Source organism: Mucilaginibacter agri (assembly GCF_009928685.1).
Classification (GTDB): domain Bacteria; phylum Bacteroidota; class Bacteroidia; order Sphingobacteriales; family Sphingobacteriaceae; genus Mucilaginibacter; species Mucilaginibacter agri.
In genome coordinates, this window is sequence record NZ_WWEO01000042.1 from 1 (window position 1) to 115,343 (window position 115,343).

At 43.0% G+C, this 115,343-nt stretch carries 110 protein-coding genes and 2 tRNA genes (1 of these 112 running past the window's edge); 52 read left to right on the forward strand and 60 right to left on the reverse strand.

Features of this window, described 5'->3' with window-relative positions:
• Positions 1-121: 121 nt before the first annotated feature.
• The 4 genes from GSY63_RS09950 to GSY63_RS09965 form a co-directional block, all read right to left on the reverse strand.
• Entirely contained in the window at positions 122-313 is a 192-nt protein-coding gene (locus tag GSY63_RS09950; RefSeq protein WP_166585663.1) for a hypothetical protein, read from the reverse strand.
• A gap of 64 nt (positions 314-377) precedes the next feature.
• Positions 378-1,376, reverse strand: a complete 999-nt coding sequence (locus tag GSY63_RS09955; protein WP_166585664.1) for a PAS domain-containing protein — start codon at positions 1,374-1,376, stop codon at positions 378-380.
• 203 nt (positions 1,377-1,579) lie between these two features.
• Entirely contained in the window at positions 1,580-3,766 is a 2,187-nt protein-coding gene (locus tag GSY63_RS09960) for a TonB-dependent receptor family protein (RefSeq protein WP_166585665.1), read from the reverse strand.
• Between the two features lie 78 nt (positions 3,767-3,844).
• Positions 3,845-4,393, reverse strand: coding sequence for a hypothetical protein (locus GSY63_RS09965; RefSeq protein ID WP_166585666.1), 549 nt, complete (start codon positions 4,391-4,393; stop codon positions 3,845-3,847).
• Positions 4,394-4,488: 95 nt separating this feature from the next.
• On the opposite strand from GSY63_RS09965, the gene GSY63_RS25000 reads away from it, so the two are divergent.
• A complete protein-coding gene (locus GSY63_RS25000; RefSeq protein ID WP_262887353.1) occupies positions 4,489-4,683 on the forward strand; it encodes a DUF5808 domain-containing protein in 195 nt (64 codons plus the stop codon).
• Here the strand turns inward: GSY63_RS25000 and GSY63_RS09970 are convergent.
• The gene (locus tag GSY63_RS09970; RefSeq protein ID WP_166585667.1) at positions 4,671-4,904 is read right to left on the reverse strand and encodes a hypothetical protein; all 234 of its coding nucleotides are present in this window, start codon (positions 4,902-4,904) and stop codon (positions 4,671-4,673) included. The two genes, GSY63_RS25000 and GSY63_RS09970, sit on opposite strands and share 13 nt — an antisense overlap.
• 125 nt (positions 4,905-5,029) lie before the next feature.
• On the opposite strand from GSY63_RS09970, the gene GSY63_RS09975 reads away from it, so the two are divergent.
• A complete protein-coding gene (locus GSY63_RS09975; RefSeq protein WP_166585668.1) occupies positions 5,030-5,440 on the forward strand; it encodes an EVE domain-containing protein in 411 nt (136 codons plus the stop codon).
• A gap of 65 nt (positions 5,441-5,505) precedes the next feature.
• On the opposite strand, the gene GSY63_RS09980 is transcribed toward GSY63_RS09975, so the two are convergent.
• From GSY63_RS09980 to GSY63_RS10000, 5 genes are all read right to left on the reverse strand, one after another.
• Positions 5,506-6,039: an O-acetyl-ADP-ribose deacetylase gene (locus tag GSY63_RS09980; RefSeq protein ID WP_166585669.1), complete on the reverse strand. Its 534-nt coding sequence runs from the start codon at positions 6,037-6,039 to the stop codon at positions 5,506-5,508.
• A 47-nt stretch (positions 6,040-6,086) separates the two neighbouring features.
• On the reverse strand, positions 6,087-6,611 hold the full coding sequence (locus GSY63_RS09985; protein WP_166585670.1) for an acyl-CoA thioesterase: 525 nt from the start codon (positions 6,609-6,611) through the stop codon (positions 6,087-6,089).
• A 125-nt stretch (positions 6,612-6,736) separates the two neighbouring features.
• A complete protein-coding gene (locus tag GSY63_RS09990; protein ID WP_166585671.1) occupies positions 6,737-8,005 on the reverse strand; it encodes a type IX secretion system plug protein in 1,269 nt (422 codons plus the stop codon).
• A gap of 32 nt (positions 8,006-8,037) precedes the next feature.
• A complete protein-coding gene (locus GSY63_RS09995) occupies positions 8,038-9,960 on the reverse strand; it encodes an ABC-F family ATP-binding cassette domain-containing protein (protein ID WP_166585672.1) in 1,923 nt (640 codons plus the stop codon).
• Between the two features lie 148 nt (positions 9,961-10,108).
• Positions 10,109-10,864: an SGNH/GDSL hydrolase family protein gene (locus tag GSY63_RS10000; RefSeq protein ID WP_166585673.1), complete on the reverse strand. Its 756-nt coding sequence runs from the start codon at positions 10,862-10,864 to the stop codon at positions 10,109-10,111.
• Positions 10,865-11,034: 170 nt separating this feature from the next.
• Between GSY63_RS10000 and GSY63_RS10005 the strand changes: the two genes are divergently transcribed.
• Positions 11,035-12,078: a quinone-dependent dihydroorotate dehydrogenase gene (locus tag GSY63_RS10005; protein WP_166585674.1), complete on the forward strand. Its 1,044-nt coding sequence runs from the start codon at positions 11,035-11,037 to the stop codon at positions 12,076-12,078.
• A 32-nt stretch (positions 12,079-12,110) separates the two neighbouring features.
• Here GSY63_RS10005 and GSY63_RS10010 read toward each other — a convergent pair whose 3' ends face one another.
• The 3 genes from GSY63_RS10010 to GSY63_RS10020 form a co-directional block, all read right to left on the reverse strand.
• The gene (locus GSY63_RS10010; protein WP_166585675.1) at positions 12,111-12,287 is read right to left on the reverse strand and encodes a spore protein; all 177 of its coding nucleotides are present in this window, start codon (positions 12,285-12,287) and stop codon (positions 12,111-12,113) included.
• Between the two features lie 29 nt (positions 12,288-12,316).
• Positions 12,317-12,387: transfer RNA gene (locus GSY63_RS10015), tRNA-Cys, on the reverse strand.
• Between the two features lie 47 nt (positions 12,388-12,434).
• Complete coding sequence (locus tag GSY63_RS10020) at positions 12,435-13,184, reverse strand: TrmH family RNA methyltransferase (RefSeq protein ID WP_166585676.1); 750 nt, start codon at positions 13,182-13,184, stop codon at positions 12,435-12,437.
• On the opposite strand from GSY63_RS10020, the gene tamL reads away from it, so the two are divergent.
• The gene (tamL, locus tag GSY63_RS10025) at positions 13,175-15,565 is read left to right on the forward strand and encodes a translocation and assembly module lipoprotein TamL (protein ID WP_166585677.1); all 2,391 of its coding nucleotides are present in this window, start codon (positions 13,175-13,177) and stop codon (positions 15,563-15,565) included. The genes GSY63_RS10020 and tamL overlap by 10 nt on opposite strands.
• Positions 15,566-15,572: 7 nt before the next feature.
• Here tamL and GSY63_RS10030 read toward each other — a convergent pair whose 3' ends face one another.
• The 7 genes from GSY63_RS10030 to moaD all read right to left on the reverse strand — a co-directional run bounded on the left by GSY63_RS10030 (position 15,573) and on the right by moaD (position 20,664).
• On the reverse strand, positions 15,573-16,106 hold the full coding sequence (locus GSY63_RS10030; protein ID WP_166585678.1) for a hypothetical protein: 534 nt from the start codon (positions 16,104-16,106) through the stop codon (positions 15,573-15,575).
• 111 nt (positions 16,107-16,217) lie between these two features.
• Complete coding sequence (locus GSY63_RS10035; RefSeq protein ID WP_166585679.1) at positions 16,218-16,691, reverse strand: hypothetical protein; 474 nt, start codon at positions 16,689-16,691, stop codon at positions 16,218-16,220.
• Positions 16,692-16,700: 9 nt separating this feature from the next.
• On the reverse strand, positions 16,701-17,888 hold the full coding sequence (locus GSY63_RS10040) for a molybdopterin molybdotransferase MoeA (RefSeq protein WP_166585680.1): 1,188 nt from the start codon (positions 17,886-17,888) through the stop codon (positions 16,701-16,703).
• Positions 17,885-18,997, reverse strand: a complete 1,113-nt coding sequence (locus tag GSY63_RS10045) for a HesA/MoeB/ThiF family protein (protein WP_166585681.1) — start codon at positions 18,995-18,997, stop codon at positions 17,885-17,887. The genes GSY63_RS10040 and GSY63_RS10045 overlap by 4 nt, the downstream gene beginning before the upstream one ends.
• A 10-nt stretch (positions 18,998-19,007) precedes the next feature.
• Complete coding sequence (gene moaA / locus GSY63_RS10050; RefSeq protein ID WP_166585682.1) at positions 19,008-20,000, reverse strand: GTP 3',8-cyclase MoaA; 993 nt, start codon at positions 19,998-20,000, stop codon at positions 19,008-19,010.
• 7 nt (positions 20,001-20,007) lie between these two features.
• On the reverse strand, positions 20,008-20,418 hold the full coding sequence (locus GSY63_RS10055) for a molybdenum cofactor biosynthesis protein MoaE (protein WP_166585683.1): 411 nt from the start codon (positions 20,416-20,418) through the stop codon (positions 20,008-20,010).
• Between the two features lie 6 nt (positions 20,419-20,424).
• Positions 20,425-20,664: a molybdopterin converting factor subunit 1 gene (moaD, locus tag GSY63_RS10060; RefSeq protein WP_166585684.1), complete on the reverse strand. Its 240-nt coding sequence runs from the start codon at positions 20,662-20,664 to the stop codon at positions 20,425-20,427.
• 151 nt (positions 20,665-20,815) lie between these two features.
• Here moaD and GSY63_RS10065 point away from each other — a divergent pair, with 151 nt between their 5' ends.
• Positions 20,816-21,280, forward strand: coding sequence for an ankyrin repeat domain-containing protein (locus tag GSY63_RS10065; protein WP_166585685.1), 465 nt, complete (start codon positions 20,816-20,818; stop codon positions 21,278-21,280).
• A 1-nt stretch (position 21,281) separates the two neighbouring features.
• On the opposite strand, the gene GSY63_RS10070 is transcribed toward GSY63_RS10065, so the two are convergent.
• Positions 21,282-21,575 carry a hypothetical protein gene (locus GSY63_RS10070; RefSeq protein WP_166585686.1) on the reverse strand — a complete coding sequence of 98 codons (294 nt, stop codon included), beginning with the start codon at positions 21,573-21,575 and terminating at the stop codon, positions 21,282-21,284.
• 207 nt (positions 21,576-21,782) lie between these two features.
• On the opposite strand from GSY63_RS10070, the gene GSY63_RS10075 reads away from it, so the two are divergent.
• The 4 genes from GSY63_RS10075 (at position 21,783) to GSY63_RS10090 (ending at position 24,292) form a co-directional block, all read left to right on the forward strand.
• Positions 21,783-21,956, forward strand: a complete 174-nt coding sequence (locus tag GSY63_RS10075; protein ID WP_166585687.1) for a hypothetical protein — start codon at positions 21,783-21,785, stop codon at positions 21,954-21,956.
• A gap of 61 nt (positions 21,957-22,017) precedes the next feature.
• Positions 22,018-22,776, forward strand: coding sequence for a molybdate ABC transporter substrate-binding protein (gene modA, locus GSY63_RS10080; RefSeq protein ID WP_208094514.1), 759 nt, complete (start codon positions 22,018-22,020; stop codon positions 22,774-22,776).
• The gene (gene modB, locus GSY63_RS10085) at positions 22,776-23,456 is read left to right on the forward strand and encodes a molybdate ABC transporter permease subunit (protein ID WP_166585688.1); all 681 of its coding nucleotides are present in this window, start codon (positions 22,776-22,778) and stop codon (positions 23,454-23,456) included. The genes modA and modB overlap by 1 nt, the downstream gene beginning before the upstream one ends.
• Entirely contained in the window at positions 23,453-24,292 is an 840-nt protein-coding gene (locus tag GSY63_RS10090) for an ATP-binding cassette domain-containing protein (protein ID WP_166585689.1), read from the forward strand. The genes modB and GSY63_RS10090 overlap by 4 nt, the downstream gene beginning before the upstream one ends.
• Before the next feature lie 39 nt (positions 24,293-24,331).
• On the opposite strand, the gene GSY63_RS10095 is transcribed toward GSY63_RS10090, so the two are convergent.
• The 4 genes from GSY63_RS10095 to GSY63_RS10110 form a co-directional block, all read right to left on the reverse strand.
• Complete coding sequence (locus tag GSY63_RS10095; protein WP_166585690.1) at positions 24,332-24,697, reverse strand: response regulator transcription factor; 366 nt, start codon at positions 24,695-24,697, stop codon at positions 24,332-24,334.
• Between the two features lie 219 nt (positions 24,698-24,916).
• Positions 24,917-25,558: an START domain-containing protein gene (locus GSY63_RS10100; RefSeq protein ID WP_166585691.1), complete on the reverse strand. Its 642-nt coding sequence runs from the start codon at positions 25,556-25,558 to the stop codon at positions 24,917-24,919.
• 62 nt (positions 25,559-25,620) lie between these two features.
• Positions 25,621-25,836 (reverse strand): hypothetical protein, encoded by a 216-nt coding sequence (locus GSY63_RS10105; protein WP_166585692.1) that lies wholly within the window; start codon positions 25,834-25,836, stop codon positions 25,621-25,623.
• A 99-nt stretch (positions 25,837-25,935) separates the two neighbouring features.
• A complete protein-coding gene (locus GSY63_RS10110) occupies positions 25,936-26,667 on the reverse strand; it encodes an NUDIX hydrolase (protein WP_166585693.1) in 732 nt (243 codons plus the stop codon).
• Between the two features lie 138 nt (positions 26,668-26,805).
• Between GSY63_RS10110 and GSY63_RS10115 the strand changes: the two genes are divergently transcribed.
• A complete protein-coding gene (locus GSY63_RS10115; protein WP_166585694.1) occupies positions 26,806-28,437 on the forward strand; it encodes a carboxylesterase/lipase family protein in 1,632 nt (543 codons plus the stop codon).
• 288 nt (positions 28,438-28,725) lie between these two features.
• Here the strand turns inward: GSY63_RS10115 and GSY63_RS10120 are convergent, their stop codons facing one another.
• On the reverse strand, positions 28,726-30,039 hold the full coding sequence (locus GSY63_RS10120) for an amino acid permease (RefSeq protein WP_166585695.1): 1,314 nt from the start codon (positions 30,037-30,039) through the stop codon (positions 28,726-28,728).
• A 410-nt stretch (positions 30,040-30,449) separates the two neighbouring features.
• On the opposite strand from GSY63_RS10120, the gene GSY63_RS10125 reads away from it, so the two are divergent.
• The 7 genes from GSY63_RS10125 (at position 30,450) to GSY63_RS10155 (ending at position 35,855) form a co-directional block, all read left to right on the forward strand.
• Positions 30,450-31,706 (forward strand): DEAD/DEAH box helicase, encoded by a 1,257-nt coding sequence (locus tag GSY63_RS10125; RefSeq protein WP_317168556.1) that lies wholly within the window; start codon positions 30,450-30,452, stop codon positions 31,704-31,706.
• 74 nt (positions 31,707-31,780) lie between these two features.
• The gene (locus GSY63_RS10130; RefSeq protein WP_166585696.1) at positions 31,781-32,578 is read left to right on the forward strand and encodes a HipA family kinase; all 798 of its coding nucleotides are present in this window, start codon (positions 31,781-31,783) and stop codon (positions 32,576-32,578) included.
• Positions 32,556-32,939: a DUF3037 domain-containing protein gene (locus GSY63_RS10135; RefSeq protein ID WP_166585697.1), complete on the forward strand. Its 384-nt coding sequence runs from the start codon at positions 32,556-32,558 to the stop codon at positions 32,937-32,939. The genes GSY63_RS10130 and GSY63_RS10135 overlap by 23 nt, the downstream gene beginning before the upstream one ends.
• A gap of 67 nt (positions 32,940-33,006) precedes the next feature.
• A complete protein-coding gene (locus GSY63_RS10140) occupies positions 33,007-33,585 on the forward strand; it encodes a carboxymuconolactone decarboxylase family protein (protein WP_166585698.1) in 579 nt (192 codons plus the stop codon).
• A gap of 149 nt (positions 33,586-33,734) precedes the next feature.
• The gene (locus GSY63_RS10145; RefSeq protein WP_166585699.1) at positions 33,735-34,127 is read left to right on the forward strand and encodes a hypothetical protein; all 393 of its coding nucleotides are present in this window, start codon (positions 33,735-33,737) and stop codon (positions 34,125-34,127) included.
• Positions 34,128-34,303: 176 nt separating this feature from the next.
• Positions 34,304-35,068 carry a hypothetical protein gene (locus tag GSY63_RS10150; protein ID WP_166585700.1) on the forward strand — a complete coding sequence of 255 codons (765 nt, stop codon included), beginning with the start codon at positions 34,304-34,306 and terminating at the stop codon, positions 35,066-35,068.
• 178 nt (positions 35,069-35,246) lie between these two features.
• Positions 35,247-35,855: an alpha-ketoglutarate-dependent dioxygenase AlkB family protein gene (locus GSY63_RS10155; RefSeq protein WP_166585701.1), complete on the forward strand. Its 609-nt coding sequence runs from the start codon at positions 35,247-35,249 to the stop codon at positions 35,853-35,855.
• An 84-nt stretch (positions 35,856-35,939) separates the two neighbouring features.
• On the opposite strand, the gene GSY63_RS10160 is transcribed toward GSY63_RS10155, so the two are convergent.
• A complete protein-coding gene (locus GSY63_RS10160) occupies positions 35,940-36,815 on the reverse strand; it encodes an OmpA/MotB family protein (RefSeq protein ID WP_166585702.1) in 876 nt (291 codons plus the stop codon).
• Positions 36,816-37,065: 250 nt separating this feature from the next.
• Positions 37,066-37,485: a winged helix-turn-helix transcriptional regulator gene (locus GSY63_RS10165; RefSeq protein ID WP_166585703.1), complete on the reverse strand. Its 420-nt coding sequence runs from the start codon at positions 37,483-37,485 to the stop codon at positions 37,066-37,068.
• A 142-nt stretch (positions 37,486-37,627) separates the two neighbouring features.
• On the opposite strand from GSY63_RS10165, the gene GSY63_RS10170 reads away from it, so the two are divergent.
• On the forward strand, positions 37,628-38,383 hold the full coding sequence (locus GSY63_RS10170) for an SDR family oxidoreductase (protein ID WP_166585704.1): 756 nt from the start codon (positions 37,628-37,630) through the stop codon (positions 38,381-38,383).
• Between the two features lie 123 nt (positions 38,384-38,506).
• Positions 38,507-38,854 carry a DUF1801 domain-containing protein gene (locus GSY63_RS10175; protein WP_166585705.1) on the forward strand — a complete coding sequence of 116 codons (348 nt, stop codon included), beginning with the start codon at positions 38,507-38,509 and terminating at the stop codon, positions 38,852-38,854.
• A 73-nt stretch (positions 38,855-38,927) separates the two neighbouring features.
• On the opposite strand, the gene GSY63_RS10180 is transcribed toward GSY63_RS10175, so the two are convergent.
• Together GSY63_RS10180 and GSY63_RS10185 are read right to left on the reverse strand one after the other, a co-directional pair.
• Positions 38,928-39,464, reverse strand: coding sequence for an OmpA family protein (locus tag GSY63_RS10180; protein ID WP_166585706.1), 537 nt, complete (start codon positions 39,462-39,464; stop codon positions 38,928-38,930).
• Positions 39,465-39,637: 173 nt separating this feature from the next.
• On the reverse strand, positions 39,638-40,612 hold the full coding sequence (locus tag GSY63_RS10185) for a metallophosphoesterase (RefSeq protein ID WP_166585707.1): 975 nt from the start codon (positions 40,610-40,612) through the stop codon (positions 39,638-39,640).
• Between the two features lie 225 nt (positions 40,613-40,837).
• Here GSY63_RS10185 and GSY63_RS10190 point away from each other — a divergent pair, with 225 nt between their 5' ends.
• From GSY63_RS10190 to GSY63_RS10200, 3 genes are all read left to right on the forward strand, one after another.
• Entirely contained in the window at positions 40,838-41,095 is a 258-nt protein-coding gene (locus GSY63_RS10190) for a hypothetical protein (protein WP_166585708.1), read from the forward strand.
• A gap of 190 nt (positions 41,096-41,285) precedes the next feature.
• On the forward strand, positions 41,286-41,654 hold the full coding sequence (locus GSY63_RS10195) for a hypothetical protein (RefSeq protein WP_166585709.1): 369 nt from the start codon (positions 41,286-41,288) through the stop codon (positions 41,652-41,654).
• Between the two features lie 103 nt (positions 41,655-41,757).
• Positions 41,758-42,288, forward strand: coding sequence for a ferritin (locus tag GSY63_RS10200; protein WP_166585710.1), 531 nt, complete (start codon positions 41,758-41,760; stop codon positions 42,286-42,288).
• Here GSY63_RS10200 and GSY63_RS10205 read toward each other — a convergent pair.
• On the reverse strand, positions 42,285-42,566 hold the full coding sequence (locus GSY63_RS10205; RefSeq protein WP_166585711.1) for a (2Fe-2S) ferredoxin domain-containing protein: 282 nt from the start codon (positions 42,564-42,566) through the stop codon (positions 42,285-42,287). The two genes, GSY63_RS10200 and GSY63_RS10205, sit on opposite strands and share 4 nt — an antisense overlap.
• Before the next feature lie 91 nt (positions 42,567-42,657).
• Positions 42,658-43,167 carry a DinB family protein gene (locus GSY63_RS10210; protein WP_166585712.1) on the reverse strand — a complete coding sequence of 170 codons (510 nt, stop codon included), beginning with the start codon at positions 43,165-43,167 and terminating at the stop codon, positions 42,658-42,660.
• Between the two features lie 103 nt (positions 43,168-43,270).
• Between GSY63_RS10210 and GSY63_RS10215 the strand changes: the two genes are divergently transcribed.
• Both GSY63_RS10215 and GSY63_RS10220 read left to right on the forward strand, forming a co-directional pair.
• On the forward strand, positions 43,271-43,843 hold the full coding sequence (locus tag GSY63_RS10215; RefSeq protein ID WP_166585713.1) for a Crp/Fnr family transcriptional regulator: 573 nt from the start codon (positions 43,271-43,273) through the stop codon (positions 43,841-43,843).
• A gap of 71 nt (positions 43,844-43,914) precedes the next feature.
• Entirely contained in the window at positions 43,915-44,358 is a 444-nt protein-coding gene (locus GSY63_RS10220; protein ID WP_166585714.1) for a carboxymuconolactone decarboxylase family protein, read from the forward strand.
• Positions 44,359-44,429: 71 nt separating this feature from the next.
• Here the strand turns inward: GSY63_RS10220 and GSY63_RS10225 are convergent, their stop codons facing one another.
• Positions 44,430-44,771: a hypothetical protein gene (locus GSY63_RS10225; RefSeq protein ID WP_166585715.1), complete on the reverse strand. Its 342-nt coding sequence runs from the start codon at positions 44,769-44,771 to the stop codon at positions 44,430-44,432.
• A 177-nt stretch (positions 44,772-44,948) separates the two neighbouring features.
• Between GSY63_RS10225 and GSY63_RS10230 the strand changes: the two genes are divergently transcribed.
• Positions 44,949-45,872, forward strand: coding sequence for a DnaJ C-terminal domain-containing protein (locus tag GSY63_RS10230; RefSeq protein WP_166585716.1), 924 nt, complete (start codon positions 44,949-44,951; stop codon positions 45,870-45,872).
• Between the two features lie 2 nt (positions 45,873-45,874).
• Complete coding sequence (locus GSY63_RS10235; protein WP_166585717.1) at positions 45,875-46,174, forward strand: chaperone modulator CbpM; 300 nt, start codon at positions 45,875-45,877, stop codon at positions 46,172-46,174.
• Here the strand turns inward: GSY63_RS10235 and GSY63_RS10240 are convergent.
• From GSY63_RS10240 to GSY63_RS10255, 4 genes are all read right to left on the reverse strand, one after another.
• Positions 46,171-46,590 carry a hypothetical protein gene (locus tag GSY63_RS10240; RefSeq protein ID WP_166585718.1) on the reverse strand — a complete coding sequence of 140 codons (420 nt, stop codon included), beginning with the start codon at positions 46,588-46,590 and terminating at the stop codon, positions 46,171-46,173. The two genes, GSY63_RS10235 and GSY63_RS10240, sit on opposite strands and share 4 nt — an antisense overlap.
• 99 nt (positions 46,591-46,689) lie before the next feature.
• Positions 46,690-47,481: an alpha/beta fold hydrolase gene (locus tag GSY63_RS10245; RefSeq protein WP_166585719.1), complete on the reverse strand. Its 792-nt coding sequence runs from the start codon at positions 47,479-47,481 to the stop codon at positions 46,690-46,692.
• A 109-nt stretch (positions 47,482-47,590) separates the two neighbouring features.
• Positions 47,591-47,662: transfer RNA gene (locus GSY63_RS10250), tRNA-Arg, on the reverse strand.
• Between the two features lie 89 nt (positions 47,663-47,751).
• Positions 47,752-47,970, reverse strand: a complete 219-nt coding sequence (locus GSY63_RS10255) for a sigma factor-like helix-turn-helix DNA-binding protein (RefSeq protein ID WP_166585720.1) — start codon at positions 47,968-47,970, stop codon at positions 47,752-47,754.
• A gap of 995 nt (positions 47,971-48,965) precedes the next feature.
• On the opposite strand from GSY63_RS10255, the gene GSY63_RS10260 reads away from it, so the two are divergent.
• The 16 genes from GSY63_RS10260 to GSY63_RS10335 all read left to right on the forward strand — a co-directional run bounded on the left by GSY63_RS10260 (position 48,966) and on the right by GSY63_RS10335 (position 80,938).
• The gene (locus GSY63_RS10260; RefSeq protein WP_208094515.1) at positions 48,966-53,234 is read left to right on the forward strand and encodes an Ig-like domain-containing protein; all 4,269 of its coding nucleotides are present in this window, start codon (positions 48,966-48,968) and stop codon (positions 53,232-53,234) included.
• Positions 53,235-53,432: 198 nt separating this feature from the next.
• Positions 53,433-55,790: an alpha-L-rhamnosidase-related protein gene (locus GSY63_RS10265; protein ID WP_166585722.1), complete on the forward strand. Its 2,358-nt coding sequence runs from the start codon at positions 53,433-53,435 to the stop codon at positions 55,788-55,790.
• A gap of 237 nt (positions 55,791-56,027) precedes the next feature.
• Positions 56,028-59,159 carry a SusC/RagA family TonB-linked outer membrane protein gene (locus tag GSY63_RS10270; protein ID WP_166585723.1) on the forward strand — a complete coding sequence of 1,044 codons (3,132 nt, stop codon included), beginning with the start codon at positions 56,028-56,030 and terminating at the stop codon, positions 59,157-59,159.
• A 10-nt stretch (positions 59,160-59,169) separates the two neighbouring features.
• On the forward strand, positions 59,170-60,660 hold the full coding sequence (locus GSY63_RS10275) for a RagB/SusD family nutrient uptake outer membrane protein (protein WP_166585724.1): 1,491 nt from the start codon (positions 59,170-59,172) through the stop codon (positions 60,658-60,660).
• Positions 60,661-60,725: 65 nt separating this feature from the next.
• Complete coding sequence (locus GSY63_RS10280) at positions 60,726-62,117, forward strand: SGNH/GDSL hydrolase family protein (protein WP_166585725.1); 1,392 nt, start codon at positions 60,726-60,728, stop codon at positions 62,115-62,117.
• Complete coding sequence (locus tag GSY63_RS10285; protein ID WP_166585726.1) at positions 62,117-64,678, forward strand: glycoside hydrolase family 38 C-terminal domain-containing protein; 2,562 nt, start codon at positions 62,117-62,119, stop codon at positions 64,676-64,678. Before GSY63_RS10280 ends, GSY63_RS10285 begins: the two co-directional genes overlap by 1 nt.
• Before the next feature lie 5 nt (positions 64,679-64,683).
• Positions 64,684-67,011: a GH92 family glycosyl hydrolase gene (locus GSY63_RS10290; RefSeq protein WP_166585727.1), complete on the forward strand. Its 2,328-nt coding sequence runs from the start codon at positions 64,684-64,686 to the stop codon at positions 67,009-67,011.
• A 54-nt stretch (positions 67,012-67,065) separates the two neighbouring features.
• Positions 67,066-68,457 (forward strand): SGNH/GDSL hydrolase family protein, encoded by a 1,392-nt coding sequence (locus tag GSY63_RS10295; protein ID WP_166585728.1) that lies wholly within the window; start codon positions 67,066-67,068, stop codon positions 68,455-68,457.
• 15 nt (positions 68,458-68,472) lie between these two features.
• On the forward strand, positions 68,473-69,312 hold the full coding sequence (locus tag GSY63_RS10300; RefSeq protein WP_166585729.1) for an alpha/beta hydrolase: 840 nt from the start codon (positions 68,473-68,475) through the stop codon (positions 69,310-69,312).
• A gap of 32 nt (positions 69,313-69,344) precedes the next feature.
• Entirely contained in the window at positions 69,345-70,538 is a 1,194-nt protein-coding gene (locus tag GSY63_RS10305; RefSeq protein WP_166585730.1) for a DUF4185 domain-containing protein, read from the forward strand.
• A 71-nt stretch (positions 70,539-70,609) separates the two neighbouring features.
• Complete coding sequence (locus tag GSY63_RS10310) at positions 70,610-71,272, forward strand: SGNH/GDSL hydrolase family protein (protein WP_166585731.1); 663 nt, start codon at positions 70,610-70,612, stop codon at positions 71,270-71,272.
• Between the two features lie 31 nt (positions 71,273-71,303).
• Positions 71,304-73,583 (forward strand): GH92 family glycosyl hydrolase, encoded by a 2,280-nt coding sequence (locus GSY63_RS10315; RefSeq protein ID WP_166585732.1) that lies wholly within the window; start codon positions 71,304-71,306, stop codon positions 73,581-73,583.
• Positions 73,584-73,751: 168 nt separating this feature from the next.
• Positions 73,752-74,987, forward strand: coding sequence for an L-fucose:H+ symporter permease (gene fucP, locus GSY63_RS10320; RefSeq protein WP_166585733.1), 1,236 nt, complete (start codon positions 73,752-73,754; stop codon positions 74,985-74,987).
• Positions 74,988-75,080: 93 nt separating this feature from the next.
• A complete protein-coding gene (locus GSY63_RS10325) occupies positions 75,081-76,097 on the forward strand; it encodes a substrate-binding domain-containing protein (RefSeq protein ID WP_166585734.1) in 1,017 nt (338 codons plus the stop codon).
• A 151-nt stretch (positions 76,098-76,248) separates the two neighbouring features.
• Positions 76,249-79,161: a response regulator gene (locus GSY63_RS10330; protein ID WP_166585735.1), complete on the forward strand. Its 2,913-nt coding sequence runs from the start codon at positions 76,249-76,251 to the stop codon at positions 79,159-79,161.
• Positions 79,162-79,477: 316 nt separating this feature from the next.
• Positions 79,478-80,938 carry a S10 family peptidase gene (locus GSY63_RS10335; RefSeq protein WP_166585736.1) on the forward strand — a complete coding sequence of 487 codons (1,461 nt, stop codon included), beginning with the start codon at positions 79,478-79,480 and terminating at the stop codon, positions 80,936-80,938.
• 215 nt (positions 80,939-81,153) lie between these two features.
• Here the strand turns inward: GSY63_RS10335 and GSY63_RS10340 are convergent, their stop codons facing one another.
• From GSY63_RS10340 to GSY63_RS10365, 6 genes are all read right to left on the reverse strand, one after another.
• On the reverse strand, positions 81,154-83,910 hold the full coding sequence (locus GSY63_RS10340; RefSeq protein ID WP_166585737.1) for a M14 family metallopeptidase: 2,757 nt from the start codon (positions 83,908-83,910) through the stop codon (positions 81,154-81,156).
• Between the two features lie 25 nt (positions 83,911-83,935).
• The gene (locus GSY63_RS10345) at positions 83,936-85,279 is read right to left on the reverse strand and encodes a RagB/SusD family nutrient uptake outer membrane protein (RefSeq protein ID WP_166585738.1); all 1,344 of its coding nucleotides are present in this window, start codon (positions 85,277-85,279) and stop codon (positions 83,936-83,938) included.
• 8 nt (positions 85,280-85,287) lie between these two features.
• The gene (locus tag GSY63_RS10350) at positions 85,288-88,347 is read right to left on the reverse strand and encodes a SusC/RagA family TonB-linked outer membrane protein (RefSeq protein ID WP_166585739.1); all 3,060 of its coding nucleotides are present in this window, start codon (positions 88,345-88,347) and stop codon (positions 85,288-85,290) included.
• A gap of 426 nt (positions 88,348-88,773) precedes the next feature.
• Entirely contained in the window at positions 88,774-89,805 is a 1,032-nt protein-coding gene (locus GSY63_RS10355) for an LLM class flavin-dependent oxidoreductase (protein WP_166585740.1), read from the reverse strand.
• Positions 89,806-89,814: 9 nt separating this feature from the next.
• Entirely contained in the window at positions 89,815-90,795 is a 981-nt protein-coding gene (locus tag GSY63_RS10360; RefSeq protein WP_166585741.1) for an ATP-grasp domain-containing protein, read from the reverse strand.
• A gap of 59 nt (positions 90,796-90,854) precedes the next feature.
• The gene (locus tag GSY63_RS10365) at positions 90,855-91,184 is read right to left on the reverse strand and encodes a hypothetical protein (RefSeq protein ID WP_166585742.1); all 330 of its coding nucleotides are present in this window, start codon (positions 91,182-91,184) and stop codon (positions 90,855-90,857) included.
• A 315-nt stretch (positions 91,185-91,499) separates the two neighbouring features.
• On the opposite strand from GSY63_RS10365, the gene GSY63_RS10370 reads away from it, so the two are divergent.
• Positions 91,500-91,952, forward strand: a complete 453-nt coding sequence (locus GSY63_RS10370) for an RrF2 family transcriptional regulator (RefSeq protein ID WP_166585743.1) — start codon at positions 91,500-91,502, stop codon at positions 91,950-91,952.
• Between the two features lie 76 nt (positions 91,953-92,028).
• On the opposite strand, the gene GSY63_RS10375 is transcribed toward GSY63_RS10370, so the two are convergent.
• Positions 92,029-93,078 (reverse strand): alpha/beta fold hydrolase, encoded by a 1,050-nt coding sequence (locus GSY63_RS10375; RefSeq protein ID WP_166585744.1) that lies wholly within the window; start codon positions 93,076-93,078, stop codon positions 92,029-92,031.
• Between the two features lie 506 nt (positions 93,079-93,584).
• Between GSY63_RS10375 and GSY63_RS10380 the strand changes: the two genes are divergently transcribed.
• The 6 genes from GSY63_RS10380 to GSY63_RS10405 all read left to right on the forward strand — a co-directional run bounded on the left by GSY63_RS10380 (position 93,585) and on the right by GSY63_RS10405 (position 96,553).
• A complete protein-coding gene (locus GSY63_RS10380; protein ID WP_166585745.1) occupies positions 93,585-94,151 on the forward strand; it encodes a DUF417 family protein in 567 nt (188 codons plus the stop codon).
• 14 nt (positions 94,152-94,165) lie between these two features.
• A complete protein-coding gene (locus GSY63_RS10385; RefSeq protein WP_166585746.1) occupies positions 94,166-94,702 on the forward strand; it encodes a carboxymuconolactone decarboxylase family protein in 537 nt (178 codons plus the stop codon).
• 22 nt (positions 94,703-94,724) lie between these two features.
• Positions 94,725-95,006 carry a DUF302 domain-containing protein gene (locus tag GSY63_RS10390; RefSeq protein ID WP_166585747.1) on the forward strand — a complete coding sequence of 94 codons (282 nt, stop codon included), beginning with the start codon at positions 94,725-94,727 and terminating at the stop codon, positions 95,004-95,006.
• 136 nt (positions 95,007-95,142) lie between these two features.
• Positions 95,143-95,568 carry a nuclear transport factor 2 family protein gene (locus GSY63_RS10395; RefSeq protein WP_208094516.1) on the forward strand — a complete coding sequence of 142 codons (426 nt, stop codon included), beginning with the start codon at positions 95,143-95,145 and terminating at the stop codon, positions 95,566-95,568.
• A 39-nt stretch (positions 95,569-95,607) separates the two neighbouring features.
• Positions 95,608-96,162, forward strand: a complete 555-nt coding sequence (locus tag GSY63_RS10400) for an ester cyclase (protein WP_208094517.1) — start codon at positions 95,608-95,610, stop codon at positions 96,160-96,162.
• Positions 96,163-96,184: 22 nt separating this feature from the next.
• Positions 96,185-96,553, forward strand: coding sequence for a winged helix-turn-helix transcriptional regulator (locus tag GSY63_RS10405; protein WP_166585748.1), 369 nt, complete (start codon positions 96,185-96,187; stop codon positions 96,551-96,553).
• Between the two features lie 3 nt (positions 96,554-96,556).
• Here GSY63_RS10405 and GSY63_RS10410 read toward each other — a convergent pair whose 3' ends face one another.
• From GSY63_RS10410 to GSY63_RS10425, 4 genes are all read right to left on the reverse strand, one after another.
• Positions 96,557-96,886 (reverse strand): nuclear transport factor 2 family protein, encoded by a 330-nt coding sequence (locus tag GSY63_RS10410; protein ID WP_166585749.1) that lies wholly within the window; start codon positions 96,884-96,886, stop codon positions 96,557-96,559.
• A gap of 11 nt (positions 96,887-96,897) precedes the next feature.
• Positions 96,898-97,698, reverse strand: a complete 801-nt coding sequence (locus GSY63_RS10415) for an SDR family oxidoreductase (RefSeq protein WP_166585750.1) — start codon at positions 97,696-97,698, stop codon at positions 96,898-96,900.
• Positions 97,699-97,798: 100 nt separating this feature from the next.
• Positions 97,799-98,779 (reverse strand): zinc-dependent alcohol dehydrogenase family protein, encoded by a 981-nt coding sequence (locus tag GSY63_RS10420; protein ID WP_166585751.1) that lies wholly within the window; start codon positions 98,777-98,779, stop codon positions 97,799-97,801.
• A gap of 193 nt (positions 98,780-98,972) precedes the next feature.
• On the reverse strand, positions 98,973-99,830 hold the full coding sequence (locus GSY63_RS10425) for a helix-turn-helix domain-containing protein (protein ID WP_166585752.1): 858 nt from the start codon (positions 99,828-99,830) through the stop codon (positions 98,973-98,975).
• 583 nt (positions 99,831-100,413) lie between these two features.
• On the opposite strand from GSY63_RS10425, the gene GSY63_RS10430 reads away from it, so the two are divergent.
• The gene (locus GSY63_RS10430; protein WP_208094518.1) at positions 100,414-101,097 is read left to right on the forward strand and encodes a phosphonatase-like hydrolase; all 684 of its coding nucleotides are present in this window, start codon (positions 100,414-100,416) and stop codon (positions 101,095-101,097) included.
• A 122-nt stretch (positions 101,098-101,219) separates the two neighbouring features.
• A complete protein-coding gene (locus tag GSY63_RS10435) occupies positions 101,220-102,344 on the forward strand; it encodes a metallophosphoesterase family protein (RefSeq protein WP_166585753.1) in 1,125 nt (374 codons plus the stop codon).
• Between the two features lie 52 nt (positions 102,345-102,396).
• Here GSY63_RS10435 and GSY63_RS10440 read toward each other — a convergent pair whose 3' ends face one another.
• The 10 genes from GSY63_RS10440 to GSY63_RS10490 all read right to left on the reverse strand — a co-directional run bounded on the left by GSY63_RS10440 (position 102,397) and on the right by GSY63_RS10490 (position 112,019).
• Entirely contained in the window at positions 102,397-102,771 is a 375-nt protein-coding gene (locus GSY63_RS10440) for a DMT family transporter (RefSeq protein ID WP_166585754.1), read from the reverse strand.
• A 3-nt stretch (positions 102,772-102,774) separates the two neighbouring features.
• Entirely contained in the window at positions 102,775-103,737 is a 963-nt protein-coding gene (locus GSY63_RS10445) for a sterol desaturase family protein (RefSeq protein WP_166585755.1), read from the reverse strand.
• Between the two features lie 2 nt (positions 103,738-103,739).
• Entirely contained in the window at positions 103,740-105,170 is a 1,431-nt protein-coding gene (locus GSY63_RS24820) for an HAD-IA family hydrolase (protein WP_243749207.1), read from the reverse strand.
• Positions 105,171-105,186: 16 nt separating this feature from the next.
• A complete protein-coding gene (locus GSY63_RS10460; RefSeq protein WP_243749208.1) occupies positions 105,187-106,005 on the reverse strand; it encodes an SDR family oxidoreductase in 819 nt (272 codons plus the stop codon).
• Positions 105,992-107,338, reverse strand: a complete 1,347-nt coding sequence (locus tag GSY63_RS10465; RefSeq protein ID WP_166585756.1) for an aminotransferase class III-fold pyridoxal phosphate-dependent enzyme — start codon at positions 107,336-107,338, stop codon at positions 105,992-105,994. Before GSY63_RS10465 ends, GSY63_RS10460 begins: the two co-directional genes overlap by 14 nt.
• Positions 107,339-107,347: 9 nt before the next feature.
• Positions 107,348-108,286: a transketolase family protein gene (locus GSY63_RS10470; protein ID WP_166585757.1), complete on the reverse strand. Its 939-nt coding sequence runs from the start codon at positions 108,284-108,286 to the stop codon at positions 107,348-107,350.
• A gap of 1 nt (position 108,287) precedes the next feature.
• Positions 108,288-109,151, reverse strand: a complete 864-nt coding sequence (locus tag GSY63_RS10475) for a transketolase (protein ID WP_317168558.1) — start codon at positions 109,149-109,151, stop codon at positions 108,288-108,290.
• 32 nt (positions 109,152-109,183) lie between these two features.
• Positions 109,184-110,002 (reverse strand): cytidylyltransferase domain-containing protein, encoded by an 819-nt coding sequence (locus GSY63_RS10480; protein ID WP_166585758.1) that lies wholly within the window; start codon positions 110,000-110,002, stop codon positions 109,184-109,186.
• Positions 110,003-110,008: 6 nt separating this feature from the next.
• Positions 110,009-111,067, reverse strand: coding sequence for a hypothetical protein (locus GSY63_RS10485; RefSeq protein ID WP_166585759.1), 1,059 nt, complete (start codon positions 111,065-111,067; stop codon positions 110,009-110,011).
• A 118-nt stretch (positions 111,068-111,185) separates the two neighbouring features.
• The gene (locus GSY63_RS10490) at positions 111,186-112,019 is read right to left on the reverse strand and encodes a phosphatidylinositol-specific phospholipase C/glycerophosphodiester phosphodiesterase family protein (protein WP_166585760.1); all 834 of its coding nucleotides are present in this window, start codon (positions 112,017-112,019) and stop codon (positions 111,186-111,188) included.
• A 256-nt stretch (positions 112,020-112,275) separates the two neighbouring features.
• On the opposite strand from GSY63_RS10490, the gene GSY63_RS10495 reads away from it, so the two are divergent.
• Positions 112,276-112,467, forward strand: coding sequence for a hypothetical protein (locus tag GSY63_RS10495; RefSeq protein ID WP_166585761.1), 192 nt, complete (start codon positions 112,276-112,278; stop codon positions 112,465-112,467).
• A gap of 66 nt (positions 112,468-112,533) precedes the next feature.
• Here the strand turns inward: GSY63_RS10495 and GSY63_RS10500 are convergent, their stop codons facing one another.
• Positions 112,534-114,384: an alkaline phosphatase gene (locus GSY63_RS10500; RefSeq protein ID WP_166585762.1), complete on the reverse strand. Its 1,851-nt coding sequence runs from the start codon at positions 114,382-114,384 to the stop codon at positions 112,534-112,536.
• Between the two features lie 274 nt (positions 114,385-114,658).
• Positions 114,659-115,343 carry the 3' portion of a penicillin-binding protein 1C gene (gene pbpC, locus GSY63_RS10505; protein ID WP_166585763.1) on the reverse strand. The gene runs 1,694 nt beyond the window's last position, so only the last 685 of its 2,379 coding nucleotides appear in the window; its start codon lies off the right edge, out of view; its stop codon occupies positions 114,659-114,661.

Consider the following 115,343-nt stretch of genomic DNA (forward strand, 5'->3'; position numbering starts at 1 on the left):
CCTAATCAACCTAATCAACCTAATCAACCTAATCAACCTAATCAACCTAATCAACCTAATCAACCTAATCAACCTAATCAACCTAATCAACCTAATCAACCTAATCAACCTAATCAACCTACTATTCCCCTGTATCCGGTTGATAATCGAGGTCAAATTCAAGATCGTCAGCGTCGTATTGGCTTATATTGCCCGAATCGAGTTTTATCTCAACGGCATCGTCTTCGTTCATTTGTTGTATATTCACTATACCCTTCTCGTTGGTACCGGCAATAATTACTGCATCGCCGTACTCAAATAATCCGTCTTTCATAATAGTTTAGTCTATTAGCAAACCAACAGATCCTGAAGAAAAAAGTTTATTTAATAACCAATAACTATTGAGATAGGTGTTTTTTCCGCGAAGCCGGTAATACGGTATTCACCTGTTCAACACGGTTGTTAATCACCATCAGTGTGCGGTCCAGTTCTTCAGCGCTGGCTTTAAGCATTTTTAAGGCGTTTTCAAAGTACTCGTACCCTATAAGGTCGTCTTCGAGCGAGTTAACGATACCCATAATATTGGCAATGGGTTTACGGATAATGTGCGAGTTGATATAGGCAATTTCGTCCAGGTGCTTGTTTTTAAGCTGTATCTGCTCGGCATCACGTTTTTGGCCCGTAATGTCCTGAAAATATATTGTAAGGCCGTTAGCGCCTGGGTATGCTGTTATACAAAGCCATTTATCGTAGCGGTCCAGGTAAATTTCAAAAGTCGATTTATCGCCGGTATGCATCACCTCTTTAAGGCGCTGAAATAACTCATGGCCTTTACCATGCGGGCATATTTTCCAAAACAGTTTACCAACGGCTGTTTCTTTGGGGATACTAAAAGTACTTTCGGCTTCTTTATTCCAATAAGTAATGCGCCATTTCGGATCTATGGTAATAAAACCATCGGTAATGCTTTCGAGGGTTTGGTAAATGCGCACCCAGGCATCGTTAATTTTCTGGTCTTTAACCCGTTGTTCAGTTATGTCGTTAATCAATACCATGCGGCAGGCTTTCTGATGAAACATAACACGATAGGAGGTAATTTGTACATAGATGCAGGTGCCGTTCTTCTTGATATGGGTAAGGTTTTTAGTAACAGTTTCATTGTGTTTTATCCGTTTAACCATGGCCTTCATGTCCGCATGTTCATCTTTCGGCCTGATATCTTTGAGCGTTATCTGCAAAAACTCCTGGTAAGTATAACCATAATGCTTAATAGCCGCTTCGTTCACCAGCAGAAATCGCAGTGTATCAACATCCACAATCCACATCGGGTGTGGGTTCTGATGAAACAGGATCTCGAAGCTGATATCCGCTTCATTTATGGCTAATTGGTCGTCCATTAGTTTTCAAATTAGGTTAGCTGGCACGGCTTTCGGCACAGTTGCACTGCCGAAAAGGAGATTTGGTTTTAAGGCTTGCTATAAAGTTAATTTCATTTCCTTATATAACAAAGTGAAAAAGATTATGTGTCAAAATTTATTTTTAGTTAAAATAAAAAGCCCCGTACATGTTATGCACGGGGCTTTTTCACGACGGTGTATCGTTATATCTTCACGCCAAAACCTATATTAAATGTGCGCCCGTCGGCTGGCAAAATGCCGGGGCCAGGGTACATATTAATACGGCGGGTAAAGTATTTGGCATCAAATATATTGTTCACATTAGCCGTAAAATGATAATGCTTTAAGAAGGTGTAGTTAAACGATGCATCAAAAATGTGATACGCCGGTACTACACCACTGGCGCCTGTAGGGTTAAAGGCGGTGTTATTGGCATCACTGTAGCTTTTGCCTACATAGCTATATTGCAATGTGGTTACTACATGCTTGCTTAAATAAGTTAGGCCAGCGCGGTCAATCCATTGCGGCGTTCCTTCGGCCCAGTTGCCAACCAACGAAACATTTTTACCCGATTGAGATATAGCACCACTGGTATAACGTGCATGGTCGTAACTTAATGAGTTAAAAATCCTCAAATCGCTTGGCGACGAATGGTTGATAGAACGGAGTAAAGAAAGTTCGGTATAAGCTTCGATCCCTTTGGCTACTGCATTACCAATATTGGTTACATATAGATATGTAGAGTTATTGGCTGCCGTTTCGGTAAGGCTGCCTACGCGGTTACCGTAGTAAACGTAGTATAGGTTAAAATCGTAGTTAAAGATATAGCTTAAGTGGCCACGGTAACCCAAATCGACATTGTATCCTTTGCTATCTTTAAGATTAGGGTCGATAACACTAAGCTGATCGGCAGGGGTAACATTTGCATAAATGTATGGGCGGTAAGCCTGCGAAATATTACCATATAACTGGCTTGTGCCGGTAAGCTGATACTGCAAACCTGTACCGAATAACGGGAAGTTGCGGGTTGAATTATAGTTTACCGGGAAGGTTGCATTGTTAATTACACCATTGAGATCTGTTTTGATAATCTCATACCTGAAACCCGGTGTTACCGAAAATTTAGAAGTGATATTAAATATGTTTTCGGCAAAAGCAGCATAGTTATCAGTGTGCAAATGCAAGTCGATACCATAAGGTTTAATCAGGCTTAGGTCGAAATCTGTAGCTGTTGTGCCGGTACCTTTTTGGCGACGTTTGGTAGTCTCATCAAAGTAACGGATACCCGCTGTGAAGGTGCTTTTAAGATTGCCTAACTGATAGCTATGTAATAAACGGGCTTCTGTAGTGAAGCCAGTATAGTAATCGCGGTCGACCTGGCGTGGGTTGTATGATTTGATGCTGGTATTAACCGTATCGGGCACGTTAGGATTGGCAATAAACTGTACGCTGTTACGCTGCCCCCAAAGCAAATGTGAAGTAACTTCGAGTTTAGTATTTGGGCTGAAGTTATAGTTAAATAGCAGGGCAGGGATATTGATCTCCGGGTTAAAGAAATTACGGAACCTGGTCGATTGCCTGTTGTCGGCATTAAATTGCGCATCGGTTAATCCACCTGCAATTTGCTGACGGTAATCCATTCGCGAAAATTGGAATGCTAAACTGCCCTTATCATTAAACTGGTATTTGATATTGGCGTAGTAAGCCTGATAGTTAAAAGCGGCGTCAGGTCGCCAGCCATCGCCGGTACGGCTCGAATAGTAGGCGTAATAGCTAATCTTTCCGCTTTTGCCACTAATTGCGTTGTAAGAGTTGAAAAATTTATTAGAGCCGGCCGTCTGCTCGCTTTCAAAACCGAATACCTTAGTAGTGTCGGGGTCTTTGATCTTCAGATTCACCATACCACCAAACTGGCTGCCAAATTGCAACGCTGCTGATCCCCTTACAATCTGGATCTCACCTACGGCCTGCATAGGAGGCGTATAGTGGTCTTCGGGATAACCAAACATATCCGAGTTGGTATTGTAGCCATTTTGCCTGATATTGGTTTCTATTGAGCGGTGCGTGTCCGTTCCGCGTGTGCCAATATTAAGTTGAAGGCCGGCGCCATCCATATCCCAAACGTTAACACCGGGTACCTGCGCAAATATCATGCGCGTATTGTTGTTAGCCAGGTTGGCCTTACCTTCGGCAGGTACTACGCTAAATGTTCTTTTACCGGCAAATATATTAGTACCACTTACATTGGGAAGGTATTTAGGACGGGTTTCGCGTATCAGTACGCTATCCAGTGTTACGGTATCTTTTAATTTATGTTTTTGCGCGCTGGCTAATTGTGCAGCACCGAGTAACAGGGCCGATATATATAGTTTTTTGTATAAAAGGGTCATGATTTTTAAATAAAATATACGGGCATTGCACACAAATGTGGCTTAGCCGGTCGAGTAAACGGAAAAGAAGTGGTGGAATCAGGAAACCATTTCCGGGGGCTGCCCCAATACATCGAGGTGCGGACTGACAGCGCTCGGATTCATATAAACTGGAGCCGGTTTAATAACTAGTATAGAAGGAACTGTTGCTATTTCGCTAGTTAACGGTATATATTTAAAAATCGAGATATTTTTTAATGGGAGCGTTTGCTTTTTAGCATTTAATGGCGCTTCGCTTACCTCGCGGGCATAAATAATATTAGCATTAATAAGCTTGGTAGTGCGGTAATTGGGCACGCACATTACGAATAAAGTATCGCGTGTCATCCGCAGCTTCACGTAGTTGTACCAATTTTCTTGCAGTTGGATAGTGCCGCTAATCCGTTCGAAATGGTTCCAGTTGTTTATATTAGGGAGGTTAACAGGGATCTTTACCTCAACCAGGTCGGAAGATTTGTAAAGGTTTTTACTAATTTGCTCTTCTTTAAAATGGTTAGATTGGTAAATGAAATATTGAAACAATACTATATATCCGCCCAGATTGTACAGGTGTATACTGAGTAAAAATATGGCAAAAAGTTTCCTCATAGGGTTGCTAACGCAATATTATTGAAAAAATCTTAAAAGATACACTGAGGGTTAAAATTAATTATATTTAGATTTGATAAAAATAACCTTGTCGTATGAACCAATTTGATAAACAGAACCCCTCGCTTTTCAAGCTTGGAATATTTTATTTCAATAAAAATGACGCTGATTTAATGGTACCCAAAAGAAGCGGACTAGGGTGGACAGTTAACTTTGCCCATACACGAAGTTGGATATTTACTGGGGTGATAGTAGCTGTAATTCTGGCAGCTGTAATTTATTTATCGTGATAGACACCCCAAACGCAGTTTGAATATTCACCTGCTGCAAATGTTGCAGTGGCGCCATTAGCTGCAATCTCGTAAACAGGGAATATGTGGTTCTGGCCATAAACAGAATCTTTCACTTGTATTCTTTTGCCCGTATTAATCCAAGAATAGTCCCATATATTCAAGCCATTAATTTCATAGCGTTCGCCATCATAAATCGTTGTACTTTGATTGAAAATCATATGGCTAATATACCAGTATTGTATCCGCTCAATTAAATTGTTTGATTAAACGTATTTTAATATCTCGCTTCCTTTTGGCATTTTTGCGGCATTCGCTTATAACATAATTTAACGCTTCAAATCACATGCAATACTGGCTCGTAAAATCAGAACCATTTAAATACAGTTGGGAAAAATTTAATAAGGATGGCCGTACCTTTTGGGATGGTGTGCGGAACTACCAGGCGCGTAACAACCTGCGTGAAATGAAGGAGGGCGATTTGGTGCTGTTTTACCATAGCAATGAGGGTAAGGCAGTGGTAGGGATTGCCAAAGTAGTAAAAGAGGCTTACCAAGACCCAACTACTGATGATAAAAACTGGGTTGTAGTAGATCTTTCGCCGGTTGAGAGCCTGAAAGTTCCGGTTACGCTCGAAACCATTAAAGCCGATGAGCAATTGAAAGATGTTGGCTTGGTTCGCCAGGGCCGTTTATCGGTAATGGGTATGAAGCAGGAAGAATTTGACCGTATTGTAGCTTTAGGCTCGGGTGAGTAGGCTATAAGTTTATAGCGCATAGTTCATAGATAGTGGCCGAAATCCAAAATTGCCGGATCTATGAACTATGATCCGTTACCTAATAAGTCTTTATACAACTGCAAATTTTCGTCGTCGAAACAGATAAATATTACCTGTTTAATTTGTTGGTTGGTTTTTAAGAAATCGTCTACAGTTTTCACTGCTATTTCTGCCGCTCTATCTTTTGGGAAATGATAAATGCCGGTACTGATGTTGGGGAAGGCAATACTCTCAACGTTGTATTCTACTGCCAGTTTCAAACTATTTATATAGCAATTGGCCAATAACTGATCTTCGTTTTTATTACCACCATTCCAAACCGGACCAACGGTGTGTATTACATATTTGGCGGGCAGTTTGCCGCCGGTTGTAATTACGGCTTCGCCTGTTTTGCAGCCACCTTGCCGGGCTATGATCTTGCGACAATCATCTAATATCTGGCTTCCGCCTGCGCGATGTATAGCGCCATCTACGCCTCCGCCACCCAACAGGCTGCTGTTGGCTGCGTTTACAATGGCGTCAACCTTTAGTTTAGTAATATCGCCTTGCTGAAGCTGAATTCGTGAGGTAAAGTTCATAGGTGATAGTTCATGGTTCTTAGTATCTGGAATAGGCCAGAAATTACTTATCCCTTTTGGCTTTCTATAAACAGCGCTTTTAGCTCTGTAGCATCGTCGGGTTGCATTTTGCCTCCGAGTATCAGGCGTAACTGGCGGCGGCGCAGGGCACCGTCGTATAGTACCTGTTCATTGGGGGTTTCGGGGGTAAGCTCGGGCACGGCTATCGTGTGACCTTCTTTATCGAGGGCTACAAAGGTGTAATAAGCTTCATTACTTTTTATCTTAGTGCCCGATGGCAGATCTTGTGCCCAAACATCCAGGCGCACTTCTACAGAGGTATTAAAACCACGTGTAACTTTTGCTTCTATCATCACAGCATCGCCAAGTTTTATCGGGTGCTTAAAAGATACGTTGTCAACAGATGCAGTAACCACCACGCGATTGCAGTGCTTTTGTGCAGCCATGGCTGCGGCAATATCCATCCAGTACAATAAACGGCCGCCCATCAGGTTGCCAAAGGTGTTGGTATCATTGGGCAATACCAGTTCATTCATTACGGTATAACTATCTGTGGATGTCTTTTTTAGCATGGCGCAAATATAGCTTATTGGTTGATTAAGTAAATGGTTGATAGGGTTGAATTGTGGTTGAGTAGTTTAAGCGTAGCTGATCAGAACCTAATCAACTTAATCAACCGCTTAACCATTCAACCAATCTATTTCCTCCCCGAGTTGAGCAATCTGTAGCCAATTAATTCTTCCCAGCGTGCACCAGGCGGGCGGAAGTATACAAGGATCTGATAGTCATTTTCAGTTTCAAAATGATTGCCTTCCAGGGTGGTATAATCAGGCTTGCCATCTTTGTTAACTAATACATATTGATAATCATACACGCCCTGTTTAAGCGGGGTGTTAAAGAAGTAGCGGCCCTTACCGGCATCCAGGTTCATCCTGCTGCGCTGATCGAGTACGTAGTCATTAAACTTGCCAACTACATAAACATCCTGGCCGGTTGTGGCACCTGGCATGCCTAAGTTGAAGTAAATTTGGGCATAATCGGCATCTACACGCTGGTCGCTGCCTTCCTGATTGCGGACGTAGAAGCCCCCGTTGTTATCGTAATTAAAGAGGTAGTTATCGTCAATTCGACTACGGTCGGCTAATAATAAAACTGTGTTTACCGTGTCTCGAAATATGCGGGCAATACGTTCCGAATTTAATCTTAATGAACGGGTATCAAAATGTCTATACTCATTACCACCCGGATAATCATTGGCAGAAATATCGCTGTATAACAACGACGTTCCCCTGATAAATGTAGGACGTGTATTTAACTGGGTGGTTTCGCTCCGTGCATTTTGCATGATGGCCACCCGCACGTCCCCGTAAGGGTTTTGTATTACAATGCCGTTAAAATCAATCTGGAAATTAATCTTCTGATTGGTTTGGCGTAACGCTACATTGTTTGATGGCGCAATTTCGGCGGCTATGTTAGCCCTTGGATTTACCACGTAAAATCGGCGTGTAAGAATCGGAGTGCCCGAGTCGCCGTTCTCGTAAACTTTAAGCAAATAATTGCCGGCTATTTTAGGGGCAACGTTACGGTTCGGCAATACCAATTCATAATGAATGTATTTTTGATAGGTGCTTACCGAGTAGCGGTAGTCCATAATACGGTCTTCTGTAAAAGAGGTCAGGTATTCGGTAGGAGATATACGCGACGGGTTCCACTGTGCATCGCAATGCTCTATGGTGTAGTTGTAAGTGCGCGTATTGCTGCCCAGATCGTCAAAAGCTAGTAAAAGCTGCTCGTTAGAGCCCAGCCCAATTACCGGGAAAGAGCCCTCTTTAGCCGTGTTGTAAAACTCAACCGTTTTAATGCTTGGTCGATAGACCCGGTTGTCATAGATGACCTGGCTAAAGGACTTTTGGAGAAAAGAAAAAAGACAAAGGACGATCGCGAAACTAAATTGTACTCTTTTCATCCTTTGTCTTTTCTCCTTAAGCTCTATGGTTATTATGCTTCTAATTCCATTATCTGCTCGGCCAAAGTTTCCCATTGCTGCTGAATTTGTTTCAGCTGGTTTTGTTTTTGCTTGTAGGCAGTATTGGTATCGTTGAGCTTCGTTTTATCGTTATATACGTCCGGATCGGCCAATTTGGTTTCAAATTGTTTAACCTCGTTTTCGAGATCGGTAATTTGAGTTTCCATTTTTTGCAGATCGCCGTTTAGTTTTTTTAGTTGCTTGGCTTTATCATCATTTGCCGATTGTTGTTTAACCGGGGCAGCTTCTTTTTTCTCTTCTTTTTTTGGAGCAGGGGCAGCCGCCTTAGGCTCCAGCTTACGTTTAGAGTTCCACTCTTCGTATTCGGCATACGTACCCGGGTATTCCTTGATCTTCTGATCTTCGATGTACCAAATCTTATTGGCAATGTTATCTAAGAAATAACGGTCGTGCGATACGGCAATAAAGGTACCCTCGTACTGCTGTAAAGCCTGGATCAGGATGTTTACCGAAGCCATGTCTAAGTGGTTGGTAGGCTCATCCAGTATCAGGAAGTTAGCATCGGCAGTAAGGGCTTTAGCAAGTGCCACACGCGATTTTTCGCCACCCGATAATACCTTGATCTTTTTAAATACATCGTCGCCGGTAAACAAAAAGCTACCTAAAATAGAGCGAAGCTCGGTGTCCGTATGTTTTGGGGCGAAGGTTTGTAGCTCGGTTAAAATCTCGTTCTCCAAATGCAACGACTCCAACTGGTGCTGCGCGAAGAAGGTCTTGGTTACATTATAACCGGTTTCTGCCTTACCTGTAAAATCAAAATCGGCACCGGCAACAATACGTAACAAAGTAGATTTACCTTTACCGTTGGCACCAATAAGGGCAATTTTATCGCCTTTCTCGATAACCGCTTCCGTATCATTTAATATAGAAAGGTTAGGGTAGCTTTTGCTTAAGTGTTCGATGTTAAACACCGCACGGCCGGATTGCTTCGAGAATCTGAACTTGAAGTTTACTGATGGGTTGTCATCATCCACATCATCAATGCGCTCCATTTTATCGAGCATCTTGATACGCGATTGCGCCATTTTAGCTTTAGAAGCCTTAGCACGGAAACGTTCGATCAGTTTTTCTTCCTGTTTAATTTTTGATTGCTGGTTTTTAAATTCACCACGCTGAATTTCTTCGCGCAGGGCTTTTTCTTCCAGGTAGAATGTGTAGTTACCCGCGTAAACCGTAAGCTTACCTTTGCGCGATTCAACCGTACGGTTAATTACTTTATCCAAAAACCATCTATCGTGCGATACAATAACAACTGCACCTTCAAAGGCTTTCAGGTAATCTTCCAGCCATTGGATAGAGGGTAAGTCCAGGTGGTTGGTAGGCTCATCCAGCAACAAAATATCCGGAGCTTGCAAAAGTATTTTGGCAAGCATTACACGCATTCGCCATCCCCCCGAAAACTCCGCAAGCTTTCGGTGGGTTTGTTCTTCGGTGAAGCCCAAACCGGCTAAAATTTCGTGTGCTTTATATTCAATGTTGTAACCATCAAGCGTTTCAAACTCGTGTTGTTTGTCGCTCAATTTGTTCAGTAATTCTTCGCTGTAGTCTGTCTCCAGCTTTTTAAGCAGGTTCTCTATCTCAGTGTGCAGTTCGTTTTGGCGGGCAAAAGCCTCCATCGCTACGTGTAGAATAGATTTATCAGAGGCGTAAGAAAGTAAATCCTGGTTTAAATAACCAATGGTAAGTTCTTTAGATTTAGATACGGTGCCCGATGTAGGGGAGTAGTCGCCTACTATTATTTTAAGAAGCGTGGTTTTACCGGTTCCATTGGCACCAATAAGGCCAATCTTTTCTCCGGGTTTAATATGCCAGTTAGCTTCATCATACAGGGCCCTTGCACCAATCTCAAACGTAAGGTTATTTATAGCAATCATTTACGCGCAAAGATACTAAAATAGAAGAAGCCCCCCAACCCCCTAAAGGGGGAGTTTTTCGATTTGCACGTCATAAAAAAGCCCGATTTTATTAATGAATCGGGCTTTAAACTGTTTATCACTCCCCCTTTAGGGGGCTGGGGGGCTACTACTTCACTGTTTCCAACCACGCATGTGCCATCAACTGGCTTCCGGCTACGCTTGGGTGTACACCATCGGTAGTCCAATAGCTGCCTGGGGCGGTTTCTAATGCTTTGTCGAAGATGGACTGATATGGAATCCATACAGCATCATACTGTTCGGCAATGGCTTTTGCAGAGGCGCGATATTCATCAAATGCCGGGTACCACTTATCGTCTACGGCTTTTACGCCTTTTACGGCGAACGGCTCGCCGATAATCAATTTCAAATCTGGTAGCGCTTGTTTGGTGCGATCCAGCAGTTTCTTGTAATCCGTAGTGTAATTTTCTATGGTGCCCTTGTAGCTGCCGTTAAGGGTATGCCAAAAGTCGTTTACGCCGATGAGTATGCTTAGTACATTTGGCTTCAGGTTCAGGCAATCATCATCCCAGCGGTCGGCCAGTTGAAATACCTTGTTGCCACTAATGCCTTTGTTGTAAACCTGTAAGTTTTTGCCGGCATATTTATACAGCAAGCCCGATGCAGCCAGCATTGCATAGCCGCCACCCAGCATGGCCGAAGTATTAGGTGCGGTTTGTTTTCTATCGCGGCCCCAATCGGTAATGGAATCGCCCTGAAATAGAATTACATTTCCGGTATCAATGCTGATTTTCTTTTTGCCTGATGTGCTTGCGGCTAAAGCAGTGTTTATTATGCCAGGTATAGTAACGGCTGCAACAGTAGCTGTAGCAGCTTTTGTAATAAAATCGCGGCGACTATTCATAAGTAGGTAGTTTTTTAGTGGGGTTCATGGATCATGGTTTATAGATCATGGCCGAAATAGGCGATAGCCTTTTGCTACGAACTATCAACTATGATCTATGAACTCTCTCCTAAAGTAAATATTGTTTTTTAAGTTCAAAGGCCAAAAGTAAAAATGGATACCTTTGCAGCATGTATTCGTTAATCAAACCCATACTTTTCAAGTTCGATCCCGAGCAGGTGCATTATTTTGTTACCAAAAACCTTAAAAGATTTAACCACGCCCCCGGAGGCGGCGCAATAAGCAGAGCTTTGTGGGATGTTGCCGATACCCGCCTTATCAAAGAGGTTTTTGGACTGAAGTTTAAGAATCCCGTTGGCCTGGCTGCAGGTTTTGATAAAAACGGCGAATATATTAGCGAAATGGCCAATCTTGGTTTTGGTTTTATTGAAGTGGGGACGGTAACCCCGCTGCCTCAGCCGGGTAATGATAAGCCCCGCATGTTCAGGCTGCCTGCCGATGAAGCGCTGATTAACCGGATGGGCTTTAACAATAAAGGCGTTGATATGGCCGCCGAGCGTATCGCTGCTTATCGCAGAACTCAACCTGAAGTACAAAAAGGGGTGATGATAGGCGGTAACATTGGCAAAAATAAAAACACGCCTAATGAGGATGCCGTAAGCGATTACATTAAATGCTTCGATCGCTTGTTTGATGTGGTTGATTATTTCGTAGTGAACGTAAGCTCGCCGAATACACCAGGACTACGAGCGCTGCAAGATAAAAAGCCGCTAACCGAAATTCTTAGCACACTGCAAAAACGCAATAACAAAGATGGTGTCCGCAAACCTCTGCTTTTAAAAATAGCTCCGGATTTAACCGACGAGCAGCTTAATGATATTATAGACATTGTTGCTGAAACTAAAATAGACGGCATTATCGCCACTAATACTACCATTAGCAGGGATGGATTGGTATCGCCACAAAAAGTTGTTAAAGAAACCGGGGGATTGAGTGGTAAGCCGCTAACCCGAAGATCAACCGAGGTTATTCGTTATTTGGCAGAGAAGTCAAATCATGCGTTCCCGATTATCGGGGCAGGAGGCATCCATTCGGCTGAGGATGCAATAGATAAGCTAAACGCAGGTGCATCGCTGGTGCAGCTATACACGGGTTTTATATACGAAGGCCCATCGCTAATAGGGCGTATCAACAAAAAAGTCCTGTCGGTATAACCAACAGGACTTTATAAATTTTGAAGGTAAAATTATTTACCTGCTACTAATTTAGCTAAAACAGCGTTGTTCTTAGTGATTTGGCTGTTTTTAGGCTCTTTAGAGCGGCTACCAAACTCTAAGTTTGTAGCTAATTTCAGAAATTGAACCTCTAAACGAGATACAGTTTTATTTCTTCTGTCTTTTCTTTTTAAACGTGTAACACTCATCGTCTTAATTTTTTAATCTTTCCTATGTGAGGTCGGAAGCGGATTCGAACCGCTGTAAAAGGTTTTGCAGACCTCTGCCTAGCCACTCGGCCATCCGACCATTTTTTCGGATTGCAAAAATAGTAATTTATTTCTGCAGAACAATTTTTATTTTAATGTATTTCGTTTTATCTCCGAACAGAATATCGCTGTTGCCATCGCAACGTTCAATGACTCAGCCTTTCCAGCTTGCGGAATGGTTACCCCAGTGTTGATAACTTCTTGTGTTTGGGGGCGTATTCCGTTCCCCTCGTTGCCCATTATCAATATTCCTTCGGGGCCAAATGTAGTATTATAAATGTTATTTCCGTTAAGCAATGCGCCAAAAATTTCGAGCCGCGAAGCGGGGAGGGTGGTATTCAGATCGGTATAATGTACCTGCACACGCGAGAGCGATCCCATAGTGGCCTGTACTACTTTAGGGTTATAAACGTCAACCGTGTCTTCAGAGCAAATGAGATGCTCAATGCCAAACCAGTCGGCCGTACGGATAATGGTGCCCATATTACCAGGGTCTTGCACACCATCTAAGGCTAATGAAAACTTTTCTTTCAAAAGCTTGTAATCTAATACCGGAGAAACGGGTATATTAACCAAGGCCAATACGCCGGGCGGAGTTTTTAAGCAGCTGATGCGTGCCATGTCGGTAACAGAAATTTCCTGAAAATTTATTTTGTTAGATAAATTCAGCAATTTTACGGCAAATTCCGGGGTGCAGTATACCGTCTCCAAATTATAGTTAGATTGGGCAAACTCTATTACAGATTTATGCCCCTCAACAATAAACAGGTTATGCTGATGGCGAAATTTTTTATGTTGTAAGGATGTTATTAAACTGATTTGAGATTTTGAAAGCATATATAAAGCCGGCCGGTTACCGCCTTACAATATTAACTATTTTACTTCTGTTTTTAATTTCTGGTTGTAGCCTTACCCGAAAACTTAAAGATAATCAGGCACTTGTGCGTAAGGTAACAATTACGGGTGTAGATAAGGAGTTTTCTGAAGCCGCATTAACTTATGTTGATAAGAATCAGCAACCTAACAATAAATTCAACTTACAGTTATACCTCACCTTTAGCAAGAACGGGAAAAAGAATATAGGCGATCCACCTGCTATATTAGACAGCAGCCTGGTAGAATATTCGCGTACGCAGATCGAAAAGTTTTTGAATAACAAAGGCTATCTAAAGGCTAAGGTTACCGATTCTATCACCGTTAAAAATAAAAGGGCATCCCTGTTTTTTAAGGCCGAAGAGGGGCCGTTGTTTAAGATCCGAAAATTTCAGGATAGTATTGTCGACCCTCAAGTGCGTGCTCTTTACCGGGCTAATCGCATTCGTTTCTCCCACATCCAGCCCGGAGGGCGTTTTGATAAAGATAGCCTGGCTTATGATCGCGACGAGTTTTACCTGGTGATGAAACGAAATGGTTATTTCGACTTTTTTCGCCAGTACATTACTTTTAATTATGATTCAACCTTCAATAATAACGTTGTTGATGTTAAGGTGTTGATCGATAATCCGATAGGGAAAAAGTATCATCCTACCTATAAGATCAATAATACGCTGATTACTATCTTCAATAGTAACGGCCGTTCGTCTGGCCATCCGGACACTGTACAGGTAGATTCACAATTTAAGTTTGTGGATTACTCTAAGCGGTTTAAGCCCAAAACGGTTACTACTTACATTTTTCAGAAGAAGGGTGAGTTATACGATATCGATAAGCAAACACTTACCACATCACGGCTTTCGGAGCTTAATGCTTTTAGAAACGTGCCTAACCCAAGCTACGATAAATTGCCCGACAGCGTAAACCGCCGACTCGACTCGAGGATAGATATTATCCCATTGAAACAGATGTCGGACAGGGTAGAGGGTGAATTCCTGTTTAGCGGTGGTAGAATAGGGTATAACCTGGGCAATACATTTACCCACCGGGATATGTTTAAAAGCGCTACTGTATTAGAGATTAAAACCAACTGGAGCGTATTGTTTGATAACAGCCGTGGGTCTAATAGCTCTGCTATTGAGAACCAGGATTTTAAGGTCGGCGCTAACCTTATTTATCCGCGTATTATATCGCCGTTTAACCTGCCTATTTTGGGTAAATATGGTGTGCCGCATACTACATTCTCTACCAGTTACCAGTTATTTTATCAAAAAGATCTGGTTAAAAGGCAGAGCTTTATTAACTCCCTTACGTATGATTGGGCCGAAACCAGTCGCAAATTGCATAGTTTAACGCCTATCAGCATTGAATTTTCGAAGGGTGTTATCGATACCGGTGCTTATAGTCAATTGTTAAAATATAACAGGTTCTCGTACATCTACCTTATTGGGCGTACTGTTTTTACCATCGGGAGTCAGTACACCTATCAACAAAACGCCAACAAATTAAACAGCCTGGAAGATTTTATTTACTTCCGCGGATTTATTGATGTAGGTGGCAATACGCTTGCGTTGCTTACCAGGGCATTAAATACACCAAAAGATACCTTAGGCGAACATAAAATATTTGGTTACCCTTTTTCACAATACTCTAAAGTTGAGGCCGATGTGAGGTTCTACAAACATGTGGTAGGCGAGCAACAATTTGTTTTCAGGCTAAACCCAGGTATAGGCGTGCCTTATGGCAACAGTAAGGAGCTGGTATTTGAAAAGAACTTTTATGCAGGTGGGGCTAATGATATTCGTGCCTGGTTGCCGCGTACCCTAGGACCTGGGGGCTTTAACCGTGGTACTTATTATCCGCAAGATTCTGTTGGTAATGCTGCCCGAAGTCAGTTGAAATATCTCGACCAGTTGGGCCAGATTAAGATAATCGGTAACATGGAATATCGCTATAATTTAACCAACAACTTTTTTGGTTCGAAATTAAAAGGAGCGTCTTTCATAGATTTTGGAAACATCTGGGGTTTACATGCATTAAGTAATGTTGGCACCACAGTAACGCCAGATCACGACGGTAAATTCAGGCTGAGTAACTTATTTCAGACAACAGCTATGGGTATTGGCACAGGTTTCAGGTTAGACCTTACCTTCTTTATCCTGAGGTTTGACGCTGCCTTTAAGTTCAAAGATCCTCAATTCGATGGTTCAGACCAATGGGTGCTGGTTAAACACTTTAACGAACTGTTTAAGGCCGGCGACTTTAAGCGCGCTTACTCTAATGCCAATGGCGGCGATAGCTATAACTTTATGCAACTGAACTTTGGTATCGGTTTACCATTCTAAACCTTACCTAAAACATATTCTTTAACCCGTCTAGCACGCTTTCAAAAAATGTGGGCATGCTTAATCCGTTAGAATGGTTAAAGTACATGAATATCAGGAACAAGATAACGGCGATAATAATAAACCTCTTAAACAGATAGCCCAGAATAACCAATGCTGCCGGTATCGCCAGCAACCAAACCCAACTAATATGCACCGGTACAATGTCGTTGCTACTTTTATATAAATAATACAGGGTGCCAAAAGTACCTTCGTCGTTATGGTGTTTTACATATACAAAGCTCGATTTGGCTATTTTGTGGCGGTAAAAAGCTGTTCCCTTCTCAAATTTTAAGGTATCCTCAAAACCATTTACCGTAAAAATAAAATTACCGCTAACCTGTTCATTAATTTCGTTGGTAGAGTCGGCCGCCAGTATAGCAATTTCATCTTTAGCGAAAGGATTGGCTTTAACTATAAAATGCTTAATTACAATTGCATCCGCATAACTGAAGCGAATTGTTAGTAACAAAAGCGCAGTAAGTAAAAATTTTAGTTTCATAGGGTTTAAATCTGGCAACAAGTTAACCATTACCTGTTGTTAAAAATAGCGATTTATTTTTTGCTCAAAGGCTACTACCAATGTTGGGCCGTGTTTGTTTTGAGAAGCAAGCTAAAGTGTATTATCCAACCCTTCGACATCAAATTTAGAATGTAGTGTTTGATGCCACACTTCGCAATAACCCACGTATTCCGTGCGATTATCATAGTGTTTAGCTTTATAATTTAACAATAGCTTATAGTCCTTACCAGCATATAATTGGTTGAAATTATCACCGTCTTTGTTGCCTTTTATTAGGTTTAGGATAATTTCTTTGCCTTGTACATGTATTACTGCTGCAGGTGGACCAACGATTTCTGAAGTGTCTACAACACCGGTTTGCACAAGGATCTCATTAAGTTCTACGATAGATTTTCTGCTATTGGCAAATACTTTGTCGCATTTTAGGTGATCTGAACTCTGGAATACTTTTTCGAGTTGAAGATCATTTTTGGGTTTGCAGCTAAACAGACAAATAACAAGTATGAGGATACTTGAACTTAACCTTGAGAAAACCCCGTTGCAATTGCTTGTGTATCTCATCATCGATCTAATTTAAACAATCGTTAGATCAAAAGCTTCATCTGTGCCGAACTCTTGCCGGTTGGCGGGAAGGCTTAAAAGGCCCTGGGTTAATGCCAGGCTCACCATATCGCCGGAGGTGGAACTTTCTATTTGCGTGGCTATAATTTTACCTTCAGTATAAGATAAACTTACTAATGCGTGCAGGGTAAGGTTAGGCTTAAAATTGATGGCTTTACTCAAAACGGCTTTAGGCATTGCCACGTTTAAACCCATGGATTTGCTTAACCATGCTTTAAAGTAAAGTTGATAGCATACAAAGGTTGAAGTAGGGTTGCCCGGAAAGCCGAATATTAACACATCGTTAAGTAATTTGCCAAACAAAAAAGGTTTGCCCGGCCGTTGCGCTATACCATGAAATAGCGTATGCATGTTGAGCCTGTTGAGCACCGTAGGCAGGTGGTCGAACTTGCCTTTAGATACCGCACCCGAAAGCAAAACAACGTCGTAATAATTGCTGATGGTGGTTAGCTCCTCAAACATTATTTGCGGTTCATCGCGCAGGTGATAGCGCTGCGCATGGATGCCCTCGGCCTGTAATGCTGCAACGAGCATATAACTGTTAGACTGTCTGATTTGATGAGGCAAAGGTTGTTGATCAATTTCAACCAGCTCATCGCCTGTGGCACATACGGCAACCTTAGGCAGCTTTTTAACTTCTACGATTGCCAACCCAGATGCAGCGATAAGGCCAATAACGGCAGGGGTGATTTTGGTGCCGGCAGCAATTATCCTATCTCCTTGTTTGCTGTCCGTGCCCTCTAAGTGGACATTCTGCAGTATTTCAATCTCATCGATAATAACCGTTGCGATGTTATCAGTTATCTCGCATTGTTCGTAAGGAATAACAGCATCACTGCCCGCGGGCAAAATGGCGCCTGTCATTACTTCGAGGCAGTTATCGCTATCGGCCAGCTGCTGTTGCGGTTGCCCGGCCGCCTGGATGCCTTCTATTTTAAATGAGCGTTTGCCCGCAAAAAAGGCTTTGCTGTTAATAGCAATACCGTCCATGGTTACCCGGTTAAATGGCGGGTAGGGGCGGTCGGCAATAATATCCTGTGCCAAAACGCGGCCACTTGCCTGTAACAAATCAACCTCCTCTATACCGTAATCACGCACCTGCGCACGGACAATCTCTAAAGCCTCTTCTACGCTTATCATGGGGCAGTTTCTGATTTGGGATATACTACCAATTGCTCACCAACCTCATCGAGCCAGGTTTCCATGCCGCCAACTACATTGTAAACGGTGCTGCCGGGCACCGCCTCGCTGATGGTGGTAGCTGCTCTGGCGCTTCGCCCGCCTATTTCGCAAATGGTAACCAAAGGGAGGTTTTTAGGCAGCCGATCGATATTGTCACTTAAGGCAGAGAGCGGAAAAGAATGTGCGCCCTGCAAGTGTTCATGATTAAACTCTTTAGTTTCGCGTACATCAACTAAGAAAAATGGCTTATCGTCGGTATACCAGCGGTAAAGCTCTTCTATTTCCAGTTTACCACCCTTTTCGCAGGCGGGGGTATCATAATTACTTTGCAAATGTTTGATGTTGTGGTTTTCGGGAACGCTCGTTAGTTTAATCTTGTACTGATCGTTACGGTCAAGATCGAAGATCTGCAGGTAGCCAGACAGGGTTTCGCCAACGCCGGTTATCACCTTGACAGCCTGTAAGGCCTGTTGACAGCCTATAATGCCCGGTGCTACGCCAAGCACCCCGGCTGTATTGCAATCGGGTATTTCATTTGCCTGAGGAACGGTTGGATAGAGGCAACGATAGGTTGGCCCGCCATTGTAATTAAATACGCTTACGTGCCCCTCGTATTGCTGTACTGCGCCGTAGATGTAAGGCTTGTTCAGTATCACGCAGGCATCATTAATTAAATACCTGGTGCCGAAATTATCACTGGCATCAATCAACAGATCGTATTCTTTGATAAGTGCTAACGCGTTATTAATGTCCAGATAGTAGGGATATAATTTAAATACAACTTCCGAGTTAAGCTTTCGCAAGGTAGCAATCGCCGCTTCAGCCTTTAACTTACCTACCTCGGCTTCGGTGTATAATACCTGCCGGTGCAGGTTATCGATGCTAATGGTATCTCCATCTATTATCCCAATTGTACCGACACCCATACCTGTAAGATATTGCAAAACAGGCACACCCAGGCCGCCTGCGCCAATTACAAGTACTTTAGCTTGTTGAAGCTTTTGCTGTGCCGCGGGACCAAATCCGGCCAATTGCGTTTGTCTGCTATATTTGTTAGCGGTGCTCATATATTAAAATTTAACCGCCTAATACCGACATGGAAGTGTGAACTGATTCCTGACTTAGTGCTTCCGCAGCAAACCCGTCCTTTTCGCGTTTAGCAGCTGCGTCTAATAATATTTGCTGCAGGTCTTGGTTTGTGGCTCCACTGCGCAATAAATCGCGCAGGTTGGCTGCGGGAGGGCCATACAGGCAGGTTCGTAGTTCGCCGGTGGCCGATAAGCGGATGCGGTTACAAGTGCCGCAAAACGTTCGGCTAAATGATGGGATTATTCCGAAACTGCCCAGGTAGCCTGGTATTTGATAGTTAACGGAAGTCGAGCTATCTTCATTAATAAGCTTATTAATATCCCGGTAATTTTGGCTGATATGATCAAAAATACGCTGATGGTCCCAGCCCGAGTAACCGAAGGTATCACTGCCATTAAAAGGCATTTCTTCCAAAAAGCGAACAGACAGCTGGTGGTCTTTAGTTAATTCTATAAAAGGGATAATGTCTTCAATATTCTTATTCTCGGCCACAACGCAATTGAGTTTAATCTCAAAGCCATCGTTTAATAACCCAAGCACACCCCGGTAAACAGTATCAAAACTATCGCGGCGTGTAATGCGATGAAAGCGTTCGGCATTAAGCGAATCCAGGCTGATGTTTATCTTACGAATGCCCATCTCCTTTAACGCCGACTGGTGTTGGGCCGATAGTGTTCCGTTAGAGGTAACGGTAATCTCTTTTAAAGCGTCCAGTTCGCTCAGTCGGTATAAAAACGGAATAATACCATTGCGTACAAAAGGCTCGCCGCCGGTAATACGAATTTTGTCGACACCCAAGCCAACAAAAAGCGACGATAGTTGATACATTTCATCAAATGAAAGCAGTTCCTTGCGCGGGGCAAAGTTGATCCCTTCCTCAGGCATGCAGTAATAGCACCTGAAGTTGCAGCGGTCGGTAACCGAAAGGCGCAGGTAATTTAAGCGCCGCCCATGCTGATCAACTAATAAACTTTCTTTCATTTTTAGGTTATGGATGGGCGTTAACCCAAACACTATTGTCTTCGTAAAACTCTTTTTTCCAGATAGGTACGGTCTTTTTCAATTCGTCTATTAACCATCTGCAGGCCTCGAAAGAAGCTTCGCGATGGGCCGATGATACGCCGATAACTACCACAGGTTCGCCCGGTAATTTATGGCCGACAGCATGAATAATGGCTACTTCGTAAAGCGGCCATTTAACTTTAGCCTGTAATCCTAGCTTTTCCATTTCTTTTACCGCCATAGGCTCGTAGGCTTCAAAATCGAGATGTAATACCGTTTTGCCTTTGCTATGGTTACGCACGGTACCCACAAACAGGTTTATAGCGCCGGTTTCTTCACTGACCAGGTAAGCGGGTGCTTCGTTTAAATCAATATGTTCAACTATACGGATCAGCATATTTAATTATCCTCCGCTAACAGGTGGAATCAAAGCTATTTCGCTGTGGCTGCTGATAGTTTGACTGTCCTCTGCATACTCACTATCTACCGCTATTGCAACTGAACTTAGCGCTTTTATGGCAGGATATTGATCGCCCAGCCAGGTTTTCAAATCTCCAACGGTAGCCAGCGGCGTGTCGGCAGGCACGGTTATTCTGGGTTTGCCGGCAATGTCGCGTGTAATTCCAAACAGCAGTATTTCCATTTATGTTATAATCTCAGCCAACAAATATACCAAGTTATGGTTTTGCAGTGGATTATTGGCCTTATCTATGTCATATATAGCCCATAAATTATATCGATGACTGGGAATAGCTAAGGATATTAACTTTGTGAAACATCAACACTAACCAAACATGGATATTTTCGAAGCAGCCCGAACCAACAACATAGAAGAGCTAAAAAATGCTTTACAAACAGGTGATGCTAATGGCCGCGATAGCCGGGGTGCAACCCCACTGATCATCGCTGCTTACTACAATAACGTTGATGCTTTAAAAGCTTTATTAGAAGCCGGTGCCGATGCCGAATTGCGCGATAGTATGGGCAACACCGCGCTAATGGGGGCTTGTTTTAAAGGTTATAACGAAGCCGTGATCGCATTGATAGAAAATGGCGCTGACATTAATGCCGTTAATAGCACCGATTCTACAGCACTAGCCTTCGCGGCAATGTTTGGCCATAACGAACTGATCAGAATATTGCTTGCAAGCGGGGCTGATCCGAAACATAAGGATCAGTATGGTAAAAACGCCGTTGATTATGCCCATGCAAAGGGAAACAAAGAAGGATATGAGCTATTGATGGGATATAAGCAATAGACTAAGCGCGTGGAGTACCGGTTGTTATTGAAATATCATTTTTATGTTTTGATCGGTAAATAAAGTAGCTGATAACACCCCATGCCGGTACAAAAAAGAGGGCAAGGAATATTCCAAAAATAGCAAAGGTGACACATCCGGTAACGCACTTAATGCGCGAGGATAAGCTCATCATAGAAATATATGTTGCTAAAATAGGAAGCACCAATCCCAATAACATCATTTGAGCGGTAATTACGCCGATTGTCGATTTTATTTTGCCTTTGATTCTTAACCGGCACAATACAATCTGCATAATAGGTGCAATAAGAATTAGTATCAACGGAATTACGAAAACAAGCATTGTAATAAGTATATATAGTCTTTGATACCCTATTTATTGAAAGGTAACCTTTTTGCGAAAAGATTTTGGCGAAGCGTATAAGTACGCAGCAATACCGTTAAAATACGGGGTGCGTAAAATAGCAGGCATTAATAAATTTGCGTTACTAACTAGCAAATAATGCAATTTACCGAAACCGCCCATCACGAACAGGAAATGCTACGCACCATATCATTTTTCCGCAGGCTGAAAAGCACCAGTACTCCCGAATATATTTATTTGGCATTAGCCATACTTGCTTTTCTTATTGCCAGCTTTGCCGCTATACAGCAATATGCTGTAATAGCATATTAGCCACTAACAAAAAAATGCGCTAATTGTATTAATTTGCATTGCAATAAGGTGCAATGCGTTTATGATGCAATTTAAACTTCGAATAGTAATTACTGCTTGCTTGCTCATCTCACTTTCTGGCTGGGCACAGGCACAAAAACTGCGCGTAGCAGTTGCTGCCAATGCGCAGTTTGTTGCCAAAAAACTTGCGGAACAGTTTAAAAAGGAAAGCGGCGTTGATGCCGATCTCATCGTCAGCTCATCGGGGAAGTTAACTACGCAGATAGAGCAGGGCGCCCCGTTTGATCTTTTCTTATCTGCCGATATGAAGTATCCCCAAGAGCTGTCGGACAAAAACCTCACGCTCGACCAGCCGCGTATTTATGCCTATGGCCAGCTAATCATGTGGACGTTGAATAAGAGCGCCAAACTTACCCAGCCTTCAGATCTTATTTCTTCTGTATACACCAAGATAGCTGTTGCCAACCCATCTCTGGCACCCTATGGCGAAGCCACCATGCAAACGTTAGATAAATTGAAACTAACCGTCCAGCTAAAAGATAAGATAGTTTACGGCGAAAGTATTGCCCAGGTAAATCAATACCTATTATCCGGTGCAACAGAAGTTGCTTTTACAGCCAAATCCATAGTGCTCGATCCGGAACAAAAGGGGAAAGGCAAGTGGGTTGAAGTGAGCGAGAAACTTTATCAGCCGATAGCCCAGGGCGTAGTGATTCTTAAATCATCTTCCGGTCAGCAGCTATTGGATGCGCAGAAATTCTACACCTTTTTATTCGGGCCTAAAGCAAAGAAGATTTTAAAAGCCTATGGTTATAAATAATGGAATTAGACCTGCAACCTTTATGGCTTACCTTTAAACTGGCTACAATTACTACGATATGCCTGCTGGTTATCGGTTTACCGATAGCTGCCATGCTAGCCCAAAGTCGCTCGAGGTTAAAGCCCGTGGCCGAAGCTTTTATCAGTTTGCCATTAGTGTTGCCTCCATCTGTACTGGGTTTTTATTTACTGGTGGCTTTGAGCCCGGCAAATGCTTTTGGTGGGCTGCTACAATCGTGGTTTAATATCAGGCTTATTTTTACCTTTCCGGGGTTGGTTATTGGCTCGGTTATTTATAGCCTGCCATTTATGGTGCATCCGATACAAGGTGGCTTGCAAGCCCTGCCCGAAAGCCTACAAGAAGCTTCGTGGACCTTAGGCCGATCAAAAACAGATACCTTTTTTAAAGTAATGTTGCCTAATATTCGCCCGGCTTTACTTACCGGTATTGTGCTCAGTTTTGCCCATACGCTCGGCGAATTTGGCTTGGTACTAATGATAGGCGGAAGCATTCCCGGCGTTACCAAAGTGGCTTCTATAGCTATTTATAATGAGGCCGAGGCCTTGAATTTCCACGCCGCGCATATTTATTCGGGGGTATTATTAGCAGTTTCGTTTTGTATTTTATTGCTGGTGTATATCATCAACAAACGCCTCGTTAAAAACAGTTTGGCTTTATGATTAGTATCAGCATTCGCAAAAAACTGAATATGGCGGGTGGACCTGCTGATCTGGTGGTGGATGCAGAACTGCCTTTACAGAATATTACGGCGTTGTACGGGCCGTCGGGTTCAGGAAAAACATCATTATTAAAGATTATCGCGGGGTTAACACAGCCCGACGAAGGTTTTATCCAGGTGAATAACGAAGTTTGGCTGGATACCAAAAACAAAATTAACCTGCCTCCTCAAAAGCGAAATATTGGTTTCGTATTTCAGGATTATGCCTTGTTTCCGAACATGACGGTTGAGGGAAACCTCAGATACGCCTGCAGTAAAAATGTAGATGAGGAGCTTGTTAAACACCTACTTGTTGTAACCGGATTAACCGCTTTTGCAAATCATAAACCCGCAACACTTTCTGGTGGACAAAAGCAGCGTGTGGCCTTGGCTCGTGCTTTGGTGCGCAAACCATCATTGCTATTACTGGATGAACCACTATCTGCACTCGACAATGAAACCCGGTTACAACTTCAACAAGAGTTATTGCAGTTTCAAAAAGAGTATAAGTTTAGCGCTCTGCTAGTGAGCCATGATATTGCGGAGATCTATCAGTTGGCAAAAAGTGTTATTTCAATTGATGGGGGAAAAGTCTTGAAAGTCGGTAGACCTGCCGAAGTTTTTGGATTTGCCACGAATGCAGGCCAAATAAACTTAATTGGGCAGATAGTAAGTATTGATAATGAAATGATGGAAGTATTGGCTGATCAACGATTATATCAACTAAAATATGTCGAAGGTTTGTCGGTAGGCGATAAGGTTTGTTTGGCGTTCGCCGATGTTAAGAAAATTGGGTGAAATTATAGCCCTCTCACTCGGAGAGGGTTGGTAGAGGTGTTAAACCAATAAAGCCGAAATCCTGGCCTGTAAAACATCCATATCAAACGGTTTTGCTAAAAAATCATTGGCACCCGCATCAAAGGCCGACTGGCGTACATTGTGCCCGGCGGAAATAATAATAACCGGTATTTTTTGCGTAGAACTTTGCCGTTTTAACTGTTTGCAAACTGTTAAGCCATTATGGCCGGCCATAGCAATGTCCAGTATTACCAGATCGGGCTGGGCTTTTACAGATTCCATCACCGATGTGCCATCATAAACATGCATCACCTCATAACCTGCATAATTAAGGATGCTCGATATTGATTCGACAATGGCTACATCGTCATCCGCAACTAGTATTGTTTTATGTTGTAATTCCATAGGTAGTTTGGCAAAAGTTAAAGGCTCACATTTGTTATTAAACGGATACTATTAATTAGATAGTATGCTGTTTTACAGGATATTTATAAAATATCTGTTACTTATGCTATCCTAAAGGGGTATTTGCCTATGTTTTATAAAATAGATTAATATCTGAACGATATTGATAACAACCACAATATAGCCAAAGTTTCTTAAAAAAGCTAAGTGCGCAGGTTGTTAATCTGCAATATATGCCAGATCTGCGTGCTGATAGGCAGGCTTTTGTACTTGTACCTTTAACCTTTTAAACGTTTGCATAGGGCCTTCGGCTGCAAACAGATTAATAAGCCATGCAGGTACATTACCACCCGGATCCAGGGCCAGGGTATACTCTATGTCCAGTTTATTATTACCTAATGGTGTTATTACCCATTTGCCTACAGATTGCGTTACCCGCACTATGCCCTGTTTTTGCGGTATATAGTCGCCAATACAGGGCGCATCAATGGTTATAACTTTAGTTTTAGGATGCTGCTTTACCATAATATGGCATATAAAATCGCGGTTTTCTACCGGCCAGGGCACAGCAACTTCCGAATAATAGTACAACTCCGATGGCGAAACCTGCTTTAACACGGTGGCCGATTTGGTATGATAAGCCCAACTAACGCTGTTCTTAATATCCATAATAACGGCCACAAATTGTGCCGGGGTAGCCTCTAACTGGCAGTTAACTTTAACAGCCTTGAAGCTCGTACCTTCTACCGAACGCATGTAAACCTTAATGCCTTCGTCTTCGGTTTTTAATTTCCAGTTGTCCTGTGCGTGGGCTGCTATTACGCTAAAAATCAGTGCAAAGGATAGTATTATTTTATTCATTATTTGGATGCTCAGGGTCTCGTTCTACTACAAAGTAACGGAACCTTACGCAGCCCAACCGCTTATTCGCCTTTTTTTGACGTTGCAACGATAATAATGCCTCCAATTAATAAAATACCGCCAAGATAAGGGGGCCACGCCACTGTTTTTTCTCTGTCGGCCGATACTTGCAACGGTCCTGCGTCAATAATTTTTTCTTTCTTAGTGTAAGTAAAGCCCGTCCAAACCAACGTAATAATTCCAATTACTATCAGGGCAAATCCAATCATCTTTTTCATATCAGCAAAAATATTTTACAGTAAAGGGAATTGCAGGCTTATTGTTTTGATTACTATGGGAAGGGGGCTATTGTTAAAAGTGCGGAGGCTTTAAATTACTTATCCGCCAATAAATTTATAGAGGTATGGTGCCTTGTGCGCCATGCCTGTTTGTTTTTTGGCTATCCGCTCCAATATTCCCAGGCTTAGCATTTTGCGTTGAAATGCCGGTCGTAACAATGGTTTGCCTAATATGGTCTCATAAAGCCCTTGCAAGTCGCCCATGGTAAAGGTTTCTGGTAAGAGGTTAAAGCCAATCAGCTTACGGTCCAGATCGGTTTGTAAGGTTTCGAGCGCTTTTCTGATAATCTCCTGGTGGTCTTCCAGCATTACTGGCGGCAGATTGGTTATATCAAACCACTGGCAGCTGTCGGATATCGCGTCGGGAGTTGGGATGGCTTTTGTAAAGTCGATCAGGGCATAATACCCGACGGAAATAAAGCGCTGTAATAACCAGTGGCTATCATCAATAAAATGCCCGTTGGCCACTATAATCTGTTTAAGCTGGCTTGCATTATGCCGGCTTAAATCGCCGAAAACATAAAACTGTTCGAGGTAGATATTACTCAGAGCTGTACGTTCGTGCAGCACACGTTTGGCGGCATTGTTAAGATCCTCGTCTTGTTGGATAAAGCCTCCAGGTAACGCAAACAATGGCGTGTTTTTATATTCCAGTAACAAGATTTTCAGTTGGCCGTTGTGATAACCAAATATAACGGCATCCAAAGCCAGGCCGGGCATAAACGCCGCCCAATCTATTTGACTTGCCTTTTGTTCAGAATTACCTGCCATGTTCAACGAAAATAAAATAAAAAGTTGACCGGGCAGAACATATAAATTATTATTGTAACAAATTGATACAATAATAATCGGTGATACGATTGTAAACTGATAATATTTGCTAACTTCAATTTATTAAACCTAACAAACATGAAATTAAGGAGTTATTTACTGCTCTTACTACAGCTTGCTGCAGTTAACCTATTTGCCCAACAACCTACCGAGGCTACCATTGCTAATGGTAAATTGGAAGGGGTGGCGCAAACTAATGGCATTCGCACCTTTAAAGGTATACCGTTTGCGCAGCCACCGGTTGGCGACCTGCGCTGGAAGGAGCCTCAACCGGTTAAAGACTGGACAGGTGTACGCAAGGCAGATCATTTTGGACCGCGCGCTATGCAGAAACCGGTTTTTGGCGATATGGGCTTTCGCTCGGATGGGATGAGCGAAGATTGTTTATACCTGAACGTATGGACACCATCTAAAACTGCCAATGCTGGCTTACCTGTTATGGTTTATTTTTACGGCGGGGGGCTGGTTGCAGGCGACGGTTCTGAACCGCGTTACGATGGCGAGAGCCTGGCAACCAAAGGTATTGTTACCGTAACGGTTAACTACCGCTTAGGCGTTTTCGGTTTCTTTTCGCATCCCGAACTTACCAAAGAATCGCCTCACCAAGCTTCGGGTAATTATGGATACCTCGATCAAAATGCTGCCTTGGTATGGGTACAAAAGAATATTGCAGCCTTTGGTGGCGACCCTAAACGCGTAACCATCGCCGGCGAATCTGCCGGCTCGATCTCGGTATGTGCGCAGATGGCTTCGCCGCTATCTAAGAATCTGATAGCAGGTGCTATTGGAGAGAGTGGCGCGCCGTTTAACCCAACCCTGTTTCCAATTCCGTTAGCCGATGGCGAAAAGAACGGAACTACCTTTGCAGGCAAGGTTGGCGCAAATTCTCTGGCAGATCTTCGGGCTATTCCATCAGAAAAATTATTGGATGACGCTTACCAACCAGGCATGCCGCCAAACGCAACGGTGGTAGATGGCTATTTTCTACCAAAAATGCCTGTTGATATTTTTAACGCAGGTGAGCAGGCCCAGGTTCCGCTTTTAGTAGGATGGAATTCAGCTGAGATACCATACCAGGCATTTATGCGCGGACAAGCACCTACAGTAGAAAACTACCAGAAATTGGTGCGCGAGGCTTATGGGACACAGGCCGACGAGGTGTTGCGAATGTATCCTGGGAACAATGAAACCGAGGTTATAAAATCTGCCACAGAACTGGCGAGCGACCGTTTTATATCATACAGTACCTGGAAATGGGCAGATTTGCAGGCCAAAACTGGCGGTAAACCTGTATACCGTTACTTGTTCTCTCGCAACCGCCCACCAATGACAGCTAAAATGGGTAATGCAACTGCCGGTTTAGCTGGCGGTGTAATTAAGGGTAACGACGCGGATGCCAACAAACCAAAACCACCCGTAGCTTACGACGGTGCTGCACACGCATCTGAAATTGAATATGCCTTAGGTAATTTAGCCACTAACACCGTTTATGCCTGGACTCCTGATGACTACAAAGTATCCAAAACCATGGAAGACTATTTTGCCAACTTCATCAAAACAGCAAACCCCAACGGTGGCGGCCTACCTAAATGGGCACCTAACACTGCAGGCAGCAAGGTACAATACATCAACATAAACGTAACCACCAAGCTGGAACCAGACACAACGCACGAGCGATATTTGTTTTTGGATAAACAGTATACGAAATAACAGAAAAGGCCTCGATAAGAGGCCTTTTTCGTAACGTGTATTTCTGCTCTATCTCCTTGGGATCGTAAGAACCCATAAAAGGCATAACTTTTAAATTCCCTCCCTCGGGAGGGGCGCGGTCGGTCTGTGTTGCGGCAGGGAGGGGTCTCGTCGCAATTCAATCGCAGAAACCCCTCCCTAACCCTCCCAAAGGAGGGAATTGCGCCTCTCCAAAGCTTTCTACCTCTCCCCCGGAGAGGGCTGGGCTGAGGCATCTTGATTCCTGATTCTCGATTCTTGGCTCTCTTCTCAACCCACTTTCTTCTTATAAGCCCCCCAAACGTAGAACGGAATAGCTGCCATGAGTAAGATAAATCCGTAATAAACAGAACTTTGTCCGGCGCCGGCAATTTCCCATAACGAATATACAAAGGCCAGCAGACCTAATACAATGGCCGATAACCAGCCGCCGCTTTGCAGGGGCTTTTTCTCTACCCTGATAATAATGTACGAGGCGGCCGAGAATAGATAGGGGATGAGCATCATAAACACCGATAATAGTAACAGAAACCGGAATTGCTCTACCAGGGCTTTGGTGTAGTTCATACCCATAAACAGCGAGATGATAATGCTGCTGATAATCATACCTACGTAAGGCGCACCCTTGCTGTTTTGCCGGGTAAATATGGCCGGGAAAAGCTTGTCTTTAGCAATGGCGAATGGCACCTGGCCTTGCACCAATACCCAGCCGTTTAAGGCACCGAAAGCGGCAATAGCCACGCCTGCGCTAACCCAATACCGTGCACTCGGACCAAACATAAAAGCGGCTGCATCGGCATACGGGGTAACAGAATGTTGCAGAATTTTAGGCGGAATAATGCCCATAACGCTTACGCTACCCAATACATATACCAACGTTGCGATAAGCAAACCAAGCATCGTCGCCTTTGCGATGGTCTTTCCAGGGTCGGCCACACTGCCCGATGGGATGGTTGCAGACTCAATTCCGATAAAGGAGAACATCGTCATGGAGGCGGTAGCCGTAATGGCACCAAATACAGAAGTATTGGTGCTATTAAAAGGGTGGAAATTATCGAAGTGGATAAAAAATAATCCACCGATAGCTATTACAAATAGGGGGAGTAGCTTTAAAATGGTAGTAGCTAATTGCATATTGCCCGAGGTAGCGATGCCTCTGGTGCCAACCCACGTAAGTAACCAGATTGCGCTTAAGCCTGTAAGCACTGCGGCAAGTGTACTGGTTGCAAGTATGGGGAAGAAAGTGCTTAGTGCACTTACAAAGGAGATCGTAATAGCCGCATTGGCGCAAGAAGTGGCAAGATAGTATCCCCAGGCTACTAAAAAGCCGGCAAAATCGCCCAAGCCGTGGCGTGTGTACGCATAGGGGCCGCCGGTTCCTTCGGGGAGTAGCTTGCTTAGGTTACTGAACATCTTTGCTAAGAAGAACGAGCCGATAGCCGAAAATACCCAGCCCAGCAGACTCACGCTACCGAAAGAAGCCATGGCTGCCGGCATCAGAAATACGCCCGCACCTATCATATTACCAACCACCAGCGAAGTGCTGGCCCATAAACCTATTTTGTTTTTGCTCGAAGCTGCCATTTATAAATTCAAATTTTTCAGGAGAATGATAAGGTACGTATTTGCCGCGAAGGTAAAGAATTTGGCTGCCATGTGTAATTAAGATGCTCGAAGTGTAATAGCGGAATATTTGACGGAATCTGGAGCTTTACAACTCAAAAAATACTTAAAAGTCATAAAAAGTGGTGCATTCGTCTTTTGAGTCAGTGAAGTTGTTTGTTAAGATGTTGATAATCAGATGTAAGATAGGCGGTTTCACATGAAAATGACTTTTAAGTAGGAACACAGTGGTGCATATGGTGCATTGCACCATGCACCACCCTTTGGCGGCTTCGAAAAAAAAATTTTTGGATGAAACATTCGCAAGGCCACCTTCCTAATTTGTACTTAAAACTCACAAATGCTGATAACCACAACATTATTCCTAACTTGTGCTTTTTATTTTAGCGATAGTGACTTTTAAGGATTTTAATTTCAACGAGCAGTTGGCAGAGGGTGTCCAAAGCATGGGATACAATACACCAACCGCCATACAGGCCCAAGCCATACCTGTAATACTGGCAGGTAAAGATATTATTGCCTGTGCGCAAACAGGTACGGGTAAAACTGCTTCCTATTTGCTGCCGGTGTTAAACGGTATCAGCAATTCGGGGCACGGCCATCAGATCAGTACACTTATTTTAGGGCCAACGCGTGAGTTGGTTCAGCAAATAGATCAACAGGTGGAGGGCTTAGCCTACTTCACCGAAGTAAGCTCATTAGCCGTTTATGGCGGTGGCGATGGCATGGCTTACGAACAGCAAAAGCGCGGTATCCAAAACAATGTGGATATTGTGATTGCCACGCCGGGAAGATTGATCTCATTCCTAACCTCGGGAGCGCTGAAATTAAACCATCTTAAATATTTTGTACTCGACGAGGCCGACCGTATGCTGGATATGGGCTTCTTTCAGGACATTATGCGCATTATTACCTATTTGCCGGCTAATCGACAAACCTTGCTGTTCTCAGCCACCATGCCAGGTAAGATCCGCACGTTGGCGCGTTCGATATTGAAAAATCCGGAACAAATTAATATTGCTATTTCACAGCCGGCTGTAGGTATCAGTCAACAGATCTATAAGGTGCATGATGCCCAAAAAACTAAACTGATAGAGGTATTGCTCCGCAGCGGACTTTATACCAGTACTATTATTTTTGCATCCACCAAAGAGAAGGTAAAGGCTTTGGCAAAAGACCTTAAAGCTGCCCATATTAATGCGGAAGCCTTCCATTCGGATATGAATCAGGGAGAACGCGAAGAGGTACTCCTGAATTTTAAGAACAGACAATTACCTGTAGTTATTGGTACTGATGCCTTGTCGCGCGGTATCGACGTGGAAGGTATTGATCTGGTTATCAATTATGACGTGCCCGGCGACCCGGAAGACTATATCCACCGCATTGGCCGCACGGCCCGTGCGGCTACCACCGGTACTGCGGTAACCTTGGTTAACCGTAATGACGAGCGCAGGCTGGCAAACATCCAGGCATTGATTGATAAAAAAATAGAGGAAATAACTTTGCCTGCCGATATCGGCGCGATACCTGAGCAAAAGCCTCAGTTTGATAATCGTCGTAAAGGGGGGAGAAGGCCACAACGCAAAGGTGGCAGTGGGGCAAAAGGGCAAAGCCAAGGCAAGAAATAATATCGCCCGACCATTCGTTTCCAAAAAACGCTTATTTTCGTGCCCATACATCCGGTTAATTAATACATGATATCGTGAGTGATTTTCAACCACAATTACGCACTGTTAACGTAATCCGTTATGTTACACCGCTTCGCGAAGGAGGTTCTCTACCTGCTATAGCCGAGGCCGACGACGAATTTCTGTATGTGCTGAAATTTCGTGGGGCCGGGCAAGGTCTAAAAGCTTTGATTGCCGAACTGATAGGTGGCGAAATTGCCCGCTTATTAGGTTTTAAGATCCCGGAATTAGTATTTGCCAACCTAGATACTGCTTTCGGCCGTACCGAACCTGATGAAGAGATCCAGGACTTGCTAAAGGCCAGCGTAGGCCTAAATTTGGCATTACACTATTTATCTGGCGCCATTACTTTCGATCCGGTGGTGACAACACTCGATACTAAGTTGGCCTCTCAAATTGTTTGGTTCGACTGCCTGATTACCAATGTAGACCGTACCCCACGCAATACCAATATGCTGATATGGCATAAAGAATTATGGTTGATAGATCACGGCGCCTCGTTATACTTCCATCACTCGTGGTATAACTGGCAAGAGCAAGCCAAACGTCCATTTGCGCAGGTTAAAGATCACGTATTGCTGCCGCGTGCCAGCGAACTGGAAGCCGTAGATACAGAATTTAAAACTATTTTAACCCCTGATAAGATCCGCACCATTGTTAACCTGATACCCGACGAATGGCTGACCAAGGGTTTTGAAAATGAAACCCCGGAGGCTGTTCGCGATGTATATTTCGATTTCCTGACGACGCGCATTGCATCGTCGGACATATTTGTAAAAGAAGCACAACATGCCAGAGAATCACTTATTTGAGTACGCCGTTATACGCGTTGTACCAAGGGTGGAGCGCGAAGAATTTATAAATGTTGGTGTTATCTTATACTGTAAACGTCCGCAGTTTTTAGGTATTAAATTTACGGTGAACGAACCGCGAATTCGTGCGTTATGCTCAGATCTCGACATCGATGTGCTTACAGACAACTTGAACGCCCTTACACAAATATGCCTCGGCAACAAAGAGGGAGGGCCTATTGCCACACTTGATGCAGCTTCGCGTTTTCGTTGGATAACCGCCACGCGCAGCACCGTTGTGCAGGCTTCTAAAGTGCATCCCGGACTGTGCCTGGATGCGGCTCAAACCCTCGAAAAGCTATTTGAGCAATTAGTGGCATAATCAGCATAAAATCAATTGTTTTATTGTGATTTTATTTGGATATTGAATTACCAATTATTAAATCATCATGCCACACATCAACCTGCCGGCGGGCTTGCCGGGTATCAGAAGCCTGTTCACCTTCAGGCCAGAAACAGCAGTTCCGCTTAACTTTTTAGCCCAAACTTTGCTCCACAATCCGCATCCAACGCTAAGTGCCGGTGAGAGAGAGCTGATTGCAACTTACGTATCAAGTCTTAATGACTGTAAGTATTGTGCTACCATACACGGTGCCATTGCCAAGCATCAACTGAACAAAGATGGCCAGACTGTAAAAGCTGTTGTAGCTGATATGGAAACCTCCCCCGTTAGCGACAAGTTGAAGGCATTGCTCCGTATTGCTGCCAAGGTACAAATTGGCGGCAAGAGCGTGACTGAAACTGATGTTGAGCTTGCTCACCAGGAAGGTGCCACCGATCTCGAAGTACACGATACCGTGCTTATTGCCGCTGCATTTTGTATGTATAACCGCTATGTAGACGGGCTGGCTACATTTCAGCCGGATGATGAAGAATTGTACGACCAGATGGGGGCCCAGCGTGCCCGTGAGGGTTATCATAGCGGCCCTCTGAAGCTTACTAAAACAGAACCAGTTGAAGCGCAATAAATTGACTTGTTAGAATAATAAGATTTTTAATACTATTAAGTAACTATATATAAGGGTGGAGTGGCCAAATGGTCACTTTTTTTATATATCGAAAACTATAAGTGTTTAATGGATATTATATTATATAAATCATCATAAATCAAAAACACATGAAAAGGTTAATGTTAATATGCTGTTTCGCCGCCTTGCTGGTAACGGCTGCAAATGCGCAAACTAAACATGCGGTTAGCCCGGACCCGTTGAACAAGGCCAAAGATCTGCAAAAGGAATTGAAGCTAACAGATTCGCAAACCCTCAAAATAGCCAGCATTTATGACGATTCGTCGAAGCAATTTGAGAAGATAAAAGTTGCTGAGAATGGCAATACTAATAAAATGATGGCTGACATAAAACCACTTCGGGTAAGCACTATTAATAAAATCAAAGCGGTATTAACGCCTTCGCAAGCCACTAAATATGATACGATGGTGAAAACTTCTAAAGATAGCAACGGCGGCAATGGCTGGAGCGACGGTTGGAGTTCGACGGAGTCTGCAAACTAAAATATTAAACAAGGTATTGTATTCGCTAACGCGGCCGTTCTGTGCCGCGTTTTTTGTTTTATGGAATTAGGTAAACCCCTTACTCATTTAAAGCGTAAGTCTGTTAGAAACAATATTTCTTATAACGTACTTATAAGAATGTGTTTAAACGAAATATATCTACTAAAATCTGACTTATGAAAAAAGTACTTAACTTATTATTTTTAGCCGCTATGCTGCTTGGGGCACATATGGCCACGGCCCAAACCACCACGTCCGACGGCAAAAGCTGGTTTAACCGTACTATCGCGGGGGCTGCCCAAATACAGGTTACCTATCGGAACAACAATTTCGATCAGCTTAACCGGATCCTCAATAACAACAATATACCATCGCTAAGCGGGAATGACATATGGATTAACCTCTCCATGAACCATATTCATAAACAATGGATCTTTGAAGATGGTATAGGCCTTACGCCGTTATCTACTTCGGAAAATGGGAATAATTTAAAAGCCAAATATGGGCAGGGACAGTTGTATTTCAGAGCTGGTTATAACGTAGTGAAGACGCCGGATTTTCGCCTGTTTCCGTTTGTTGGATTGAATTTCTCTGCTGCGATGCTTAAGATTCAAGATAAAGCCCGTGAGGAAAGCACTAACGATTTCTCCCAAGAACTATTGACAAGTACATCGAGCAAAACCTTATATCAGGGAGCCTTCGGCATCGAATTGGGAGGCGGCTATGATTATCTCATCAAAATGAAAACAAAGCGAATTGATAACTGTGTGGAGATACAGCGTAATATCCCTATAGGTATCAGAGCTGGGTATTACATTAACGCAGCACGTAGCGATTGGAAAGTAGACGGTCACTCCTTAGATAATGGCCCCGACAAAGGTCAGAGCGCCATATTTGTTTCGCTTAATATTGGGTTAGGGTATAGTATTAGGAAATTGTAGAGAGGAGTTTTCAAGATAAGATATTGTCATCGATCCCAATAGTGATTGGGATCGGGACCTCATTTGCTTTGCTAACTATCCAGGTTATTTACTTGTCTCGTGGGGTGCTGAAACAAGTTCAGCATGACATATAGGGGGATAGATAGCAACAGGCACTCTTTTTGTCACAGCTAAACTTATGGATCAACTTAGCTTTTTTGAGGACAGTATTAGCAGTCTGCCTATTGACATAGCCGATTATATCCCCAGTATGTTTGGTAAGCAGGAGAGCGAGCATCTTTTAAAGAAATTTATTAATGAAACTCCCTGGATACAACGTTCGGTTATGATGTATGGTAAGGAGGTGCTTACTCCAAGGCTAACTGCCTGGTGCGGCGATTCGGATGCTGATTTCTTTATTTCGGGAGGTAATACGCCACCATTACCCTGGACGGACGACTTGTTGATGATGCGTGAAAGAGTAGAAGCAGCCGCTGGTGTGAAGTTTAATACAGTTTTGCTGAATTACTATCGAAACGGCAACGATTCAGTAAGCTGGCACGACGATCAAGATGGCATCCCGGGACGTAATAAAATAGTCGCCTCGGTTAGTTTAGGTCAGGTAAGGGTTTTTGATATTCGTAATAAGGTCAATCCTAGCATCAAATATTCTATTCCGTTAGAAAACGGTTCTTACTTACTAATGAAAGGCGATTTTCAGGATCATTGGCAACATCGAATTGCCAAGTCGGCAAAGAAAATGAAAGAACGGGTAAACCTTACATTCAGGATCAGTAACATAAAATAAGAATTGAGCTAAAGCCCGTTAATTTTTTCACCAATAAAAAAGGCCTCCAAATCTGGAGGCCTTTTTATGCTCTTTAATTTAAGATTATTGTTTTGGAGCTGGATCCTGTTTTTCAGGAGCTTTACCTATCAGGTCCATAAACTGATCCAGTTTTGGAGTGATGATAATCTGTGTACGTCTGTTTTGTGCTTTACCGGCTGGGGTATCATTGCTGGCAATAGGGTTATATTCACCACGACCGCCTGCGGTTAAGCGTTTAGGGTCAACCTGGAAAGTGGTTTGCAATGCCATAACTACAGATGCAGCTCTCATAGCACTTAAATCCCAATTGTTGCGGATGTTTTTCTGAGAGATTGGTACGTTATCGGTGTTACCTTCAATCAGCACGTCGTAAGTGCTATAGTCTTTAATGATCTTGGCAATTTTGCTTAAAGTCTCATTGGCTTTATCCGAAATTTCGTAGCTGCCAGATTTGTATAGCATGTTGTCGGCAAGTGAAATGTATACCACGCCTTTTAACACCTGTACGTCAACATCCTTCATTTCCTGCTGACTTAATGAACGAGTTAGGTTATTGGTTAACACCATATTAAGTGAGTCGCTTTTGTTTTTGGTATTTACCAGTTGTTGGATGTAGCGGTTAGAACTGTTAATCTCGTCAACCAGTTTGGCTATGTTTACGTTACCCTGGCTGCTCGAGTTTAAACACTTGTTAAGGGCATCCTGTAAAGCCAGTGTGTTTGCCTTTTCAGAAGAGATTTGTTCCTCTAAACTTTTAACGCGATTGTTGGCCACGGCAAGCGCCTGTTCGCTGGTTTGGTATTTTACGCTTAGGTCGCGCGTGCTGTTTTGTAGTTGGGTGTAGTTGGCATCCAGCTCTTTGTATTTTTTGCTACTTACGCAACTTGAGGCTAAACCTGCTACAACAAGCAGCGCCGGAATTACTATTGGAAACTTCATAAATTTCTGTATTTGTTTTTTATAAATATAGCGATATAAATATATCGACAAATAATAACGAAATATTTGAAGGAATGTTTTTCTGTTTGTAATTGGTTGATTTACAGTGGGTGTTAGAGTCCTTTGCTTAAGATAAATGGATTATTGCCTAAGAATGATAAAAGGACGTGAAAAAATGGTGGATTTGCATAAAAGCGTTAGCCTGCATCATTTAGTTATGGTAATGTGTTATAGCACATTTTGGAAGCTTTTATCTTTCTACACTTTCCAATTTACCATCCTCACTCACAGATGCTTTACTTTTAGCCACATAGCAACTACTATCGGGGTTAACTGTTTCGCCGGTGCTGGCGGTTAGGAAGTTACTGCCCCAAACCTCAAGGGCTTTAAAAATAGGGATAAGCTGGTTACCCAGGTCGGTGAGGAAGTATTCTACCTTAGGCGGTACAACAGGGTAAACTTTGCGTTGTACAATCTGGTCTTCCTCCAGTTCGCGCAGCTGTTGGGTGAGCATTTTTTCGGTTATCTCGGGTATCAGGTGTTTGATCTCGGTATAACGTATTGGGCCAGCCAGTAATCTGTTTAATATAGTCATCTTCCACTTGCCGCTAATCACGCTGAGCGACGCTTCCATAGCACAATTGAAGTTCTTGTGTCGTTTCTCTGTCATAATAAAAATCGCTGTATGCCAATATCTTAAATGGGCGCATAACTTACCAAAAGGTACGTCTCACACCAAAAAGTACCTTCTTGTGCAGTACTTAAATTATCCGTCACTTTGACTCAACAAATCATAAATAAAACATAAAGATATGAAAAAGTTAACTGGTAAAACAGCAATTATAACAGGCGGAAACAGCGGTATTGGCTTCGCAACTGCACAGGAATTTGTAGCCCAAGGCGCTAAGGTGATCATCACCGGCCGTAACCAAAAATCTATCGATGAGGCTGTTGCCCAACTTGGCGAAAATGCGCACGGTATTGTATCAGATGCAGGCGATATGGCTCAGGTAAATCAAATCCAGGCGCAAGTTAAAGCGATCACTCCAAACATTGATATTATTTTCATCAATGCTGGTTTAGGTAAATTTAACTCAGTTGATGGCATGACCGAAGATATGTTCGACGAGATTATGAACGTAAACTTTAAAGGCGCTTACTTTACCCTGCAACAGTTGTTGCCATTGGTAAACAATGGTGGTTCTATCATCTTCAATACCTCTATCAATGCACACATTGGTATGGCTGGTGCAAGTGTTTATGCAGCAAGTAAAGCAGCTTTATTATCATTGATCAAAAACCTTTCTGCCGAATTACTGCCACGTCGTATAAGAGTTAACGCTATCAGCCCAGGCCCGGTTGTTACACCTCTGCATACCAGCGAAAAATTAGGTATTAGCGATGATCAATTACAACAAATGGGTAATGGCATATTAAGCCAGATTCCAATTGGCCGCTTTGGTAATGCTGAAGAGATCGCTAAAATAGCGTTGTTCTTCGCTTCAGACGATTCTACTTTCGTGTTAGGTGCGGAACTGGTTGCAGACGGTGGTATGTACACCCTGTAAATAGCTAATTCTTTAGTTCGAGTTTAATAGGAAGAGCCTGCCGATTTATTTCGGGGGCTTTTCTGTTTTAGTGGTATAAGAAATAAGCCGATATTTACTATAGCAATCCTATATGATCATGATATGCTTAGGCCGATAGATGACTATTTTTTGCAAAAGGATGAACCCGTAAGAAGCTGCCTTCAGTTTTTAAGAAAACACATTCTGGATTATGATGCAGCCATCACGGAGGCCTGGAGATATGGAATGCCTTTCTACTACTACAAAGGCAAAATGTTTTGCTATTTATGGGTTCACAAAAAGTTTCACTTGCCTTACATCGGCATGGTTGATGGCAAGTTGATAGATCACCCCGATCTGATACAGGAGAAGCGGGCCCGCATGAAGATTATGCTGATAGATCCTTCGGAAGATTTACCGATAGGGGATATAAATAACATCTTAAATCAGGCGATGAAGCTTCGCCAGTAAGATGAAAATCATCAAATATAAAAGAGGCCTTTAGTAAAAACTAAAGGCCTCTTTTATAACATTTTTATGGAAATTAATTTAGAACCTTAATTTCAACACGGCGGTTTAACGCGCGACCTTCTTCGGTTGCATTGTCGGCTATTGGCTTACTTTCGCCATAGCCTTTTGTAGTTAGGTTATCGCCGTTTACACCTGCATTAACCAGGTAAGCTTTAACAGCATTAGCTCTGTCTAAAGATAGCGACATGTTGTGTGCTGTGCTGCCTTCGGCAGATGAATTGCCGTTTAAAGCTACTTTCGTAGTCGATGCTGTTTTCAATGATCTGGCAACCAGATCAAGTGTTTGATATGAATCTGTTTTTAGTACGCCCGAGTTAAATTCGAACTGAATATTAGCAAAGTTCAGATTAGGTTTTTCTGGTGCCGGTGCTGGTTCTTCTTTCGCCGGTGCTGGAGCTGGTGCAGGCTCTGGTTGTTTTTGTGCAACTGGTTCGGTTTTAACCGTATCCGCAGCTGGAGCCACTACGGCTTTTTTTGCTTTACAAGAAGGTAGTGTAAAAGCTAATGAAGCTACGAAAACTAAGATTAAATTGGATTTTAAAACTCTCATTTGTATAAATTATATTAAGGTTGAACGCTGTAAACATAAAACATTCTTTTTATCCGAAAAGTATTTTTCAGGCGAAAAAAAAGCAGGTTTTCAAACTTGAAAACCTGCTCTATAGGGTTAAATAGTTATTTTACTGTTAGTTATGTCTAGGTTATTAACCCTGTTCTACCTTATTATTTGGTCAATTCTGTCTGATACAATATGGCCCCTTCTTTGTTAATCGCTTTCATATTGAACCGGCCTGCATCTACAGAAAAATACATAAAGCCATGCTGTGATGCCTCAAAACGGCTATATGGGATACCTGTATGCACGTCAGTTAGCTCGGATCCCGCACCTGAAATAAACTGGTGAGTAAAACCTTCTGGTTTCAGGTGTTGCAGGGAATGATCGTGTCCCGAGAGGTAGATATCCACCTTGTGTTCTTCAAAAACATCAGCTAACACTTTACGCACAGTTAGGGTATCATAATTAGTGATGCGCGGCCCAACAGTATAAAAGGGATGATGCCCAACTACAATCTTCCATTTCACATCGGCTGGTGCATTCTTTAAGGTATCTTTTAGCCAGACCATTTGGGTAGCAACCTGCGGTTGCAGTGCCTCGTGCAGCATCGGGTCGGTATCTATCATAATAAACATCGCCTTGCCCTTGTCGGCGCCTAAAGATACCGTTTTGGTGTAGTAGCGCGCAGGCATATTCCAACGGCGGCTTACTTTACTGTAACGGATCTGCGCTTCCGGATCGCTGAGGTAATCGTGGTTGCCTAGTATCGAAAACCAATCGCATTGGAGTGAGTGGGCCGTGTAAATATTCTCGAACGAGTAGTGCCACAGCGGGTCTTGCTCACTGATAACACCTTTGGGATAAAAATTATCACCAACCGAAATTACAAAATCATTAGGATGCGCTGCTGCCCACAGGCCCATTTGCCTGGCAACTTCCAGTTGATCATACTCTCCATTACGGCCCCAGTCGCCTATAGCCATAAAATGCATGGCGTAGTCGTCGGCTATTTTGTTGAGGCCGGTGAGGTCATCACTTTCTAGATGGGTTATGTGTTCGCCGGCAAAAGCGCCCAGCGGACTAATAATGGATGCACCTATAGCGGTTAGGGTAGCGTTTTTTACAAAGTCTCTGCGTTTCATACTGCTCGCCCCGGCAACTTTAGGGGATTATATCAATGCCGGGAATTATAACGCAATGTACACAATGTTGCATTTGTAAATGTCAAGTAATGTTTAAGCAATTGTAAATTGTTGAATGTTAATGGATAAGTAAATGTTAATTTAAGCGGACATACTTAACATAATGATAATATTGTATTAACTTTACTATAATCTACTTTTGCACCAAACAGAAGATACTACAATATGAAAAAGACCAAGCTAAAGTCACTTGTAAAAACCGCACGTAAAAACGCAGCTAAAGACATCCAGGTAAGCATTGCTACAGAACTTAAAGCAGCAGCAGGCAAACTGGGTCAGGACGTTGAAAAACTTTCTAAAACCATCGAGAAAGAAGCCAAAAAAGTTGCTAAAAGATTAGCCGATAAAATTAAGATCGATAAAACTGCTTTGGTATTAGCTAATGACGAAGCAAAGGCTGTTGCCGCTGTAGAAAGCGTATAACACCGAACACATTAATTGCACGTTCAAGTACCCCGGCTTGAACGTTTTGTAGTCAGGAATTATATTAATTGGAGACTAGGGGAAGTATGCCCTTAAAATTGTAAAATTCAGATCGGTTCAAGAAATATTTTTCTACTTTATTTGGATTAATTATAAATAATTCCGAGTTTCGCAATGCAACAGAAAATAGATGCAAGCGACAGAAACTATTTGTATTAAGCCGAGTATTACCGAAGTGTTTTCGACAGCTTCGGGCGCAGTTTACCAATGCGATAAAGACAATTGCTGGTACATTGATTTTGCCGGTAAGGTTAACCGTTTCGACTACCGCTGCTTGCATAAACTCCGTAAAGCAGTTTACCATATAGATGTTGAGGCCCTTCTACTTAACCCGAAGAGGAGTGCCGATATGGAAATTGTATTTATCTGTGCCTGCGACCATACGTATATTCTCACTACTTTAGAGATCATAGCTTTAAAAGAGTTGCTACAAGGTACCTTTACCATGTTAGAGCTTAACCATATCATATACGATAGGCTGCACCGTTTGGCCGTTTAATCGTATTAAGACTCATTTCATATTAGCACTAATTTTTTTAGTATCAATTTATAGCATTATTATTGTTATATAACCTGTATTGATACATTAAATCGAAACTAAAATGAAAGATATAATGCGTATAAAGTGCCTCATTTCAACCGAAATGGAGAGCCTTTTAAACCAGCAGATCCGTAAAGAAGCACAATCATCATCGATATACTTAGCCATGGCTTCATGGTGCGACAGAAATGGTTTCGATGGTTCTTCTGTATATTTCTTCAAACAGGCTGAAGAGGAGAGACAGCATCAGTTGAGGTTCTTTAAATATGTACTTGATATGGGTGCAACGGCTATTTCGCCTGATGTTAGCGGTATCAAAATAGAATATAACTCTTTCCGCGAAGTATTTGAAGATGCTTTGGATCAGGAGATCAGCGTAACCCAATCAATCAAAAACATAGCAGCACTTTGCCACAAAGAGCAGGACTATGTAACCATGGAATTTTTAAACTGGTTCTTGAAAGAGCAGCGCGAAGAAGAGCACAAAGCACGCCGCGCGCTAGAACTGTTTGAGGTTATTGGCGAAGAAGGTACTGGTCGCTGGCAAATTGATAAGCACGTTGGCGATATTAAATACGACAGCGAAGCTTAAACCAAATCGATTTTCTTTTGAGTGAGAGATTGCAATACTTTAAGCACTTCTTTCTCCGAATATTCTTTTAGCCAGATGTTATCTGGCTGTATAGTACAGACCGGTGCGTAATCGCATCGGTCTGTACATTCTATCCTCACTACTTCAATATCCTGATCGCCGTGGTGGTGTTTGTTGAAGGATTTTGTCAACTTGTACAAGCTTTTCCCACCTCGTTTGGCGCATTTACTGCCGGTACATATATATAGAACTTTATCTGGTACGGTAAACTTGCTCATGATGTCTGTTGTTAACTATATATTAACGCAAAATTACGGTTAAATATATTGTACATCATCAGCACCATACTATTTATTGCAAGGAGCTGAATTAACTGCGATCCCAAAATGCTGGTGGCTCTATACCCAAGGAGCGCAGGTACACATAACCTTGTCCACGGTGGTGTATCTCATTGTCTATATAATAGAGTAGCATACCATACACCGTATCCTCATACATGCCAAAGGCTACAGTTTTTTCCCTGAATCTTTGCGGGGTTATTTGCGGCCACCAAACAAGCAGGTCTTCGGTTACCTTGTCCCATACCGCCAGCAATTCGGCTTTGGTGTTTACTATCGATTCTTTGGCGTTGTAATCCAGCTCGGGTGTAAATTGCCATTCGTTGGTTACGATGCCTTTTACACCAATGCCGGTAATGCCCATAATTTCCTTGGCAATGTGGGCAAAAGTGCGCATGCTGCCAATAGTGTAATGAAATAATGAATCTTCGGGGAATGCCTCTATTACCCGACGCGTTACGCGGCGGTGCCCCAGCCAGTTTTCTAATAATTCTTCGGGGCTAATAATTTGTACTGTTTCGGTTGCTTGTGCGTTTTCCATTGTTATTGTTTTTTATAATGATTTAAACAAATAAACGGCGGGCTAATGACAACCCTATGTCAGCAGCAATTAGTAATAATCAAATTAATCTCTACCTTGTGTTATGTACCCGCAAATCTTAAACCACATTAAAAAGTATGTGCAATTAGAAGCGCACGAAGAGCAATTACTTTGCGAGACCCTGCAAGTAATACGGTTAAAGAAAAAGCAGTATCTGCTGGAACCAGGTAAACACTGCCAGGGTAATTATTTTGTGTTGAAGGGCTGCTTGAGGCAATACTTTGTGAATACCAAGCTCAACGAGCAGATTATTCAGTTTGGGCTCGAGAACTGGTGGATTACCGATCAGGATAGTCTGCTAAGTAAACAACCATCCAATTGCTTTATCCAGGCTTTAGAAGAATCAGAAGTATTGCTATTAACAGAGAAGAGCCGCTTGATGCTTTTCGAGCGTATTCCTAAGCTTCAAGCTTACTTTTTGGCTATGATGCAAAAGGCTTTTGTTGCCTCGCAGCGGCGTATAGGCTTTATTTTTAATATGAATGACGAAGAGCGCTACCGCCACTTCGCCAAATTATTCCCCGATTTTTTGCAGCGGGTGCCACAATATATGCTGGCCAGCTATTTGGGCTTTACACCGCAGTTTATGAGCAGGCTTCGGGCAAAAAAAATCTGATTTTCTTAAACTCAGTTCATTTTTTGAGGGCATGTTTATGCTCAACTTTGTTTTATCAAAACGATAAAACAATGAGCAGAATTAAAGTAAATCAGGGAGATCCCGAAGCGTATAAAGCGATGCTGGCTTTTGAGCAATATGTAAACAGTACACCATTAACTACCAAACACAAAGACCTCATCAAGATCAGGGCATCGCAGCTTAACGGTTGTGCCTACTGTGTTGATATGCACACCCGCGATGCTCGCAAAGCAGGTGAAACAGAGCAACGCATATACAATGTTTCAGTCTGGAAAGACACACCGTTTTTCGACGAGCAGGAACGCGCTATCTTGGCCCTTACAGAAGAAGTTACCTTTATTAGCAATAAGGTGTCTGACGAGACTTATAACAAAGCAGCGGCCCTTTTTGAGCCTGCTTACCTTACTTACATCTTAATGGCTATCATCGCCATTAACTCCTGGAACAGGATCGGCGTAACAACGCACATGGAAGACTTTCTTAAAGTAGTGTGATTAATATAGTTTCAAAAACAGAAAGGGCCCCGAATCTCGGGGCCCTTTCTGTTTAATAGGGATTCTATATCTTATCTGTATGTAGACAGGTGAGTGGTTTTTATGGTGAACATAAAAGTTTTACCCACGCTTATTTTAATGGCTTTGTCTTGTAATAGCGCTTTAATAGCGTCGTCAGCTTTAAGGGCTTCATAAAGATCACGAGCTACCGCCGAGCCGCTGATGTTGTTAGTTACTTTGCCATTCTCCATCTGAATGTTAAAAGTATAACCCGATTTTCCACGGTCGCCGGCCGATTCAAAGTCTGTAATATTTAATTTAAAACTTTGATCTTCTGTAATGCTCTTCTTAAGATGCAAACGAATTACCGGGATGTACTTTTTCCAGGTGGCTAAATATGTTCTTTGTTCCATTGTATGCGGTAAAGGTATCATTATTTGATGGTGATTTTACAATTACCTAATAATCATTTTAATCATAAGTTAATAAATGCCATTGGTGTAAGACTTTGCTTACTTTATTTACATTTCAGCTACAGTAAAAACGAACCATCGGGCGGTTAATCTGTTAAATAAACAAACCTTTCAACCATGGCTTATATAGACTATTACGGGGTGCTTGGACTCAAAAAAGATGCGTCTGAAAAAGAGATCAAATCGGCATACCGTAAACTTGCGCGCAAATATCATCCGGACTTAAATCCTAACGACAAGGAAGCAAATAAAAAATTTCAGGAAGTAAATGAAGCCAACGAAGTGTTGAGCGATGCCGATAAACGGAAAAAATACGACCAATATGGCGAAAACTGGCAGCACGCCGATGCTTACGAGCAAGCCAAGCAACAACAAGGCGGCCGTACATATAGTGGCTACAGCGGGGGGGATGCAGGAGGTGGCGGCTTCAATTTTGAAAACTTTGGCGATGGTGGCGATTTCTCCGATTACTTTCAATCCATGTTTGGCAATATGGGTGGAGGCCGGGGCAGGCAGGCCAAATATCGCGGACAGGATTATCATTCAGAACTGCACCTTAATTTGTTAGAAGTGACCGAGTCGCATAAGCAAACGCTGACTGTGAATGGTAAAAATATTCGTATAACTATTCCGGCTGGGGTAGAGAATGGTCAAACCATTAAGATAGCAGGCCATGGCGGCGCGGGCACCAATGGCGGCCCGGCAGGCGACTTGCTCATTACCTTTGTAATTAAAGACGATCCTCAGTTTAAGCGCGACGGCAATAACCTTTTAAAGACGGTCAGCATTGATCTTTATACCGCTGTTTTGGGCGGTGAGGTGATTGTAGACACCCTTAACGGTAAAGTAAAGGTACCTGTAAAAGCCGGGACGCAAAACGGTGCCAAGGTTAAACTAAAAGGCAAAGGCATGCCGGTGTATAAAAAAGATAAAGAGTTTGGCGATCTGTACATCAACTACCAGATTGATATACCAACCGAACTGACCGAGAAGCAGAAAGAGTTATTCACAGAATTGAAACAGTCTCAACAAAACCTATAGTTATGTCAGCAGAAGAAATGGTAGAAGTAACTGTATTTTGCAACTACCACCACATAGAATACACGTTTATAGATTCGCTTGAAGAAAACGGCCTGGTAAAGCTCACCCATGTTGAAACGCAGAAGTTTATCCCTTTTGCAGAGCTTCATCAGGTAGAGAAGATGATCCACATGCACCAGGACCTTGATATCAATATAGCAGGCATCGAAGCTATTGTAAACATGCTACAGCGGGTAGAACAATTACAGCATGAAAATGCAAAGCTAAAGAACCAACTACGGTTGTACATTCACGAGCTTTAACGCATTTCCGTTAATTGTCCCCTAAACGGCATCTTTTTGAGACTCACCTGGCTCATTACGTCTTTTTGGTACAGGCCGATGCAATATTTGTTAAAGCTGCTATCAAAGTTAATATCGCCTATGGTAACCTCTTTGGGATAAGGTTTATTATTCAAGAAGAAGTACACTTTGGTATTCCCGTATTTATTGTAAGGCATAAAATTGCCGTAATCCGTCATTTCTTTCCAAAGTGTATCAGATAGGGTAACAGCGTAAACTCTCACCACCGGCCCCGTATTTTGCTCGTTACGGGTAAATGCTATCTCTTTAAAATTTCCTTTCAGGTCTGCCGTACCGGGCTGTGATAAAAAAATCCACAAAACCAACGCTGCCGCAACACCAACAACCACCCATAAGATAACGCTGTTTCTTTTCATGGGGTAAAACTACCAATTACAGGGGTGAGCTTGTGTCATAGCTATATTAAAATCGGGGAATATTACTCTCAATTGGAAAAAAGCAAAATTTGCCAACCTCTAAGCATTATGCTCCAAAAAATCCTTAATAATACCTGCGGTTCGTTCTGGCGCATCCTGGTATTTGGGGTTCATCAGTAATTCGCCGATATAATCGCCATGGCCTCCTGGCAGTATGCATACCCGGGCATTGGGCAATAATCTGTACATAGCAACAGCATGCTCGGGTGTTACAACATCGCGGTCGCCTATCATAATCAGCGTAGGGGAGTTGATACCGCGGATGTCATCGTCGCTCCAATCTTTAAAATTACACATGCGGTCGCGATCCTTATTGTGCATGTTTCGCAAACCCTCCACGTCATTATTTAACTGCATATAGGCATCCTGTAAAGGTTGTGGCATATTGCTCAACTCGGCCTTTTCTTGCAGGAAATCCCAAAGCCAGGGATAAACGCCATCGCGTTTATAAAAACCAGAGGCTACGATCAGGTGATCAACAATATCGGGATGGCGAACTGCAACCTGCATTGTTGTATTGGCACCATTGCTAAAGCCAAATATGTTGGCTTTCTGAATACCTAAATATTCAATAAGTGCAGCAACGTCGTCTGCATCTTGCTCAAATGTTTCGGGTGCATCACGGTCGCTCGTGCGGCCGTGAGCTTGCAGATCGACAGCAATAATTTGGGTATACTGGGCCAGATGCGGTAAAATGTTACCAAACGTAACATATATGCTGGAGCCACCACCGTGAATTAACACAAGCGGTTTACCTTCGCCATGAATCTCATAATACATTTGCAGCCCATTTACAGGCGCGTATCCCGATTTTACTAAAGTTGCAGACATGGTTAACTGGTTTATAGTAAGTGCTTGTAACGAAGTTAAGCGATATAAGCCAAAAGAAGCAAATGCTTGCCAATAAAAAAAGCCCCCAAAAAATGAAGGCCTTTACAAGTGCTCCCGACGAGATTCGAACTCATATCGATGGTACCGGAAACCATAATTCTATCCATTGAACTACGGGAGCTATTGGTGGCAAAGATATTAAAATGGTAGAAGATTGGAGTAGCATGAACAGAAAAATGATAGATAAGTATTATCGAGTGAACAACGATATCATTTGTTACTCAAATAATAGCCGACAGTAATCACCATTACCGCTATATGTTCTATGTTTAGTTTGATATGCCTAACGGCTATTGTGATCTGATTTTCAACAGAACGTCTGGAAATGCCAAGCTGATTGGCAATGTCTGTATTGGATAAATTCTCAATCCGGCTTAATATATAAATTCCGCGGCACCTTTTTGGCAGTTGGTCCAATACGTGCTCCATATCATCGGCGAGTTCCAGGTCACGTATTCTGATGTCGGCGCAATCACTGTCTGCGCTAATGTACTCCAGGTGATGATAGTCTTCTACTAAACTAATTTTTTCAGCGCTTTTTGTTTTAACATGTTTATAAACATTAGGAAATATCGATAACCTGATTTTTTGTCAACCATGGGGATGGCTCGTAAAACGCTTTGTTTTTGCCAGCAGAGCTGCTGGAGTAATTAGCAATTACGGCAAAATGCTTTTAATCCTCAAAATTTAAAATTCTTTATTCGGGGAATGATTTTACGTTTTACGAATATTTTACAATGAGTTGTTTTGTTGGTGTAAACAATCGTAAATCAGCTAGTTGATGGTATGGTTCCGTGGTGCCGGAAACCATAATTCTATCTATTGAACTACGGGAGCAATTGGCGCAAATATATATTAAAATGGCTGAATATCGTATTTATAGTTGGTGAATAAATTGGTTGCAATAGTTTTATTTGCTTTAGTACTCGCGTCGCCAATGTTCATTATCATATCATTTATAAACACAATTACCCAAATAATTATACATAACCTTTTCTAGAAGCGTCTACTTCCATTATTTCTATTATCATTGTAGTAAATCGATTTATCTGCGATGAATGTAGGCACATCTCTAGTGCCGGAAGGGCCAGCTATAACTTATTGGTTATCTGTCATTTGGACGGGTTAACCTAAGGCTAAATTAGAATATCAGTACCATTACGTGCACGCTACCACGCCCAGTATTTATAGATCATCTGTCGGGCACCAATAGTCATATTTATTATCTAATAAAAACTCGCAGTATGATCTCCAATTTACTTCCCAGATTGCTCCTGGCCTTTAATCTGTTGAGCCCCGTATCTCCGGTAGCACATCAGGATTTATCGGCCGCTCCGTGTACGCCCTACAGCACATTAACTTGTTCGCAGTTGCCCGTCAGCCTTCCATTTTCATTGTCGTTTACGTCCACAGTACCTAATTCTTTGGCCGATAAAGCTGGCATTGGAACTGGGTTTACTGTGGCCATGCCCTATTCGGGTACGCGGCTATCTGCAGATGGAACAGCTTCGGTCTCTGGCGTGCCTGGCTATGAGCCTTCAAAACTCAGTATTACCGGAGGGCGCCTGAAGCTAACAACCAATAAAGGGATTGATTATTTAACCAACAACAATCAGATTAATATTTTAAGTGTTCCGGTGGTACGAGCAGGTAAGCTAACTGTTGAAGTTTCACTCGTTAACCCTTTAAACGGGACTTCGTCTCAACAAGCTGGCTTGTGGTATGGCCTTAATGATAAATACTCACTTAAGTTGGTTTGCAGGGCAAACAGTGTAGAATTACACAAGGAGGCAAATGATGTTTCAAGTGCGGTAGCGGGCACGGCAAATACAGACCAACGGATATCGTCAACCATCAAAAATTTAAACCTAAGCACAGTGCGGTTAAGACTTGTAATAGATTCTGCAGCCAATTCAGCGGATGGCTTCTATTCATTAGATGGAGGTGCAACTTATATCAACGTAGGATCATCTTATCCAAAAACCTCTGTAAGTATAGCTGGCATGGGGTTAACAGGTACCACTGCCTATGCCGGGATCTATGCAACCCATAGGAGTGCATCAACAGCCGTCACCTATACGTTTGACGATTTTAGCGTCAAAAATGTAGTACAAAATGCCCCTAATTTTTTAAAATTTTCGGCAGACAGTCTGGTGTATACAATTTATCGAGGTGGTGCAGTTACCTCACAATCCACTAATTTAACGGCCAATACAGGCACACCTACTATTACTTTCAGCACGCTTAATGCTACTTGGTTAACAGCCCCTGCCGGTAAGCTCGGAGCGATAAGCCTGGGGAGTGCAAATATCAAAACCGATTTGGATCCCGGAAGTTATAGGGGGCTAATCGTAGCCAATGGCACCGGTTACCAAAAAGATACGCTAGTCGTTAAACTGGTCATCGTTAAAGGTGTTACTACCAATAGTGTTAATATTAATTTTCAGGATCCGGCAACGATCCCGCCTCAAGGCTGGGTTAGGGATTTCGGGCAGGCAATTGGTTCCAGAAATGGGTTGTATCAGTCAACCGGGTTAACATATGGCTGGCGGAAGAGGTCAGACGCTACACCGATAGATCTTACTAAAAACGGGTTTAACCGCAACACTCCCGAGGACATAACCCTGGCTACACTGATTCACATGCAGGCAAGCAATATAGTGGGCACTTTCTCTGGAACCAAGATACAATCTTATTGGGAAATGAATGTGCCTAATGGCACCTATGATGTTACCGTTGGCGTTGGTGATGGAATGGTGGACAATGCGACCCAAAGTTATAATATCAATGTAGAAGGTGTTAAGGCTATTGGTGGCTTTGTGCCCACCGGTAACGCGGGCACCTCGACACGATTTAAACAAACAACCGTAAGGGTACCTGTTAAAGATGAATACCTGACAATAAACGCCGATGGTGGCATGAACACCCGGATAAATTTTGCTCAGGTCGTTCCGGTGAGTATTTCGCCATACCTGGCATGGTCTAATAATACCCCCAATATTTTGATTCAAAAAGGGACAAAAACACCACAAACATTTTCATTAAACGTGAGTAACTCTAACAATACTTCTATCCAGTATAGCTTTGCAGCCACATACGGAGCCGGGGCTACAGGATGGCTTTCCTTTAAGTCTGTGCAAACAGGTATTACTCCGCTAATGACCTACGATTACAGCGCCGCGGCTTCACTGCCGGTCGGAACTTATACCGCTTCGGTCAAAGCGTCAGTATTGGGTAATACCAGCGCTACGATGGATATCCAATTAAGGGTTGTCGATTCGTTAAAACCATATGTAATTTCCTCGTCGCCTGCAAACGGCTCGGTTAATGTGGATATCAATACCGTAAGTGTAGCTGCAAACAACCTGCATGTGCCGGTGGTGTCGGGATTTAAGGGCGGGGTTGACAACAGTACTATTACCAGCAATACGGTAAAGCTATTTAAGGTTGTAGACACAACGTCAACACTGGTTCAGGGACTGGTGCAGGGCACAGGCGGGGGCGATGCAATTAGCTTTTCGCCGCTAACGCAGCTGTTACCTAATACGATGTATAAATTTGTGATCAGCAGCGGTGTTAAATCCTATAGCGGTGCCGCATTTGCACCGTTTACTTCAACCTTTGTTACCGGTAATGGAACAATTGACTCCTCCAGTATTGTTAACGCCCAGTTTACCAAGGTTGCGATACCCGGAACACAGAAAAAGAATTATACAACCCTGAGGTTTGGGCCCGACCACAAACTTTACGCGCTAAGGCTTGATGGCTCTATTGAAAGATACGCGGTTGACCCGACCAGCGGAATGCTGACAAACCAGGAAATTATATCTACGCTGGTTACTATCTACGGGAAAAGATCGGCTATTGGCTTGGTGTTTGACCCGGCATCAACGGCAAATAACTTAATTTGCTATGTTACGCATTCATCAAGCGGACTAATTAATTCACCCGCGTTCGACGGAAATATTTCAAAACTGAGCGGGCCCAGTTTAGGCACTGAGCAGTTACTGGTTACTAAGCTGCCAAGATCCACCCGCGACCACATGGCCAATAGCCTTGCGTTTGGTCCGGATGGGGCATTATACATGTGCCAGGGTAGCAATAGTTCGGCGGGTGCGTTTGATAATGATTGGCAGCGTTCAGAAAGTCTGCTCTCAGGTACTATTTTGCGCATCGATATGGCTAAGCTTAAAACACTCACATTGCCATTAAATGTTCAAACAACTGCAACGTTGAGTGTTATCAATGCAGCACCATCAAATAATATACGCATGAGTGACGGCACTTATAATCCGTATTCTACACTTTCGCCGGTAACGATTTATGCATCCGGGGTTCGCAATGCCTTTGATTTGGTCTGGCACAGTAATGGGCAGTTGTATTTGCCAACCAATGGTTCGGGAGGTGGCGGCAATTCGCCTGCTTCCGTAGCGGGCACGAGGCGACCAGATGGCACTTTCTATAATGGTCCGGATGTGCCGGCAACCACCGGCATCCAGGTACAAAAGGATTGGTTGTTCCGGGTAAACCCGTTGAAAGGCGTGGGTTATTACGGCCATCCGAATCCGTTGAGAGGGGAATACGTGGAAAATAGGGGAGTTGATGACAATCCACTTTACCCGGCGGGTACCGTAGCAGATGCATCGTATAGAGGATATGCTTATGACTTTGGACTAAATCATTCGCCGGATGGTGCTATTGAATACAAGAGCAATACGTTTAATGGCGCGCTTAAAAATAAGCTATTGGTTTGCCGCTTTAGTGGTGGTGGCGACATCGTTGTGATGGAGCCCGGTTCGAAAGTGGCCGTTCCGGGAATGACAGCTTCCAGTAACGATGCAATTTACGATATTGTAAAGGTTACCACGGGTTCCGGTAATATGGGGTTGGTCGGTATGTCGGGATTTGCCAATCCAATCAATCTTGAGGAAGACCCCCTTAACGGTAACTTATACGTTATCGAGTATAACTGGAATACCAATCCAAATCTTTTATCACAGATTACGCTACTAAAGGTAAATACAACAAATGCCGCACCCGCAGCCATAATGAATGTGACTGCAACAAAAACTGCTAATATAGAAGGATTGATATCTTATAAAAACTACGAAGTAACCTTAATGAATAAAGGAGATGGGGTATTAAACGTAAAGGATATTTCCATTACAGGGCCCGCCGCTGATGAGTTTTCTATCAATGGCATTCCAATGCCTGATAAAAATAATCCCTTAACCATGAAGCCAAATAGTTCGTTAACTTTTGGGGTTAACGCACCGGCATTTGGCATGGCAGACAGAGTCGTAAAATTGAGCGTTACGAGTGTTGAAGACTCTGTAAAAGAGGTTGAACTTCGCCTCGCCGCAGATAATAATTACGTTACGCTGAGCGCCGACAGCGCGAGCCTGAAATCAAAGCTACCTGATTCTGATAATCTTTCGTTAGTACTTTACCCTAATCCGACCACAGTTTCACAGGTTAAGGTTCAAATAAAGAACTTTGAAAAAAGCGAAGATCTTACCATCTCCTTGTATGATATCAACGGTAGAAAGCTAAAATCATTAAAAGGCAGAACAGGTTTGGATGGCACCTATGCCACCACCATTCAGTTACCGGTTAATAATAATGCGCACGTTTACATTGTGCGCGCCGTCTCGCCAACTGTGAGCAAGGAAGCCAAGTTAATAGTAAAATAACCGTTTGTTCTCGATATAATATGATAGTGAAAATACGAGGGAGAGAATAAAGTTTCAGTATTGCGTGAGGGGGGTTATAAAGCCTCCCTTTTTTGTTGATGTGGCTTGGATTTGTTTAAATATAAAATATTGCTAAACCGATTTATTTTTGTTTTTAAGGTCAAAATGGTATTATTGCTATCCAATTATCAGCCATCAATGAAACCATTATTCTTTATCCTGTTCTTCGTAGCCAGCTTATGCCCCATTAATTATTCCTTAGCGCAGTCGTCAGTCGGCAACACAAGCCAAAAACAATGGAATGCACAATGGATAGCCCAACCAGGTGATAAAGGAGTAGATTACGGTGTCTTTTATTTCAGGAAAGAATTCAATGTTGCGACTAAGCCAGTCACCTTTATTGTAAACGTTTCTGCTGATAATCGCTATAAATTGTTTGTTAATGGTAAACTGGTTTCATTGGGCCCTGCGCGGGGCGACACCTATTTCTGGAATTATGAGCAAGTAGATCTTGCACCTTACCTGGCTGCCGGTAAAAATGCAGTGTCGGCATTGGTGTGGAATGAGGGCCAATACAGCCCGGCGGCGCAGATCAGCGTTAGGACTGGATTTATTTTGCAAGGAAATTCGGCAAGTGAAGAAATATTAAATACCAATAATACCTGGAAGTGCACTCGGGATAGCGGGCACAAACCCACACCGGTTTACTTTTTCGCCGCCAGTAAAGGCGAAATGGTAGACATGAACAAAGCCGTTAAAGGTGAGTGGACAACTGTAAATTATGATGATACTAATTGGCAAAATGCTGGTAAGGTTGCAGATGGAAAACTCAAAGGAACAGCATGGGGGATAGATTGGGCATTGGTAAAATCTACATTGCCGGCCCGGGAGCTGGTTTACCAACGCCTGGTTAAATTACGCAATGTTACTGGGGTGAGTATTCCTGAAACGTTTCCTCAGAAAAAGGCACCGCTAATTATTCCCGCGCATACCTACGCCTCCATATTGCTCGATCAAACTTTTGAAACCAATGCCTATGTTACCTTAAATTTTAGTGGAGGTAAGGATGCCGGTATATCGGTAGGTTATGCCGAATCTCTTTACGAAAAGGGGAGCGGTGGCGTTAAAAAAGGTAACAGAAATGAAGTGGCGGGAAAGGAGTTCGTTGGGAGAATAGACAGCCTGATTTCTAACGGCGACGAGGTGCAATCTTTTACCACTTTAAACTTCCGAACGTTTCGGTACATCAGGGTATCAGTACAAACCCAAAACGAGTCTTTAACTATCAATGATTTGTATGGAACATTTACAGCCTATCCTTTTAAGCGTACATCGGTAATTAATACAGAGAATGCGGAAATTAACCAAATGTTGGATATTGGCTGGCGCACAGCCCGGCTAAATGCCTGGGAGACGTATACAGATTGTCCGTACTACGAACAATTGCAATATATTGGCGATACCCGCATACAGGCAATGGTTTCATATTACAATACCAATGATGATAGATTAGCGCGTAATGCACTTAATCAAATGGATCATTCGCGGTTACCAGAGGGTATTACTGCTAGTTGTTACCCTTCAAAAGGCACGCAGGTAATATCACCGTTTTCACTATGGTATATTGGTATGCTGCACGATTATTGGATGTATCGGGGCGACAACGATTTTGTTAAAGACAAGTTGCTTGGCGAAAGGGGAGTACTGGATTTCTTTAGCAAATACCAACAGCCCGATGGCTCTTTAAAAGATACTCCATACTGGGCTTTTGTAGACTGGGCAGGTAATATGTGGGGCGAGGTTAAAGACAAGGATGGCAGCGCAGCTATTTACGACCTGCAGTTACTGTGGGCTTACCAATGGGCTGCGGAAATGGAAGCTAAAATTGGCTTGAAAGACTACGCCCATATTTATAGCGATAAAGCTGCTCAGCTAAAAGCCACCATACAACGTAAATACTGGGACGCAGGTAGGAGAATGTACGCCGATACCAAAGAGAAAACCGGCTTTTCGCAGCACGTTAATTCATTAGCTATTCTTACGGGCGTAGCTGGCAAGGCAGAAATGCCTGCGCTGGCTCATAAAATGCTTACAGATACCTCCCTAACGCAATGCTCCGTCTACTTTAAATATTATTTGAACCAGGCGCTTGTAAAAGCAGGGTTGGGGGATGATTATATAAAATGGCTCGACATTTATCGACAGAATATAGCTATGGGGCTCACAACATGGGCAGAGTATTCGGATGTAAACACTTCCCGTTCTGATTGCCACGCATGGGGTTCGAGCCCGAACATCGAATTTTTCAGAACGGTTTTAGGCATTGACAGTGATGCACCTGGCTTTAGTAAAATTAAGATCGAGCCCCATTTGGGTAAATTGACCAATATCGGCGGCGAAATTCCTCACCCTAAGGGCAGGGTAGCCGTTAACTATGCCCTTGCTAATGGCAAATGGAAGGTCGACATTAACGTGCCAAAAAACATCCCGGGCGTGTTTGTGTGGAAAGCAAAACTGTATCAATTAAAGCCAGGCAACAACGCCTTTGTTTTGTAATGTAATGATCTGCTAATTCGATTTATTAGCATTTTAAGTGCTTATTTAATGTAATTTATTAATTTATAACGTCAAATTTATTTCAATTAAATAAAAATGGAAAAATTGGTTGCTGGAGAAATTAATAATTATAATTTTGCTAAATCGATTTACAATTTCATATTGCCTAAATAAAACAATGAGAATGTTTTTGTAAGTTTTTGCTAAATCGATATTTTAATCGTAACCAATTATATTATGAAAAAAAAGCTTTACACTCAAATGGGGAGGGTAAAACCTACCTTGCGTTTCTCGTATTATTGTTTGCTTGGGCTTTCACTGGCGCTTACCGATAGCACGTCTGCTTTTAGTAAACCCAGCATTTCTGCAAAAGCAAAAAACATTTCCGGTGCACTCTCTAATGCCGCTATTACGGTTAAGGGTGTTGTGACCGACGAAAAGGGCCAGCCATTACCGGGCGCCTCAATAAAAATTAAAAACGGAACGACGGGTACCGTTACAGATGTTAATGGTGCTTTCTCTCTAAGCGTTCCGGATGCAAGTGCAGTACTGCAAGTAAGTTTTACCGGCTACGAAACCCGTGAAGTAACCGCATCATCATCGCAACTTAAAATACAATTGCAGCCTGGTAATAAGTCGCTTAACGAAGTTGTGGTTGTAGGTTATGGTACATCTAAAAAGGCAAATCTAATTACCTCAATCGCCTCTGTTAAAGGCGATGCCATTACGGAGAGGCCAACTACCGTAAACGTATTACAGGGTTTGGCAGGTAAAGCGGCTGGCGTTAACGTAATGACCAACTCTGGAAAACCAGGTGGTAACCCAGCGGTAAAAATCAGGGGTACTGGTTCTATCAACTCATCTAACTCGCCATTATATGTAATTGATGGCGTTGTAGGTGCAGATCCAAACTCAATTGATCCTAACATTGTGGCATCTGTTGATGTATATAAAGATGCCGGTTCAACTGCTATTTATGGTTCGCGCGGTGCGAACGGTGTAATTGTGATTACCACTAAATTGGGCAAAAAGAACTCGTCGGATATTTCGTTTAACAACACGGTTAGCTTTGGTACTTTGCAACATGAGATCAATTTGCTTGATGCTAATGGGGCATTAGAGTTACTTAAAAGAGAATACGAATACGTTCCGGGCAGATTAGCTCCTCACTTGGATCCAACTAATAATTTTGCACGCAAAAGCGACTTATTTAACGTAGATGGTACACCGAAATACAATACCGACTGGCAGAAAGAGGCAACACGAACAGCAATTTCTCATCAGCACTCTTTAACTTTCTCTGGTGGTAAGGATGACTTCACCATATTGGCGAACATCTCTTACAAAAACAATGAAGGTATTATGCTTAACAGCTATGCCAAGCAGTTAAATGGTTACATCAACATAGGCTGGGATGTAAAACCTTGGTTAAATATCAAAGCTAGTTTAAACGCTGGCGGTTACCAATCTAACAATATTGAAGGCAATACCCTTGGCTTAAATGCGGTAAGAGAGATGTATGAGTTTCTACCATTTATGCCGGTTCAATATCCGGATGGAACTTATTCGCGCAAAGGGGATTACCCGGGCGAAGAGGATTCTGAAAACCCGGTTAGATTGTTAAAAGATGTAAAGGATGTAACCGGCCGCATCTCAACTTTAGGCAACTTTGTGGGTACATTCCATTTAGCTAAACATTTAAATTTCGTTACATCATTTAGCGGTCAGCTAAATTCGGGTTACGAGAATTATTTCTCTGGTAACGATGTGTTTGGTGTATCGCAACAACAAGGTGGGGTAGCACAACGTACCAATACATTAAATTCTGTATGGAGTAATGAGGACTATTTTTCATACGATAATCTGTTTGGTAAACACCATGTTAATGCCATTGTAGGTGCAAGCTGGTACGATTATATTACCTCTGCCACCAAAACAGGTTCTGAAAATTTCTTCGACAATACTTTCAGTTATTACAATCTGGGTGCTGGTACCGTTATCGAAACGCCTTCTTCATCGCAGATCGAAAATCAGTTAAACTCGTTCTATACCCGTGTTAATTACGATTACGACGGTAAGTATTTGTTCGGTGCTTCGTTCAGGGCTGATGGTAGCTCTAAATTCCGTGGTGATAACTTATATGGTTATTTCCCGGCATTCAATGCAGGCTGGAGGGTTTCGAAAGAGAACTTCTTTAAAGGGTTGCAGTCTGTTATCAGCGATCTGAAAATAAGAGGTAGCTACGGTTTGGTTGGTAACCAGGAAATTGGAAATTACCCTACCGTATCGTTATATAACAGTACACAATCAATATTTAATCAGCAAAAAACCTCAGCTGTTACATTAGCCACGTTTGGTAACCCCGATTTGAAATGGGAAAAATCTCAACAATTGGATTTGGGTTTAGATGTAAGCTTTCTTAACGGCCGTATAGATTTCAGCGGAGATTACTACAATAAAATAACTAAAGACCTTATCTATTTTGTACAACAACCAGCAACATCTGGTTATGCCGGTGCTTATAAAAACCTGGGCTCAATCAGAAACCGTGGTTTTGAGCTAACCTTAAATACGCAGAACATTGTAAGCAAGGATTTTAAATGGAGCTCGAGCATTAACTTCTCGGTAAACCGCTCGAAAGTGTTAAATATCAATCACGATATTATCTATACCTGGGGTGGCCGCATAATGGAAGGCGAACCGCTGAACGAGTTTTATGGTTACATAAGACAAGGGGTTTGGACACAAGCACAAGCTGCCGAAGCCGCCAAATTTGGCAAACTACCGGGCGATTTACGCTATGCCGATTTAAACAACAATGGTGTTAAAGACGCTGGCGATCGTACTGACCTCGGTAACGCCATGCCTAAATGGGAAGGTAACTTTACCAACACTTTTACTTACAAAAACTTATCGCTGTTTTTAGATCTGGAGGCTATGTATGGTAACAAACTGCTTAACCTTACCCGCTTTATCATGACAGGCCCAACCATTAACGTTAACAGTTATGCCGAGGTATTAAATGCTTATACCCCGCAAAATCAAAACTCTACTAACGCACAGGTTCGTTTGGCAAATGACCCATACTCAGACCACGAAGTTGCAGATAGCCACTACGTAGAAGATGGTTCATTCTTACGGGTTAGAAACATTGCCCTTACCTACAAGTTTAATAAAGATTGGTTGAAAGCGATAAAGATGACAAACCTATCATTAGGTGTTAATGTAGAGAACGCTTTTCTATTTACAAAATACAAAGGTTATGATCCGGAAGCAACCTCATTCGATGCTTCTCTGAATCAGGGTGTGGATGTTTATCAGTATCCGAAACCACGCACTATCTCTATTAACCTTAACGCTAATTTTTAATTCATTCGCCATGAAAAAGATATTTTTATCACTCATCATACTTTCAGTTGCGCTTACATCATGTAAAAAGTTTCTGGAAGAAAAAACCAATGGCCTTTTAACGCCAGACAATTACTATAACAATAGCCAACAAATAAGAGCAGCAGTTAACGGTGCCTACCTTGGGTTAAACAGTCCGTTTATTACCACCATTGGTGTGGCTGTAAGTCCTGTGTTCAGCTTGGAATACATTACAGGCTATTGCCAGCGCCCAAGGCCTAGCGGAAATGAAGATAATCAGTTTATTCAGCTAGGCGGAATAGACAATGCTAACAGTTCTTTAGAAACCTGGTGGACATCTTCTTATTATCCGATTGAAAACTGTAATAGCATTATCGCTAACGTGGGCAATTCTACAGTGGTTAATGCCACTACGCGTGATAATTTCTTAGCAGAAGCCTACTTTCTGCGTGCCTATTACTATTTTCAATTAGTAAGATTATTTGGCAGTGTGCCGCTTAAAACCACGCCTACAACAGACTTAAACGATACTCAGTTGTCGCGTGCACCTGTTGAAAGTATCTACAATCAGATTGTATCTGACTTAACAACTGCCGAAAAAGCCGGCTTAAACTGGACTGATAAAACGGGCCATGTTTCTAAAGGCGCCATCAAGGCATTGTTAGCCAAAGTTTATATTACTATGGCAGGATACCCGCTTAATAAGGGCCAGGAGTACTACCAGAAAGCTTATGACGAAGCTAACCAGGTGATACAAAGCGGTCAGTTTAGTTTGTTTACCAACTACGCCGATCTGCGTAATCCGGCTAACTACAACAGCGGTGAGCATATCTTTATGATTCAGCACGATGAGAATACAATTCCTAACATCATGCACTTTACATTAATGCCGTATCCAGAGTTACCGATCAGTATCCAGCCTTCTTATAGCGGTGCTATGGCACCTGCGGGTTCTTTCTACAACTCATATGCCGCTGGTGATAAACGTGTTGCCGAAGAGAACTTTTACTACACGCAACATGGCCAATATGGTAATCCTTCAAACATTATCAAATTGCCAATGCCATATATCTATAAATACTGGAATGATCAGGCAGAGATTAGCGGCAGAGACGGTTCTAATTTCCCGTTGATAAGATATGCAGATGTTTTATTACTGTGTGCCGAAGCCAGCGCAAGTTTAAATGGCGGTACAACATCGGATCCAATAGCCGTTGCATCGTATAACAAAGTGCATCAGCGTGCTTTCCCTACAGCGGCCGCAGCCTCAACAATTGCGCTTGATGATGTTTTAAAAGAACGTTATTGGGAACTGGCCTTTGAGTTTCAAACCTGGTTCGACATGCAAAGAACACGTAAGGCGTTTGATGTAGATAACAACAAGATTGTAAATATTATAGGTTATAAAGCGCCGATGCATAATCGTGCATTTGCCGAAACAGATTTGTTATGGCCTATACCATTAACCGAGATTCAAAAAGATCCGAACTTAAGTAAATAATTATCCTAAACACTAATTGCATTGCAGGGAGACAGCTTGTCTGTCTTCCTGTATACCTGCCTATTATGAAACGGAATTTACTAGTCTTTTTAACCCTTATTTGCTTGTGGTTAGGCGTGAATGCGCAAACCATTCAGCCGTTTAAACAAGGCGACAGGGTAGTGTTTATGGGTAATAGCATTACCGATGGCGGTCATTATCATTCTTATATATGGCTGTATTATTTAACCCATTACCCTAACATGCGGGTAACCATGTTTAATGCAGGGATAGGGGGGGATGTTTCGCAGCAAATGTTGGAGCGCCTGGATGGTGATGTGTTTGCGCACAAGCCTACCGTGATGACGCTTACTTTCGGAATGAATGATACAGGCTACCAAAGATTAAAAGGCGATAAAGCAGATTCTGTTTATAATGCAAAGGTGGCAACCTCATTGAGAAGCTTTGCCTTAATCGAGAGCAAGCTCAAAAGCCACCCGGAGGTTAAGAAAATTATGATCTCGTCGCCGCCTTATGACGAAACATCAAAAATTAAAATAGAGCCTTTGTTGAAAAAAAATGAGGCCATATTAAGAATAGCCGCCGAACAGAAAAGAGCAGCAGACCGAAATGGTTGGGGGTATGTAGATTTTAATGGCAGTCTCACAGAGCTTAGCCTTCGTGAGCAACAGCGCGATTCGATGTTTACTTTTAATAACGCCGATCGCATCCATCCCACTAACGACGGACAAATGGTAATGGTTTACACCTTTTTAAAGGCACAGGGCATGGCAGGTAAAAAAGTGGCCGATATTGTCATAAGCGCTTCGCAAAAAAAAGTAGCCCAGGCCGAAAATTGTGTTGTATCAGCAACATCAATTTCATCATCAGCTATTAAGTTTAGCTATTTGGCTAATTCTTTACCTTATCCAACCGACACAATTCCCAGCGGTTTTGGCAGGCCTACGCGCTCTCAGGCAGATGCTTTGAAACTGATTCCGTTTATCACGGAGTTTAATCAGGAGATTTTACAGGTAAAGGGCCTTAAAGCTGGTAGTTATAAATTGAAGATAGATGGGGAGACTGTAGGGAGCTATACATCAACTGATTTTGATAAGGGAATTAACCTCGCAATTAATAATAACACACCACAGTATCAGCAGGCGTTAGCTGTAATGCACCTTAATGAAGAACGCTGGGAGATTGAACGCCGCCTGCGCGAATATTACTGGATCCATTATTCTATTCTAAAACCTAAAGGCATGCTTTTTAATGATAGTAATGCCACGGTCGATTCGCTGCAGAAATACGCGAAGAAAGATTTTTTTGTTGCCGCCACGGTGCCAACTTATCGTAAGGCACGGTTTAAAAATATACGCGATGCCTGGCAAAAAGAAATTGAGTTATTGACTAACCAGTTATATGTGATCAATAAACCGGTAATGCACCGTTTCGAGATAATTTCAACTAACAATTAATGACTAAGAAAATATACTCGTTGTTGTTTGCACTATGCCTGGCTACCATTCAGGCAGTAAATGCTCAAAACGCCTACTATATAGATGGTTTTCACGGGGGGATTTGGGGTCATTATCCTGATTGGAATACCCGCTTTATGGCAGATATGCTCAAAGCTAATCCTGATTGGAAAATCAACATTGAATTAGAACCCGAAACCTGGGACAGGGCGCGCGCGGTTGATCCGGCTGCTTATGCCGAATTCAAAGCATTGTTCGCAGATCAATCTTTAAAGGGCAGGATAGAGTACATTAACCCGGCCTATGCGCAAAGTTACATGTACAATATATCTGGCGAGAGTATCATCAGGCAATTAGGATATGGTATGAAAATGATCAAGGCGCATTTTCCAGAAGCCGTTTTTACAACCTATTCTACAGAGGAACCTTGCTTCACCAGTGCTTTGCCGCAAATACTAAAATCATTCGGGTTTAAATATGCTTCGCTTAAGAATCCGAATACTTGTTTTGGTGGTTACACACGTTCGCATAGCGGTGAATTGGTCAACTGGATAGGGCCGGACGGCACGGCAATTATTGCATCGCCAAGATATGATGTGGAAAAGCTTTCGCCTAAATCTACATGGCAAACCATTGCGTGGGATAATTCTCCCGAATATATAAAAGGTGCTGTGGCTGATGGAATGGCACACCCAATTGGTATGACACTGCAAGATGCAGGGTGGAAAAATGGCCCATTTATTGGTAATGGGCAGCATGGCGATGTTAAAAGCACCTACGTAACCTGGCGAAACTATTTCACAAACATTGCCAAAAATGATCCACGCGAGAATTGGAAAGTATCGCAGGAAGACATGCTGGTGAACCTGGTATGGGGTTCGCAGGTTACACAACAGATAGCACAGAAGGTTAGGGTATCTGAAAACAAACTGGTCTCTACAGAAAAGTTGGCAGCTATAGCTAAATTATACGGAAATGCCAACTGGCCACAGGCTGCTTTAGATTCGGCATGGCGTACCCTGCTGCTGTCGCAGCATCACGATTGCTGGATAGTGCCTTACAATGGCAAACCGGGAGATACCTGGGCCGATAAAGTTACCGGCTGGACCACCCACACGAATAATATATGCGATAGCATTATTTCCGCTGCAGGACATGCACTTAATCGCGCAAGTGATAAGGGCGAATTTATTACGGTTTATAACACAACCGGGGTTAACCGCAACGAAAATGTAGCCGTCGATTTGCCGGGTAACTATTCAGCTGTTAACACATCTATTGTTGATGGCAAAGGTAATGAAGTGCCGTCGGACGTTGTGTCTACAAATGGCGCAAACCGGATTATGTTTAAAGCCAATGTTCCTGCAATTGGTTACGCCGTTTATCAGCTTAAACAAAAAACATCGAACCGAACAAAACTAGCCAGTATTACAAAGTTGAGCGATGGTATTTATCAGATAGAAACAGACCTGTATCGCATTAAACTTGATACATTACACGGCGGTGTTATTAAAAGTTTGATTGCGAAAAAGCTAAATAACAAAGAGTTTATAGATCAGAACAATAGTCGCAGCTTTAACGAATTGCGGGGCAATTTTTATAACAATGGTGGCTTTAAATCAACCGCCGATAGTATAGTAAACATTGAAGTGCTACAAAACGGGCCGCTCAATTTTAAATTAGCCATAAGAGGTAAAATTGCAGGTAACGATTTTACGCAGACTATTTCATTAGCACAAGGCCAGCCACGTATTGATGTTAACTTAAAAATAGACTGGAAGGGCAACCCTGGCATTGGGCAAGACACGAAACCCGGCACTTATAAAATGGAGCAACCCGCCAAAGCATTTTATGACGATCGTAATAAACTGCTAGCCATGTTCCCGCTTAACTTAAAACATCAAAAGGTTTATAAAAATGCACCTTTTGATGTAACCGAGAGCAAGTTGGAGAATACGTTTTTTACCCGTTGGGACAGCATTAAAAATAACGTAATACTTAATTGGGTAGACGTTACTGACAGCGATAACCAATACGGCATGGCCTTGTTTACGGATCATACCACCAGCTATGCTCATGGGGCTGATTTTCCGCTGGCGCTTAATGTACAGTATTCGGGTATGGGTTTGTGGGGCAGAAATTATACCATCAATGGGCCGACTGAAATTAGATACGCCCTGATGCCTCATGCCGGGAAATGGGATAAAGCGGACATTTGGGCAAAAGGCGCGGAATGGAACGAACCTCTACTGGCTATATTATCAAACGGACATCCGCAAGGTATGAGCCGCTCGTTAGTTACTGTACCAGCAGGGTACGAGGTAACTACTATAAATTTCAAAAATGGAGATTTGTTGGTTAGGGTGTTTAATGCAGGTAGTGCTGCTGCAGGTAAAATTATCTTTAATTGCAATGCAAGCAGCGCACTACTAACCCAGCTTGACGGACGCTACACCGGCAAGCTGGGTTTGCATAAACATGCCAGTAAAATATATACAACGGTTAGGATACCGCAATTTGGTATCCGGACAATCAGATTAGCAAATGCAGTTAAGTTATAAGATATATGTTCAATAAAATTCGAGGGCTTCTTAAATTTTCAACAGTTGCCGCTGTTGTGATGCTTGTATCGACGGTTAAAGCACAAAGCCCGGCTTCATACATAAACCCATTCATAGGCGCAAGCAGCAGTGCATCTGCAGCAGGCATTTATCATGGGCTTGGTAAAACCTTTCCGGGCGCTGCTACGCCTTATGGCATGGTGCAGGTTAGCCCCAACACCATCACTGGGGGAGATAACGGCTCGGGCTATAGCTATGAACATAAAAGCATAAAAGGTTTTGCTTTTACCCAAATGAGCGGAATCGGTTGGTTTGGCGATATGGGCAACTTTTTGGTAATGCCAACCGCCGGCACGCTTAGAACAAGCGCTGGTACTTTAGTCAATCCAGAGGGGGGCTATCGCTCTGCCTATTTAAAATCGAGCGAAAAAGCTTCAGCTGGTTATTACAGCGTGCTGCTTACCGATCATTATATTAAAGCCGAAATGACGGCTGCCCCTCATAGCGGTATGCTTCGCTTTACTTTTCCTCAAAACAAGCAATCGAGGATACAGGTTGATCTGGCGAGGCGAGTGGGCGGCACTTCAACATTGCAGTACGTAAAGGTTGTGAACGCTAACACGATAGAAGGCTGGATGAAATGCACACCCGATGGCGGTGGCTGGGGTAACGGTGATGGCCATGCCGACTACACCGTTTATTTCTATGCCCAATTTAGCAAGCCGTTGAAAAACTTCGGTATTTGGAGTGCTGATATTCCAGATGGGCAAAGTCGTAAACGTGAAGACGTGGAGAGCGCCAAATATCAGGACATGGTTGCGCACTCAAGCATTTTAAAAGGTGTCAAAGAAAAACAGGGAAAACACCTGGGCTTTTTTACCGATTTCGAAACTAAAGACAATGAGCAAGTTATATTAAAATCTGGTATCTCCTATGTAAGTATTGCCGGTGCCAAAAACAATCTGCTTACAGAACTTAAAGATTGGAACTTCGAGGCAGCTCATCAACGTGCGGTAAACTTATGGAACCAAGCCCTTACAAAAGTGAGTATAGAGGGCGGAACACCGGAGGAGAAAACCGTTTTCTACACGGCTATGTACCATACCATGATAGATCCTCGGATTATTAATGATGTCGACGGGAAATATTGGGGAGGCGATGGTAAAACTCATCAAAATGCAAATTTCAAAAAGCGAACCATATTTAGTGGCTGGGATGTTTTTCGCAGTCAGATGCCGCTTCAAACTATTATTAACCCCTCGCTGGTTAATGATATGATCAATTCGCTGGTAACATTGGCGGATGAGAAAAATAAGAATTACCTGGAACGTTGGGAACTGCTTAATGCCTACAGCGGCTGCATGTTTGGTAACCCTGCCGTATCCGTTATAACGGACGCTTATGCAAAAGGCATCCGCAATTTCAACGTACCAGAGGCTTATGCCCTTTCAGTAGGTTCTGTCGAAAAGTTTGGTAACGGTGATGTGGGTTATACACCTGGATCAAATAGTATTGCTCTAACATTGGAGTATGCATATACCGAATGGTGCGTTTCGCAAATGGCCAAGTGGCTAAATCACCCCGCCGACGTAACCAAATATGCTGCCCGCAGTCAGGACTATCATAACATTTTTGATAAAGAAAAGGGATGGTTTCGCCCTAAAGATAAAGACCGCAATTGGGTTGTCTGGCCCGATTCTGGCAGGCTAACGCAGTGGTACGGAACTTTTGAAACCAATCCCTATCAGCAAGGCTGGTTTGTACCACATGATGTTGACGGTATGGTTAAGTTAATGGGCGGCAAAGAAAAGGTAATTGCCGATTTAAATAATCTGTTCGCTAAAACGCCGGAGAATATGATGTGGAACGATTATTACAATCAGGCAAATGAGCCGGTTCATCATGTGCCATTTTTGTACAACCGATTAGGTATGCCTTGGCTCACCCAAAAATGGACGAGGGAAATATGTCGCCGGGCTTATAAAAACGGTGTTGAAGGTTTAGTGGGTAACGAGGATGTTGGCCAGATGTCGGCATGGTACGTATTGGCAGCTGCAGGTTTACACCCCGTTTGTCCGGGCGATACGCGGCAGGAAATAACCAGCCCCGTATTCAATAAAATAACCTTCAAACTAGATGGTAAATATGCAGTTGGGAAATCTTTTACCATTGTGGCTAAAAATAATTCGGCCAAAAATGTTTACATCCAAAGCGCTAAGCTAAATGGCAAACCATATAACAAATGCCATATCGATTTTAAAGATGTAACAGCCGGAGGCGTGCTCGAACTAACCATGGCACCAGAGCCGAACAAAGATTGGGGGATAAATTAAATAGGAATATTAGCGGAGTAAACAATCCGGTAACAATATAAAAATTGAGATCATATGAAGAGACTGTTTTGTATGCTGCTTGGTGGCAGTATGTTTTTTTCGACTGTAAAAGCGCAAACTGTAGCACCTTTTAGAGCGGGCGACCGTGTAGTTTTCGTAGGCAACAGTATAACCGATGGGGGGCATTACCATTCGTATATCTGGCTTTACTACATGACACGTTTTCCCAATATGCGCATCACCTGTTTTAACGCCGGTATAGGCGGTGATGCTATAGGCCAGATAGCAACCCGTTTTGACGATGATGTACTTGCAAAAAAGCCAACAGTTTTAACCCTTAGCTGGGGAATGAACGATAGCGGTTATTTTGAATGGAGCCGCCCGGATGCACAAGCCACCTTCGACAAAAAAATGGTTAACAGCTATAAAACGTACGATACCATTGTTACTAAACTGAAACAAAGGCCACAGATCAGAACCATATTGATAGGTGGCTCGCCTTATGATGAAACTACAAAATTTACTACCAAAAATATATGGCCTCACAAGGGTGCTGCATTGGCAACCATAATTGCACATCAGCAGCAATCTGCAAAAGACAACCATTGGGGCTTTGTTGATTTCTTCCACCCAATGTCGGAGATTAACAAGCGCGAACAGGCAAAGGATTCGACATTTAGCTTAACGCCCAATGACAGGGTTCACCCAGACAATGATGGTCACCTGGTTATGGCCGCTATTTTTCTGAAAGCACAAGGTTTAGAAAACAAGGCAGTAGCAGATGTCAATATCAATGCAACTACAAAAAGCGTTGATAAAACGGTTAATTGCAAAATAACCAATGTTACAGGCTCAACCAATGCACTCTCGTTTGACTACTTAGCAAACTCTTTACCTTATCCGTTAGACACCATCCCGCGCGGTTGGGGCAACCACAAAAAGCAATCAGACGCTTTAAAGGTAATTCCGTTTAATAAAGAGTTTAACCAGGAAGTATTAACTGTTAAAAACTTAAAAACTGGCTCATACAACCTGGTAATTGATGGCGACAAAATGGGTGCCTGGTCGGCAGAGCAATTTGCCAATGGCGTAAATATGGCGGAAATCAGCCAGACACCGCAGTATCAGCAAGCTATCCAAATCCGCGAACTTAATGAAGAACGTTGGGATATTGAACGTCGCCTGCGTATGTACTTATGGATGGAATATGACTTTTTGAAAGGGAAAAACCTGTTGTATAAAGACAACATTGCCGCCATGGACAGTGTAAATAAGTATGCCCCCAAAGACCTGTTTGTTAACGGCAATAAAGATAACTACATGCGTGCCCGTTACAAAAGCCTGCGCGATGCCTGGCAAAAAGAAATGGATGTGTTAACAGACCAGATCTACGCTATCAACAAACCGCGCACGCACCGTGTACAAATAATTGCAGCCGATAAATAATAATCTATTTGATTGATGAAGAGCACCAAGACCTTTATTCTGTTTTTACTACTGCACATTTGTTTGGGTATCAAAGCCAAAGCAGCTGTTGTAGACACGGTTATCACCCATAGCGCCGCTATGCATAAGGATATTAAAGCTGTTGTGATAAAGCCAGCCGATTATTCTACCGGTAAAAAACTACCGGTATTATATCTGCTGCACGGCTTTAGCGGCAATTACAGCGACTGGATTAAAAAGGTACCGGCCATCACAGAATTGGCCGACACCTATCATATATTGATAGTTTGCCCGGATGGCGATTATGCCAGCTGGTATTTTGACAGTCCGGTAAACAAGGATTCGCAATACGAAACGTATGTTGCCTCGGAATTGGTAAAATACATCGATACACATTTTGCTACTCTTGCCGATAGAAAATCGCGTGCTATAACCGGTTTAAGCATGGGGGGCCACGGGGCTTTATTGCTGGCATTTAAACATCAGGATATTTTTGGCGCTGCGGGCAGCATGAGCGGTGGGGTAGACATCAGGCAATTTTCAGACAGATTTGGGATTGAACAGGTACTAGGTAAATACATCGACAACCCGCAGCGTTGGGAACAGAACAGTGTGGTAAATATGTTATATCTGATCAAACCTAACTCGCTTGCTATTACCTTTGATTGTGGCTACGATGATATGATGTATGCCTCAAACCAAAATCTGCATCAGCTATTGCTTTACCGTAAAATACCACACGATTATACTGTTAGGCCGGGTGGTCATAGCTGGGATTATTGGGCAAACTCTATAACCTACCAGGCAATGTTTTTTAGCAAATACTTTGGCAACGGCGCGTCTGTAAAGCATTAAATTTATTAACTATGTGAATTAAATTTAGTGAGATGCTTAATATTAGAAGTATTCGGTTTGTTAGTTTGTTAACCTGCTTATTGTGGGTTGAAGCGCACGCTCAGGTTAAAAAAACGCCTGATCTCACCAAGATCAAATTCACTGTTGAGGAGGCGCCCGAGTGGTCGGCCTTATTGAAGCGAACTAAGGGCTGGTTTGGTGGCGATGGTATTTATACGATACCATTTACCGGACTTGAAGGCAAGCAAACAAATCCGACCGATAGCGTGCTCTTTATTTTTAGCGATACCATGGTAGGTGAAATTAAAGACAACACCATGCAGCCTGGTTATAAAATGATTCACAACTCAGTGGCTGTTTTAAGAGGCAATAAACCAGCAAATGAGAAAATGAAGTTTTACTGGGATAAGGACAGCAAAGGAGAAGCGGAGTCGGTTTTCATCCCTAAAACACCTAAAACCGATACAGCCGACTATTATTGGTTGGGCGACGGTTTTGTAAACCAGGCGCTAAATAACAACCTATACATCTTCGGTTACAGGGTGCGAAACGTAAGCACCGAAGCATTTGGATTTAGAGAGGTGGGCAACACGCTTATTAAAATTCCGGCTGGAAGCAAACCGCCTTTTAAGAAAGTTGAGCAAATGGATACTCCGTTTTACTTAACAGACGAGCAGGGCGACATCGGCTCATTTGGTGCAGGCATCTACGTAAATACAATGCAAGCAGGAGCGCGGAAGCCCGACGGTTATATTTACGTTTATGGCGTTAAAGGCAAAGCCAAAAAATTGTTGGTTGCCCGGGTGCTCCCGAAAGAATTTGAGAATTTTGAACAGTGGAAATTTTGGGATGGCAAAGCCTGGGTAGGAGATATGTATGCTGCCGCAACCCTTACCAATGGCGTATCTAACGAGTTAAGCCTTTCAGCTTTGCCAGACGGCAGGTATGCATTAATATTTCAGCTGGATGCAATGAGTACCACGGTGGGCATGCGTATAGGTGCTAGCCCAACAGGTCCATTTGGCCCCGTAATTAAGTTGTGGGATTGCAAGCCGGATTTGATCGAGAAAACTTTTGTGGTCTATAATGCCAAAGCACATCCGAGCATCTCGAAACCCGGAGAGTTGCTAATTAGCTACAACATCAATTCTATAGAATTTATAAAAGATCTTAAAGTACATCCTAACTTGTACAGGCCAAGATTTATCCGGGTGAAGTTCCAATAAAATAACAATATCAACTTAATGATAAGTAATTGTATCAAATAACTAAATCGATTTATAAACTATCATACATTATGAAAAAAGTACTTTTTTTATTGCTGGCGTTCTCCTTATTCTCCTTCAAAGAAAAAAGACCTCTAAACGTTGTCTTTTTCGGCGATTCGATAACCGAATATGCGGTACAGCCAAAGGGTTTTATCACCCTTATACAGCAACGTTTGAAAGACGAACATAAAGATGCCGATTATACCGTGGCAGGTGCAGGTATAGGTGGCGACAAAATTTACGACCTGTATCTGCGCTACGAAAACGATGTGCTTACTAAAAAGCCCGATGTGGTAGTAATATGGGTAGGCGTTAACGATGTTTGGCATAAGCGTTTGGCTGGTACAGGTACAGACTATGTTAAGTTTGGACGTTTTTATACCGCGCTAATCAAAAAATTCCAGGCTCAAAACATTAAGTTAGTATTGTGTACACCCGCTTCTGTTGGCGAAAAAACAGATTATACTAATGAACTGGATGGTGATCTGAATAAATATTCGCAATACATCCGTGATATCGCTAAGGAGTATAACTGTGGTTTGGTAGATTTTCGTGCCCTGTTTCACGAGTATGGCCTCAAGAATAATCCGGAAAATAAAGAGAAGGACATTTTAACCAAAGATGGCGTGCATTTAAATGACGAGGGCAACAAATACGTTGCAGACCTGATGTACAAAGCAACTATCAAATAACTGTTGAATCTGTTACGGAAAGTTCAAAAGGATGCGAATAATAAAAGGCTTTTTTGCTGGCGCCGCATTATTGTGGTGTAGTGCTGTTTTTGGTCAGCAGCTTAATTTGGTTAAGTATGTTAATACCCGGCAGGGCACTAATACTAAATACGAGTTTTCGTACGGTAATACGTATCCCGCTACATCGCTGCCATTCGGCATGAATACCTGGACGCCGCAAACCGGTAAGAATGGCGATGGTTGGAAGTATCAATACGCTGAGAAAACCATTCGGGGGTTCCAGCAATCGCATCAATGCAGCTCATGGGTTAATGATTACGCTGTATTTAGCCTGATGCCCGTAACCGGCAAGTTAGAGGTTGATGAGAACAAGCGGGCTACTGCATTTAACCACGATAATGAAATTGCCCAGCCAAGCTATTACCGGGTTAAACTCGATAATAATATTACTACGGAAATGAGCCCTACAGAGCGCGGAGCGCATTTGCGGTTTACTTTTCCCAAAGGGGCGGCCTCATACCTTGTACTCGACGGTTATACCAAAATGAGTATGGTGAAAATTGATGTGGCCAGGCATCAGATAACCGGCTGGGTAAATAATTGCCGCTGGGCTCCGGAAGGTTTCAAAAATTACTTCGTGATCACGTTTGATAAACCTTTTGTGGCTTATGGTACCTGGGAGAATAAAAATAATACGATAAGCACCAAAAATACTTCTGCCGAAGGTGAGGGGGTGGGTGCTTATCTCCAATTTAAAAATGGCGATTTGGTGCAGGCTAAAGTTGCATCTTCATACATCAGCCCGGAGCAGGCGCAAACAACATTAACCGCAGAATTAGGACATTTCCGCTCTTTTGACGATACCCGAAAAGCTGCAGACCAGGTTTGGAATAAACTACTTGGCCGGATGTTGGTTGAGGGTGGCACGGAAGAACAGAAAGCCACATTCTATTCATGTCTTTACCATGCCAACCTGTTCTCGCACCAGTTTTTTGAGTACGATAAAAGTGGCAAGCCATATTATTACAGTCCTTATGATGGTAAGCTGCACGATGGCTACATGTATACCGACAATGGTTTTTGGGATACCTTTAGAGCGCAATTTCCGCTTAATACCATTATGCATCCCAAAATGGAGGGCCAATATGCACAGGCCCTGTTAGATGCGCAGGAACAATGTGGCTGGCTGCCCGCATGGTCATTTCCTGCTGAAACTGGAGGCATGCTGGGAAATCACGCTATATCATTATTGGCAGACGCCTGGGTTAAAGGCATTCGTACTTTTGATCCCAAGCGTGCTTTAGATGCCTATTATCACGAAGCCACCAATAAAGGCCCTTGGGGAAGTGCCAATGGTCGCCCCGGATGGAAAGAATATTTTACAGATGGCTATGTTCCATTTAGTCAGCAAACGCAAGGCGCAACAGCCTGGACGCTTGAGTTTGCTTACGACGATTTTTGTGGCTACCAATTAGCTAAACAAACCGGAAATGCTCATTACGAAAATGTATTTGGGAGGCAAATGTATAACTACAAAAACCTGTTCGACCCCAAAACCAGGTTTATGCGGGCCAAAGATGCCAAAGGTAATTGGATAGAGCCTTTTGATCCGCTGGATTGGGGCGGGCCATACACTGAGGGTAATGCCTGGCATTGGACCTGGTCGGTGTTTCAGGACGTACAAGGCTTGATAAATTTAATGGGCGGAGATAAGGCATTTGTTGGCAAAATGGATTCAGTTTTTACCGAGCCGGGCACGATAAAGGTAGGAGGATATGGTGCAGTAATCCACGAAATGACCGAGATGGCAGCCTTTAAAATGGGGCAATATGCACAAGGGAATGAACCTATACATCACATGCTTTATATGTACAATTATGCGGGGCAGCCCTGGAAGGCACAACAACATTTACGTGAGGTGATAGACAAGATGTATAATGCCACAGAAAACGGTTATCCCGGCGATGAAGACGAAGGGCAGATGTCATCGTGGTATGTTTTAAGCTCGGCGGGTTTTTATAGCGTTTGTCCCGGTACTGATCAATATGTGATAGGTAGCCCGGCGTTCAATAAGATGACTATTACGCTGGAGAATGGCAACAAGTTTACGATAGAAGCCAATAATAACAGCAGTAAGAATGTATACATCCAGTCGGCAACGCTAAATGGCAAGCCATATACACACAATTGGATAAGCCATAAGGATATTATGAATGGCGGGGTGCTACACTTTGAAATGGGAGATAAACCGAACATGCAAAGAGGGCTTGCATTGGAAGATAAGCCATTTTCATTATCAAAAATAGAATAGTTTTCGATTGGGAAAGACCGTTGATTTTCAATGCTTACCACTAAGACGTATTAATACAACTATAGGGAATATTGGGCATTTTTATGATTAAATCGGTAGCAGACTTTTGCAACCTGTAAAGATTTGAGTTAATTTACATAACCAAATTAACCAAAGCAAGCGCTATTGATGGATGCTAAACCCCGGTTTACCGAGCGTAAATACCTTTTGATTTTGTTGTTCATGGCATTGCTGTTTATGCTATGGGGCCTTGCCCTAACGCTGGGCGATGTGCTGAACAGGCATTTTCAAAATGTGTTGCACGTTTCAAAGTCCCGTTCATCATTAGTGCAATTATCGATGTTTGGGGCATATGCAGTAATGGGGATTCCGGCGGGAATATTCATGAAAAAATTCGGTTACAAAAACGGCGTGCTGCTCGGTCTGTTTTTATATGCTGCCGGGGCATTTTTGTTTATCCCTGCTGCCGATGTAGAGTCATTTAACTTCTTCAGGTTTGCTTTATTTATACTGGCTTGCGGCCTGGCAACGCTCGAAACTGTTGCGCATCCGTTTGTAGCATGGTTAGGCGACCAGCGCACAAGTGACCAACGCATTAATTTTTCGCAAGCGTTTAATGGTTTAGGAGGTGTGATAGGCCCCTTGGTTGGCAGCTACTTTATTTTAAAGGCTGGTCAGGAGCATTCTAATGATCTTGTCTCTGTAAAGCACCTTTATATCGTTATTGGTAGCGTAATAGCCATTATCGGTGTAGCATTTGCATTTGTGAAGGTGCCTGTGTTAAATGATCCTCATCAAACTTCGGCGGTACCCGATGTAGCAACGGCATTAACCCATACCGATAAAAAGCTTTTTCAACATAAGCACTTTGTATTTGCCGCTATAGCCCAACTATTCAATGTGGCAGCTCAGGGCGGCACATGGGCATATTTTATTAACTACGGACACGAGATAATGCATATGAGTGACGAAAAGGCCGGCTACTTTTTTTCGCTTAGTATGATTATGATGGTTGTTGGCCGTTCGGTAGGCACAGTGGTTATGCGTTATATTGCTCCCAATAAACTATTGGCGGCATTTGCTTTATGTAATATTATGATGTGCCTTATTGTGGCACAGGGTTTTGGTTGGGTATCCTTTATCGCACTACTGTTCATCAACTTCTTTTTCAGTATTATGTTCCCAACCATATTTAGCTTGGGCCTAAAGGATATGGGACGAAAAACCCAGCAGGCAGCCTCATTTATTGTGATGGGGGTTGTGGGGGGCGGTATTTTCCCCCCATTGATGGGGCTTGTAGCTAACCAAAATGTAGCTACAGCTTATTACGTTCCGATAATATGTTATGCTGTGATATTTTTATTTGGTTATACTTATAACAAATTAAATAAAAATACGCTATAAGGTGTGTTAGGATGTCGATAAATCGATTTAATACTGTTTAATTGACATTTTATTTGTGATATATATTATATATTTGATTTATAACTAAAGCACTTGAAAAAACTATCAATCGCCGATATCGCAAAACACCTGCATGTTTCAAAAACCACCGTATCATTTATATTAAATGGCCGCGCCCAGGAAAAGCGCATTGGTAGGGAAGTGGTTGAGCGGGTGCAAAAATTTGTAGACGAGGTAGGTTACAAGCCAAACCCGCTTGCCAAAAGCTTACGTACCGGTAAGTCTAACACCATAGGTTTGATGGTTGAAGATATTTCCAACCCTTTTTTTGCCTCTATAGCTCGCTTGATAGAAGATCGCGCTTATAAAAACGGTTATAAAATAATTTATTGCAGCACTGATAACGACACAGCAAAGACCCGCGATTTAATAAGCATGTTTCGGGACAGGCATGTCGATGGCTACATTATTGCCCCTCCAGAGGGTATAGAAGATGATATCAGTTCTTTAGTAAAAGCGGGTATGCCCGTAGTATTGTTCGATAGACATTTGCCGAATGTTAGCACCGATTTTATTGAGATAGATAATCTTTTTAGCACTTATAATGCCACCAGGCATCTGATACAGCAAGGTTATAAAAAAATTGCATACATAACCTTCGCTAATAACCAAACCCATATGCTGGCGCGGTTGGAAGGATATCACAGGGCTTTGGGCGAGAGTGGATACGAATCATTTGTTAAAGAAATAGATTTTAACCAAAATGACGATCTCATTACGGCCCCCATAGCCGCATTCCTGAAGAAAAATAAGAATCTCGACGCTGTTTTTTTTGGAACTAACCACGTGGGGGCTTGTGGGTTAAAAGCTATTACCGAACTGGGTATAAAAGTTCCGACAGATTTGGCAGTTATCTCTTTTGATGATTATGATGTGTTTAAACTTTTCTCGCCGCCAATTACGGCAATAGCCCAACCCATAGAAGCAATAGCTGATAGCGTTATTACTGTACTGCTGAATAGATTAAATACCTCATCGCAACATATCAGTTCGCAATCCATCATTCTGAAAACTGATCTCAACATCAGGAGATCTTCTAAAACAGAATAGCGCAAACCCCGTAATTATGGTTGGCGGCTTATTATTCTGTATTGGTTTGCAAACCAATACGAGATTAAAGCGCTAGTTCTTTGTTGATTAGCATTTCAAAACTAATATTATTCAGAAATGTATAAGTAACTTAACGTTTCAAAGAATTGTTATGGTGCGTGCGTCGATATTCTTTTACCTCGTAATGGTTAACCTGCTAATCTGCCAAACGCAGCCTTCGTATGGTCAACATACTGTGATAATAGACCGCGCCAAGTTTAATGAAGTACATGAGATAGGATTGCAGGATTCGCTTTGGTACTTCCATGTCGGGCCGTTAAAGAACCAAAGCTCTCCACTAAACACTACAGGTTGGGACACCCTGCAAAATACCAGTTTTGGAGCGTCGAATCGTCCTCGCCACTGGCGCGGACAAGGATGGTTTGCCATCTGGCTATGCGCTACTCCCGACCTGGTTAATCAAAAATTAGCTCTCCGTATAAACCACGATGGTGCTTCCGAAATATTTTTGGATGGCCAACCTATTGGTGGTTACGGCAAAATTGGAAATTCAGCGTCTACGATGGAAGCAGCCCGGGCACCGAGGGATATTATCCCGTTGTGGCTTAGCGACGGCCGTCCGCATTTGCTTAGTATCCATTACACTAACTATGTTGCTACATATGCAGATTTCTACGGTTTCCAGGTCAATATAGGAGATTATCCCTCTGTATCGAATCGGATGCGGCAGAATAACCTCTTTCTGGACACCGTTCCCTGGTTTGCGGCCGCACAGTTGATCCTCGGCCTTTTGCATTTCTTTTTATTTCTGTTTTATCCTAAAAGAAGGATCAATTTTTATTATGCGCTATTTGTGCTCATGGTTGGAATCAATGGCTTTGGGATATACCTTTATTATCAAACCAGGATGCCTTCTGTGCAGCTAATTGCCGAATCGGCAACCTATGTTTGTAAAGTACTGATCATGTGGTCGGCCGTGACATTGCTTTATGCTTTGAATAATGAGCGCTTGCCGAGACGCAGAATGTTGGCTTTAAGCTTGATAAGCTTAGCATATATAATTAAATACATCTTTTTCCCATTCAGCAACTGGAATGATTATTTTTCGCTGACGTTCCTTATTTGTATTGCAGATGGCGGCTGGTCAGCATACCAGATTATCAGGAAAAAGCAAAAGGGCGTGTGGCTGGTTGGGGTAGGTGTAACTGCCGTATTTGTACTCTACGTTTTTGCCTGGGCGGATGTATTCAGTCTTTGGCCTTATTACCTTAGCTCGTTAAGGGTATTTGTTCTTAGTGCCGGTGAGTTGGTACTTCCTATTTGCCTATCGCTGTACTTAGCCCTCGATTTTGCCCGAACTAACCAGAATCTGGTGAGCAAACTAACTGAAGTAAGGGCGTTATCAGCACAAGCCATTACCCAGGAAGCCGAAAAAACAGAACTGATTGCCGGCGAAGCAAAGCGTTTAGAGCAATTAGTGGCTTTGCGCACTTCTGAGTTGCACGAAAAAGCGAATCGATTAAAAGAGTTAGACGCAATAAAATCTCGCTTTTTCACCAACCTTACCCACGAATTTAGAACGCCGTTAACGCTGATCATTAACCCGGCAAAGCAAATGCTGAAAGAAAATGATAACGGGGAACAACAGCAATATTTACAATTGATTCTTCAAAATGCTACTCGTTTACTTGGGCTAATTAACCAGTTACTTGATATGAGTAAACTGGACAGCGGGTTGATGGAAATTGACAACAGGCCGTTTGATCTGGTAGCGGTCATTAAAACACATTTGCAGGCTTACGCTTCTATAGCCATTCAAAAACAGAACACGATTAACTTTACATCCCAATCCGACTCACTTTGGCAACTCGGCGACAACGGCAAAATGGATATGATTGTGCTCAACCTGCTATCTAATGCTATGAAATTTACTAGCGGAGGAATGATAGAGGTAGTCTTAGAAACCACGATTGACAAATCAACCCCTGTTTTTTTATTAACCGTTAGAGACAATGGCAGCGGTATTTCGTCTGAAAAATTACCATACATTTTTGAACGGTTTTATCAGGCCGACCCTTCAGATACACGCTCGGCAGAGGGCTCGGGCATCGGCCTCGCGCTTACCAAAGAACTGGTAGAGTTATTAGGCGGCGAAATTAAAGCCGAAAGCGTGGAAGGATTATTCACGGAGATACAGATCAAATTATCATATCAGCCAACCGATGCTTATCTGCAAATAGAAAGCAACTCTGCGCCGGAACCAATGATTGAACTATCGGTAAACTATCCTCAACCAGAGCAACCCGATGATGAGAAGCCACTGGTTTTATTAATTGAGGATAACGATGAACTGCGGCTTTTTATGAAGCAATTGCTATGCGATAGCTACCGTATAATCACTGCTACAGATGGGGCAGAAGGGGTTTCTTTTGCGATTGAGCAGATCCCTAACCTGATTATTACTGATTTGATGATGCCCAACCTCAACGGGTATCAGGTAACCGATCAGCTTAAATCCGATGAAAAAACCAGTCATATCCCCATTATTATTCTCACCGCGAAAACTGATAAAGATAGTCGGATTGATGGTATTAAAACCGGTGCAGATGCCTACCTGGCCAAACCGTTCGACGAGCCTGAATTGATGGCGCAGATCGAAAACCTTCTGCGTACCCGCAACCAACTGCGCGAACGATACAGCAAGGAAGATCAGTGGTTTAACGATACGTTAAGACTCCCTTCGATGGAGCAGGATTTTGTTGCACGCATGAGAAAGACGGTAGAAGAGCACTTGCCGGAGGAAGGCTATAACGCCGAGAGCCTTGCGGCAGATATGGGGTTAAGCCGCACACAACTGCACCGGAAATTGAAAGATTTGATTGGCCAGGCACCAGGCGAATTGATACGGACTATTCGCTTACAATACGCACATGATTTGTTGAAACGACAAATTGCTACTGTTGCCGAAGTGGCCTATATGGTTGGATTTAGCAATCCGGCCAGTTTCTCCGCCAGCTTCTCGCGCCATTTTGGTTTTCCGCCTAAAAAGGTTGACATTCTTTGATTTTATAAATACCTGGGTTTAATTCAAGCTATGGTAAGCGTTATAAAGCGTCTAATTTCAATTTTTCGGCCACAATGCAAATCTGAAATTTTCGATTTTTTATTTATAACTATTAAATCTATGGAAATAGTATATTTATTTTGATTCGATTAAATAAATCGATACGTTTGCATATATATGCTTTTTAAAGGTATCAAAAACGATTTAATGCGAATGCCGCTTGCTAAAGCGGCGATGTGTTGCTGCTGTTCTTAACTCCCAGGCGGCTTTCCGCTTTCCAGCTGTTCCATCATACATTAAAATCGAATACCCTTAAATGCCACTTCCTCGTAAACGTTTTACATCTATTTTATACCCGAACGCCAGTATTTTTGCAGTTTTTGTATTACTGCTGTTTAGCTCATGGGCAAAAATACCCAGCCACATACCATTGCATGATTTAACAGAGTCATTGGCTTTCAAAAAGGCAGTTGGATTACACTCGCTTAGGTTAGATGGTGCTGTGGTGAACTATCAGTCAACAGCGGGCTATGTGAATGTTGAAGATAGCCAACATCGTAAAGCTCAAATTTTTTACACAGATTATCTTGTACGAAGAGCAAACAGGCCTGTTACATTCGTTTTTAACGGCGGCCCCGGCTCCTCATCTATTTGGCTCCATATGGGGTCTTTTGGCCCGGTTAGGGCAGTTCCAGGAAAAAATGGCTATCAAAATAATCCTAATACCTGGCTAGGCTTTACAGATCTGGTTTTTATTGATCCTGTGGGCACGGGGTTTAGTCGCGCTTCTAATAGTGCAGATGAAAAGTGTTTTTATGGTTATCAGGAAGACGTTGAGATAATTGGACAGTTTATTAAAAAATACCTGACTGATAACAACAGGCAGAATAGCCCTTTATTCCTGGCGGGCGAAAGTTATGGTGCGGCCAGAGCAGTAGGGCTAACGGCCTACATAAGAACCGCTTTTAAAATTCCGGTTAAGGGATTAACGCTTATATCGCCGGCGCTGAATTACAAATTAGTTACTTTCCGTAAAAGGAATGATGCGCCTTACCCTTATTATTTGCCTACCTATGCAGCAACCGCTCAGTATCACAATCAATTAACACCCGAGTTACAGCAAATTACGCCTGAACAACTGAGTAAAAAGGTGACTGCATTTGCATTTGGCACTTATCGCAACGCCTTAACGGGCCTCAATGTGCTACCTGCAAATGTTATCGATACGCTGAGCTACTTTACGGGGATAGACACTGGTACATTGCGCCGTTTAAACGGGCGTGTTACAGATGTTCAGTTCAGTCGCTTAATACTTAAGAAAAAAGGTGAAGTAACCGGAACTTACGACAGCCGAGCAACGGGAAAAGCGTCTGCCGTGGCCGATCCCAGCGAAGTTGCTTTGCGTGCTGTTTTCCCGCAGGCTTTTCAGCAATACCAGCAAAACGAATTACATTATAAGACCCCGTTAGCCTACCTTGCAACAATAGCAACACCAAATTGGAACTATGGGCCGGCGAAAGCAGCGGGTGGTTATCTGGATGTTGTGCCGGTTTTAAGAAAACTGTTAAGCGGCGATACTGATCTTAAAGTACATATTGTAAGTGGCGACTATGACCTTGCAACGCCATCATCCACTGTCAATCTATATGCAAATCAAATAAGGAGCCATAGCGTTTCTGTACACCGTTATTTATCCGGACATATGCTTTACACGGATAGCCAGGCCAATGCAAAATGGTATGAGGATACCAAGGGTTTTTATCAAATGGCGTTGTAATAGTATTAATAAGGTTTATCTCGGTTCCGAAAATACAAGTTTATACTACAGCTCAAATGGTTCGGCCGAAGAGTAGAAGTAAAGTTGCTCGTTATTCATGCCCTTAAAATAAGCTATTCGAAGAGGCGTGAGGGCGCCTAATCCATTCGGTTTATACTAGCAATATAATAGCTATCAAAGCTGCAATTGGGCAGCTTTGATAGCTATTGTTATTTTTACTGTTCTTCTTCTTGTTGAGCACCGGCTCTGCCACCCGAAAGGTTAGCAAAGAATAATGAGTTCAGGAATATCCTGCCTGTACCTAACCAATAACCGCGATAGGTGGGGTCATCGGCAAACAAAACTACTTTCCCCCGGCCACTGCTGGCCAGAATAATAGCCGCAGAATTGGCCACACTGCTAACACTTTCTTTTGGTGCATAGCCGTTAACAAAAGGCTTTGCATTGTAAAGTGCCACTGTGCTATAGCGGTTTGCACTTTGCTGCAGAATAGTCGCCCCATTTTTATTGATAAACAACTTACGGGTAGTTATACCGAATGCAAGAGGATTAGTAATATCCAGATCTGCCTGGAAAATAGCGCCATTGATCCGTTTAGAACCTTCCACTTCTTCCTGACGGTTATAATCCAGCCTGCTGCCATTACCACGCCTGCGAGGTGCTGCATTATTGGCTATCGCGCTGCTGTCGCGCTGGCCACCTGTAGCAGGTTTACCGTTTGCGGCTGCTGGTCTGCGTGCCGGCGTTTCGGTGGCTTCTCCAGAAGTTGTCGGCGCGGCTGTTACTTGTGCCGTCGGAGCATTACCTCCGTCGCGACCGCTAAATGCCGCCGGTGCAACTTTTTCGTTTGAAATGCCATGCTCTATAGCCCATGAACTTGCGGCCTGAAACGTTATAAGCGTACCTCCGTCATTAACCCAGTCTTTGATCTTGTCGACAGTGGCCTTGTCCCAGGCATTATAGACGCCCCCAGGAAGAATCAGTACCGTATAACGGCTCAGGTCAGCTCGTTGGAAACTTGATGGGTCGATCTTGGATACCGGTAAATCAAGCTGCTGATTAAGCAAAAACCAAACCTGGCCTGCTTCAGAAGAAGTCACACCCTGGCCAAAGGCTAGTGCCACTTCAGGTTTTTTGATTGCGCGGATATTGCTGCTGCCTAAGTCGATACCCTCGAGGCTATACCCTGTGCCTACCGCTGTGAAGTTTAGATGCGTATCAGCTGCAACATCTTGCAGGGCTTTGTATAAGGAGTCTGGCGAAATGGTTTGCCCTTCTACCGGGATTACCAATGAACCACTGCCGTAACTGCGCTTCCCAGCTGCTGTATTGGCGGTAAATGGTTTAAAGGCTGCACGAACAATAACCTGCTTTGTTAACAGATGATACAACGCACGGCTCGCATTATAGTCTGTATAATTGAGTAAGTAAGCCAGGGTAGACCTTCCACCTTCTACTGTACCTTTAGGAACATTAGTGCTGCTTACAATATTGCCTTTAACTACCGGAGTTGTTAACCTTGCATATTTTAGCCCATAAGCATGGATAATACTCCAGCCGGTGTTATCGTAATATATACTATCAGTAAGCGCATTTTCTTCGAATATAGAATGCACGATGAGGTAGTTTGGCTGATCCGACGGCACGATATAAGCTTTGTCCTTTTGGAATGTTTTGCCTTCCTGGCTTAGATTGTCATTCAGAGCATATACTTTAATACGATGCTCTAACAGCAGCCCAAGGAATTTCTGTGTAAGGTTCACATCCTTTGCATCGCCAAACACATAGCCCTTGGTTGGGCTTTTTTGCCCTTGTTCTAAAGCGTATTTAAAAAAGTCTTTTTGTGTTTTAAACAAGCCAGCTTTCTCTGCAACGGATGCTCTTATAGTAGAGAAACTTGTGGTTAGGTGATTACGGATACTGAATGCAAACGTAAGCGGGATGCCGTTTGCCGATTCCTGTACAATACCCCGCGAGCTTGCCTGTTCATATGTAGCAGCTACCGCGCCATAGAATTTAGGGTAAGTGGAACCATAGATTGGCGAAAGGTTATCGTAACCTTCCTTAGTGAAATAAAGTGAGCCGATATCATCAAGCGCCTGTGCATTGTATTTAGCCAATACTATACCTTCATCATATAGAAATTGTGGAATAATAGGACTGTAATGGCTTTTGGGAGTAGGTTCGAAATAATAGGTAGCGTTGGTGCCCTGCTCATGGAAATCAATCTGAACGTTTGGATACCACTGGTGAAAAAACTCCACGCGGTTGCGGCTTTCTAACTGTACCAGGTTTAGCCAATCGCGGTTAAGATCGGTGTAATAGTGGTTGGTGCGCCCCGCAGGCCAAGCTTCCTGGTGCTCTTTGTCGATAGGATCTGCCACCGGTGGGTTAGAGTGGAAAGCGTTATGCCAATTCGCTGCGCGATCACGCCCATCGGGATTAAGGGAAGGGTCGATAAAGATCACTGCTTCTTTCAACCATTTTAAAGTTTCGGGATCATTGCTGGCTGCGAGGTAATAACCTGTAAGTAAGCTTACTTCGGTGCTCGAAGTCTCATTGCCGTGTACACCATACCCAAGATCAATAATAACCGGGGCACTGCTGCTGATGGCTGGTTTAGCCGGATCAATCTGATTAAGGTGTTCCTGTCTGATCTGTTCCAGGCGGCTATAGTTCTCAGGTGAGGTTGCCGTAACGATAATTTGTTCGCGGTTCTCATAAGTGTGACCGATAACTTGTACATGGATGCGGTTGCTTACCCGTGCCAGTTCGCGAAAGTAAGCCACTACCTGATCGTGCCGGGTGTAAAATGAGCCGATGGGGTAACCCAGGAACTTTTCGGGTGAAGGGATACTGCTATCAAGTGTGGCCCCGGTTTTAGGGAAATAATAACTGGTTTGCGCTGATGCCAGTTGCAGGGAGATAACCAGTGCCGTTAGTGCACTGGTTATTTTACGGATTGTTTTCATTGAATATTGATTTTCAGAATGTGAGTTAGTAGCCTGGGTTTTGGGTAACATCCGGATCTGATTGGATATCCGACAACGGAATAGGGAATAAATAGCGATTAGGGTTAGTGATGCCTAAAACCACCCCGGCTCGTCCGGTTCGCACCAAATCGAACCAGCGGTGTGCCTCAAAGGCAAATTCAACACTGTTTTCATCTTCTATTGCCTGCAGCAGGTCGGCCTGTGTGGTTGCTGTAGTTGGCGCCAGGCCTGCACGATCGCGAATAATGTTAAGATCTGATGCCGCGCTATTGGCACCGGTAAGCTTACCCTGTTGGGCACGGGCCTCGGCACGGATAAGGTAGAGTTCAGCTATTCGGATAACATACGACGGATCTGTACTGGTAGCTACGGTGTTATACAAAACACCATAAACACTTGGGCTGGTGCCGGCTATAAGTGCGTTGCGCGAGCCGCCGATAAGTGGATTGTTTAGTTTAGCCACAATACCATCTGATGGCTTCAGTGTAAACGACCCACCCGAAGAGCTTGGGTACCAGCTGCTCCAGTACCCGTTCTTATCATTAGCCGAGAAAGTAAGTTCAAATACGGATTCGGTAGTAAGGAAAGGAGACGCAAAGAATGATTTGTAAGGTTTAACCAGGGCATACTTGGTGTTTGCAATTACCTGTGTTGCGTATGCTTCAGCGTCTGCCCATTGTTTGCGGTACAGGTGCAGACGCGCGCGCAGAGCACGTGCAGTGCTTTTTTGCGCACGGTTACGGGTAGTGGCATCTTCGGGTAGTAACTGCTCGGCTTGGGTAAGATCGGCCAATACCTGATCGTAAGTTTGATCGAGGGTGCTTCGCTTTATACCTTTTAATCCGTTTAGGTCGGTGGTTGGTTTCAACTGCAATTGTACACCGCCCCAGCCACGTGCCAAATCGAAATAGGAGAGCGCACGGATAAAGTATGCTTCGCCCAAAATTTTCGTCTTTTCAGCGGAGGTAAGCAAAGGGTCATTTACCGCCGGTACATAGGCAATAACACTATTAGCAGAATTTATGGCCCGATAGATGCCCTGGTAGGTTGCAACGGTAATTACGTTATCTGTCGGTATAGCGTCCTGGTCCAACTGTAGGTATTCGCTTAACGTACCGTTGAAAATTACATTATCGGCAGTGATGGTCCCCAGCGTTGGGTAGTTGGCCGCGTAATAACTTTGAATGCGATCATAAGCTCCAATTATCGCCGCACGTGCTGTGCCCGCATCTACAATGGCGTCCTCGGTTGCAATGGCATTATTGGGCTTCTCGTCCAGGTATTTTTTGCAGGATACTGATGCCGAAAGTATGATCAGTAATAAGCTATATAGATATATCTTTTTCATGGCTTTAATTATAAGGTTACGTTAACACCTACTTGAATGGTACGTGGTTGAGGCACTGTGGCCCAATCGTACCCCGCGGTATTCTGATTGGCACTTTGTGAACTTACTTCCGGGTCCAGGCCATCGTAGTGGGTAAAGGTGAGCAGGTTGGTTGCTTGCAGGTAAATTCTCGCCCGGCTTACGTCAATACTTTTAGTTAGGGCCGATGGGAGAGTATAACCGAACGTGAGTGTTTTAAGGCGTATAAATGAACCGTCTTGCAGGTAGCGACTACTTAAGCTCGCCACATTACCGCCATAGTTATTTGCCGAACCGCCATTTTGGTCTGGATTGCCGCTATAGGTGGTCATTCTTGGGATGTCGGTAACCTGTCCCGGTGTTGTCCAACGGTCTAGCTGGCGAGGTACAAAACCGATGTTTGCTTGTGTACCGCCATGGATCATAAAGAAATCGTTCATGTTCATGATCTTATTACCCTGCTGGAAATAGAAGAAGAAGTTGAGATCGAAATTTTTATAATTCAGATTATTAGTAAACCCACCTGTAAACTTCGGCAACGCGTTACCCACAATCTGCCTGTCAGCCGAAGTGATCTTGCCGTCTTTGTTTACATCGTCATAAATGGCATTACCTGTTTGTGGGTCTACAGACAATTGCTTGTAAAGCCAGAATGAGTTAACAGGATAACCCTGGCGTAGGAGGGAAATATTACGGCCCGAAGCACCTTGTGCAATATCCGAAGCCAGTTTTTCAATCTTATTAGTATTAAATGAGATGTTAAAATCAGTGGTCCATTTAAAGCTGGTTGTGTTAATGTTTAAAGAGTGTATGGCAGCTTCAAATCCTTTGTTCCGTACCGCACCATAATTTTGCAGGTAGCTGGCGAAGCCGGAACGGTAGGGCACAGGTACATTCAGCAAAAGGTCATAGGTATATTTATTATAGTAGTCGAAGTTAATGGTCAGCCTCCTTTTAAGAATGGTAAACTCGGTACCGATATCTATTTGTCTGGTAGTTTCCCAGGTTAGGTCGGGATTAGCCAATTGCGAAGGCGCTGTACCAGCATTCTCCAGGTAGTTGGCACCGGACGACCACAGGCCTAAGGCTGCATAGGAACCAATGCCGTTTTGGTTACCAGATAAACCAATGCTTCCGCGAAATTTCAACTCATCAAAAAAGTTGAGTTTCTTGATAAAATCCTCCTGACCGGCGCGCCAGGCAATACCGCCGGATGGAAAATAACCCCATTGCTTGTTTTTGCCGAATTTTGACGAAGCGTCTGCACGTATACTACCGTCGATAATATATTTATCGTCATAAGCGTAGCTTGCTTTGCCAAAAAACGATACCAGCTTAGAGGTTTGCTGAGTTGAAGTGCCAGAGCGGGTAGCTGCCGAGCTTACGGAAGTTAGGCTGTTGGTGGCAAACCCGGTGCCGCTGCTGCCCGTAGAATTATTGGTGACAGTATTCAGGGTATTGCCTATCAGGGCATTAATATTATGCCTGTTGTCCCGGCCGAAAGATTTGATATAGGTTAAAACCTGTTCATTAGTGTAAACATAGTTTTGGGTGATAGACGATGTAGCAGAGCCGTTTGTTGCGATACCTGCGCTGATGAGCGTATTGGCATAGCTGTTATAATTTTCGGTTTCGCCGTCTATGCTCCAGCTGCTTCGTAATTTTAAGTTTGGCGTAAAAGAATATTCGCCAAATAAATTGCCAATGGTGCGCCAACCGATACTGGTATTATCAAGATTATTGATTAGCGCCAGGTGGTTGTCGAAACTGCCATACCGGGCGTAGGTTCCATCAGCGTTATAAACGGGCAGATACGAGCGCACAAATAGAGCAGAGTTGATAACGCCCTGGGGGTTGTTGTCGCTACCACTCAAGTTGCGGTCAGACCGGCTGATGTTAATGCTGGTACCAACTTTTAATTTGCTGGTTATGTTATTATCGTAATTAAGACGGCCTGTATAACGTTTATAGTTAGATGGCTTAATAATAGACTCTTGATTTAGGTATCCCAGCGCTACATAATAATCGCTGTTTTCGGTACCGCCTTGCGTAGAAAGATCATAGCTCTGTGAGCGTGCAACTTTGAATAGATCATCCGTACGATCGTAAGTAGGTTGAGAAGCCGGATCAGCGATCAACCCGGTAGGAGCGGTGTTATTTTCTGCCGCGGTATTGATCTTAGCCTCATTTGCAAGCAACGCTGTTTGGGGGCCGTCGGTAACCTCAAACTTTTTAATTGCCGAAGACCAGCCCTGGTACGTATTAAAGTTGATCTTTCCTTTTGTATTGCGCTTGCCGCGTTTGGTGGTTACAATAATAACACCATTAGCCCCTAATGATCCGTAGATGGCTGTAGCATTAGCATCTTTTAACACTTGTATGCTTTCGATGTCGTTCACATTCAAATCGGCAATTGGGTTGGAGCCGGATTGGTTACCAAATGACGTAACCGGGTCGTTATTGCTTAGAAAAACACCATCGACGATATAAAGCGGGTCTACCGAAGCATTAATAGAGTTGTTACCACGTACGCGGAAAGTAATACCTCCGCCCGGAACGCCAGAATTGGTGAGCACTTGCACACCGGTAGCTTTACCCTGTAGTAATTGGTTAAACCCGGCTGCTGGCTGGTCTTTTATCACATCACCGCTTACACTGGTGATAGAACCTGCAATGTATTTGCGTTCCTGAGTACTGTAACCCGTAATTACCACATCATTTAACTGGCTGATATTTTCTTTAAGCAGCACATCTATCGGGCTGCCAGTTGCCACAACTTCTTGGGTAAGGTAGCCGGTATAGCTTACCACAATGGTGTAGGGGAGTGCCTGGCCGGTAACCAGGGTAAATTTCCCCTCATTGTCGGTCGAAACGCCGTTGGTAACCCCTTTAATGCGGATTACCGCACCGGGAAGGGGCTGTTTATTTGCTGCGTCGAGTATGCGGCCGGATAGCCTCGACTTGATAGTAGGTTGTGTTTGTGCCCACGTTAACTGAGTTACGGTTAGGCACAGAAAGAGTAACGCACTTATTTTGTAAATGTGCTTCATGACATTAAGTTTTGATTTTGAGCAATACAAATGCTTGCCGCGGAGCAGCTACATTTTTAAATTTTGAGCAAATTGAGGGAGTTGTTATCCGTTAGATAACGGGGAGATCAACAACAGCAGTTGTTGCACATGACGGCAGGAATGCTTTTGTATAAAGAAGTAGTAAGTGCAGAATTAAGTCGTAAAAGACTCTGATTTCCCTGTCGGGAAATACGATAGAGCGAAAGTTGTTTCGGGTTCATTTTGATAATGTATATAAAATCTATAGAAATAGTAGACAAAAAAACTAAATTTAATTGAGGTATGCAAGTTGTTTTAAAATAAATCGCAAAAAGACCACATTTTTCGATCCTTATTTTGTTGGAAATGAGATAAAACAAAAAAGCCGCAAATCTCTCCGCGACTTTCTTGCTTTATAGCTTCGGATCAAACACTAATTTTGGCATCTATGATTGTCTCTGCAAAGCGTTCCATTTCTTCTAATTGAGGGCTGCATTGCAGCAGAAAGAAATCGACGCCCGCTTTTTCAAATTCGGCCACACGGTCTTGCACCTGCCACGGCGTGCCGGTTAAACCAGAACGCAAGCCACGGTTGGACACCGAATAATCATATAAAGATACCTGCTGCTCTAACTGCGTACCGGATAACCATTGCTGATAATTCTTGTATCCCGAGCTGCCTTCCTTAACATTAGTTATGCGTTCGATCTCGTGTTTTACTTCCTGTTCCGAATTGCGAATGATGCTGTAAGCCGCTACACCATACTTCATAGGAGGCAAACCTTTTTTATCACGTCTCTCGCGCATGTCGGCAATACGCTTTCCAATCAGTTCGGGCGAATCGCCGTGCATAACATAGCCATCACAGGTAGAAGAGATCAAGTCTTTAGCGGCTTCAGATTCTCCCCCGGCGTATATAGGTGGGCGAGGATCGGAAACTGGTTTGGGTTGCAGCACATTATCTTTTACCTGGTAATATTTTCCTTCAAAATTAAAGTGATCCTGTTTCCATAAATGATCTACAATATTAAGCCACTCTGCTGTACGTGCATAACGGTCGTCGTGTTGTTCAAAAGCTATCCCGTATTTCTCCGCTTCGTCCTTCCACCAGGAAGATACTACGTTTAGTGAAAGTCTACCTCCACTAATGTGATCGATATTTGCAGCCTGCTTAGCGAGCTGAGCAGGGTTATGGAATGTGGGCCTTACGGCTACCATCAACTCCTGCTTTTCTGTAACGGCGGCCAGCGCCGCAGCTGTCGACCATGCATCAAGCGAGTCAACCTCCTCACCTTTAATATCATTTAGGTATAATTCTGCAATTAGCGCCAGGTCAAAGCCGATTTGTTCGCTTTTAACGGCCAATTTTTTTACGTAATCCCAGGTTGGCTGCATTTGTTCGTCGTCAACGTTGCGCAGCCAGCCGCCAAATACAGGCAGCCAATAGCCATATCTCATAGGTAAAAATTAAAAGGTTAAAGATTCATTTTTGGTGAGTTGTGTTGCCAACTGTTGTTCTATAAAATCTACCAGTTTCTCGTGCGGATTAAAGCCAATCACATTTACTGCGTCGGCAACGAAATTGGATAGCGCGTTTACATCATAGAACAATATTTCCCCATCGCGGTCGTCTATGATGTATTCAATACCGCCCACATCAATTTTGCTGTGTTGCATAATGGTTTCAATTTGATCAATAACCTCTTGTGGCGGTGTATAAGCCTCCACCCTGAGGCCATTCTTAGGGGCATCAACCGCGCAGGCGTTTCGTACCAGTTCTGTTCCTGCAGTAGTCTGGCAGATGTCGGCAGGGCAAAGGTTAAAGCTTTCACCATTGGTGTAAACACGGATAGCATATAGGTATTTACCGCCGAGTGTTTCTACCCTGGTTATATACCCGCCTCGCGATGGAATAAACTCCTGAACCAGCGCTGTATGATCGATGCCCAAATCGATTTGATTATTGCCGATCGCCTCGCGAACTTCCTCTATCGAATCGAACTTCTCGATACCGGCTCCGCTGCCTCCAATATTGGCTTTAACTACTATCGGAAAACGCAGTCCCTTTTTTGCTTCTTCGATCTGCGAAACATGGTTAATTACACTGGCTTTAGGGTATTTGATACCCAATTTTTGTAGTAATTGCAGCTGAAGAGCTTTGGAGGTCTCGTAGGTGAAGGCTTGGTATCCGTTCAACACCTTTACGCCCTGATCTTCTAAATGTTTAAGATAGTTAAGGGTATAGAAGGTGCCCTGTACGCCATCCCGCAAATAGGCTGACGGGCTCATCCTGTTAAAGAAGACACTGAATTCAGGTCTCGGTTCGTCGATCCGATAGTTATGTTGTGTTGGATTTACCGTTTCAAAAGGTATGCTCCGTTTTTCGAGTTCTGTAAAAAGAGGCTTGAACCAATCCGGGTGCTCATGTGATATAACAAGTGGATTCATGATGAATAATAATTAGTAGTTTTTGATAATGTATATGGGCGACACTGTAGCGGATACCGCTAAAGTATGTGGCTGCGATCTTGTAAATAATTATGGGCAAGTTGCGGTTGCTGGGTGTATATTAATGTTTCATCGCTACCGTGATATGTTGCATACCAACGCACGGCACCAGCCATATCCCGTGCATCGTCGGGTTTTATAGCAATAGTTTCAAAAGCCAGCATCTCATCCCCAATAAGGCAATACAGCTGAACCTCGCGTGGGGTAGGTATCCAGCTGTAACCGTTTAATCTACACACCCGGATACGCAGACCCGATCCTTGCGCATAAATAATATCTCCATCGGGGCATCGCTGGCTGCTCGTGATCCAGAATATTTTTTCTCTCATAATAACTAAATGCTTCAGTAGATATGGGACAAATCTATATAAATTATATAAAATCTATAGACTTAGTAGAATAAATTTATATTTGCAACGATTCTTTTTTTAATTCTATCGGTTATGGCGAGGGAATGTGTTGCAAGGAATTGATTGCCATAGAGTATGAAGGCTCACGGCTCATAATATAAGGTGGTGAGTTTGATCAACCTTCGGACAAGGATTATCGACAAGCCTGTTTGGCGATTGATTATGATATCGTTGTCACCATGGTTAATTCTGGCCTTGTTATGAAATTTTACTTTTTAAAGGAACAAACAAAATATGTTGTCAAAGAAAGCTAAGTATGTTATCAAAACGTTGATCCTGCTTGGCAAGCAAGCAGAGGGTGTGCTTTTATTAGGCTCACAGATTGCTGAAATGGAGAATATCCCTAAAAAGTCCTTGGAAAGTATTTTAGTGGAATTGAAAAAAGCCGGTTATATATTTAGTAAAAAGGGTACTGGTGGGGGATATCTTCTCGCTAAACCCCTAACAGAAATTTTTTTGATTGATGTGGTGCGCTTCGCCGACGGCCCCATTGCGCAGGTCTCGTGCGCCAGTGCGTTTCATTACCGTCGTTGTGAAGAGTGTTCGGTTGAAGAAACCTGTAGTATCAGGGACCTCTACCTCGAAATTTGGGCTGCAGACGTCAAAATTTTATCCAGTACCAGTATTGCTGATATGATTAAAAAAGAGGTAAGCCTGTCGAAAAAAATGGAGCTTGTTTTAAGTTGAAACCCAGCTAATGCTATTAAGATATTCTGAAGTTACAATAGCCCACATGGCATGCACCATGCGGGCTATTGCTTTATTAGAAATTGTCTGCCTCAATAATGGCGTCGGCAAAAGCTTGTGGCGCTTCTTGCGGCAAATTATGGCCTATGCCACCACTAATGGTGTGATGTGCATATTTGCCTTTAAATTTGGCGGCGTAATTTGCCGGAGCTGGATGTGGCGCACCGTTAGCGTCGCCTTCCAGCGTAACAGTAGGAACGGTGATGGCCGGCGCGGTAGCTAAGACCTTTTCAAAGTCGTCATATTTTGTTTCACCCTCTGCAAGGCCTAAGCGCCAACGATAATTGTGAATTACAATGGCAACATGATCTGGGTTATCAAATGACGCAGCCGATTTTTCGAAAGTAGCATTATCGAATTTCCAGTTAGGAGATGCGGTTTGCCAAATCAGTTTATTAAAATCACGGCGATTGGCCTCGTAACCCTCGCGGCCACGCTCGGTCGAGAAATAGAATTGGTACCACCAGGTTAATTCAACTTTAGGCGGCAGCGGAGTTTTGTTTGCTTGTTGACTGCCGATAAGGTAACCGCTGACAGAAACCATAGCTTTAACGCGCTCTGGCCACAATGCAGCTATAATGTTAGCCGTACGCGCACCCCAATCGAACCCACCGACAATGGCTTTCTCTATTTTAAGGGCGTCCATCAATGCGATAATATCTGCGGCAATGGCAGACTGTTGGCCGTTTCTTGCAGTTTTTGCTGATAAAAATTGAGTGCTGCCGTGGCCGCGCAGGTGAGGTACTATTGCCCGGTAACCTTTGGCCGCCAGCAAGGAGGCTACCTCGGTATAACTATGGATATCATAAGGCCAACCATGTAATAGGATAACAGCAGGACCATTTGCAGGGCCTACTTCAGCGTAACCAACATCGAGCACGCCGGCTTTTATTTGTTTAATCTGACCGAACGATGAGTTGGTAGACAAGGCGGTGCTATTGCTAATTTTCGAAGCAGCTTTGCCTTGTGCTTTTAGCGGGTTCAGTACGCCAAACTCAGCTGCTGCAATGGTAAGTGCAATAGTGTTTAAGAAGCTGCGACGGCCATACTTTGATGTAGTTTCCATAGTTTTTAAGATGATTTTGGGTTAATGATTATCCTGCAGATTGTTTTTTTTCCGGCAGGCACTACAAAAGTAACTTCCCTCCGCGCTGTAGTAATTAACATCGGTATGAACCAGGCAGAATGTTGCTTCAGTTAGACATTCTTGCTCCCGAAAGCGTCAGGAAGAGATAAGGCTCAGACTAAGATACTGTTCCCGATCCGTTCCTTATGAGTTTGCCTATTTAGTCGCCTTTAATTTGGTCTCGCCAAAAAAATGGCAGTATGTTGCGAACCAACGTTATTTCATCAGATTAAATAACCATCAACGAAATAAAGCTGATTTTATACTCTTTGTTTAACTATAAAATATTGATTTATAAGTTTTTGACTATTGGCATGAATGTTTCTTATGTCATTTCGGTACCTGTCATATAAGTCCAAGCATCAGCCTTATTTGTCCATGTACTGGCGTTACAAGTCGGGCTACTTTTGACATGTAATACAATCACAGTTTTTAACATAAATATCATGAACAAATTATTCATCAATATTATAGCAGTCCTTGATCAGTTTGGCAAAAAAGCCATCAGGTTTGGTATAATAGTCGTATTTTTTTGGATAGGTAGCCTAAAGTTTTTTGCATACGAAGCAGATGGTATTGTGCCTTTTGTGGCTAATAGTCCATTTATGTCTTTCTTTTACAATCACCCTAAAGAATATAAGACCCACAAAAATAAGGAAGGCGAATTGGTGAAAGCCAATAGAGATTGGCAGGAGCAAAATAATACCTATGGCTTTTCTAAGGGTTTGGGATTATTTCTTATCTCGTTGGCAATATTCGTAGCCCTTTATAAAGTAGCCCCACTACCAAGTATGATAGCCAGTTTGCTGGTCGCGCTGATGACGCTTGGTACCCTATCTTTTCTTATTACCACGCCCGAAGCTTGGGTACCCAAGCTGGGAGGTGAGGACTGGGGCTTCCCATTTCTATCAGGAGCAGGTCGATTAGTAATTAAAGACCTTGTGATATTTGGCGGCGCTGTTATCACCGCGAGCGAATCCGCCCGGATCTATTTAAGTCGTAAATCAAAATAATAAAAACTATAAAAATGAAAAAAATAGCAGTTCCAACAGCGGAGCAAGTCAGTGCCGAATCACAGGCAATATTTGAGCAGCTGCAAAAAAGATTAGGTAAAGTACCAAATCTTTATGCTACAGTAGGTTACTCGGCTAACGCATTAAAAGGATTTCTGGAATTTGATGCTACACTAAGTAAAGGGGCTTTTAATGCTAAAGAACGAGAGTCCATAGCATTGGCGGTATCCGAAGTTAACCGTTGCGAGTATTGTTTAGCAGCTCATACAATGTTGGCCATAAAAAATGGATTGACCACGGACGATACCCTAGCCGTGCGTCGCGGGCAGGTTGCCGACGCCAGGCTTAATGCCATTGTGCAACTGGCAAAGTCAATTGCCGAAACTAAGGGTAAACCGGGCGAAGGACTAGTTGATAACTTTTTCAACGCTGGTCTTGATGAAGCCGCGTTAATGGAACTCATTGGCTTGGTTACCGTGCGGATATTTACCAATTATGTATTTGCTATTACCAACGTTCCGGTTGATTTTCCGGCGGCGCAGGTACTATAACAACATATAACCAAAGTTAAATATGAATTCGAGAGGAATTATCATTCGGGAAAGTAAGCTTACTGTAAAAGCAACCATCGATCATTTAGAATCAAAACTAAAGCAGAACGGGGTTACAGTTTACGCTCGTATCAATCAACAGGCGGAGCTAAGCAAAAATGGAGTGAAGATAGATCCGCTCGAATTTATCATGTTTGGCAACCCGGCTAAGGGAGGGTTGCTGATATCTGCCAACCCTGTTACGGCGCTCGACCTGCCGCTCAAGGTAATAGCCTGGCAGGATGATAAAAAACGGTTTGGGTAGCTTATAACGAGGCATCGTACATTCTTGAAAGATACTCGCTCGACTCAGGCCTCTCACAGGTTATCGATATAGATAGTTTGGTGGTTAACTTTCTAAAGCAATAAAATCATTTTTTACCTAATCTAATTTCTTCCTCATGCATAGCATAAACCAAATTAGCACCCCGTCAACAGAAGAGCAGAAATTCGAAATAGCGAACACTTTCTTAACCGCCATGCGTGGTAACGATTGGTCGCTGATGCGTACGCTTATGGCCGAAGATGTAGTGTGGACACTTCCGGGAACCAGTTTACTATCCGGGCCAGCTAAAGGGGTAGACCCAGTGATCAACAGAGCGCAATCCTTAAAAAAGTTTGGTGTAATGTTTCAGTTGCAGCATATCCTCTACGGCATGGAGGGCGTAACCCTGTCATTACATAACACTGCAAGCCGGGAAGATTTAATTCTCGACGAATATGTTGCAATTATATTCCTGTTGGAAGAAGGTAAAATATCATCCATTACCACTATGCTTTCTGATGTAGAAGGTATAAATAACTTTTTTGTTCCGGGTATAATTTGAGTTAAAGGAAGCGCAATTAAAACAATTATTGATATTACTATGAAAACCTTAAAAAACTCTTTTAAAGTTATTTATTCTTTAGTAGGGCTACTGTTAATTGCAGCAGGCGCTAACGCACAGCAGCACAATAATGATATACCAAAACCCAAGTTGCTTACCGTAGATAAAAGCCTTACTAAAGCTGAAGCCGACCAACTAATGCAAGCCAGCCTGATGTTTTATGCTTTCTGGAATACCGGAAATGAAAAATATCTGAGACAGGCTGTATCGGCTGATTTTCACGACAATACCTTGCCCGATGGCAGGCCTCAAGGCTATAAGGGCATTCCGTTTGCATCAGCAAATTTTAGGAAAGCGGTGCCCGATTTGCGGTGTAGCGTAGAAGACCTCATTATAACAAAAGACAAGGTGGTTTGCCGCCAAATCTATACCGGCCATAACACGGGTGCAATTATGAGGCATAAGGCATCGGGAAAAGCTATACAATTTTTTGCTATTGACATTTTGCATATCCGCAAAGGCAAAATCTATGAAGATTGGCACCTCGAAGATAATCTGAACTTTTTATTGCAAACGGGAGTTGTAAAACTTTAACAACATTCTTTTAAAAACTAAGATGCGTTTGAAGGAAAGAAAGATCCCGATTCAGCAGGAGTGCGGATTGGATTTGATAAGAGAAGTGTTATTTGGCAAATGGAAAATTCATCTTCTATATTATATCGGCCAGGGCATAATGCGCCCTGGCCAGTTACATAAAGAAATCCCTGAGGCTTCCAGGCGGGTAGTTAACATGCAGCTAAAGAGTCTTGAGGAAGATGGCTTTGTTTCAAAAACGATTTATGATCAGAAGCCGCTGAAGGCGGAGTATCGCCTCACCTATATTGGCTTTTCTGTGTTGCCCATTATTACCGCCTTTGGCAATTGGGGCGATAACAATAGGGAACATCTGAAAAGGGTTATTTCACAAAAGGTTAACTTTCTGTAAGCGTTATTTGATTTCGAGTTCGGCAATTAAACCATTGTTGATTTTAAAACGCTGATCAACATCAATCGGGTTTTTACCGGGGAAACTTCCCGACAGTGTCGTAGTAACAACGAACCCGTTCTCAATTTCTATTATCTGTTTGGCCTCCATTCTAAAATCATAGGCCTTATGTATTTTGGTTTGCCAATTTACAATTTCTTCAACGCCTGCGTACTTGGCGCCCTCGTCTTTAACCACCGCATCTTTCGCAAAAAGAGAAGCAACAGTAGAGATATCTTTAGCGTTTGAAGCGGTTATATACGCGGCAATTATCGTGGGAATTTCCGTTTTCATGTAGCTGTAAATTAAATGGTAGGCACGCTACCGCCGTCAATAGTAAACTCACCACCGTTAAGGTAAGCCGCGCGGTCTGAAACCAGAAAGGCAACCAGCTCTGCAACTTCAGCAGGTTCGGCAGGTCGGTTCATAGGTATGCCACCTAACGAGTCCATAATGGTTTTCAATGCAGCTGTTTTATCTCCGCCATTTTGTTTAGCGATATTATCGATCATACCTTGTGCGCCATCAGTATTGATAAAGCCGGGTGCCACAGAATTTACGCGGATACCCTTTGGTGCCAGTTCTTTCGAAATAGCTTTGCTATAATTGGTTAGCGCTGCCTTAGCTGCGGCGTAGGCTATAGTTGCTTCCCATAAAGGCATTTTTCTTTGGATGGAAGAAATATGCAAAATAACCCCCGATTTCTGTTGGAGCATTTGAGGTAAAAATCCTCTGTCTAGTCTTACTGCTGCCAGCAGGTTTTTGTTTAATGCATCTTGCCAGTCGTCATCGGTTAATACCATAACGCCACCGCTTGGGGCTGATGAGCCGCCCAGTGTGTTGATGAGTATATCGATGCTCCCCAGGCGTTTTTGTGTTTCTGCAATGAGCTTTTGAGTACCTTCCACTGTTGTGATATCTGCTTCAATGAATTGTTCGGGCTTAATACCTTCGGAAATGGAGCGAGCTGTAGTTACTATGCTGGCGCCGACTTTCAGCAGTCGGTCAAATATGGCTCGGCCCGCACCTTTAGTACCGGCGGTTACCAAAATGCGTTTACCGGCAAATTCTTTTTCGTCGATCTTTAAATATGCTTTTTGTTCCATGGTAGTCGTAGTATTAATTAAAATACAAAGTTGGCGGATTGGGGGAGAAGGGTCAAGTAGGGAGAAATTTCTCCCTACTATTTTGTCTTTTTTGTCAACCTTAATGTTCTATATCGATAACTACTTTGCCCTTAGCGCCGTTCATATGCGCGTATGCTTCTTCAACAGTGTTAAGCGTAAAAGTTCCAGGGGCAACATTGGGTGTTAGCTGGCCATTGTCAATTAGCTTGGTAGCCTCTTGCAGTATTTCTGCGTGATGTGCACGGCCTTTGCCCGAAATTAACGGATATAAAGTAAACACCCCCGAATAGGTTGCACCACGGAAAGAAAGCGGTGCTAAAGAGTGCGAACCCCAACCCAATATGCTAATCACATGACCAACATATTGTTTAGCTGCCTTAAATGATGCGTCTAACACTTCGCCACCAACAGTATCCAGTACTACGTCAAACCCTTCGCCATGGGTATATTTGTCCACGTATTCTTCTACTGAAAGGTTCTTGTAATCAATAGGAATAGCCCCATAGCCAGTTATCAGGTCGACTTTTGATGGATCAACTGTAGTATACACCTCAGCACCGAGTGCCTTGGCAATTTGTACTGCAATATGCCCAACGCCGCCGGCCCCGCCATGTATCAACACCTTTTTTCCAGGGCCAATGTTGGCCCGGTCCACCAAACCTTCCCATGCAGTAATAAAAACAAGTGGTATTGAGGCTGTTGCTTTCATAGAAAGATTGCGCGGCTTAATAGCCAAAAGCGCTTCGTCTACAGCAGCGTATTCTGCCAACGAACCCGGTACACCGGCTATGCCGCCTGTCATCCCGTATACTTCGTCGCCTGCTTTAAATCGTGTTATGCCTTCGCCAACTGATTCAACCACGCCAGCCATGTCGATACCTAGAATACCAGGTAATTTAGCCTTGGCATGCGCAGCCTGGCCCGCTTTAATCTTCAGGTCGAGCGGATTAACGGCGCTTGCTAATATTTTAACTAATACTTCTCCTTTGCCAGCAAGGGGTTTATCAACCTCTTTTAATAGATAAGGTTTACCAAACTCTTCTAATATGAGTGCTTTCATAACTATTTAATAATCAATTATTATTCGTGACAGAAACTGCGATGTATTTTGGGTCTTGGTTAATTATAAATCAAAGGTAGCCTAGCTAATAATGCCATAACATGGATTAAAAGAGCAAACCTTTGGACAAATGTGACAAGCCAATAAAAAGATTTATCGGCGCAATGATGTTAATAAGTTAAAGGAACGAGTATTACTCGGGCATATCGGCTACGATGGATATTCCGGCCTTTTCGCGGAAGCTTTGCGGAGATACCTGGGTGAATTTTTTGAAGAATCTGCTAAAATAAAATTCGTCTGAAAAGTTGAGGCTGTAAGCTATTTCTTTAATGCTTAACCGTGTAAGGTGAAGTTTTTTCTTAGCCTCCAAAATAATTCGCTCCTGTATCAGTACCGAAGGCGATTTTTTAAAATACCGCGTACACCGTTTACTAAAGTTATTGGGCGTCATAGACAGTAAGTTGGCGTAATCGGTAGGTTTGTGGAGCTGCAGGAAGTGTGTATTCAGTAGCTTGCTAAACTGCTCCATCTGCTCGTCGCGTTCGTTTTGCTGATTTGCTGCATCCATAGAGCGCATTTTGATACTACTTGATTTAGCCAGGAATAATTGGAGAAACGAACGCAAAACAATATCGTCGGCCGGGTTTGCTGTAAATTCTTGCTCCATATCGGCAAGTAACCGCTCAAATGCTAACGCTTCGTGGTTGGTTAGTTTTACGGATGGTTCGATATAAATGTTGTTGAATAAGAGTCCGTTGCAAGATACTTGTGCCTTGTGATATTCTATGCAATAAAAGTCGCCATGAAATTGCAACATTTGATAAGTAAAAGCGCTGTCGGCGCTAATGTGGATCTGTTGTAACGGAGTCGAAAATAAAAGCATTTGACCGGCGAATGGGAAGTTCCCAAAATCAGCATGATAAATGCCGCTGCCCTCCATAATTAAAATTACGGTGTAAAACGGAAAACTTGTCGGTACCGAAAGGTCGTCACTATGTGCTTGTTTCAACCCAAGCAAAACTTCATTATCGGCAGAAAGAATATTCTTCAATTTTTTTCGACTTAATGGTATTACAATATTAATATATCTGTGCTTAACTATTGTTTTTACAGCCTTGATATCTGAACGTCGACAGGTAGTAGCTTATTTGCGGCTCAACCATGCAATATTCGGCTACATCTGTTAATCGATCCCACTATTGGTGTTCACCCTGGTACGGCCCGCAGGTGCCTATTGTTTGTGGTGCCACAATCAACCAAAATCGCAAGTATACATACTAGGAATTCGCATAGTCAAGTAATAATTATGCCAATCTGTAAGGTGTTTATTTTTAGATTTTTAATTCTTTACATGGAGGTTTTAAGCAGCGTTATTTCGTTAATGTGCTTTCTGCCGATGATATATCAGTAAAATTGGTTGCGAGCTTTAATGCTTTCCGTCGAAACCTTTTTTCTGGATAACAGCACTTAAAATAATATAAACTTAACCTGCAATTTTTGATATGTTTGTAAACTAAGTTTAGTTTTGCTAAACATTAGATTGCGTGTACGATTGATGGCTTTAGATTTATCTGTTGAATAAAAGCCAATGCGGGTAGGCGTTAAATTAGAATAGTTGATATTAAAGCAGAACTATGCAAAATAAAACACAAATGGTAGTATTTGATATGGCAGGTACCACCGTAAACGAAAATAACCTCGTTTACAAAACCTTACAGAAAGCAATCAACAAAGCCGGATTTGAAATTTCTCTTGAAGAAGTATTAGCAGAAGGTGCTGGAAAAGAAAAAAAGCAAGCAATACGCTCGATACTTTCGGTATTTGCCGGTGTAGAAGACCCTGCGCTCACAGATCGTATATACCAAAGCTTTATTTTACAGCTTACGGAGGCTTATAAGCGCGAGGAGGTACTGCCACAAAACAATGCCAAAGAGTTGTTTGCCGCATTAAAAGAGCGTAATATACTTACCATTTTAAATACCGGGTACGACAGAACTACAGCTCAGTCCATTATAGATAAACTTGGTTGGAAAGAAGGTGTAGAATTTGATGGGCTAGTGACGGCAACTGATGTGGATAAGAACAGGCCCGACCCAGACATGATTGTATTTGCGATGCAAAGGTTTGGAATTACAAATAGCAATAACGTAGTAAAGGTAGGTGATTCGACTATTGATATTGAGGAAGGCCAAAATGCCGGATGCGGATTAAATATAGGTATCACTACAGGTGCTCATACTGCAGAGCAATTGCAAACCGCTAATCCTGATAAAATAATTGATGATTTGATAGATTTGCTCCCACTTTTAAATTATTGATAATATCAGCAGCTTAACAAGCTCTTGCTTTCACCAGTAACTATTTAGGCTAGTTGGATGAACGAGTTATAATTTAACCCTACTTTAATATCAGTTTGGTATTTTCGGGCTTATTCCTTTCTATGACTGTAATCGCTGCCGCAAAATACAATACGCCTGTAATCAAAAAGAACCAACCCGACGATAGCTTTAATTTCCGGCCTTTGCCGCAGCCAACAGGCAATTATCCTTATCATTTGGCTTTGCAACAGGTTTGCCCAGAAATCGGTGAACAACAAATTGTATTTCATATGGTAGGGGATACAGGAAGCATTCGTAATACCAATTTTCAGCAATTGATTGCGGCAGTAATGGAAGAACAGTATAATGCGAATTTACCTGAAGAACAACCAAAGTTCTTATATCACTTGGGCGATGTGGTATATCTGCACGGCGAGGCCTCGGGTTACAAGAGCCAGTTTTTTAAACCTTTTCATAATTACCCGGGTCCGATTCTGGCTATCGCTGGTAATCACGATAGCGATGTTAACCCAGATAGCCTGGAACGTTACGACAGCCTGGATGCTTTTAAAACGGTGTTTTGCGATACCGTGAGCCGACACGTTATCTTTAGCGGGGAAGATGCCCGGAAGAGTATGATACAGCCAAATGTTTACTGGACCCTGGAGATGCCCCTGGGTACCATAATCGGGCTGCATAGTAATGTGCCGAAGTACGGCGTAATTACCAAGGAGCAAAGAGAATGGTTTATCAATGAACTTCGAACGACCAAATTAAAAAGGCCTGGCAAAGCACTTATTATTTGTTTGCATCATGCCCCTTATTCGGCCGATATAAATCACGGATCGAGTATACCGATGATCGAATTTTTAGAGGGAGCTTTTTTGGAAACGGGCATTAGACCCGATATTGTTTTTAGTGGGCATGTGCATAACTATCAACGATTTGCCAAGACTTATGCCGATGGTTTAGCTGTGCCTTATATTGTTGCCGGCGCTGGTGGTTTTGACGAGCTACATGCTGTCGCATCGAAAGCCGATGAACGTTTCACGGCGAACAGCACCTTATTTGATGGGGTTAAACTTGAGCATTATTGTGATAACAAACATGGCTTTTTAAAGATCAGTATTAAAAAGACCGAAAGTGGAATGGACTTAACAGGCGAATATTATACATTGTCGCATGAAACACAACCAGGCCCTGAACTGACCGCCATATTAGAAGATCGTTTCGTAGTGCATATTTAATAAGGCATCAACTTCTCGTGAACTCCAATAGGTGGGCAATTCAATATACCGGTTACTTAGCTATTGCGAAAAATTTCAATCCTAGAATCCCCGTCATGATGAGTAACATAAAGAAAACTTCAATCCAGGAGATGGACTCCTTAAACCAGAGCACGTCTGCAAGCTTTAAAAGTGCGAGGGTAGCAGCCGTCCAAACGGCAAAGGCGGTTGCGGTTGAGAGCTGTTTAATGGCCAAAGAAAAGAAATAGACGTTTGCTATACCGAAAATAATGTAACCGATAAGCGGTGCAATAACGAGCAGGCCGGTATTGGTTTTATAAAAGTTGCCCCAGCTTAACGACTTAAAATTGCCGAAATTGAGGTACTTAACCGAATAGGTCCAAGCCGTTTCGAAAACTGCAGCTATTATTAAATAAATCCAGGCCAATGGTTATGAGTTAGGATAAGGTTTATGTTGATCAGCGGCGTTGGTGGTATAGGCCTTTTGCAGCTTGTAACGGTTATATTTTAAACGAACAGGGGCTTTGTTCCACCATGCAGCCATTTGTTTTATAATATTGGGGCGAAGGTGGTAGTACTTCTTAAACCACTTGTATTTAAGTAATTTCTGCTCATCAAAGCGTTTTACCGAGAAAGCGTGCTGTAAAAAGTAATCTTTAGGGTAAGCATATCCCAAACCCCAATTCTCAGGTTTATCACCGGGAGCATGGCCGGGGTTATAAACTGTTTTAAACATATAATCCCAAATGGAAAGTTTAGTGCCAAAATTGGCATGAAAAACCTCCTGGTAGTTGGCATGGTGCCATAGATGCAACTCGGGCGAGTTAAGAACGTAACGTAGCTTACCCATTTTAACATTCACGTTTGCATGGATAAACATGCCGAACATCGCATCAAGTAAGGCCTTAATAGGAATTACCTCCGGGGCCGCTCCTAACAAAATGATGGGAGCAAATTCGATTGTTTGGTTAATAATGATCTCCATTACATGCGAGCGAGAACCCGCTAAGAAATCAACTTCTTTTCCCGAGTGATGGGCTTCATGTATTCGCCAGAAAAACTTGTTGCTATGCTGAAAGCGATGAAAGAGATAGATATATAGATCGTGAATCACTACAAAGAATATCACCTGCACGGCTATCGGCCAGTTTTTTACAAACTGAAAATGATCCCAATTAAAATGATGCTGCAACGGAGCGATGATGTAGTCGAAGATCAGGATTTTTAAAAAATAGCTTTGAATCAGCGTATACCATACCAAATCAATCCAAAAGCCTTCCCTGAAAAAGAGAAGGCCTTTACGGTACGGACTGATGCGTTCCCAGGCGATTATGAAAATTACCCAGCAAACCAGTATAGTAGTGGTGATTGTTAGTAGTTTATCCTGTGACATTATTAAATAACAGGTTTCTCTTTATACTCGGGGCTGATGTTTACACGCAGGCGTTTCATCGGGCCAATCTCAGATTCGTATACTTTTTTAACGCCGTCGCCGGCTGCAATTTCCACGTCGCGGATATCCCGTACCATACGTTGAAACCCTTGCGGCTCAACAGATGCTGCATGATCAGATCCCCACATGGCGCGATCGAGCGTGAAATGCCTTTCAACAAAAGTGGCACCCATAGCTACCGCGGCAACAGTGGTTGCCAAACCCGTTTCGTGACCAGAATAGCCGATTGGTATACCCGCGTATTTGGCCTCCAGCGTTTGGATCATCTTTAGGTTTAACTCTTGCGGAGGGCAAGGATAGGCAGAGGTGGCATGAGCGATAAACAACGGATAATTAGGGTCAAATTCATCGATATAAGCCATGGTATCCTCAATCTCTTTCATGGTAGACATACCTGTTGAAAGCATCAGTGGTTTGCCTGTTTCCAGGATCCGTTGAATCAGTTCAAAATCTGTTAACGATGCCGAAGCCAGTTTGTAGATCACGGTATCAAAGCGTTCCATAAAATCAACCGATGGCGCATCCCAGGCAGATACAAACCAGTCGATACCCAGTTTTTTACAGTACTGGTCAATTGCCGCATATTCTGCAATGCCAAATTCTGTTTTGCGCTTGTAGTCGATGTAGGTTATGCGTCCCCAGGGGGTATCGCGCATTAACTCCCATTGGTCTTTAGGTACGCAAATTTCTGGCGTGCGCTTTTGGAATTTAACAGCATCCGCTTTAGCAGCTACCGCTTCGTCAATTAACTTTTTGGCCGTTTCTAAAGATCCGTTGTGGTTAATTCCGATCTCCGCAATAATATAGCAGGGATGTCCCTTACCAATTACCCGGCCGTTGTTTAAGGTAATTGTTCCGTCTTTAACTTTCAGATTGTTCTTAGCGTCGATAATCAGTTCTGCAAACTCCCTGAAACAGCCTTCGCCACCCTTAGCTTCGCAAATAAAATCAGCATATACTTTTACATAAGGCAGCGCATCAGCCGGGCAGGCTGTAAGGCCAGCCAGTTGCATAATCTCAATATCGTTATAATCATCGCCGATGTAGGCAATTTCATGCGGCTCTAAACCAAGGCGCTCTGTTATTTCTTTAAAAATGGCAGGCTTATCTTTAATACCTAAATGTAACTCGGTGATCTGCAATTTTTCTGCACGTTTAACCACTGAAGGCGAGCGTTCGCCGGTGATAATACCAACATTTACACCTGCAAATTTGCGTAGGCGTTCTGCCCCCATGCCATCGCGCATGTTAAATTTTTTAAGGCTTTCACCATGCTCATCATAATAAACACCAGCGTCGGTTAACACTCCGTCGCAATCTGTAAGCAGTAATTTAATGGCCGAAGCCTTCTGTTTTAAAATCTCGTTTATCATAATTAAATTAAAGAGTTTAAATTGCTGTCCAACCACCGTCAATTACCAGGTTAGCTCCCGTCATGTAAGCCGAAGCTTCACTTGCCAGAAATATTAATGCACCCTGATAGTCATTAGCCTGTGCCATGCGGCCCAAAAGCGTTTTAGCTGAATAGTTAGTGATAAAAAATTCATTCTGATTATTCTCTACACCGCCCGGAGAAAGGGTATTTACCCGCACTCCCTGGTTACCCCAGTACGAAGCCAAAAACCTTGTAAAATTGATTACAGCTCCTTTGGTTACGGGGTAAGCGGCCGACTTATAAAAGGTTTGTTCGCCGCACTCGTTACGATAGATGGACTGATCGGGCCCAACCATGCCATAGGTTGAGGCTACGTTGATAATGCTTCCGCTATTTTGTGCGGCCATTATAGCGCCAAATATCTGCGAGCATAAAAACACACCGGTTATATTTACGTCGATAGACTTTTGAAAGGCATCCAAGGGATAATTCTCAAATGCGGAAAGTTCTTTGGCCATTGCCGGGTTTTCGAACATGTCGTTAATAGCGGCGTTGTTTACCAGTATATCTATCGATCCATATTTGTCTACAACGGCATCGCGTACTTTTGTTACTGATGCCTTGTTTGTTACATCTAATGCAATACCCAAATGGTTGTCGCCAAGCTGAGCGGCAAAGGCAACGGCAGCTTCTTCATTTACATCGGCAACCACTACATGGGCACCGGCCTGCGCTAATGCTTCACAATGTTTTTTGCCGATGAGGCCCAAAGCTCCGGTGACAATAGCGGTTTTTCCGTTTAACGAAAACAGGTCCATATTATGCTTCGGCAACTGCCTTTGGTTTAATATTATAGTTGCTTACCTTACGGAAAACGGCTTCCAATACTTCACCTTTTAAATAGCCTTTAACATTGTTGGTTAAAATGGCCTCTTTCACTATTGGCAACACCTCATGATAGGCCGATAAGGTGTAAGCAATATCCTGATCTGTGTGGCTATAACACATGTTATGGAAACCAGCCCATAGTACGCCACGCTTAATCATTTCCTGCTGCATCAGCGTTTTCAGCTCGAGCGCATTACCAGCCTGAGGGGTAAACGTTACCATGCTGCGGCAGTTATAGCCTACGCATTTGGTGTACTGCTCCATGCCGAATAGTTTGGCCAAACTGTTATACCCGTCTTTTAATAAAGCACCTTTTTTATTGAGGTATTGAGGCACATCTTTATCGCGCAGCTCATTAATGGTAGCCACGCATGCCGCTAATGATAAAGCCTCACCGCCGAAGGTGGTATAGCTAAACACTTCCGAGTTAAACAACTCCATTACATCGGCCCTGCCGGTTAATAAGGCGATAGGCATTCCGTTAGCGCAGGCTTTCGAAAAAACAGCCAGATCGGCTTTTACATCAAAATATTCCTGTGCACCTCCTAGAGCAATGCGGAAGCCCGTCCACATCTCATCAAAAATGAGCAGCGTGCCATTTGCTTTGCACGCCTCTGCCAGTTGTTGTAAAAAGCCCGGGGCTGGTGCTTCGAAAATAAATGGCTCCAGTATTAAAGCTGCCACGGTTTCGTCGAGCGCGGCTTTGATGGATTCTATATCGTTATACTCGAAAGTATAGGTCATGTCTTGAATAACCTCAGGAATGCCCGCGTTACGGCTGGTGATGCCGATATACCAATCGTGCCAGCCATGATAGCCACAGCAAAACACTTTATCCCGACCGGTAAAGGCACGTGCGACGCGAATAGCTGCAGAGCAAACATCAGCGCCTGTTTTAGCAATTTTAACGGCTTCGGCATTCGGGATTACCTCTTGTACCAGTTCGGCCAGTTCAACCTCGAGCGGATGCATTAAAGAGAAGGTAATGCCATCTTCTAACTGACGGCGGATTGCCTCGTCGACAGCAGGGTAGGCGTAGCCTAATGAAACCGGGCCGATAGCCGCGTTAAAGTCAATAAACTCATTACCGTCAGCGTCCCAAACGTGAGAGCCCTTGCCCTTTACCAGGTATTTTGGCGCTATGCCTTTAGTAAACTGACCTGGGCCCTTAGCCAGGGTTTGGGTAACAGGTTTCTGGACTTTTAAAGCACGTTGGTACAAGGCATCGGACTCGGCGATGCTTGGGTAATTGTTGGTTAGCTGTATTTTGTTAGCCATGCTAATAATTTATTCTGAAAACTGAGGTGTTAAGACTGGTGGTTGCTGATAGCGGGTTTTATAACCCAATATTTTTTCGGCGATTTGTTTGCCGGTGAACCCTTCGTGCTGCAATACGTCGGGCAATAAAGCCGGTTTAAACCATTTTTCGCTTAAGGCTATCGGAAGCACTCGTGCAGTGGAATAGTATTTCAATAATACCTCGGCTACTATAGTGTATAAGCCTCCGGTTAAAAAATGATCTTCCAGTGTAACCAGCAGCTTGCTTTGCGAAGCTGCATTTAATATCGCTTCCTCATCAACCGGTTTTAAACTGCGCATATTAATAAGGCCGACTGATAAGCCTTCTTTCCTAAGAAACTCAAGCGCAATTAAAGCTTGTTCAAACAATAAACCATAGGTGAGAATAGTTACATCGCTGCCTTCGGCAACAACCTCGGCTTTGCCTATTTCAAATGGGGTATGCTCATAACCGGTTTGGCGTGTATTGATCCGCGTGTAAGCAGGGTCGTCTGATGCCCAGATCTCTGGTAGCATTTTAATCAGGTCGTCTTCATCTGCCGGTGCAAATACGGTGAGGTTTGGAATGCCGCGCATAATCGAAATGTCCTCAATAGCCTGATGTGTTGGCCCGTTGGCGTCTGATAAAAAACCGGGGATAAAGCCGCTTAGCTTAACCGGCAGATTAGCGATACCTACATCTGTACGTACAAATTCGAAAGCACGCATGGTTAAAAAAGCGGCCAATGCATGTACAACAGGTACCCGATCGCGCAAGGCTAAACCTGCTGCTGCGCCAATCATGGTTTGCTCGGTAATGCCGGTATCTATAAAACGTTTGCCTAAAATGCCGGGCAGGTTACGCACCAGCGCACGGTTTTCAGCCGTCATTACAATAATCTGCTCGTCGGCTAAGGCTGTTTGGGTGAGTAGTTCTTCGTATGTCATATTATCTGACAATTAAAGTTTCTGATGTTAAAGATGTAGTGTCGTGGCCATGCAGTTCTAAGAGCAGCTGACCGACTTCCTGCGCAGAAAAATTACAGAACCAGCGGTCTGCGCGCTCCTGTATGCTGGGCAATCCTTTACCTCTGATAGTATCGGCAATTACCACATTCACTTTTCCTTCCTGAAACGGGTAGCTGCTAAAAGCTTGATGCAAGGCATTAAAATCGTGTCCGTTGATACGTTTTACCGAAGCGCCGAATGCTTCAAACTTATCGGCAAGTGGTTCCAAGGGGATCAGATCTTCGGTACGAACATTGGCCTGGAAGTGGTTGCGATCTACTACGAAGATTAGGTTATCAAGCTTATAGGCATTTGCCACCAGCATAGCTTCCCAGCAAGTACCCTCGTTCAGTTCGCCATCGCCGAGGATACATACCACTTTATTACTGCCTCCGCAAATCTTAATATCCATAGCCACACCTACGGCAACCGAAGGTAAATGGCCCAGGGAGCCTGAATGAAATTCGACCCCCTGAATACGGGTATTAGGATGCCAGTAGATAGAATCATCAATAGAAAGATGATTGTCCAGGCGTTCTTTATGAATAATTCCAAGCTCGGCGAGGGTGCCATATAAGGCAGGTACGTCGTGCCCCTTGGATAAGAAAAGATAATCGCGCTCGGGGTCGTTCAAGTTAGCCTGTGTGATATTCAAAAAACGGCCGTACAAATACACAATGAGGTCGACGGCCGAAAGCGACGCGCCGGTAAAACAGCCGCCACCTGTAGACATGCGTATAATATGCGCTCTCACTTTCAAGGCAATTGCCTCTAATTCCTTGTCGTTATAATTATTTTGATGCACTATTTACCAGTTTATTATTGGTGATATAATTTTTAAACAGTATGTAAGTCTATCTGCCGGGTTTGTTCGGAGGTTACAGTTTTAAGTTCTTCTAAATGATGGCGGTACCAGTTTACGCCGGCATACCGGGCATTAAGTTCATAGATCTCGGGTTTACGTTGCAGCAGGTCGAGAATATCCTGGCAAGAAAAATTATCGCGGGTGCGATATAACTCTGCATACACCCGTTCGATAAACTGATAATCCTCAGGATAGTCAATGGTGAACCTGTGCGACATCGAATAATCCAATCCTGTATCCCAAGTCACATTCCCGGTCCTAAACAACTGCGGGTTTTCCCAGATATATGGAGTAGTGTGCTCTAATTCCAGGGGCCGGGCGGCATTTTCCCAGGCTTTTTGTAAACAGTCCATCGTCATTACTTCTACATCATTACCATCGGGATGCGTAGCGGGGTGCAGGTTGCTTACATAATCAAACTTGCCTTTGTTGTTGAAGAAGTGATCTAGCACATCGTCAACAATCCGCGGATCTATTAGCGGGCAATCCGAAGGGATCTTCAATACCACATCTGCGTTATACATTTTAGCGGCTTGGTAATGCCGATCGAGTACATTTTCAAGGCTCCCTCTGTAATAAGGGACTTTTAATAGATTAGCCTCGTTTACAATAACATCATCTTCGGCATTGGTAGATGTGGCAATAACTACAGTAGCACGGTGACGGATAATAAGCAAGCGTTCTATCATGCGGGCAAGCAAGCTTTTGCCTAAAATGGGCATCATTATTTTGCCTGGTAGTCGGCTCGACGCCGTACGAGCCTGTACAATAATTACAACGTTATCTGCCATCTTCACTTAATCTTTAGATAATAATACCTCCGCGTACTCGTGTACAGTCTTCTTAGGCACGGGAATCATTTGCGGATTAAAGTCGGCTTTGTCGCCATTGTGTTTTAAATATCTGCGGCATATACCGGCAATTGTTTGAGCCGATATTCCGCCATTTTGTTCGGGGCAAAGTTGTTCCAGTTGCTCCAGGTCAAACCACGAATGCACCTTTTTACCTAAAGCAATACCGGTATACACCACGGTTGAATATTGGGTGATGAGCTCACAGCAATTGGCAATCATATGATTGGTGTTGCCCGACTTATAAATCATCGTGTCGGCAGGCGCGTGCTGACGAATCTCGATTTCTGCTCTTTCAAAGTTTTCGTTGGGGTGTAGTTTAAACAGCAGCGGTCGGCCATTGGCTATCTGCACCGCTTCTCTTATAAAAGCGGGACGGTTTTCGAATCGAAAGGTTTCGCGCATATCGGTAGTGGCTACCATTACATAATTGCGGTGTGGAAAATCGTTATCCAGAAATTGCTCTATATCATCGTAATTAGGCATCCCGGTTACAACTATTTTGTGGGCATCGGTGCCTTTTTTTACGAAGTAACTTTTATAACCTTGCGAGGCTGCGCAATATATATCACAAACGTTTGATGAGCCATTTAGCGAAGTATTACCGCATAGCGAGGGTGGCAAGCCCAGTTTCTTAACTATTTTACTTAGTATGGTATATTTATCAACCATGCCCTCTTGCACCCAGATAGTTTTAGTCTGTCGCATACGGACAGGCACTATCATGTCAGAACAATAAACTACCAGATCGTAGGTATGGAGTTGGGCTCTATAATCTATCTGCAAATCATACTGTCGTAAATAAGCTTCAGACTTTAATCTGAACTTATCAGACATAATGACGCCATTAAAAATGGAGGTTCGGTGAAGCAGAAAGTTACCGATGCGCGAGTCTGTAAACAGCTGGCTAAACCAACAATCCATATCAGGAAGTTCGCTTGCAATCTGGTGCATTTGCAAAGTTTGATTAAGAGAACCGGTAATAAATAGTACCTTTTTCTTCATGCGGTGGCTTAATAGCTTATAGGCTGGTTGTTGTAATAATTAAAAGTAAATGCGCAACCTTTAAATAATAAGAAGTTAAGATTATCAAATTATGAAGCGGCTAAATGATGGTTATTAACTAGTCGGCTTTTGCGTAGTTTTTAGAATCGGAAAGTAGGAAGTCCCTTAGTATAACCAGTTTGTCTGTGTTAATTAAGTCTACACCGCAGTTTAATAGCTCCTTCCAAACTATCTCATTTTCTGGCGATGCCCACAACCTCACCTTTTTTCCAAACCGGTGGGCTATTTGCACTAAAGCACATAATCGCTGGCGTTCCATGAGGGGCATGCTGCCATTGCCCGTCCACCTCAATACTCTCGAATATTTGCAACTTGCCGTTTGATATACATTTTTTGCCAGGGTATCTTGTTGTGCACGCATTAGGTCTTCGTCAATAAAGGCTAAACGGTTTTGCTGGGCTTTGAGTAGGGTATAGGGTTTGTGCCCCGTTAAAACAACGGTAATTTGACGCTGAATAAAAATGCCATTCTCATAACCCGATATAATGGATCTATATTTATTAAACACTTGCTCCAAAGCTTCATAGGTTTTATTGGCTTCAGATTTTATGTCTATCATTAACATTACCGGATATTCGGGGCAGGTTTGATTTTTACCGTTAATACATTCTTCTAAGGGTTCAAAGTAAAGGCGCTCCAGCGTACGGCTTCTTTTAAAAATAGGGAGCATATGAGCCACTACCAATCGCCCGTTCCGTAAGTAAACATCTGCTTCGATATGCGTATACCCGTTGTCTAATGCGTCATAAAGCGGTCGCTTGTGCCAGTAATCGTTGTGAGCAAAAGCGTTTAATAACGAATGATTTTGGGGGTAGCAATTAAGGCTGACTAAAATCAGCAATGAGAAAAGGGATAATGTCAGGTGCTTAGGGCAAAAATTTGCTGTTCGCATCGTCTATCTGGGGTTATGGAACAAATTTACCCTTCTAGTATTTCCAAATTATTACATTAAAATGAATTATTTGCCAAGCTTAGCGCCGTGAAAAGTAACATTCTGGTGAACGCATGTATATAATGTGTGTTTATGATATAGCCACCTGGAAATAGCCGGCCTATGTGCTTGAATTTTAATTAATTATTTAATGCTCGCTTTCTATTGAATTCACAGGCGGTATGCATATTGTAATTCACCCAATAAAAGCGAACCCATGAAAACTTATTTTGAAACAGAGACAGAGGTTGCAGAAAACGATGTTTTTTTTGCGCAATTTCCAGACGAAGACGAGGACCAAGAATCGGATGTTGACCAGACTGTTGTTGACGATGATGACGATTTTCTGTTCGATGATGAAGATGGCGAAGTTGACGGCCCTGTAAATGACACCGACGAAGAGGAGTAATCCTTCGGTTTAAAGGGATACAGCTGAACTAGTCAGCTGTATCCCTCTCAGTAAGTTTGTGTAGTATCACTTGCTTAGCAAGTTCAATATTTTGTGGTATAGCTCTGTATTTTGGTAAGTGCCCTTAAACTCCTGGGCGTGTGGCCCGTAAGCAAATACCGGCACGTTTATGCTGGTATGATCGTTTGTGCTGAATGACCCTAAGACCATTCCATTGCTGGTAGAGGCATCGAGCAGGCTTAAGCCACCGGTTTCATGGTCTGCCGTGATAATTACTAATGTTTCTCCGTCTTCGTCGGCAAATTTCAAGGATTCGGCTACGGTTTTATCAAAATCATGTAGCTCGGTAACTACGTAAGGCAAATTGTTAGCGTGGCCGCCGTAATCTATTTGTGCGCCTTCGGTCATAATAAAGAACCCTTTTTCGTTTTGTGATAAAAGGTGTATTGTTTGCACCAGAGCTTGTTTCAACATATCGCCACGACCATCTTTTATGGGTCGGGTATCAGCGTCTTGAAGTAATACTAACTGCTTGCCGTTGCCTGTAGTTTGCATGTTGGCCAGTGATGTAGACAGGTGATATTGTTTAGCTGACAGTTTACTCATTAAACTTTGATCGGGGTTATTAAGAAAACTTTTTTGATTGGAGCCTATCAATACATCAACGTGGCTGGTCAACAGATCGGCTGCAATGTTTGTAGACTGCTCCCGGTCGAGCACATGCGCATAATAGGCTGCGGGGGTAGCGTCGGTTATGTCGCCGCTGCTGATAATGCCGCTTTTAATACCGTATTGAGCCAATATGTCGGGAAGGTTGGTAATAGATTTTCCGGAGGCATCTTTTCCGATATACCGGTTATTAGTTTTTTCGCCGCAAGCCATCGCAGTAGCACCCGCTGCAGAATCGGTATTATCCGAATTGGCGGCCCGGGTTTGTGAGAAACCTATGTTGCTGCATTGATAAATATTAAGCTTACCATGGTTTGCGGTTAATCCGGCCTGAATTTGTGCCAGCCCCATACCATCGCCAATTAACAAGATAACATTTTTAACTTTTTTATCTGTGCCGTCTGTTTTGTAGGTAGGCTGGTAAACGGGATAGGGAGTTGGGTTGATATATTCTAATTTGCTGCGATTGGATAGAAAGTCCTGTAATTGTTGCGGATGATCTGTATTGATCCAATCTGCACCTAATTTCTCCAGTTGGATCCAGGTATTTGGACTGTCTTGCGTTGCCCAAAACCGGAAAGGCTTGTGCATTGCGTGGGCCGCATTGATCAAACCACTTAGTTTCGCCGAATCTGGCGGTGTAGGGGTGCCCTTGCCATTCCACTTGGTGTAGTTGCCCAGATCATCGCTAATCATGGCAACGTGCTTTAATTCTTCATTAGTGTAAGGTATATTAGGCCTGCCGTCGAAATAGATGTAAGAGGGATAGTCTTTAAATTGAGCAGGAGCTGGCATGTCTCCGCTTAACACTACTTTTACCGCCCATTTATTGACTGGGTTGTTAAATACCCTTTGATAAGGGGCCAGTTCTTTAATCAATGCGGGTATTACATGTTCGTGATCTTCTTTAACATCGATAACCAGTTGCAATTTTTGAGCGGTATCGGCATATGGCCTGTTGCCATGTTGAGCAAAGAAAGTTGCCAGTGGCTTTAGGTACATATTATTTAAGGTCCGATCTGGAGCGATCTCTTTCTTTTCGTGCGCTACGTAAAGTTTGCCATTCAGCAAAAATACGTCGGCCTCAATGGAACCCATGCCGGCAAAATAAGCCTGTAGAAAAGGAATATTTTGATGGTAATCATTATGACTGTGCCCTTTATTGGCGCTAAGGGTTTGCGCCTGTAACGCGCTTTGTATTAATCCGGTAGCAAAAAAGATAAGCAGCAGTTTCTTTCTAAATGTCATAGTGATATTATAAGGTAGTGGTGTTTAGTTGTTTCCCGAGAACCTCTCATGTTTTTGCTTTGAAGCTCAGTCGCAGTGCCATTTTGAACCAGCGTCAGAAACAAACTTACCATTACTCGGGCAGCAAACTTATATTTTGCACTTTAACTAATTGTAAGTTTAGGATAAACAGATGGTTGGTACACAATAGGAACTATTTATATTCACCAAAATCTTGTTTAATCGAAATTAATGTCTACTTGGCTTCTGTTCGACAAATGAGACCCAAGTAAACTTATTTGTTTTTCTGTAGGACAGTGAATTTTAATGAAACAGTATTTCCGCTGGCGTCAACCAAGGTTAATATATGGTTGCCGGGTGGCGGCTCCAATGCCATTTGATGAAAATCGACCGTTGTGCCTACAAACTTATCGTCGAGGTGCCAGTATATCTTTACGCCTTGTTGGCGGTGTGCTGCATTGCAAATGATACGACCCCTGCTTCCGTCTGCTTCAATCGGTATGTACACTTTTGCGCCATCTTTGGGATATATCACCTCCAATGGCTGTTGCTTATCTGCATCGGTGCAATCGCTGCGGAAAGGAGGGAGTGTGTGATACAGATAGTTTTTGGTTTTGTAGTAATACTCCATTGCGGGCGGCAACACAAACCAATGCCGGTTGATGATTTGATCGGGTAATACACAGTCACTATTTACCTGGTATTGGCTTTTAAGATCGAGATGTACCAGTTGATGATAAGGGCATACCGGAGATTTTAGTCCGGCAACAGGCACCCACATATCATCAGTATCATCGCAATATTCACCCGCCCGGAAACCGCTCTGATGACAAACCTTGATCTTCACCATTTCATTAACAGGTTTTTCAAACCAATCCCGTGCCACAGGCAATAAGCGAAAAATTTCAAAAAGTGCAGGTGCAGCGGTATTTACTCCCGTTAAATTAGGGCGGCCTTCG

Excerpts from the sequence above, each read along its gene's own strand:
- GSY63_RS10105 (WP_166585692.1), bottom strand. The coding sequence starts at position 25,836 with ATGAAAAAGATGATTGGATTTGCCCTGATAGTAATTGGAATTATTACG.
- GSY63_RS09995 (WP_166585672.1), bottom strand. The coding sequence starts at position 9,960 with ATGATTGCTATAAATAACCTTACGTTTGAGATTGGTGCAAGGGCCCTG.
- GSY63_RS10435 (WP_166585753.1), top strand. The coding sequence starts at position 101,220 with ATGACTGTAATCGCTGCCGCAAAATACAATACGCCTGTAATCAAAAAG.
- GSY63_RS10010 (WP_166585675.1), bottom strand. The coding sequence starts at position 12,287 with ATGAGTGTTACACGTTTAAAAAGAAAAGACAGAAGAAATAAAACTGTA.
- GSY63_RS10355 (WP_166585740.1), bottom strand. The coding sequence starts at position 89,805 with ATGAGATATGGCTATTGGCTGCCTGTATTTGGCGGCTGGCTGCGCAAC.
- GSY63_RS10065 (WP_166585685.1), top strand. The coding sequence starts at position 20,816 with ATGGATATTTTCGAAGCAGCCCGAACCAACAACATAGAAGAGCTAAAA.
- GSY63_RS09955 (WP_166585664.1), bottom strand. The coding sequence starts at position 1,376 with ATGGACGACCAATTAGCCATAAATGAAGCGGATATCAGCTTCGAGATC.
- GSY63_RS10485 (WP_166585759.1), bottom strand. The coding sequence starts at position 111,067 with ATGAAGAAAAAGGTACTATTTATTACCGGTTCTCTTAATCAAACTTTG.
- GSY63_RS10035 (WP_166585679.1), bottom strand. The coding sequence starts at position 16,691 with ATGATGAGATACACAAGCAATTGCAACGGGGTTTTCTCAAGGTTAAGT.
- GSY63_RS10380 (WP_166585745.1), top strand. The coding sequence starts at position 93,585 with ATGAACAAATTATTCATCAATATTATAGCAGTCCTTGATCAGTTTGGC.
- GSY63_RS10090 (WP_166585689.1), top strand. The coding sequence starts at position 23,453 with ATGATTAGTATCAGCATTCGCAAAAAACTGAATATGGCGGGTGGACCT.
- GSY63_RS10000 (WP_166585673.1), bottom strand. The coding sequence starts at position 10,864 with ATGAATAGTCGCCGCGATTTTATTACAAAAGCTGCTACAGCTACTGTT.
- GSY63_RS10310 (WP_166585731.1), top strand. The coding sequence starts at position 70,610 with ATGAAAAAAGTACTTTTTTTATTGCTGGCGTTCTCCTTATTCTCCTTC.
- GSY63_RS09960 (WP_166585665.1), bottom strand. The coding sequence starts at position 3,766 with ATGACCCTTTTATACAAAAAACTATATATATCGGCCCTGTTACTCGGT.
- GSY63_RS10390 (WP_166585747.1), top strand. The coding sequence starts at position 94,725 with ATGAATTCGAGAGGAATTATCATTCGGGAAAGTAAGCTTACTGTAAAA.
- GSY63_RS10270 (WP_166585723.1), top strand. The coding sequence starts at position 56,028 with ATGAAAAAAAAGCTTTACACTCAAATGGGGAGGGTAAAACCTACCTTG.
- GSY63_RS10340 (WP_166585737.1), bottom strand. The coding sequence starts at position 83,910 with ATGAAAACAATCCGTAAAATAACCAGTGCACTAACGGCACTGGTTATC.
- GSY63_RS10445 (WP_166585755.1), bottom strand. The coding sequence starts at position 103,737 with ATGTCACAGGATAAACTACTAACAATCACCACTACTATACTGGTTTGC.
- GSY63_RS10295 (WP_166585728.1), top strand. The coding sequence starts at position 67,066 with ATGAAGAGACTGTTTTGTATGCTGCTTGGTGGCAGTATGTTTTTTTCG.
- GSY63_RS10345 (WP_166585738.1), bottom strand. The coding sequence starts at position 85,279 with ATGAAAAAGATATATCTATATAGCTTATTACTGATCATACTTTCGGCA.
- GSY63_RS10305 (WP_166585730.1), top strand. The coding sequence starts at position 69,345 with ATGCTTAATATTAGAAGTATTCGGTTTGTTAGTTTGTTAACCTGCTTA.
- GSY63_RS10225 (WP_166585715.1), bottom strand. The coding sequence starts at position 44,771 with ATGGAACAAAGAACATATTTAGCCACCTGGAAAAAGTACATCCCGGTA.
- GSY63_RS10465 (WP_166585756.1), bottom strand. The coding sequence starts at position 107,338 with ATGGCTAACAAAATACAGCTAACCAACAATTACCCAAGCATCGCCGAG.
- GSY63_RS10005 (WP_166585674.1), top strand. The coding sequence starts at position 11,035 with ATGTATTCGTTAATCAAACCCATACTTTTCAAGTTCGATCCCGAGCAG.
- GSY63_RS10165 (WP_166585703.1), bottom strand. The coding sequence starts at position 37,485 with ATGACAGAGAAACGACACAAGAACTTCAATTGTGCTATGGAAGCGTCG.
- GSY63_RS10160 (WP_166585702.1), bottom strand. The coding sequence starts at position 36,815 with ATGAAGTTTCCAATAGTAATTCCGGCGCTGCTTGTTGTAGCAGGTTTA.
- GSY63_RS10350 (WP_166585739.1), bottom strand. The coding sequence starts at position 88,347 with ATGAAGCACATTTACAAAATAAGTGCGTTACTCTTTCTGTGCCTAACC.
- GSY63_RS10115 (WP_166585694.1), top strand. The coding sequence starts at position 26,806 with ATGAAATTAAGGAGTTATTTACTGCTCTTACTACAGCTTGCTGCAGTT.
- GSY63_RS10180 (WP_166585706.1), bottom strand. The coding sequence starts at position 39,464 with ATGAGAGTTTTAAAATCCAATTTAATCTTAGTTTTCGTAGCTTCATTA.
- GSY63_RS09965 (WP_166585666.1), bottom strand. The coding sequence starts at position 4,393 with ATGAGGAAACTTTTTGCCATATTTTTACTCAGTATACACCTGTACAAT.
- GSY63_RS10415 (WP_166585750.1), bottom strand. The coding sequence starts at position 97,698 with ATGGAACAAAAAGCATATTTAAAGATCGACGAAAAAGAATTTGCCGGT.
- GSY63_RS10480 (WP_166585758.1), bottom strand. The coding sequence starts at position 110,002 with ATGGCAGATAACGTTGTAATTATTGTACAGGCTCGTACGGCGTCGAGC.
- GSY63_RS10075 (WP_166585687.1), top strand. The coding sequence starts at position 21,783 with ATGCAATTTACCGAAACCGCCCATCACGAACAGGAAATGCTACGCACC.
- GSY63_RS10150 (WP_166585700.1), top strand. The coding sequence starts at position 34,304 with ATGAAAAAAGTACTTAACTTATTATTTTTAGCCGCTATGCTGCTTGGG.
- GSY63_RS09970 (WP_166585667.1), bottom strand. The coding sequence starts at position 4,904 with ATGATTTTCAATCAAAGTACAACGATTTATGATGGCGAACGCTATGAA.
- GSY63_RS10215 (WP_166585713.1), top strand. The coding sequence starts at position 43,271 with ATGTACCCGCAAATCTTAAACCACATTAAAAAGTATGTGCAATTAGAA.
- GSY63_RS10330 (WP_166585735.1), top strand. The coding sequence starts at position 76,249 with ATGGTGCGTGCGTCGATATTCTTTTACCTCGTAATGGTTAACCTGCTA.
- GSY63_RS10220 (WP_166585714.1), top strand. The coding sequence starts at position 43,915 with ATGAGCAGAATTAAAGTAAATCAGGGAGATCCCGAAGCGTATAAAGCG.
- GSY63_RS10110 (WP_166585693.1), bottom strand. The coding sequence starts at position 26,667 with ATGGCAGGTAATTCTGAACAAAAGGCAAGTCAAATAGATTGGGCGGCG.
- GSY63_RS10120 (WP_166585695.1), bottom strand. The coding sequence starts at position 30,039 with ATGGCAGCTTCGAGCAAAAACAAAATAGGTTTATGGGCCAGCACTTCG.
- GSY63_RS10315 (WP_166585732.1), top strand. The coding sequence starts at position 71,304 with ATGCGAATAATAAAAGGCTTTTTTGCTGGCGCCGCATTATTGTGGTGT.
- GSY63_RS10265 (WP_166585722.1), top strand. The coding sequence starts at position 53,433 with ATGAAACCATTATTCTTTATCCTGTTCTTCGTAGCCAGCTTATGCCCC.
- GSY63_RS10145 (WP_166585699.1), top strand. The coding sequence starts at position 33,735 with ATGAAAAGGTTAATGTTAATATGCTGTTTCGCCGCCTTGCTGGTAACG.
- GSY63_RS10195 (WP_166585709.1), top strand. The coding sequence starts at position 41,286 with ATGCAAGCGACAGAAACTATTTGTATTAAGCCGAGTATTACCGAAGTG.
- GSY63_RS09985 (WP_166585670.1), bottom strand. The coding sequence starts at position 6,611 with ATGCTAAAAAAGACATCCACAGATAGTTATACCGTAATGAATGAACTG.
- GSY63_RS10335 (WP_166585736.1), top strand. The coding sequence starts at position 79,478 with ATGCCACTTCCTCGTAAACGTTTTACATCTATTTTATACCCGAACGCC.
- GSY63_RS10030 (WP_166585678.1), bottom strand. The coding sequence starts at position 16,106 with ATGAAACTAAAATTTTTACTTACTGCGCTTTTGTTACTAACAATTCGC.
- GSY63_RS09950 (WP_166585663.1), bottom strand. The coding sequence starts at position 313 with ATGAAAGACGGATTATTTGAGTACGGCGATGCAGTAATTATTGCCGGT.
- GSY63_RS10385 (WP_166585746.1), top strand. The coding sequence starts at position 94,166 with ATGAAAAAAATAGCAGTTCCAACAGCGGAGCAAGTCAGTGCCGAATCA.
- GSY63_RS10285 (WP_166585726.1), top strand. The coding sequence starts at position 62,117 with ATGACTAAGAAAATATACTCGTTGTTGTTTGCACTATGCCTGGCTACC.
- GSY63_RS10410 (WP_166585749.1), bottom strand. The coding sequence starts at position 96,886 with ATGAAAACGGAAATTCCCACGATAATTGCCGCGTATATAACCGCTTCA.
- GSY63_RS10365 (WP_166585742.1), bottom strand. The coding sequence starts at position 91,184 with ATGAGAGAAAAAATATTCTGGATCACGAGCAGCCAGCGATGCCCCGAT.
- GSY63_RS10040 (WP_166585680.1), bottom strand. The coding sequence starts at position 17,888 with ATGATAAGCGTAGAAGAGGCTTTAGAGATTGTCCGTGCGCAGGTGCGT.
- GSY63_RS10100 (WP_166585691.1), bottom strand. The coding sequence starts at position 25,558 with ATGAATAAAATAATACTATCCTTTGCACTGATTTTTAGCGTAATAGCA.
- modB (WP_166585688.1), top strand. The coding sequence starts at position 22,776 with ATGGAATTAGACCTGCAACCTTTATGGCTTACCTTTAAACTGGCTACA.
- GSY63_RS10275 (WP_166585724.1), top strand. The coding sequence starts at position 59,170 with ATGAAAAAGATATTTTTATCACTCATCATACTTTCAGTTGCGCTTACA.
- GSY63_RS10095 (WP_166585690.1), bottom strand. The coding sequence starts at position 24,697 with ATGGAATTACAACATAAAACAATACTAGTTGCGGATGACGATGTAGCC.
- GSY63_RS10175 (WP_166585705.1), top strand. The coding sequence starts at position 38,507 with ATGCTTAGGCCGATAGATGACTATTTTTTGCAAAAGGATGAACCCGTA.
- GSY63_RS10055 (WP_166585683.1), bottom strand. The coding sequence starts at position 20,418 with ATGCTGATCCGTATAGTTGAACATATTGATTTAAACGAAGCACCCGCT.
- GSY63_RS09990 (WP_166585671.1), bottom strand. The coding sequence starts at position 8,005 with ATGAAAAGAGTACAATTTAGTTTCGCGATCGTCCTTTGTCTTTTTTCT.
- GSY63_RS10045 (WP_166585681.1), bottom strand. The coding sequence starts at position 18,997 with ATGAGCACCGCTAACAAATATAGCAGACAAACGCAATTGGCCGGATTT.
- GSY63_RS10205 (WP_166585711.1), bottom strand. The coding sequence starts at position 42,566 with ATGAGCAAGTTTACCGTACCAGATAAAGTTCTATATATATGTACCGGC.
- moaD (WP_166585684.1), bottom strand. The coding sequence starts at position 20,664 with ATGGAAATACTGCTGTTTGGAATTACACGCGACATTGCCGGCAAACCC.
- GSY63_RS25000 (WP_262887353.1), top strand. The coding sequence starts at position 4,489 with ATGAACCAATTTGATAAACAGAACCCCTCGCTTTTCAAGCTTGGAATA.
- GSY63_RS10495 (WP_166585761.1), top strand. The coding sequence starts at position 112,276 with ATGAAAACTTATTTTGAAACAGAGACAGAGGTTGCAGAAAACGATGTT.
- GSY63_RS10255 (WP_166585720.1), bottom strand. The coding sequence starts at position 47,970 with ATGGAGCACGTATTGGACCAACTGCCAAAAAGGTGCCGCGGAATTTAT.
- GSY63_RS10230 (WP_166585716.1), top strand. The coding sequence starts at position 44,949 with ATGGCTTATATAGACTATTACGGGGTGCTTGGACTCAAAAAAGATGCG.
- GSY63_RS10070 (WP_166585686.1), bottom strand. The coding sequence starts at position 21,575 with ATGCAGATTGTATTGTGCCGGTTAAGAATCAAAGGCAAAATAAAATCG.
- GSY63_RS10190 (WP_166585708.1), top strand. The coding sequence starts at position 40,838 with ATGAAAAAGACCAAGCTAAAGTCACTTGTAAAAACCGCACGTAAAAAC.
- moaA (WP_166585682.1), bottom strand. The coding sequence starts at position 20,000 with ATGAAAGAAAGTTTATTAGTTGATCAGCATGGGCGGCGCTTAAATTAC.
- GSY63_RS09980 (WP_166585669.1), bottom strand. The coding sequence starts at position 6,039 with ATGAACTTTACCTCACGAATTCAGCTTCAGCAAGGCGATATTACTAAA.
- GSY63_RS10395 (WP_208094516.1), top strand. The coding sequence starts at position 95,143 with ATGCATAGCATAAACCAAATTAGCACCCCGTCAACAGAAGAGCAGAAA.
- GSY63_RS10470 (WP_166585757.1), bottom strand. The coding sequence starts at position 108,286 with ATGACATACGAAGAACTACTCACCCAAACAGCCTTAGCCGACGAGCAG.
- GSY63_RS10300 (WP_166585729.1), top strand. The coding sequence starts at position 68,473 with ATGAAGAGCACCAAGACCTTTATTCTGTTTTTACTACTGCACATTTGT.
- GSY63_RS09975 (WP_166585668.1), top strand. The coding sequence starts at position 5,030 with ATGCAATACTGGCTCGTAAAATCAGAACCATTTAAATACAGTTGGGAA.
- GSY63_RS10245 (WP_166585719.1), bottom strand. The coding sequence starts at position 47,481 with ATGTCTGCAACTTTAGTAAAATCGGGATACGCGCCTGTAAATGGGCTG.
- GSY63_RS10405 (WP_166585748.1), top strand. The coding sequence starts at position 96,185 with ATGCGTTTGAAGGAAAGAAAGATCCCGATTCAGCAGGAGTGCGGATTG.
- GSY63_RS10185 (WP_166585707.1), bottom strand. The coding sequence starts at position 40,612 with ATGAAACGCAGAGACTTTGTAAAAAACGCTACCCTAACCGCTATAGGT.
- GSY63_RS10200 (WP_166585710.1), top strand. The coding sequence starts at position 41,758 with ATGAAAGATATAATGCGTATAAAGTGCCTCATTTCAACCGAAATGGAG.
- GSY63_RS10400 (WP_208094517.1), top strand. The coding sequence starts at position 95,608 with ATGAAAACCTTAAAAAACTCTTTTAAAGTTATTTATTCTTTAGTAGGG.
- GSY63_RS24820 (WP_243749207.1), bottom strand. The coding sequence starts at position 105,170 with ATGATAAACGAGATTTTAAAACAGAAGGCTTCGGCCATTAAATTACTG.
- GSY63_RS10500 (WP_166585762.1), bottom strand. The coding sequence starts at position 114,384 with ATGACATTTAGAAAGAAACTGCTGCTTATCTTTTTTGCTACCGGATTA.
- GSY63_RS10290 (WP_166585727.1), top strand. The coding sequence starts at position 64,684 with ATGTTCAATAAAATTCGAGGGCTTCTTAAATTTTCAACAGTTGCCGCT.
- GSY63_RS10420 (WP_166585751.1), bottom strand. The coding sequence starts at position 98,779 with ATGAAAGCACTCATATTAGAAGAGTTTGGTAAACCTTATCTATTAAAA.
- GSY63_RS10140 (WP_166585698.1), top strand. The coding sequence starts at position 33,007 with ATGCCACACATCAACCTGCCGGCGGGCTTGCCGGGTATCAGAAGCCTG.
- GSY63_RS10170 (WP_166585704.1), top strand. The coding sequence starts at position 37,628 with ATGAAAAAGTTAACTGGTAAAACAGCAATTATAACAGGCGGAAACAGC.
- fucP (WP_166585733.1), top strand. The coding sequence starts at position 73,752 with ATGGATGCTAAACCCCGGTTTACCGAGCGTAAATACCTTTTGATTTTG.
- GSY63_RS10490 (WP_166585760.1), bottom strand. The coding sequence starts at position 112,019 with ATGCGAACAGCAAATTTTTGCCCTAAGCACCTGACATTATCCCTTTTC.
- GSY63_RS10210 (WP_166585712.1), bottom strand. The coding sequence starts at position 43,167 with ATGGAAAACGCACAAGCAACCGAAACAGTACAAATTATTAGCCCCGAA.
- GSY63_RS10135 (WP_166585697.1), top strand. The coding sequence starts at position 32,556 with ATGCCAGAGAATCACTTATTTGAGTACGCCGTTATACGCGTTGTACCA.
- GSY63_RS10360 (WP_166585741.1), bottom strand. The coding sequence starts at position 90,795 with ATGAATCCACTTGTTATATCACATGAGCACCCGGATTGGTTCAAGCCT.
- GSY63_RS10375 (WP_166585744.1), bottom strand. The coding sequence starts at position 93,078 with ATGGAAACTACATCAAAGTATGGCCGTCGCAGCTTCTTAAACACTATT.
- GSY63_RS10155 (WP_166585701.1), top strand. The coding sequence starts at position 35,247 with ATGGATCAACTTAGCTTTTTTGAGGACAGTATTAGCAGTCTGCCTATT.
- GSY63_RS10235 (WP_166585717.1), top strand. The coding sequence starts at position 45,875 with ATGTCAGCAGAAGAAATGGTAGAAGTAACTGTATTTTGCAACTACCAC.
- GSY63_RS10240 (WP_166585718.1), bottom strand. The coding sequence starts at position 46,590 with ATGAAAAGAAACAGCGTTATCTTATGGGTGGTTGTTGGTGTTGCGGCA.
- GSY63_RS10430 (WP_208094518.1), top strand. The coding sequence starts at position 100,414 with ATGCAAAATAAAACACAAATGGTAGTATTTGATATGGCAGGTACCACC.
- GSY63_RS10280 (WP_166585725.1), top strand. The coding sequence starts at position 60,726 with ATGAAACGGAATTTACTAGTCTTTTTAACCCTTATTTGCTTGTGGTTA.
- GSY63_RS10370 (WP_166585743.1), top strand. The coding sequence starts at position 91,500 with ATGTTGTCAAAGAAAGCTAAGTATGTTATCAAAACGTTGATCCTGCTT.
- GSY63_RS10020 (WP_166585676.1), bottom strand. The coding sequence starts at position 13,184 with ATGCTTTCAAAATCTCAAATCAGTTTAATAACATCCTTACAACATAAA.
- modA (WP_208094514.1), top strand. The coding sequence starts at position 22,018 with ATGATGCAATTTAAACTTCGAATAGTAATTACTGCTTGCTTGCTCATC.